The organism is Amycolatopsis sp. CFH S0740 (genome assembly GCF_004522315.1).
In the GTDB taxonomy this organism is placed as follows: Bacteria; Actinomycetota; Actinomycetes; order Mycobacteriales; family Pseudonocardiaceae; genus Amycolatopsis; species Amycolatopsis nivea.
On record NZ_SDLS01000005.1, the window covers coordinates 113,396 to 228,738 of the forward strand.

At 69.6% G+C, this 115,343-nt stretch carries 85 protein-coding genes and 1 pseudogene (2 of these 86 running past the window's edge); 52 read left to right on the forward strand and 34 right to left on the reverse strand.

What is annotated here, in order from left to right; genetic code table 11:
* On the reverse strand, positions 1–9 hold the beginning of the coding sequence (locus tag EIZ45_RS11050) for a thioesterase II family protein (RefSeq protein WP_134667388.1). It extends 807 nt beyond the left edge of the window; 9 of the gene's 816 nt are visible here — the first part of the coding sequence; it begins with the start codon at positions 7–9; its stop codon lies beyond the left edge, outside the window.
* A 281-nt stretch (positions 10–290) separates the two neighbouring features.
* On the opposite strand from EIZ45_RS11050, the gene EIZ45_RS11055 reads away from it, so the two are divergent.
* The 8 genes and pseudogenes from EIZ45_RS11055 to EIZ45_RS11090 all read left to right on the forward strand — a co-directional run bounded on the left by EIZ45_RS11055 (position 291) and on the right by EIZ45_RS11090 (position 32,774).
* Positions 291–8,567, forward strand: a complete 8,277-nt coding sequence (locus EIZ45_RS11055; protein ID WP_134667387.1) for a type I polyketide synthase — start codon at positions 291–293, stop codon at positions 8,565–8,567.
* A gap of 250 nt (positions 8,568–8,817) precedes the next feature.
* Positions 8,818–9,234 carry a DUF1707 domain-containing protein gene (locus EIZ45_RS11060; RefSeq protein ID WP_134667386.1) on the forward strand — a complete coding sequence of 139 codons (417 nt, stop codon included), beginning with the start codon at positions 8,818–8,820 and terminating at the stop codon, positions 9,232–9,234.
* A 143-nt stretch (positions 9,235–9,377) separates the two neighbouring features.
* A complete protein-coding gene (locus EIZ45_RS11065) occupies positions 9,378–10,274 on the forward strand; it encodes a nucleotide disphospho-sugar-binding domain-containing protein (protein ID WP_167756409.1) in 897 nt (298 codons plus the stop codon).
* Between the two features lie 241 nt (positions 10,275–10,515).
* A pseudogene (locus EIZ45_RS11070) lies at positions 10,516–15,750 on the forward strand (SDR family NAD(P)-dependent oxidoreductase); the annotation flags it as partial.
* 41 nt (positions 15,751–15,791) lie between these two features.
* Positions 15,792–20,510, forward strand: coding sequence for a type I polyketide synthase (locus EIZ45_RS11075; RefSeq protein WP_370318136.1), 4,719 nt, complete (start codon positions 15,792–15,794; stop codon positions 20,508–20,510).
* Positions 20,511–20,543: 33 nt separating this feature from the next.
* Positions 20,544–30,911, forward strand: coding sequence for a type I polyketide synthase (locus EIZ45_RS11080; RefSeq protein WP_134667382.1), 10,368 nt, complete (start codon positions 20,544–20,546; stop codon positions 30,909–30,911).
* Positions 30,912–31,023: 112 nt separating this feature from the next.
* Entirely contained in the window at positions 31,024–31,947 is a 924-nt protein-coding gene (locus tag EIZ45_RS11085; protein ID WP_134667381.1) for an ATP-binding cassette domain-containing protein, read from the forward strand.
* On the forward strand, positions 31,947–32,774 hold the full coding sequence (locus EIZ45_RS11090) for an ABC transporter permease (protein WP_134667380.1): 828 nt from the start codon (positions 31,947–31,949) through the stop codon (positions 32,772–32,774). The genes EIZ45_RS11085 and EIZ45_RS11090 overlap by 1 nt, the downstream gene beginning before the upstream one ends.
* 348 nt (positions 32,775–33,122) lie before the next feature.
* On the opposite strand, the gene EIZ45_RS11095 is transcribed toward EIZ45_RS11090, so the two are convergent.
* Together EIZ45_RS11095 and EIZ45_RS11100 are read right to left on the reverse strand one after the other, a co-directional pair.
* Entirely contained in the window at positions 33,123–33,752 is a 630-nt protein-coding gene (locus EIZ45_RS11095) for a ScbR family autoregulator-binding transcription factor (protein WP_134667379.1), read from the reverse strand.
* A gap of 137 nt (positions 33,753–33,889) precedes the next feature.
* Complete coding sequence (locus EIZ45_RS11100; RefSeq protein WP_134667378.1) at positions 33,890–34,600, reverse strand: helix-turn-helix domain-containing protein; 711 nt, start codon at positions 34,598–34,600, stop codon at positions 33,890–33,892.
* A gap of 344 nt (positions 34,601–34,944) precedes the next feature.
* Here EIZ45_RS11100 and EIZ45_RS11110 point away from each other — a divergent pair, with 344 nt between their 5' ends.
* The 5 genes from EIZ45_RS11110 (at position 34,945) to EIZ45_RS46770 (ending at position 40,105) form a co-directional block, all read left to right on the forward strand.
* Positions 34,945–35,175 (forward strand): hypothetical protein, encoded by a 231-nt coding sequence (locus tag EIZ45_RS11110; RefSeq protein ID WP_037810549.1) that lies wholly within the window; start codon positions 34,945–34,947, stop codon positions 35,173–35,175.
* Positions 35,172–35,942, forward strand: a complete 771-nt coding sequence (locus EIZ45_RS11115) for an ABC transporter ATP-binding protein (RefSeq protein WP_134667377.1) — start codon at positions 35,172–35,174, stop codon at positions 35,940–35,942. The genes EIZ45_RS11110 and EIZ45_RS11115 overlap by 4 nt, the downstream gene beginning before the upstream one ends.
* Entirely contained in the window at positions 35,939–38,491 is a 2,553-nt protein-coding gene (locus EIZ45_RS11120; protein WP_134729743.1) for an ABC transporter permease, read from the forward strand. The genes EIZ45_RS11115 and EIZ45_RS11120 overlap by 4 nt, the downstream gene beginning before the upstream one ends.
* Positions 38,492–38,585: 94 nt before the next feature.
* Complete coding sequence (locus EIZ45_RS11125) at positions 38,586–39,473, forward strand: nucleotide disphospho-sugar-binding domain-containing protein (RefSeq protein ID WP_134667375.1); 888 nt, start codon at positions 38,586–38,588, stop codon at positions 39,471–39,473.
* A gap of 59 nt (positions 39,474–39,532) precedes the next feature.
* Positions 39,533–40,105 carry a hypothetical protein gene (locus tag EIZ45_RS46770; RefSeq protein ID WP_240690833.1) on the forward strand — a complete coding sequence of 191 codons (573 nt, stop codon included), beginning with the start codon at positions 39,533–39,535 and terminating at the stop codon, positions 40,103–40,105.
* Positions 40,106–40,192: 87 nt separating this feature from the next.
* On the opposite strand, the gene EIZ45_RS11135 is transcribed toward EIZ45_RS46770, so the two are convergent.
* A complete protein-coding gene (locus tag EIZ45_RS11135) occupies positions 40,193–40,960 on the reverse strand; it encodes an AfsR/SARP family transcriptional regulator (RefSeq protein WP_037810546.1) in 768 nt (255 codons plus the stop codon).
* 275 nt (positions 40,961–41,235) lie between these two features.
* On the opposite strand from EIZ45_RS11135, the gene EIZ45_RS11140 reads away from it, so the two are divergent.
* Positions 41,236–41,853, forward strand: a complete 618-nt coding sequence (locus tag EIZ45_RS11140) for a ScbR family autoregulator-binding transcription factor (protein ID WP_240690832.1) — start codon at positions 41,236–41,238, stop codon at positions 41,851–41,853.
* A gap of 128 nt (positions 41,854–41,981) precedes the next feature.
* Here EIZ45_RS11140 and EIZ45_RS11145 read toward each other — a convergent pair whose 3' ends face one another.
* Positions 41,982–42,608: a ScbR family autoregulator-binding transcription factor gene (locus EIZ45_RS11145; RefSeq protein ID WP_037810545.1), complete on the reverse strand. Its 627-nt coding sequence runs from the start codon at positions 42,606–42,608 to the stop codon at positions 41,982–41,984.
* Between the two features lie 183 nt (positions 42,609–42,791).
* Here EIZ45_RS11145 and EIZ45_RS11150 point away from each other — a divergent pair, with 183 nt between their 5' ends.
* From EIZ45_RS11150 to EIZ45_RS11180, 7 genes are all read left to right on the forward strand, one after another.
* Positions 42,792–43,760, forward strand: coding sequence for a ScbA/BarX family gamma-butyrolactone biosynthesis protein (locus tag EIZ45_RS11150; protein ID WP_037810543.1), 969 nt, complete (start codon positions 42,792–42,794; stop codon positions 43,758–43,760).
* The gene (locus tag EIZ45_RS11155; RefSeq protein WP_205670178.1) at positions 43,757–44,722 is read left to right on the forward strand and encodes an NAD(P)-dependent oxidoreductase; all 966 of its coding nucleotides are present in this window, start codon (positions 43,757–43,759) and stop codon (positions 44,720–44,722) included. The genes EIZ45_RS11150 and EIZ45_RS11155 overlap by 4 nt, the downstream gene beginning before the upstream one ends.
* Positions 44,723–44,836: 114 nt before the next feature.
* Complete coding sequence (locus tag EIZ45_RS11160) at positions 44,837–45,745, forward strand: ribonuclease Z (protein ID WP_134667373.1); 909 nt, start codon at positions 44,837–44,839, stop codon at positions 45,743–45,745.
* 8 nt (positions 45,746–45,753) lie between these two features.
* On the forward strand, positions 45,754–46,089 hold the full coding sequence (locus EIZ45_RS46450; RefSeq protein ID WP_205670177.1) for a hypothetical protein: 336 nt from the start codon (positions 45,754–45,756) through the stop codon (positions 46,087–46,089).
* A 350-nt stretch (positions 46,090–46,439) separates the two neighbouring features.
* On the forward strand, positions 46,440–47,060 hold the full coding sequence (locus EIZ45_RS11170) for a dihydrofolate reductase family protein (RefSeq protein ID WP_134667439.1): 621 nt from the start codon (positions 46,440–46,442) through the stop codon (positions 47,058–47,060).
* A gap of 19 nt (positions 47,061–47,079) precedes the next feature.
* Entirely contained in the window at positions 47,080–47,403 is a 324-nt protein-coding gene (locus EIZ45_RS11175; RefSeq protein WP_134667372.1) for a YciI family protein, read from the forward strand.
* Positions 47,400–48,617: an RNA polymerase sigma factor gene (locus EIZ45_RS11180; protein WP_037810537.1), complete on the forward strand. Its 1,218-nt coding sequence runs from the start codon at positions 47,400–47,402 to the stop codon at positions 48,615–48,617. The genes EIZ45_RS11175 and EIZ45_RS11180 overlap by 4 nt, the downstream gene beginning before the upstream one ends.
* 28 nt (positions 48,618–48,645) lie before the next feature.
* On the opposite strand, the gene EIZ45_RS11185 is transcribed toward EIZ45_RS11180, so the two are convergent.
* Positions 48,646–49,173, reverse strand: a complete 528-nt coding sequence (locus EIZ45_RS11185; RefSeq protein ID WP_037810536.1) for a GNAT family N-acetyltransferase — start codon at positions 49,171–49,173, stop codon at positions 48,646–48,648.
* Between the two features lie 283 nt (positions 49,174–49,456).
* Here EIZ45_RS11185 and EIZ45_RS11190 point away from each other — a divergent pair, with 283 nt between their 5' ends.
* Together EIZ45_RS11190 and EIZ45_RS11195 are read left to right on the forward strand one after the other, a co-directional pair.
* Complete coding sequence (locus EIZ45_RS11190) at positions 49,457–50,428, forward strand: alpha/beta hydrolase (RefSeq protein ID WP_134667371.1); 972 nt, start codon at positions 49,457–49,459, stop codon at positions 50,426–50,428.
* Positions 50,429–50,780: 352 nt separating this feature from the next.
* Positions 50,781–54,131, forward strand: coding sequence for a TM0106 family RecB-like putative nuclease (locus EIZ45_RS11195; protein WP_134667370.1), 3,351 nt, complete (start codon positions 50,781–50,783; stop codon positions 54,129–54,131).
* 1,222 nt (positions 54,132–55,353) lie between these two features.
* On the opposite strand, the gene EIZ45_RS11200 is transcribed toward EIZ45_RS11195, so the two are convergent.
* On the reverse strand, positions 55,354–56,547 hold the full coding sequence (locus tag EIZ45_RS11200) for an IS110 family transposase (RefSeq protein WP_240692030.1): 1,194 nt from the start codon (positions 56,545–56,547) through the stop codon (positions 55,354–55,356).
* A 309-nt stretch (positions 56,548–56,856) separates the two neighbouring features.
* Between EIZ45_RS11200 and EIZ45_RS11205 the strand changes: the two genes are divergently transcribed.
* The 3 genes from EIZ45_RS11205 (at position 56,857) to EIZ45_RS11215 (ending at position 59,170) form a co-directional block, all read left to right on the forward strand.
* A complete protein-coding gene (locus EIZ45_RS11205; RefSeq protein ID WP_134665057.1) occupies positions 56,857–57,972 on the forward strand; it encodes an NAD(P)/FAD-dependent oxidoreductase in 1,116 nt (371 codons plus the stop codon).
* A gap of 121 nt (positions 57,973–58,093) precedes the next feature.
* Positions 58,094–58,336 carry a PLDc N-terminal domain-containing protein gene (locus EIZ45_RS11210; RefSeq protein WP_037810531.1) on the forward strand — a complete coding sequence of 81 codons (243 nt, stop codon included), beginning with the start codon at positions 58,094–58,096 and terminating at the stop codon, positions 58,334–58,336.
* A 36-nt stretch (positions 58,337–58,372) separates the two neighbouring features.
* Positions 58,373–59,170, forward strand: coding sequence for a nuclear transport factor 2 family protein (locus EIZ45_RS11215; protein WP_240690725.1), 798 nt, complete (start codon positions 58,373–58,375; stop codon positions 59,168–59,170).
* Positions 59,171–59,224: 54 nt separating this feature from the next.
* Here the strand turns inward: EIZ45_RS11215 and EIZ45_RS11220 are convergent, their stop codons facing one another.
* On the reverse strand, positions 59,225–59,740 hold the full coding sequence (locus EIZ45_RS11220) for a lytic polysaccharide monooxygenase auxiliary activity family 9 protein (RefSeq protein ID WP_134665055.1): 516 nt from the start codon (positions 59,738–59,740) through the stop codon (positions 59,225–59,227).
* Between the two features lie 236 nt (positions 59,741–59,976).
* Between EIZ45_RS11220 and EIZ45_RS11225 the strand changes: the two genes are divergently transcribed.
* On the forward strand, positions 59,977–61,332 hold the full coding sequence (locus tag EIZ45_RS11225; RefSeq protein WP_134665053.1) for an NAD-dependent succinate-semialdehyde dehydrogenase: 1,356 nt from the start codon (positions 59,977–59,979) through the stop codon (positions 61,330–61,332).
* 27 nt (positions 61,333–61,359) lie between these two features.
* Here EIZ45_RS11225 and EIZ45_RS46775 read toward each other — a convergent pair whose 3' ends face one another.
* The 3 genes from EIZ45_RS46775 to EIZ45_RS11240 form a co-directional block, all read right to left on the reverse strand.
* A complete protein-coding gene (locus EIZ45_RS46775; RefSeq protein WP_240690724.1) occupies positions 61,360–61,764 on the reverse strand; it encodes a hypothetical protein in 405 nt (134 codons plus the stop codon).
* A 162-nt stretch (positions 61,765–61,926) separates the two neighbouring features.
* A complete protein-coding gene (locus tag EIZ45_RS11235; RefSeq protein ID WP_134665051.1) occupies positions 61,927–62,877 on the reverse strand; it encodes a hypothetical protein in 951 nt (316 codons plus the stop codon).
* Positions 62,878–63,796: 919 nt separating this feature from the next.
* On the reverse strand, positions 63,797–64,036 hold the full coding sequence (locus EIZ45_RS11240) for an AMED_5909 family protein (RefSeq protein WP_134665049.1): 240 nt from the start codon (positions 64,034–64,036) through the stop codon (positions 63,797–63,799).
* Positions 64,037–64,216: 180 nt separating this feature from the next.
* On the opposite strand from EIZ45_RS11240, the gene EIZ45_RS11245 reads away from it, so the two are divergent.
* Together EIZ45_RS11245 and EIZ45_RS11250 are read left to right on the forward strand one after the other, a co-directional pair.
* Positions 64,217–64,984: a GntR family transcriptional regulator gene (locus EIZ45_RS11245; RefSeq protein ID WP_134736047.1), complete on the forward strand. Its 768-nt coding sequence runs from the start codon at positions 64,217–64,219 to the stop codon at positions 64,982–64,984.
* A 15-nt stretch (positions 64,985–64,999) separates the two neighbouring features.
* A complete protein-coding gene (locus EIZ45_RS11250) occupies positions 65,000–65,665 on the forward strand; it encodes a YdcF family protein (protein ID WP_134665045.1) in 666 nt (221 codons plus the stop codon).
* Here the strand turns inward: EIZ45_RS11250 and EIZ45_RS11255 are convergent.
* From EIZ45_RS11255 to EIZ45_RS11265, 3 genes are all read right to left on the reverse strand, one after another.
* The gene (locus EIZ45_RS11255; RefSeq protein WP_134665043.1) at positions 65,658–66,251 is read right to left on the reverse strand and encodes a TetR/AcrR family transcriptional regulator; all 594 of its coding nucleotides are present in this window, start codon (positions 66,249–66,251) and stop codon (positions 65,658–65,660) included. The genes EIZ45_RS11250 and EIZ45_RS11255 overlap by 8 nt on opposite strands.
* Positions 66,252–66,255: 4 nt before the next feature.
* Positions 66,256–67,122 carry an alpha/beta fold hydrolase gene (locus tag EIZ45_RS11260; protein ID WP_134665040.1) on the reverse strand — a complete coding sequence of 289 codons (867 nt, stop codon included), beginning with the start codon at positions 67,120–67,122 and terminating at the stop codon, positions 66,256–66,258.
* A 72-nt stretch (positions 67,123–67,194) separates the two neighbouring features.
* Positions 67,195–67,557: a helix-turn-helix domain-containing protein gene (locus EIZ45_RS11265; RefSeq protein ID WP_134665038.1), complete on the reverse strand. Its 363-nt coding sequence runs from the start codon at positions 67,555–67,557 to the stop codon at positions 67,195–67,197.
* A gap of 82 nt (positions 67,558–67,639) precedes the next feature.
* Here EIZ45_RS11265 and EIZ45_RS11270 point away from each other — a divergent pair, with 82 nt between their 5' ends.
* The gene (locus EIZ45_RS11270) at positions 67,640–68,479 is read left to right on the forward strand and encodes an NAD(P)H-binding protein (RefSeq protein WP_134665036.1); all 840 of its coding nucleotides are present in this window, start codon (positions 67,640–67,642) and stop codon (positions 68,477–68,479) included.
* A gap of 3 nt (positions 68,480–68,482) precedes the next feature.
* Here the strand turns inward: EIZ45_RS11270 and EIZ45_RS11275 are convergent, their stop codons facing one another.
* Entirely contained in the window at positions 68,483–68,881 is a 399-nt protein-coding gene (locus EIZ45_RS11275; RefSeq protein ID WP_051728754.1) for a Fur family transcriptional regulator, read from the reverse strand.
* Between the two features lie 118 nt (positions 68,882–68,999).
* On the opposite strand from EIZ45_RS11275, the gene EIZ45_RS11280 reads away from it, so the two are divergent.
* The gene (locus tag EIZ45_RS11280; protein WP_134665034.1) at positions 69,000–69,422 is read left to right on the forward strand and encodes a Fur family transcriptional regulator; all 423 of its coding nucleotides are present in this window, start codon (positions 69,000–69,002) and stop codon (positions 69,420–69,422) included.
* Here the strand turns inward: EIZ45_RS11280 and EIZ45_RS11285 are convergent.
* From EIZ45_RS11285 to EIZ45_RS11295, 3 genes are all read right to left on the reverse strand, one after another.
* Positions 69,419–71,020 (reverse strand): DUF885 domain-containing protein, encoded by a 1,602-nt coding sequence (locus tag EIZ45_RS11285; RefSeq protein WP_134665032.1) that lies wholly within the window; start codon positions 71,018–71,020, stop codon positions 69,419–69,421. The two genes, EIZ45_RS11280 and EIZ45_RS11285, sit on opposite strands and share 4 nt — an antisense overlap.
* 121 nt (positions 71,021–71,141) lie before the next feature.
* Positions 71,142–72,590 (reverse strand): argininosuccinate synthase, encoded by a 1,449-nt coding sequence (gene argG, locus EIZ45_RS11290; protein ID WP_134665030.1) that lies wholly within the window; start codon positions 72,588–72,590, stop codon positions 71,142–71,144.
* 276 nt (positions 72,591–72,866) lie between these two features.
* Positions 72,867–73,949 (reverse strand): glycosyltransferase, encoded by a 1,083-nt coding sequence (locus tag EIZ45_RS11295; protein ID WP_134665028.1) that lies wholly within the window; start codon positions 73,947–73,949, stop codon positions 72,867–72,869.
* A gap of 104 nt (positions 73,950–74,053) precedes the next feature.
* On the opposite strand from EIZ45_RS11295, the gene EIZ45_RS11300 reads away from it, so the two are divergent.
* The 5 genes from EIZ45_RS11300 (at position 74,054) to EIZ45_RS11320 (ending at position 77,113) form a co-directional block, all read left to right on the forward strand.
* Positions 74,054–74,320 (forward strand): hypothetical protein, encoded by a 267-nt coding sequence (locus EIZ45_RS11300; RefSeq protein ID WP_134665026.1) that lies wholly within the window; start codon positions 74,054–74,056, stop codon positions 74,318–74,320.
* Positions 74,317–75,243, forward strand: coding sequence for an FAD:protein FMN transferase (locus tag EIZ45_RS11305; protein ID WP_134665025.1), 927 nt, complete (start codon positions 74,317–74,319; stop codon positions 75,241–75,243). Before EIZ45_RS11300 ends, EIZ45_RS11305 begins: the two co-directional genes overlap by 4 nt.
* Positions 75,240–75,803, forward strand: a complete 564-nt coding sequence (locus EIZ45_RS11310; RefSeq protein ID WP_134665023.1) for a ferric reductase-like transmembrane domain-containing protein — start codon at positions 75,240–75,242, stop codon at positions 75,801–75,803. The genes EIZ45_RS11305 and EIZ45_RS11310 overlap by 4 nt, the downstream gene beginning before the upstream one ends.
* Before the next feature lie 69 nt (positions 75,804–75,872).
* Positions 75,873–76,916 carry an NADH-ubiquinone oxidoreductase-F iron-sulfur binding region domain-containing protein gene (locus EIZ45_RS11315; RefSeq protein WP_240690723.1) on the forward strand — a complete coding sequence of 348 codons (1,044 nt, stop codon included), beginning with the start codon at positions 75,873–75,875 and terminating at the stop codon, positions 76,914–76,916.
* Positions 76,913–77,113, forward strand: a complete 201-nt coding sequence (locus tag EIZ45_RS11320) for a ferredoxin (RefSeq protein ID WP_134665019.1) — start codon at positions 76,913–76,915, stop codon at positions 77,111–77,113. The genes EIZ45_RS11315 and EIZ45_RS11320 overlap by 4 nt, the downstream gene beginning before the upstream one ends.
* A gap of 307 nt (positions 77,114–77,420) precedes the next feature.
* On the opposite strand, the gene EIZ45_RS11325 is transcribed toward EIZ45_RS11320, so the two are convergent.
* Positions 77,421–80,402, reverse strand: coding sequence for a tetratricopeptide repeat protein (locus tag EIZ45_RS11325; protein ID WP_134665017.1), 2,982 nt, complete (start codon positions 80,400–80,402; stop codon positions 77,421–77,423).
* Between the two features lie 191 nt (positions 80,403–80,593).
* Here EIZ45_RS11325 and EIZ45_RS11330 point away from each other — a divergent pair, with 191 nt between their 5' ends.
* A complete protein-coding gene (locus tag EIZ45_RS11330) occupies positions 80,594–81,808 on the forward strand; it encodes a hypothetical protein (protein ID WP_134665006.1) in 1,215 nt (404 codons plus the stop codon).
* A 221-nt stretch (positions 81,809–82,029) separates the two neighbouring features.
* Here the strand turns inward: EIZ45_RS11330 and EIZ45_RS11335 are convergent, their stop codons facing one another.
* From EIZ45_RS11335 to EIZ45_RS11360, 6 genes are all read right to left on the reverse strand, one after another.
* Positions 82,030–84,000: a tetratricopeptide repeat protein gene (locus EIZ45_RS11335; protein WP_167756410.1), complete on the reverse strand. Its 1,971-nt coding sequence runs from the start codon at positions 83,998–84,000 to the stop codon at positions 82,030–82,032.
* An 88-nt stretch (positions 84,001–84,088) separates the two neighbouring features.
* A complete protein-coding gene (locus tag EIZ45_RS11340) occupies positions 84,089–84,460 on the reverse strand; it encodes a hypothetical protein (RefSeq protein ID WP_037810499.1) in 372 nt (123 codons plus the stop codon).
* 217 nt (positions 84,461–84,677) lie between these two features.
* On the reverse strand, positions 84,678–85,946 hold the full coding sequence (locus tag EIZ45_RS11345; protein ID WP_134665002.1) for a sensor histidine kinase: 1,269 nt from the start codon (positions 85,944–85,946) through the stop codon (positions 84,678–84,680).
* Positions 85,947–86,009: 63 nt separating this feature from the next.
* On the reverse strand, positions 86,010–87,110 hold the full coding sequence (locus EIZ45_RS11350; protein WP_134665000.1) for a class I SAM-dependent methyltransferase: 1,101 nt from the start codon (positions 87,108–87,110) through the stop codon (positions 86,010–86,012).
* Positions 87,111–87,283: 173 nt separating this feature from the next.
* On the reverse strand, positions 87,284–88,417 hold the full coding sequence (locus EIZ45_RS11355) for a hypothetical protein (protein ID WP_037810495.1): 1,134 nt from the start codon (positions 88,415–88,417) through the stop codon (positions 87,284–87,286).
* Between the two features lie 25 nt (positions 88,418–88,442).
* The gene (locus EIZ45_RS11360) at positions 88,443–89,597 is read right to left on the reverse strand and encodes an SPFH domain-containing protein (RefSeq protein WP_134664998.1); all 1,155 of its coding nucleotides are present in this window, start codon (positions 89,595–89,597) and stop codon (positions 88,443–88,445) included.
* Between the two features lie 620 nt (positions 89,598–90,217).
* Between EIZ45_RS11360 and EIZ45_RS11365 the strand changes: the two genes are divergently transcribed.
* The gene (locus EIZ45_RS11365; RefSeq protein ID WP_134664995.1) at positions 90,218–90,397 is read left to right on the forward strand and encodes a hypothetical protein; all 180 of its coding nucleotides are present in this window, start codon (positions 90,218–90,220) and stop codon (positions 90,395–90,397) included.
* Between the two features lie 165 nt (positions 90,398–90,562).
* Here the strand turns inward: EIZ45_RS11365 and EIZ45_RS46080 are convergent, their stop codons facing one another.
* Positions 90,563–90,730 (reverse strand): hypothetical protein, encoded by a 168-nt coding sequence (locus EIZ45_RS46080; RefSeq protein ID WP_158714436.1) that lies wholly within the window; start codon positions 90,728–90,730, stop codon positions 90,563–90,565.
* A 168-nt stretch (positions 90,731–90,898) separates the two neighbouring features.
* On the opposite strand from EIZ45_RS46080, the gene EIZ45_RS11370 reads away from it, so the two are divergent.
* The 6 genes from EIZ45_RS11370 to cutA all read left to right on the forward strand — a co-directional run bounded on the left by EIZ45_RS11370 (position 90,899) and on the right by cutA (position 94,766).
* A complete protein-coding gene (locus EIZ45_RS11370; protein WP_051728752.1) occupies positions 90,899–91,153 on the forward strand; it encodes a hypothetical protein in 255 nt (84 codons plus the stop codon).
* A 127-nt stretch (positions 91,154–91,280) separates the two neighbouring features.
* Positions 91,281–91,736 carry a hypothetical protein gene (locus tag EIZ45_RS11375; protein ID WP_134664993.1) on the forward strand — a complete coding sequence of 152 codons (456 nt, stop codon included), beginning with the start codon at positions 91,281–91,283 and terminating at the stop codon, positions 91,734–91,736.
* Between the two features lie 17 nt (positions 91,737–91,753).
* Entirely contained in the window at positions 91,754–92,371 is a 618-nt protein-coding gene (locus EIZ45_RS11380) for a DUF3558 domain-containing protein (RefSeq protein ID WP_078870352.1), read from the forward strand.
* The gene (locus EIZ45_RS47505) at positions 92,371–93,780 is read left to right on the forward strand and encodes a hypothetical protein (RefSeq protein ID WP_134664991.1); all 1,410 of its coding nucleotides are present in this window, start codon (positions 92,371–92,373) and stop codon (positions 93,778–93,780) included. Before EIZ45_RS11380 ends, EIZ45_RS47505 begins: the two co-directional genes overlap by 1 nt.
* 9 nt (positions 93,781–93,789) lie before the next feature.
* The gene (locus EIZ45_RS11390; protein ID WP_134664989.1) at positions 93,790–94,542 is read left to right on the forward strand and encodes an ESX secretion-associated protein EspG; all 753 of its coding nucleotides are present in this window, start codon (positions 93,790–93,792) and stop codon (positions 94,540–94,542) included.
* Between the two features lie 83 nt (positions 94,543–94,625).
* Positions 94,626–94,766: a divalent cation tolerance protein CutA gene (gene cutA / locus EIZ45_RS11395; RefSeq protein WP_134664987.1), complete on the forward strand. Its 141-nt coding sequence runs from the start codon at positions 94,626–94,628 to the stop codon at positions 94,764–94,766.
* A 752-nt stretch (positions 94,767–95,518) separates the two neighbouring features.
* Here the strand turns inward: cutA and EIZ45_RS11405 are convergent.
* From EIZ45_RS11405 to EIZ45_RS11425, 5 genes are all read right to left on the reverse strand, one after another.
* Positions 95,519–96,640 (reverse strand): serine hydrolase, encoded by a 1,122-nt coding sequence (locus tag EIZ45_RS11405; RefSeq protein ID WP_134664985.1) that lies wholly within the window; start codon positions 96,638–96,640, stop codon positions 95,519–95,521.
* A gap of 64 nt (positions 96,641–96,704) precedes the next feature.
* A complete protein-coding gene (locus tag EIZ45_RS11410; protein WP_134664983.1) occupies positions 96,705–98,321 on the reverse strand; it encodes an ABC-F family ATP-binding cassette domain-containing protein in 1,617 nt (538 codons plus the stop codon).
* Positions 98,318–99,940, reverse strand: coding sequence for a ribosomal protection-like ABC-F family protein (gene abc-f / locus EIZ45_RS11415; protein ID WP_037810485.1), 1,623 nt, complete (start codon positions 99,938–99,940; stop codon positions 98,318–98,320). Before abc-f ends, EIZ45_RS11410 begins: the two co-directional genes overlap by 4 nt.
* A 380-nt stretch (positions 99,941–100,320) precedes the next feature.
* Positions 100,321–100,749, reverse strand: a complete 429-nt coding sequence (locus tag EIZ45_RS11420) for a MarR family winged helix-turn-helix transcriptional regulator (protein WP_134664981.1) — start codon at positions 100,747–100,749, stop codon at positions 100,321–100,323.
* A gap of 9 nt (positions 100,750–100,758) precedes the next feature.
* Positions 100,759–102,225, reverse strand: a complete 1,467-nt coding sequence (locus EIZ45_RS11425; protein ID WP_043836691.1) for an FAD-dependent oxidoreductase — start codon at positions 102,223–102,225, stop codon at positions 100,759–100,761.
* 85 nt (positions 102,226–102,310) lie between these two features.
* On the opposite strand from EIZ45_RS11425, the gene EIZ45_RS46455 reads away from it, so the two are divergent.
* On the forward strand, positions 102,311–103,348 hold the full coding sequence (locus EIZ45_RS46455) for a TetR/AcrR family transcriptional regulator C-terminal ligand-binding domain-containing protein (RefSeq protein WP_205670039.1): 1,038 nt from the start codon (positions 102,311–102,313) through the stop codon (positions 103,346–103,348).
* A 74-nt stretch (positions 103,349–103,422) separates the two neighbouring features.
* Here EIZ45_RS46455 and EIZ45_RS11435 read toward each other — a convergent pair whose 3' ends face one another.
* Positions 103,423–103,992 carry a YdcF family protein gene (locus EIZ45_RS11435; protein ID WP_235146997.1) on the reverse strand — a complete coding sequence of 190 codons (570 nt, stop codon included), beginning with the start codon at positions 103,990–103,992 and terminating at the stop codon, positions 103,423–103,425.
* Positions 103,993–104,121: 129 nt separating this feature from the next.
* Between EIZ45_RS11435 and EIZ45_RS11440 the strand changes: the two genes are divergently transcribed.
* The 5 genes from EIZ45_RS11440 to EIZ45_RS11460 all read left to right on the forward strand — a co-directional run bounded on the left by EIZ45_RS11440 (position 104,122) and on the right by EIZ45_RS11460 (position 110,354).
* A complete protein-coding gene (locus EIZ45_RS11440; protein ID WP_134664979.1) occupies positions 104,122–105,768 on the forward strand; it encodes a sigma-54-dependent Fis family transcriptional regulator in 1,647 nt (548 codons plus the stop codon).
* Positions 105,769–105,831: 63 nt separating this feature from the next.
* Positions 105,832–107,331, forward strand: coding sequence for an aldehyde dehydrogenase family protein (locus EIZ45_RS11445; protein WP_134664977.1), 1,500 nt, complete (start codon positions 105,832–105,834; stop codon positions 107,329–107,331).
* Positions 107,332–107,359: 28 nt separating this feature from the next.
* On the forward strand, positions 107,360–108,481 hold the full coding sequence (locus EIZ45_RS11450; RefSeq protein WP_043836689.1) for an NDMA-dependent alcohol dehydrogenase: 1,122 nt from the start codon (positions 107,360–107,362) through the stop codon (positions 108,479–108,481).
* Complete coding sequence (locus EIZ45_RS11455) at positions 108,478–109,416, forward strand: MoxR family ATPase (protein WP_134664975.1); 939 nt, start codon at positions 108,478–108,480, stop codon at positions 109,414–109,416. The genes EIZ45_RS11450 and EIZ45_RS11455 overlap by 4 nt, the downstream gene beginning before the upstream one ends.
* Before the next feature lie 260 nt (positions 109,417–109,676).
* Entirely contained in the window at positions 109,677–110,354 is a 678-nt protein-coding gene (locus tag EIZ45_RS11460; protein WP_240690727.1) for a vWA domain-containing protein, read from the forward strand.
* Between the two features lie 520 nt (positions 110,355–110,874).
* Here EIZ45_RS11460 and mftR read toward each other — a convergent pair.
* On the reverse strand, positions 110,875–111,519 hold the full coding sequence (gene mftR / locus EIZ45_RS11470) for a mycofactocin system transcriptional regulator (protein WP_134664971.1): 645 nt from the start codon (positions 111,517–111,519) through the stop codon (positions 110,875–110,877).
* Between the two features lie 280 nt (positions 111,520–111,799).
* On the opposite strand from mftR, the gene EIZ45_RS11475 reads away from it, so the two are divergent.
* Positions 111,800–112,408, forward strand: a complete 609-nt coding sequence (locus EIZ45_RS11475) for an acetate uptake transporter family protein (protein WP_134664969.1) — start codon at positions 111,800–111,802, stop codon at positions 112,406–112,408.
* Between the two features lie 17 nt (positions 112,409–112,425).
* Here the strand turns inward: EIZ45_RS11475 and EIZ45_RS11480 are convergent, their stop codons facing one another.
* Positions 112,426–112,884 (reverse strand): Lrp/AsnC family transcriptional regulator, encoded by a 459-nt coding sequence (locus EIZ45_RS11480; protein WP_037820760.1) that lies wholly within the window; start codon positions 112,882–112,884, stop codon positions 112,426–112,428.
* Between the two features lie 175 nt (positions 112,885–113,059).
* Here EIZ45_RS11480 and EIZ45_RS11485 point away from each other — a divergent pair, with 175 nt between their 5' ends.
* Positions 113,060–115,343, forward strand: partial view of an indolepyruvate ferredoxin oxidoreductase family protein gene (locus EIZ45_RS11485; protein ID WP_134664967.1) — the 5' portion only. 1,160 nt of this gene lie beyond the right edge of the window; the window shows 2,284 of its 3,444 coding nt (coding positions 1–2,284); it begins with the start codon at positions 113,060–113,062; the stop codon falls past the right edge of the window.

The following is a 115,343-nucleotide window of genomic DNA, read 5'->3' on the forward strand; positions in this document are numbered from 1 at the left end:
GGCAGTCACAGTTCAGGAAGTCTCCGGCCCCTTCGCGCGCCCGGCAACCCCTAGCCGAGCGTCGCCGTGCCCGTCCGCCGTGCGGCGATCCAGGCTCGCTCAGGGGGCCGGGCGGCCGGTTAGGGGTGGGTATGCCCTGTTCACCGCTCGTAACGTACGGCGTCAGGTGGGTGCATTGGGCGATCACGGAAAACCCCGCCGAAGCCGTTCCCGGGGACCTCCCGGCAGCCGTGCCCTGGCGAACCGGCCCGCACCGCGCCGACGACCACGCGACTCAGGAGAAGGTCTGAATGAACAAGTCCGACGACAAGCTGGTTCACGCCCTCCGTGCGTCCCTGAAGGAGACCGAGCGTCTTCGCGCGCAGAACAAGAAGCTCAGCGGGGCCGGCCACGAGCCGATCGCGATCGTCGGCATGGCCTGCCGGTTTCCCGGCGGCGTGCGCACGCCGGAGGACCTGTGGCGGCTGCTGGCCGACGGCTCCGACGTCGTCGGCGAATTCCCCACCGATCGCGGCTGGGACACCGACCGCCTCTACGACCCGACCGGCGAGCGGCCCGGAGCCAGCCGCACCCGGCACGGCGGTTTCCTTTACGACGCACCTGAGTTCGATGCCGGGTTCTTCGGGTTCGGCGAGCGGGAAGCGCTCACGATGGACCCGCAGCAGCGCCTGCTGCTGGAGACCACCTGGGAGTCGTTCGAGCGCGCCGGGATCCAGCCCGCGTCGGTCAAGGGCAGCCCGGTCGGGGTGTTCACCGGCGTGATGTACCACAACTACCCGGGCCACTACGGTTCCTCTGCGGTGGTGTCCGGACGGCTCGCCTACGCGTTCGGTCTCGAAGGGCCCACGGTGACCGTGGATACCGCGTGCTCGTCCTCGCTGGTGACTCTCCACATGGCGGTGCAGGCCCTGCGCCAGGGCGAGTGCTCGCTCGCGCTGTCCGGCGGGGTCACGGTGATGGCTTCCCCGCAGACGTTCGCCGAGTTCAGCGTCGACGACACGCTGTCGGTCGACGGCCGGTGCCGTTCGTTCTCTGAGTCCGCGGACGGCATCGGCTGGTCCGAGGGTGCCGGAATGCTGTTGCTGGAACGGCTTTCGGACGCGCGCCGCAACGGCCACCCGGTGCTCGCGGTCGTCCGCGGCAGCGCGGTCAACCAGAACGGCGCCTCGAACGGGATGATGTCGCCGCGCGGTCCGGCCCAGCAGCGGGTGATCCGCCAGGCGCTGGCCAACGCCCAGGTGTCCGGCGACCAGGTCGACCTCGTCGAGGCGCACGGCACGGCGACCCCGCTCGGCGATTCGGTGGAGGCGCAGGCACTGCTGGCCACCTACGGCAAGGAACGGCCGGACGGACGGCCGCTGCGGCTCGGCTCGATCAAGTCGAACCTCGGGCACACCCAGGCGGCGGCCGGGGTCGCTTCGCTGCTCAAGGTCGTGCTCGCGCTGCGCAACGACCTGCTGCCCAAGACGTTGCACGTGGACGAGCCGAACCACCGGGTGGACTGGGCCTCCGGCGGCGTCGAACTGCTCACCGAACCGGCGGCCTGGCCGCGCGCCGACCGGCCCCGCCTCGCCGCGGTGTCCGGCTTCGGCATGAGCGGCACCAACGCGCACATCATCCTGGAGGAGGCTCCCGAAGACACCGCGGTCGAGGAGCCGGAAACCCCTGCGGGCGGCGCGATCCCGTGGGTGCTGTCCGGCCGGAACCCGGAGTCGCTGCAGGCGCAGGCCGCGCGGCTGCTGGAGCACGTTCGCGGCAATCCGGGTCTCGACCCGCTCGACATCGGCTACTCGCTCGCCACCGGCCGTTCGGCGTTCCCGCACCGGGCCGTGGTCACCGGGACTGGCCGCGAGGAACTGCTTCGCGGCCTGACCGCTGTCGCCGAGGGTGAGACTTCCTCCGAGGTCGTGCACGGGGTGGCTCGCGGCGAGACGTCGACGGCGTTCCTGTTCTCCGGCACCGCGTCCGACGGTCTCGGCCAAGAGCTGAGCGCCGCGTTGCCCGCGTTCGCCACCGCGTACGAAGAAGCCCGCGCGACGCTGTCCGAGAACGGCACCGCGTTCGCTGTCGAGGTGGCGTTGTTCCGGCTGCTGGAGTCGTGGGGGATCACCCCGGACTTCGTTACTGGGAAAGGGATCGGCGAGCTGACCGCCGCGCACGTTTCCGGCGTGCTGTCGCTGGCGGACGCGGCCGCGCTGGTGGCAGCCGCCGACGCCGGACCCGATGCGGTCCGGAAGGCGGCCGAGCCGTTGACCTACGCGGAGCCGGAGATCCCCGTGCTGCCGGGCGGCGGCACGGAGCTGGCGACCGAGGAAGAGCTGCGCTCACCGGAATACTGGGTCCGGCGGCTCGGTGCGAAGGCCCGCTTCGCGGACGGGATCCGGCACCTCGAAGCCCAGGGCGTGAACCGGTTCGTCGAGTTCGGACCCGCGGGCGCGCGGGTAAGCCTGACCGGGAACGCCCTCGTCGTGTCCGCGCCGACTGGGGATCGGCCCGCGGAAGCCGTGACCGCGATGATCGGAGAGCTGCACGCCCACGGGGTCTCCCCGGATTGGCAGGCCTGCTTCGCCGGCCGCGGCGCACGCCTCGCCGAACTGCCCACGTACGCCTTCCAACGGCAGCGGTACTGGATGCAGTCGGCCAAGATCTACGGCGACCCGGTCTCTCTCGGCCTAGAACCGGTGGACCACCCGCTGCTGGGTGCGGCCACCGTGCTCGCGGACTCCGAGGGTGTCGTGCTGTCCGGGCGCGTCTCCGTCAGCACCCATCCCTGGCTGGCTGATCACGCCGTGGGCGGCTCGATCCTTTTCCCCGGCACGGGTTTCGTGGAACTCGCCATCCGCGCGGGGGACCGGGTGGACTGCTCCCGGCTGCGGGAGCTGACCCTGCAGGAGCCGCTGGCGCTGCCCGCGGAAGGCGGCGTCCGGATCCAGGTCAACGTCGCGGCCCCGGACGCGTCCGGCGCGCGCTCGTTCGTGATCAGCTCGCGCACCGACGACCTGACCGGCGAAGGAACATGGACCCGGCACGCCAGCGGGGTGCTGGCCGCCACGAACGGCGCGGCGTCCTTCGCACCGGCTTCCTGGCCGCCCGCCGAAGCCGAGCAGCTGGAACTCGCGGACCTGTATGAGGAAATGGCGGACCGCGGTCTGGACTACGGACCGGTGTTCCGCGGCTTGCGGGCCGCGTGGCGCGGTGCGGACGAGATCTTCGCCGAGGTGAGCCTGCCCGAACGGGCCAAGCGGGACGCGGCGGGCTTCGGACTGCACCCCGCCGTGCTCGACGCGGCCCTGCACGCGCTCGGCCTTGCCAGCGACGCAGAAGGCATCTCGTTCCCGTACACCTGGTCCGGCGTCGAGCTGTTCGCCTCCGGTGCCGCCGCGGTGCGGGTGCGGTTGCGGCGCACGGAGCCGGACACCGTGACACTGGAACTCGCCGACGTGGCAGGGAATCCGGTCGCCTCGGTCGAAGCACTGACGCTGCGGCAGATCTCCGAGGAACAGCTCGCCGCTGTCCGCGCCGCCGCGCCCCGCCGGGAGTCCAGCCGCGCACCGGAACCGGTCGCACGGCGCGCCGCCAGCGCCCCGGAAACCGCTACGCAGGCCAGCGCTGAAGCCGACCCGAACTCGTTGCGGGGCAAGCTGCTCGCGCTTCCCGCCACCGAACGGCTCAAGGCCGTGCGCGGGGTCGTCCTCGCCACCATCGCCGCGGTGCTCGACCAGGACTCGGCGGACCTCATCGACGTCGACCGCGCGTTCAACGACCTCGGCTTCACCTCGCTGCTGGCTGTCGAACTGCGCAACCAGCTCGGCGCGGCCACCGGGCTGTCCCTGCCGCCCACCCTCGTGTTCGACTTCCCGACCGCGGCGGAGCTGGCCGAGCACCTGTACCAGTCGCTGCTCGGCGAGCTGGACGGCAAGCAGGAGACGATCACGCTGACCGCCCTTGCCGGGGACGAGCCGATCGCGATCATCGGGATGGCCTGCCGGTACCCCGGCGAGGTCGCCTCCCCGGAGGAGCTGTGGCAGCTCGCGTCGTCGGGCGGGGACGGGATCTCCGCCTTCCCCGCCAACCGGTCCTGGGACATGGACTACTGGCTCGGCCTGGTCGAGGCGAGCGGACGGGTGCCGCAAGGCGGGTTCGTGCACGACATCACCGACTTCGACGCGGCCTTCTTCGGGATCGGCCCCCACGAGGCCCCGATGATCGAGCCGCAGCAGCGGATGCTGATGGAGACCTGCTGGGAGGCGCTGGAGCGGGCCGGGATCGACCCGGTTTCGCTCAAGGGCAGCGACACCGGCGTCTTCGCCGGGGTCATGAAGTCCGACTACGACCCCGGGCCCGCCGGCGACATGGAGACCAACGGCCTGTTCCGCAGCACCGGCGTCCTCGGCAGCGTGGTCTCCGGCCGCGTGTCCTACGCGCTCGGCCTGGAGGGGCCGTCGGTCTCGATCGACACGGCCTGCTCGTCGTCCCTGGTAGCGCTGCACTCCGCGAGCCAGGCGCTCAACCAGGGCGACTGCTCGCTCGCGCTGATCGGCGGCGTTTCGGCGCTCACCTCGCCGAGCCCGTTCGCCCACTTCGATTCCGGCGGCACCGCGGCCGACGGCCGGTCCAAGTCGTTCTCCGCGGACGCGGACGGCATCGGCTGGTCCGAAGGCGTCGGCGTCCTCGTGGTAGCGCGCCTTTCGGACGCCGTGCGCGACGGCCGCGAGATCCTCGCGGTGATCCGGTCGAGCGCGGTGGGCCAGGACGGTGCGTCCAACGGGCTGACCGCGCCCAGCGGATCCTCGCAGGAACGCGTGATCCGCAAGGCACTCGCGCTCGGCGGGCTGAAACCGTCCGATGTGGACATCGTCGAGGCGTCCGCGACCGGCTCCACCCTCGGCGACCCGATCGAGGCGCGCGCACTGCTGTCGGTCTACGGGCAGGACCGGCCCGGCGACAGTCCGCTGTGGCTGGGCTCGGTCAAGTCGAACATCGGCCACAGCCAAGCCGCTTCCGGGGTCGCCGGCGTCATCAAAATGGTGATGGCGCTGCGGAACGAGCAACTGCCGATGACCCGGTACGCGGACAACCCGACCACGCAGGTCGACTGGTCGGCGGGCCAGGTCCGGCTGCTGGCGGAAACCATCCCGTGGCCGGACGCCGGACGTCCGCGCCGCGCCGGGGTCTCCTCGTTCGGATACAGCGGGACCAACGCGCACGTGATCATCGAGCAGGCGCCCGCACAGGGGAAGGACGAGCCCGCGGCGCCCCAGTCGGATGGGCCGTTGCCGCTGCTGCTTTCCGCGCGCAGCAAGGAAGCCCTGCCGTTGCAGGCGGAGCGACTGCTGTCCCGGCTGACCGCTGACGAACCCGGTCTGGCGGACCTCGCGTACTCGCTGGCTACCTTCCGCGCCCCGGCCCCGCACCGCGCCGTCGTGGTCGGTGCGGACCGGCAGGAACTGCTCGCGGGGCTCGCTGCGCTGGCGAACGACGAATCCGCCGCCACGGTGCTGCGCGGCAGCGTCCGGGCGGGCGCGAAGACGGCGTTCCTGTTCGCGGGCCACGCCGCCGTCCGGCCCGGCAGCGGCAAGGACCTCTGCGCGGCCTTCCCCGCGTTCGCCCGGGAATTCACCGACGTGAGCGAGAAGTTCGGGGCGTACCTGGACCGGCCGCTGCTGGACGTCCTGTTCGCCGAGGAGGGCTCGGTGGACGCGCAACAGCTCGCGCGGACGTCGTTCACGCAGGCGGCGCTGTTCACCGTCCAGGTCGCCCTGTTCCGGCTGCTCGAATTCTGGGGGCAGCGGCCCGACTACGTGCTGGGCCGTTCCGGCGGCGAGGTGGCCGCCGCGCACGTCGCGGGCGTGCTGTCGCTGCCCGACGCGGTCAAACTGGTCGCCAGCCGCGCGCAGCTGCTCGAGGAAATGCCCGGCGGCGCGATGGTCGAGGTCGAAGCGAGCGAGGAGGAAATGCGTCCGCTGTTGACCGCCCGGCCGCAGGCCGCGCACTCGCCGCGGATGGACGAGGTCCTGGCGGAGCTGGCCGAGATCGCTGGCGAGCTGTCGTACGGCACCCCGCGCGTTCCGGTGGTCTCCACGGTCACCGGAGCGCTGGCCGGGGCCGAACTGTCCGAGCCCGCGCACTGGGTCGCCACGCTGCGGGAGCCGGTCCGCTTCCTCGACGCGATCCGCAGCCTCGAAGCGGCCGGGGTGAACCGGTTCGTGGACCTCGGTCCCGGCGGCGCGCTCGCGCACGACGTACGGCCGTGCCTGACCGGACCGGGCGATGAGGTCGCCGAACTGCCTGTGCTGCCTAGCGATCTTGCCGAGACCGCCGCGGTGCTGCGCGCGGCCGGACAGTTGCATGTGGACGGTCTCGCCCTCGACGGCACGCGCCTGTTCGCGGGCCAGCAGGTGCGGCGGGTGCCGGTGCCGCCGTACGCGTTCCACCGCAAGCGGTACTGGCCGGATGTCGACATGGAGGCGATCAGGTCGAGCGGCGACCTGGGCGTCACTGGGCTCGAGTCGACCGGCCACCCGCTCGTCGGCGCGGCGATGTGGCTGGCGGACTCGGACGGCATCGTGCTCAGCGGCCGGCTCTCCGCCGGCACCCACCCGTGGCTGGCCGAACACACCGTGGGCGGCGAGATCATGCTGCCGGGCGCGGCTTTCGTCGAGATCGCCGTCCGCGCCGGTGACGAGGCGGGCTGCTCGCGGGTCGAGGACCTGGTCGTGCACACGCCGCTCGTGCTGCCGGAGCGCGGGAAGATGCAGGTGCAGGCCGTGGTCGGCGCTCGGGACGAGGACGGCGCGCGGTCGCTGACGGTGTATTCGCGTCCGGACGACCCGATCGCCGGGTGGATCCGGCACGCGACCGGATCGCTGACCGGCGGGAAGGCCCGGCCGGAAGGGCTTGAGGAGTGGCCGCCCGTCGACGCCGAGCCGGTGCCGGTGCGATACGAGGCACCGGCAGGCGGAGGGCTCAGCCACGGCCCCGCGTTCCAGGGTCTGCGCGCGGGCTGGCGTCGGGCCGACGAGGTGTTCGCTGAGGTGAGCCTCGGCCAGGAGACGAGCCAGCAGGCCGGTCGGTTCGGTCTGCACCCGGCTGCGCTGGACGCCGCGATCCAGGCGTTCGGCCTGCTGCCCGGCGGCGAGCCGGGACTCGCGGTCGCGTGGGCGGGCGTCGAACTGCACGCCACCTCGGCGGCGAAGCTGCGCGTGCGGATGACCCCCGTCGGCGAGGGCGCGGTCGCGGTGACGCTGGCCGACCAGGCGGGCAAGCCGGTCGCCTCGATCGAGGCCGTGACGGTGCGTCCCGTCGCCGAGGTGCGGGAAACCGTTGCCGCACCGGTGGAAGCCGTCAAGGCCGGGCCGGTCCGGGTGCGCCGCGCGGCGAGCACCGGCGTCGCGGCCGACCCGGACGCGCTCCGCAAGCGGCTGGCCGGGCAAACCCAGGCACAGCGCGAGAAAATCCTCCTGGAGGTCGTGCTCGAGCACACCGCGGCCGTGCTCGGTTACACCGACTCCGCCGAGGTCGACCCGAACCGGCACTTCCTCGAATCGGGCTTCGATTCGGTGACCGCGGTGGGCCTGCGCAACGGCCTCAACGAGGCCACCGGGCTGAGCGTGTCCCCGACGGTCATCTTCGACCACCAGAACCCGATGGCGCTGACCGTCCACTTGCTGTCCGAATTGGACGGTGCGGGTGGCGCTTCGCCGGAGGACCCGGCTTCCGACGGACTCAAGCAGATGTTCACCGAAGCGGTCCGTTCCGGACAGACGGAGAACGGGATCGGCTTGCTGAGCGCGGCGGCCCGGCTGCGGAAGTCGTTCCGGTCGTCGGCCGACATCGACCAGCTCCCGGCACCGGTCCGGATGGCCGAAGGACCGAAGCAGCCACACCTGCTGTGCCTGTCCACCCCGGCGGCGATGGGTGGCGCGTACCAGTACGCGCGGTTCGCCGCGCACTTCCGCGGCGTGCGCACGCTGTCGGCGTTGCCGATGCCGGGATTCCTGGCGGGCGAGTTGCTGCCGGAGTCGGCCGAGGCCATCGTGGACGTGCTCACCGAGAGCGTCCGCAAGGCCGTGGGCGACGAGCCGTTCGCGTTGCTGGGCTACTCGTCGGCGGGGATCTTCGCGCACGCCATCGCGGGCAGGCTCGAGGAATCGGGCACCGGCCCGGCCGCGGTCGTCCTGCTGGACACCTACGCGGCCGGCGGCGAGGACATGCAGCGCAGCGACCAGGAGGAACGGGACGAGGCCACCCTCGGCCTGGTCTCGGGGCTGCTCGCGAACGAGGACCGGTACGGGCCGTACGACCGGACCAAGCTGACCGCGCTCGCCAAGTACCTGGAGGTGCTCCCCGAGGTCACCCTGCCCAAGATCGCGGCACCGAGCCTGCTGGTGCGCCCGGAGGACCGGTTCGACGCGGGCGAGGCCGTAACCGGGGATTCGGAGGCGTGGCGGACGGCATGGAGCCTGTCCGACGACACCGCAGTGGTCCCGGGTGACCACTTCAGCCTGGTCGAGAGCAGTTCGGCGACGACGGCGCAGGCCGTCGAGCAGTGGCTCGGCTCGCGGTAGCCGCGTAACTCAGGCGGCGGAGGTGCCCCGTTCGGCGGGGTGCCTCCGCCGTTTCCGCGCGCGAAAAGGCGCTGCACGCCGAGCGTCACCGGAGGCCGACCCGATCGTGCCCAGCTGCCGCCTTCCGCTCCGCAGCGCCCTTCGAGTAAACTGTGCAAGCCATACACTAATCAAGCTGAGAGGCTACGGGAATGGTCGTGGCGGCATCCAAGCCCGCGCCGGAACGCGTTCTGGCCGAAGGTCCGCTGTCGTGAACGCGACCCGCCGGTTCGGGGGCCGGGTCACCGAGCTGGACCGGAAACTGGCGGCCACCGAGATCGAGCACGCCCGCTCGCAAGGCGAGTACGACGTCGCCGAGGCGGCCCGGCGGCTGGCGCGCGTCCAAACCGCGACCACGCAAGCCGCGCTGCGGGTCGCGGTCGCGGGACAGTCCGGGGACGTCATCCCGCCCGCGCTCGAGGCGGCGCCGCGGGTCGCGATCGCACTGTGGCTGCTCGTCAGCGTCGTCCACATCGTGATCTGGCTGCTGGACGGCGTGCTCAACGGGGACTGGGACCCGTCGTGGCTGCTCTGGGTGCTGTTCGGCGGCGGCGTGCTCGCGGGCGGCGTGTGGGCCGCGCGCGAGTGGGATCGCCGCCTGCGCGCGGTGTCCGGGACGGGCGGATAAGGCCGGCCGTCGACGGCGAAGCACGACCGGGGTGTCCCTGATCGGCTGCGCAATAGGGGTACTGGGGCATCTCCGGCGCGGTTAATCTCGGATCAACCATTCGCGCCGGGCGTGCCCGGTTTCCTTTTCCTGGAGTGGATTCCATGCGTGTGCTCATGGCCGCCCCGTCTTCGCCCGCCCGGCTGCACAATCTCGCGCCACTCGCGTGGGCATTGCGGACGGCGGGCCATGACGTGAAAATCGCCGGACGCCCTTCGTTCACCGACGAGATCCTCCGCACCAGTTGCGTGGCCGTCGAGCTGGAAAACGGTGCCGAAGAGGCGCTCGCCGAGTCCGCGGCCTTGGCCGAGTTCGCCGAGTTGTGGCGCCCCCAGGTCGTGGTCTCCGACGCCCTCGCCCCGGCGGGAACGGCCGCCGCGCGAGCGGTCGGAGCTGTCGCCGTCCGCGTCCTCGGCGCACTGGACGAGCCGGACGCGGACGACACCGCAGACGTCACTTTGGACACTGTGCCGCCGTCGCTGCGGGCCGGTGACAGTGCCGTGCGAGCGGTGCGGCACGTGCCTTACTTCGGTCCAGTGGTAGTGCCGAACTGGTTGCGCCGCAAGGCACGACGCAGTCGCGTGCTGCTTTCCCTCACCGACGAAACGCTGTTCGGCCCGCTGTTCGACGCGGTCGCGGGAGCGGACTTCGAACTCGTGTGCTCGGCCCGCGTACCGGAGGGGGTCACGCTGCCGGCCAACGCTCGGCTGGTCGACTCCGTGCCGCCGGCCGCGCTGTTGCCGACGTGCGCCGCGGTCATCCACGACGGCGACGCGGCCCTCGCGCTCGCGGCGGCCGCGCACGGTCTGCCCCAGCTTTCCCTTGCCGAATCGCCGATTACCGCGCGCATCGCGGCGGCCGGAGCCGGGAATACCGGCTCCAGCGAAGCGGCCCGCACGCTGACGGCCGACGAGGAGCTCGGCCGCGCCGCGAAGGCGTTGCGGGAAGAAATCGCGGCACTGCCCGCCCCGCGCACCGTGGTGGACGAACTGATTCGCTGACCGCACCGCAGAAGTCCGTGAGGGCCGCCTTGAGGGAATGAGTTTCCCGCAGGGCGGCCCTCACGCATGTCCGCCGGTCGCCGACCCCGGACTCCGTCGGTTAGGGGTGGGACGGGGCACCACATCTGGATAGCGTTTTTCCCGGAATCACCTGGAAATCGCGGCAACTTCCCGAGGCGGTCGATTACGTGAGTGCCAATTTCTGCTTCGCCCGCGCCGGACTGGGGGCAATGACGTGAGCACGGAAAACGAGGGCAAGCTGCTCGGTTACCTCAAGCGCGCCACCGCGGAACTGCGCGAGGCGAAGCAGGCCCTGCGGGACGCGCGGGAGGCCGAGACCGAGCCGATCGCGATCGTCGGCATGGACTGCCGCTACCCCGGCGGCGTCAGTTCCCCGGAAGACCTGTGGGAGCTGGTGGCGACCGGCACCGACGCCATCGGCCCGTTCCCGGCCGACCGCGGCTGGGCGCTGGACGCGCTCTACGACCCTTCGGGCGAGCGGCCCGGCACCACGAACACCCGCGAGGCAGGCTTCCTCTACGACGCCGCCGAGTTCGACCCCGAGTTCTTCGGCATCTCGCCGCGCGAGGCACGGGCGATGGACGCCCAGCAGCGGCTGCTGCTGCAGACGTCCTGGACCGCGCTGGAGCGGGCCGGCATCGTGCCGGAGACGTTGCGCGGCAGCAACACCGGCGTGTTCGCCGGGGTGATGTACCACGACTACCTCGGCCACGAAGCCGCTGGCAGCGTCGTCTCCGGACGGGTCGCGTACGCGCTCGGGCTGGAGGGTCCGGCGGTGACGGTGGACACCGCGTGCTCGTCCTCGCTCGTCGCGCTGCACTGGGCCGCCCAGGCGCTGCGCCGCGGGGACTGCGCGCTGGCTCTCGTCGGCGGGGTCACGGTGATGGCCACGCCGGGGACGTTTGTGGACTTCGCCGAGCAGCGCGGCCTGTCGGACGACGGTCGCTGCAAGGCGTTCGCCGCGAGCGCCGACGGCACCGGCTGGGGCGAGGGTGTCGGCGTGCTCGTTGTCGAGCGGCTGTCCGACGCCCGCAGGCTCGGTCACGACGTGCTCGCCGTGGTGCGCGGCAGCGCGGTCAACTCGGACGGTGCCTCCAGCGGGCTCACCGTCCCCAACGGACCGGCGCAGCAGCGGGTCATCCAGCAGGCGCTCGAATCGGCCGGACTGTCCACTTCGGACGTCGACCTCGTCGAAGGACACGGCACCGGGACGAAGCTGGGCGACCCGATCGAGGCGCAGGCCCTGCTGGCGACCTACGGTCAGCGCTCCGAAGCGGCCGGAGAGCCGCTCTGGCTCGGCTCGCTCAAATCGAACATCGGGCACGCGCAGGCCGCTGCGGGCGTCGGCGGCGTGATCAAGGTCGTGCAGGCCATCCGCCACGGCGTGCTGCCGAAGACCCTGCATGTGGACGCGCCCTCGCCGCACGTCGACTGGTCGGCGGGCAAGGTCGAGCTGCTCACCGAGTCCCGTGCGTGGCCCGAGGTGTCCCGGCCGCGGCGTGGCGCGGTGTCGTCGTTCGGTATCAGCGGCACGAACGCCCACGTGATCGTTGAGCAGGCGGAGGCTGCCTCGGAGGAGCCGACGACCCCGCCCGCGCTGCCGGTCGTCGCGTGGCCGGTGTCGGCCGACTCGGCGGACACCCTGGCCGCGCAGGCACCGCGGCTCGCCGCTGCCGAAGGTTCGCTTCCCGACATCGGTTTTTCCCTCGCCACAACACGTTCCGCGCTGGACCACCGGGCCGTCGTCGTCGGTGCCGACCACGTGGAGCTGCTTGCCGGGCTGAACGCGCTCGCCGAGGGTGCCGACGCGCCCGGCGTAGTGCGCGATCGGCGGGGCAACGGCCGCATGGCGTTCCTGTTCACCGGTCAGGGCGCCCAGCGCGCCGGGATGGGCCTGGCGCTCGCCGAGCAGTACCCGGCCTTCGCCGAAGCGCTCGACGCCGTGGCCGCCGAACTGGACCAGTACCTTGGTCGTCCACTGAGGACGGTTCTCGAAGACGAGGAAGCACTGCAGCAGACCGGCTTTACGCAACCGGCGCTGTTCGCCGTCGAGGTCGCGTTGTTCCGGCTGCTGGAAACCTGGGGTGTGCGGCCGGACTTCCTCCTCGGGCACTCGATCGGTGAGCTGGCCGCGGCGCACGTCGCCGGAATCCTGTCGCTGCGCGACGCCTGCACGCTGGTCGCCGCGCGCGCGAAGCTCATGCAGGCCCTGCCCGCGGGCGGCGCGATGGTCGCGATTCAGGCCACCGAAGCCGAGGTGACGCCGTTGCTCACGGACGAGGTGAGCATCGCCGCGATCAACGGCCCGGACGCGCTCGTGGTTTCCGGTACCGAAGAAGGAACCGCCGCGGTCGCCGCTCAGTTCGAGGGTCGCAAGACCTCGAAGCTGCGCGTCTCGCACGCTTTCCACTCGCCGTTGATGGAGCCGATGCTCGCCGAGTTCGCTGCCGTCGCGAAGAAGCTTTCCTATGCCGCGCCTGCGATCCCGATCGTCTCGACGGTCTCGGCCGACGCCGACCTCACCACCCCGGAGTACTGGGTGGACCAGGTCCGCGCGGCCGTCCGGTTCCACGACGGCGTGCGCACGCTGGCCAGCGAAGGTGTCCGGACGTTTGTCGAGATTGGACCGTCCGCGGTGCTCACCGCCGCCGCGCGAACCGCACTGGACGACGACGCACTCGCCTTCGTTCCGGCGCAGCGCAAGGACCGCGCCGAAGCCCACACCGTCGTCACCGCGCTCGCGACCCTGCACGCCCGGGGGATTCCCGTGGACTGGGCCGCGTTCTACGCCGGTGCCCGCCGAGTCGCGCTGCCCACCTACTCGTTCCGCCGCACCCGCTACTGGGCACCCGCCACCACTGCTGCCGGGGACATCGCGGACCACGGCCAGGAGCCTGCCGGACACCCCGTGCTGAGCGCCGTCGTGCGAGTCCCGGACTCCGACATGCTCGTGCTGACCGGCCGGCTGTCGACCACCACCGCACCGTGGCTCGCCGACCACGTCGTCCTCGGCACGATCCTGTTGCCCGGCACGGCTTTCCTCGAACTGGCGCAGCGCGCCGCCGACGAAGCGGGCTGCGCCCGGATCGAGGAGCTGACGCTGCACGCCCCGCTGACCCTCGCCGAGGGCGCGGGCGCGGCGATCCAGGTTTCGGTGGACGCCGAGGACGACGGTCGCCGCCGGATCGCCGTCCACTCGCGACCCGACGGCCAGGACGCCTGGATCCGGCACGCCGAGGGGTTCGCCGGAACCGAGGCGGAGCCGCCCTCGTTCGACTTGGCCGAGTGGCCGCCGGCCGGTGCCGTCGAGGTCGAGCTGGCTGACCCGTACGAGCGGCTCGCGGAGCTGGGCTACGACTACGGCACTGCTTTCCAGGGCCTGCGGGCGATGTGGCGCGACGGCGACGACGTGTACGCCGACGTCGTCCTGCCCGACGCCGCCGACGCCGTCGGTTACGGTCTGCACCCGGCGCTGCTCGACGCCGCGATGCACGCCCAGCTGCTCGGCCCGGCACCCGAGGAAGGCGAAGCGAAACCGATGTTGCCGTTCGCTTTCAGCGGCACCACCCTGCATCGCGCGGGAGCTGCGGCGTTGCGGGTGCACGTCTCGCCGACCAGTCCGGACACCATCACGCTGCGGATCGCCGACGACGCTGGCTCGCCCGTGCTGTCCGTCGAATCCCTTGCCGCGCGGCCGATCTCGCTGGACAAGCTGGCTTCGAACCGGGACTCGCTGTTCCGGGTGGAGTGGGAACCCGCCGGGAACAACGGGAACGCCGCGGACGCGAAGGTGCTGGAAGTGTCCACTCCGGACGGTCCGCCGCCCGAAGCGGCCCGCACGGTCACGCGACAGGTGCTCACCGCCATCCGGGAACTGCTCGCCGAGGACGGCGAGACCCGCTTGGCCGTGGTCACGCGCGGCGCGGTGTCGGTCGACGGCGAGGACGTCGACCCGGTCCTCGCTCCGGTGTGGGGCCTGGTGCGGGCGGCCGAAGCCGAAAACCCGGGTCGGTTCGCGCTCGTCGACCTCGACGGGAACGGCACTGCTGAAGCCGCCTTGGCCACCGGGGAACCCGAGACGGCCGTCCGCGGCGGCAAGGTTCTCGTGCCGCGCCTGACCCCCGCGACTCCGCCAGCCGGGGAGCTGAACTGGAACCCGGACGGGACCGTCCTCATCACCGGCGGCACCGGCGGGCTCGGCGCGGTCGTCGCGAAGCACCTGGTGACGCGGCACGGCGTGCGCCGTCTGCTGCTCACCAGCCGCCGGGGCGCCGACGCGCCCGGCGCGGCCGAGTTGTGCGAAGAGCTCCGGCAGCTGGGCGGCGAGGTGACGATCGCGAGCTGCGACGTCACCGACGCGGCGTCCGTGCGGTCGCTGCTCGACGCGATCCCGGCCGAGGCGCCGCTGACCGCCGTCCTGCACGCCGCGGGCGTCCCCGCCGCCGGCCGGGTCGAGGCCCTCGCCGACGACGAGCTGGACCGCGTCTTCGCCCCCAAGGTCGACGGCGCGTGGAACCTGCACGAGCTGACCGGCGACCTGGCCGCGTTCGTCCTGTTCTCCTCGGCCGCGAGCACCGTCCTCGCCGCGGGTCAGGCCGGGTACGCCGCCGCCAACGCCTACCTGGACGAGCTGGCTCGCCACCGCCAGGCCCAAGGACTCGCGGCGACAGCGCTGGCCTGGGGTGCCTGGGCCGAGGACGGCGGCATGGCAGGCGAACTGGACGAGGCCGACTTCCGCAGGCTGCGCCGTCTCGGCACGCCGCCGATGGCCACCGAGGAAGCCCTCGCGCTGCTCGACGCGTGCCTCACCGCCGAGGACGCCGTGCTCGCGCCGGTGAAGCTCGACCTCGCGGCCCTGCGCGCCCGCAGCGACGCTCTTCCGCCGGTCCTGCGCGGGCTCGTGCGGCCCGCGCCGAGCCGCCGCCCGGCCGCCCGGTCCGGAGCCGCGGTCGCCGCCCGGCTGGGCACGCTGCCCGAAACCGAGCGCGAGGCCTATCTCCTGAACGTGGTGGCCGAGCAGGTCGCGGCGGTGCTGGGCTTCGCTTCGGCCGCGTCCGTCGAGCCCGAGCGGGCCTTCCAGGAAATGGGGTTCGACTCGCTCACCTCCGTCGAACTGCGCAACCAGCTCGGCGCGCTGACCGGCCTCAAGCTGACCGCGACCATCGTGTTCGACCATCCGACGCCCGCCGCGCTCGCCCGGCGCCTGCACGAGCTGCTCGGCCCGGCCCGCGGCGCCGCGGAGCCGCTGCTGACCGAGATCGACCGCCTGGAAACCCTCCTCGGCGGCGCGGCCGGAACGCTGAACGGCTCGACCGCGAAGGTCGCCGCGCGACTGGACGCCCTGGTGCGCAAGTGGACCGACGCGCACGCGGGAGCCGAAACCGAAGCCGGTCTGGACGAGGCCACCGACGACGAGCTGTTTGCCGTGCTGGACGACGAATTGGGCATCTCATGAACGGGCAGACCATGAGCAACGAGGACAAGCTCCGCGACTACCTGAAGCGTGCGACGGCCGATCTCAAACAGGCCCGCCGCCGGCTGCACGAGCTGGAGGCGCGCGACACCGAGCCGATCGCGATCATCGGCATGAGCTGCCGCTACCCCGGGGGCATCGCGACGCCGGACGACCTGTGGGACGTCGTCGACGAGGGCCGCGACGTGATCGGCGAGTTCCCGGCCGACCGCGGCTGGGACATCGAGGGCGTCTACGACCCGACGCCCGAGCGGCCCGGCAAGACCTACACGCGCCACGGCGGTTTCCTTTACGACGCGGCGAACTTCGACGCGGAGTTCTTCGGCATCAGCCCGCGCGACGCCCGTCGTGCCGACCCGCAGCAGCGGATCCTGCTCGAAGCGTCCTGGGAGGCCATCGAGCGCGCCGGGCTCGACCCGCACGCGCTGAAGGGCAGCCCCACCGGTGTCTTCGCCGGCGTGATGTACCACGACTACAGCGGCGGCAGCCCCGAAGGCAGCCTCGTGTCCGGTCAGGTTTCCTACACGCTCGGTCTCGAAGGACCGTCGGTGTCGGTGGACACCGCGTGCTCGTCTTCGCTGGTGGCACTGCACATGGCCGCCCAGGGACTGCGTCGCGGAGACTGCTCGCTCGCGCTGGTCAGCGGCGTCGCCGTGATGGGCACGCCGGAGATGTTCGTGGACTTCTCCAGCCGACGCGGTCTCGCCGCGGACGGCCGCAGCAAGTCGTTCTCCGACGACGCGAACGGAACGTCGTGGGCCGAGGGCGTCGGCGTGCTCGTGCTGGAACGCGTTTCGGAGGCGCGCCGCAACGGGCACCAGATCCTCGCACTGCTGCGCGGTTCCGCGGTGAACCAGGACGGCGCGAGCAACGGCTTCTCCGCTCCGAACGGCCCCTCGCAGGTCCGGGTGATCGAGGCGGCACTCGCCGACGCCGGACTCTCAGTGTCCGATGTGGACGCTGTCGAGGCACACGGCACCGGAACCGCGTTGGGCGACCCGATCGAAGCGCAGTCGCTGATGGAAACCTACGGGCAGCGCACGACGGGGGAGCCGCTGCTGCTCGGCTCGATCAAGTCGAACATGGGCCACCCGCAGGCCGCCGCCGGCGTCGCCGGGGTGATCAAGATGGTGCAGGCGCTGCGGCACGCCAAGCTGCCGAAGACGCTGCACGTCGGCACCCCTTCGACGCACGTCGACTGGACCGCGGGCGCGGTGGAACTGCTGACGGAGCCGCGCGAGTGGCCCGAGGTGAACCGGCCGCGCCGCGGGGCGGTGTCCTCGTTCGGCGTGAGCGGCACCAACGCGCACGTGATCCTGGAGCAGGCACCGAGCCAGGAGCGGGAAGAACCGCCCGCGCCGGTGGTCCACCCGCTCGTACTGTCGGCGAAGACCCCCGCCGCGCTCGCCGCGGCAGCGGGCCGGATCGCGTCCCATATGGACAGTCACGCCGACGGGCTCGCCGACATCGCGCACACCCTCGCCACCGGACGAGCCCGGCTCGACCACCGCGCGGTAGTTGTCGCGCAGGATTCCACACAGGCTGCGGAAGCGCTGCGGGCGTTGGCTTCCGGCGGATCGCGCCCAGACGTCGTCACCGGTACCGCCGACGCACGCGGCAAGACCGTGTTCGTGTTCCCCGGCCAAGGCTCGCAGTGGACCGGAATGGCGACCGCGTTGCTGGAGCAGTCGCCGGTGTTCGCCGAGCGGATGGCCGAGTGCGACGCGGAACTGCGGAAGTTCGCGGACTGGTCAGTGCTCGCAGTGCTGCGCGGCGAACCCGGCACCCCGCCCGCCGACCGCGTGGACGTGGTGCAGCCGATGCTGTGGGCGGTAATGGTCTCGCTGGCCGCGCTGTGGCGGGCGCACGGCGTGGAGCCGGACATGGTGATCGGCCACTCGCAGGGCGAAATCGCCGCCGCGAGCGTCTCGGGTGCACTGTCCCTTGAGGACGGTGCCCGGGTGGTCGCGTTGCGCAGCAAGGCGATCGGCGACGTCCTCGGCGGCCGGGGCGGCGGGATGCTCGCCGTCGGGCTGCCCGCCTCCGGCCTCGGCTCCCGGCTCGACGCCTGGGACGGCCGGATCTCGGTGGCCGCGGACAACGGCGCCACGTCGGCCGTGCTGTCCGGCGACGGCACCGCCCTTGACGAGCTGCGCGACCAGCTGGTCGAGGAGGGATTCCGCGCCAAGCGGGTGCCGGTGGACTACGCGTCGCACTCCGCGCACGTCGAGCACCTCGCCGACCGGCTGCTGGCCGACCTCGCCCCGATCACCCCCGGCGCGGGGACGGTCGCGATGACCTCCACGGTGACCGAGGAGCCGGTGACCGAGTCCACTATGGACGCCCGGTACTGGTTCACCAACCTGCGCACGACGGTCCGGTTCGCGCCGGTGGTCGCGAAGCTCGCCGAGGCGGGTTACACGCGGTTCATCGAGATCAGCCCGCATCCGGTACTGGCCATGAGCATCCAGGAGACCCTGGACGAAGGCGGCCACAACGGTTCCGTCACCGGGACCCTGCGCCGCGACGAAGGCGGCCTGACCCGGTTCGCGACCTCGCTCGCCGAGCACTCGGTCCGCGGCGGCGCGGCGGATTGGGCCTCGCTGGTTCCCGGTGCCCAGCTCGTGGAACTGCCGACGTATCCGTTCCAGCACAAGCGCTTCTGGCACGAAGAAGAGGCCGCGGCGACACCGGTGACCGGAGCGCAGGTCGCCGACCAGGACTTCTGGCAGGACATCGCCGCGGGCGATGTCGACGCGCTCGCCACCCGGCTCGGCGTCGAACCCGCCCCGCTGGCCGAGGTCGTCCCTGCATTGGCCGCCTGGCACGGCCGCCGCACCGATCTGTCCACAATAGAATCCTGGCGCTACCGAGTCTCCTGGGCACCGGTGAGCGTCGCGGGCGAACTGGCCGGAACCTGGCTGGTCGTCGTCCCCGCCGATGTTCCGGAAGCGGCCGAGCTGGCTGATGCACTCGCCGCGCAGGGCGACGTCGTCCGGGTGATCGCGACGGCGGACCGCGCCGAACTGGCCGGGCAGCTCACCGAGGCGACCGCGGTGCGGCCGTTTGACGGCGTGCTGTCGTTGCTCGCGCTCGACACCCGCGAACACGCGGAGCACCCCGCGCTCACCACTCCGGTCGCCGGCACCGTCGCGCTGCTGCAAGCCTTGCGCGACACCGGGGTTGACGCCCCGGCGTGGGTGGTCACCCGTGGTGCGGTCGCGGTGGACGCCTTCTCCGACGCCGACCCGGCCGCCGCGGCGGTGTGGGGACTCGGCACGGTCGTCGCGCTCGACCAGCCCGCCGCTTGGGGCGGCCTGGTCGACGTCGAGGGCCCCGCGGACGCCGCGCGGCTGGCCGCCGTGGTGTCCGGAACGGACAACGAGGACCAGGTCGCGATCCGGCCGTCCGGGGTGTTCGCCCGGCGCATGGTCCGCGCTCCGCTGCCCGCGACCGACGCGGAGTGGAAGCCGCGGGGAACGGTGCTGGTCACCGGCGGCACGGGCGCGGTCGGCGCGCACGTCGCCCGCTGGCTGGCCGGACGGGGCGCAGAGCACCTCGTGCTCACCAGCCGCCGCGGTCTCGACGCTGAAGGCGCGCGGGAGCTGGTCGAAGAGCTGGCTGGCACCCGCGTCACGGTCGCGGCCTGCGACGTCACCGACAAGCAGGCGCTCGCGGCGCTGCTGGCCGAGCACCCGCCGACGGCCGTGGTGCACGCCGCGGGTGTGCTGACCGACGAGCCGGCCCTTGCCGACGTCACGCCCGCGGAGTTCGCCGCCGCCACCCGCGCCAAGATCACCGGCGCGGCCCTGCTCGACGAACTGCTGGGCGACACCGAGCTGGACGCGTTCGTGCTGATGTCCTCCGGTGCCGCCGTGTGGGGCACCTCCGGCCAGCCTGCTTACGCCGCGGGCAACGCCTACCTCGACGCGCTCGCCCGCCGCCGTCGTGCCGCGGGACGCACCGCGACCGCGGTCGCGTGGGGCTCGTGGGGCGGCGGGGGCATGGTCGACGCCGAAGCGAGCGACCTGCTGCGCCGCATCGGCCTGGCCGAGATGGCCCCGGAACTCGCGGCCGAGGCACTGGGCCAGGCGCTGGACCGCGACGAGACCCACCTGGTGGTCGCCGACATCGACTGGGCCACGTTCGCCCCGGTGTACCAGCTCGCCCGGCCGCGGCCGCTGCTGCGCGCGCTGGCCGAGGTCGCCGAGGAGGAGACCGGCCCGGTCGAGGACACCGGCGACCTGAAGGGGAAGCTCGCGTCGCTGACGCCCGCCGAACAGCAGCGGACGCTGCTGGAGCTGGTCCGCGGCCAGGTCGCCGTGGTCGCCGGATACGACAACGGCTCGGCGGTCGAACCGGCCCGCGCGTTCAAGGAACTCGGGTTCGACTCGGTCACCGCGGTTGACCTGCGCAACCGGCTCGGGGCCGCCACCGGCCTCAAGCTCCCGGCCACCGTCGCGTTCGACCACGTCAACCCGCAGGCGCTCGCCGAGCATCTGTGGACCCAGCTGGGCGGCGGCGAAGCGGCGGTCCCGCTGGAGGCGGAACTGGACCGGCTCGAGGCGGTCGCGTCCGCTTTGGACGCCGCGGAGATCGACCGGTCCCGGATCGTCGTCCGTCTGCAGGCGATGGTGACCGCCCTGCACCAGACCCTGGCCGGCACCAAGGCCGCCGACGTCCTGCAAACCGCGACCACGGACGAGCTGTTCGCCCTCATCGACAACGAGCTCGGCGCCTGAGCGCACCCACCCAGCGACAAGAGGATTCTGGCGATGACTGACGAAAGCAAGCTGGTCGACTACCTGAAGCGGGTGACCGCCAACCTGCAGGAGACGCGTGAGCGGCTTCGCGCGGTCGAGGCGGCGGAGGCCGAGCCGATCGCGATCGTGGCGATGGGCTGCCGGTACCCGGGCGACGTGCGCTCGCCGGAGGACCTCTGGGAGCTGGTGGCCGGCGGCCGGGACGCGATCGGCGCGTTCCCGTCCGACCGCGGCTGGAACCTCGACACGCTGTTCGACGCCGACCCCGACAGCCCGGGCACGAGCTACGTCTCCGAGGGCGGCTTCGTCCACGACGTCGGCGAGTTCGACGCGCCGTTCTTCGGCGTCTCCCCGCGCGAGGCGCTGGCCATGGACCCGCAGCAGCGGATCGTGCTGGAGCTGGCGTGGGAGACGTTCGAGCGGGCCGGCATCGCGCCGCACTCGCTCGCCAAACAGCAGGTGGGGGTCTTCGTCGGCAGCGGCGACCAGGACTACTACGACGAGCTGCCGCCGTCCGTGCTCGCGGGCGAGGTCGCGGACTACCTGAGCACCGGCAACGCCGCGTCGGTCATTTCCGGCCGGGTCGCCTACGCGCTCGGGCTGGAAGGACCGGCGCTCACGGTCGACACGGCGTGCTCGTCGTCGCTGGTCGCCCTGCACCTCGCCGTGCAGGCGCTGCGGCAGCGCGACTGCTCGCTGGCGCTGGCCGGCGGCGTGATGGTGATGTCGCGGCCGGGCCCGTTCCTGGCGTTCAGCCGTCAGCGCGGGCTCGCCGCGGACGGCCGGTGCAAGGCGTTCTCCGACAGCGCAGACGGCACCGGTTGGGCTGAGGGCGCGGGAACCCTGTTGCTGGAACGGCTTTCCGACGCGCGTCGCAACGGCCACCCGGTCCTCGCGGTTGTGCGCGGTTCCGCGGTGAACTCCGACGGTGCGTCGAATGGGCTCACCGCACCGAACGGTCCTTCGCAGCAGCGGGTGATCCGGCAGGCGCTGGCGAACGCGCGACTCTCGGCGTCCGATGTGGACGCTGTCGAAGGCCACGGCACCGGCACCACCCTCGGCGATCCCATTGAGGCGCAAGCCTTGCTGGCCACCTACGGCCAGGACCGGGACCGTCCGCTGTGGCTCGGTTCGATCAAGTCGAACATCGGCCACGCGCAGGGTGCGGCCGGTGTCGGCGGGGTGATCAAGATGGTGCAGGCAATGCGCAACGGCCTGCTGCCTCGCACGCTCCATGTCACCGAACCGTCCACAGAGGTCGATTGGACCTCCGGCGCGGTCGAACTGCTGACAGAGGAGCGTCCGTGGGCGGCTGGGGAACGCCCACGGCGCGCGGGTGTGTCGTCGTTCGGCGTCAGTGGCACCAACGCACACGTGATCGTCGAAGAAGCTCCCGCCGTTGAAGCGGAAGAAGCGACGCCGAGCTGGCCGGAAGGCGTCCCGGTCCCGTGGCCGCTCGCCGGGCACGGTGCCGCGGCGCTTAAGGCGCAGGCGGCTCAGCTGCTGTCCGTTGTGGACGGTGCGACCCCGCTCGACCTCGGTTTCTCACTGGCGACGTCCCGGTCGCCGCTCAGCCACCGTGCCGTCGTGCTCGACGGGAAGGCCGGGGTCGCCGCCCTTGCTGACGGCTCGACATCGCCCGCGCTGGTCACCGGCACCGCCGTCGAGGGGCTCACAGCGTTCCTCTTCTCCGGTCAGGGCGCTCAGCGCGCACGCATGGGCGCCGAGCTGGCCGCCGCGTTCCCGGTGTTCGCCGAGGCACTGGACGAGGTCTTCGCCGCGATCGACCCGCACCTCGACCGTCCACTGAAGACAGTCGTCTTCGAGAACCCGCGGCTGATCAACCAGACTGGCTACACCCAGCCCGCGCTGTTCGCGATCGAGGTGGCGCTGTTCCGGTTGCTGTCGTCGTGGGGCATCAAGCCCGACTTCCTGCTCGGCCACTCGGTTGGCGAGCTGGCCGCCGCGCACGTCGCGGGGGTGCTGTCGCTGACCGACGCCTGCGCTCTCGTCGCGGCCCGGGCGAAGCTCATGCAGGCCTTGCCGACCGGTGGCGCGATGGTCGCCCTGCAGGCGACCGAGGACGAGGTCGCCCCGCAGCTGACCGACGACGTCAGCATCGCCGCGATCAACGGCCCGGACTCGGTGGTGCTTTCCGGCACCGAAGACGCGGTCGCCGCGGTGGTGGCGAAGTTCGAGGGCCGCAAGTCCTCGAAGCTCAAGGTGTCGCACGCGTTCCACTCGCCGCTGATGGAGCCGATGCTGGCGGAGTTCGCCGCCGTCGCCCGCACGCTCACCTACTCGCGGCCCGAAATCCCGGTGATCTCCAACGTTTCCGGCGCGCTCGCCGGGGCCGAGATCGCCACGCCGGAGTACTGGGTCTCGCACGTCCGCGCCGCGGTCCGGTTCCACGACGGGCTGACCGCGCTGAGCGCACAGGGCGTTTCCCGCTTCGTCGAGGTCGGGCCGGACGGCGTGCTTTCCGCGCTCGCCCGGCAGAGCTTCGACGCGGTGGTCGTGCCGGTGCTGCGCAAGGACCGGCCGGAGCCGCAGGCAGCGCTCACGGCGCTCGCCGAACTGTTCGTCAGCGGGCTCGTCCCGGACTGGTCCGCGGTCTTCGCCGGCCGCGGCGCCCAGCGCGTCGACCTGCCGCCGTATGCCTTCCAGCGCAAGCGCTACTGGATCGACGCCCGCGCCAACCGCGACGAGGTGACTGCGGCCGGACTCGCTTCGGCCGGGCACCCGCTGCTCGGCGCCGCCGTCTCCCTCGCCGACACCGACGGCGTGGTGCTCACCGGGCGGCTTTCGGCGGAGACGCACGCGTGGCTGGCTGAGCACCGGCTCGGCGAGGTCATCACCGTGCCCGGCACGGCGTTCCTGGAGCTGGTGGTCCGCGCGGGCGACCAGGTCGGCAGCGGCCGGATCGAAGAACTCACGCTCAGCAGCCCGCTGGTGGTGCCGGAACGCGGTGGCGTGCAGGTCCAGGTGACCGTCGGCGCGGCAGGGGAGCACGGCGTCCGCTCCGTGACGGTCCACTCGCGCGCGGAAGGTGCCGACGGCGAGCCGTGGACGCTGCACGCGAGCGGCACGGTCACGCCACCGTCGTACCGCGGCGGGGTGGAGCTGGCCGAGTGGCCGCCCGCCGGTGCCGAGCCGGTCGGGATCGACGGCGTGTACGACGACTTCGCCGACACCGGCCTGACCTACGGCCCGCTTTTCCGTTCCCTGCAGGCAGTGTGGCAACGCGACGGCGAGATCTTCGCTGAAGTCGCGCTGCCGGAGGACAGCGACGCTGACCGCTTCGGCCTGCACCCGGCCGCGCTCGACGCGTGCACCCACGCCCTGCGTGTCGCGGGCGGCGGGGACGGCGGCGTCGGCCTGGTTCCGTTCTGCTGGACCGGCGTCGAACTGCACGCCACCGGTGCGTCCGCGCTGCGCGTGCGGTTCAAGCCGACCACCGAGGACGGCTACGAGATCGTCCTCGCCGACCCGACTGGCGCGCCGGTCGCGACGGTCGCCGAGACGGTCTTCCGCGCCTTCACCGCGCCGGTCGCCGAGCAGACCGCTCCGCTGTACCGGATCGAATGGCAGCGGTCGGCCGAAACCGAATCCACTGTGGACACTGCCGACGTGCAGGTCCTGGAGTGCGTCGGCGAATCCGGCACTGCCGCCGAGACGCACGAACTCACCCACCGCGTCCTGGCCGCTCTCCAGACCTGGCTGGCCGAGGAACACTCCGAGCAAGCCAGGCTCGTGGTGGTCACCCGCGGCGCGGTCCCGGCCGCCGGAGACGTCACCGACCTCGCCGCCTCGGCGGTCTGGGGCCTGGTCCGCTCCGCGCAGGAGGAGAACCCGGACGCCTTCGTCCTGCTCGACCTCGACGCCGAAACCACGCCGGAAGCGGTGTTGCCGCAGGTGCTGGCCTCGGGCGAAACGCAGGCGGCGGTCCGGCTCGGCACGGTCCTCGTGCCCCGGCTGGTCCGCACGACGCCGGAACTGGACCGGCCGTACTTCTGCCCGCACGGCACCGTGCTGGTCACCGGCGCGTCCGGCGCGCTCGGCGGAAAGCTCGCCCGGCACCTGGTCGCCGAGCACGGGGTGCGCAGGCTGCTGCTGCTCAGCCGCCGGATCACGCCCGCGCTCGACCAGTTGGCCGCCGAACTGCGCGAAAGCGAGGTCGACGTCCGGCTGGAACGCTGCGACGTCGCCGACCGCGAGGCGCTGGCCGGCGTGCTGGCGTCGCTGCCCGAGGAGAACCCGCTCACCGCGGTCGTGCACGCCGCTGGCGTTCTCGACGACGGTGTGGTCACCGCGCTCACCCCGGAGCGGGTCGACGCGGTGCTCGCCCCGAAGGTCGACGGCGCGCTGAACCTGCACGAACTCACCCGCGAGACCGCGCTGTCCGCGTTCGTGCTGTTCTCGTCGGTCTCCGGCGTGCTCGGTGCGCCCGGCCAGGGCAGCTACGCCGCGGCCAACGCGTACCTGGACGCCCTCGCGTCGCACCGCGTCGCGCACGGCCTGCCGGGTCTGTCGCTCGACTGGGGCCTGTGGGGCGAGGTCGGCGGCATGGGCGGCACGCTCACCGAAGAGGAGGTGCAGCGGCTCGCGGCCAGCGGCATCGTGCCACTGTCCACTGCGGACGGTCTGGCGCTGTTCGACCGCGCGCTCGCGGTCCGCAAACCGACCGCCGTCCCGGCCAAGCTCGACCTTCCGGTGCTGCGCAAACTCGACCGGCTCCCGCGCACGCTGGAACAGCTCGTCGGCCGCACCGCGCGCCGGGTCGCCGCCGCAGCCGGGTCCTCAGTGGACTCTTTCGCCGGACGGCTGCTGGGCTTGCCGGAAGAAGACCGCCGCGACGCCGTGCTGGAACTGGTGCGCGGACACGCCGCGACCGTGCTCGGGTACAGCGGCGCGCACGAAATCGAGTCGTCGGCGCAGTTCTCGTCGCTCGGCTTCGACTCGCTGACCGCGATCGAGCTGCGCAACGGCCTCACCGCGGCCACCGGGCAGCGGCTGCCCGCGACCCTGATCTTCGACTACCCGACGCCGACCTCGCTGGCCGCGCACCTGCTGGCCGAACTGGCCGGCACGGCGGTCGAGATCAGCACAGTGTCCACTAAGGACAACTCGGACGAGCCGATCGCGATCGTCGGCATGGCCTGCCGCCTGCCCGGCGGGGTCACCTCGCCGGAACAGCTGTGGGAACTGGTCGCCGAGGGCCGCGAAGCGATCGGCGACTTCCCGGCCGACCGCGGCTGGGACGTCGACGGTCTGCTCGACCCGACCGGCCGCCGCCCCGGCACGACGTATGTCGCACGCGGAGGGTTCGTCTACGACGCGGGTGATTTCGACCCGACGTTCTTCGGCGTCTCGCCGAAGGAAGCGCCGATGATCGACCCGCAGCAGCGGCTGCTGCTCGAAGCCTCGTGGGAGGCGCTGGAGCGGTCCGGGATCGACCCGGTTTCGCTCAAGGGCAGCCCGACCGGGGTGTACGCGGGCGTCCAGTACCACGACTACGCGGGTGCGAGCAGCGCTGGATCGATCGTCACTGGCCGGGTGTCCTACTCCCTCGGCCTCGAGGGCCCGGCCGTCTCGGTGGACACGGCGTGCTCGTCGTCGCTGGTCGCGATGCACATGGCGGCGCAGGCGCTGCGCGGCGGGGATTGCACGCTCGCGCTGGCCGGCGGCGTCACGGTGATGGCGACTCCGGAAACCTTCGTGGAGTTCAGCCGCCAAAAGGGACTGGCCCCCGACGGCCGGTGCAAGGTGTTCTCCGACGACGCCGACGGCACGACCTGGTCCGAAGGCGTCGGCGTCCTGGTCCTGGAGCGTCTCTCCGACGCCCGCGCCAACGGGCACCCGGTGCTCGCGGTCCTCAAGGGCAGCGCGGTGAACCAGGACGGCACCTCGAACGGCCTGACCGCGCCGAACGGTCCCGCGCAGCAGCGGGTGATCCGCGCGGCGCTGGCCGACGCCGGACTGGAACCGTCCGATGTGGACGCCGTCGAAGCGCACGGCACAGGCACCAAGCTGGGCGACCCGATCGAAGTCCAGGCGCTGCTGGCCACTTACGGCACGCAGACCTCGGCGGACCGTCCCTTGTGGATCGGATCGGTGAAGTCGAACATCGGGCACACTCAGGCCGCCGCGGGCGCCGCTGGCGTGATCAAGATGATCGAAGCGATGCGGCACGGCGAACTCCCCGCGACGCTGAACGTGGGCAAACCGTCGAGCGAGATCGACTGGTCCTCGGGCGCGGTGCGGGTGCTGGCCGAGCCGGTGAAGTGGCTGCCCAACGGCCACACCCGCCGGGCGGGCGTCTCCTCCTTCGGCGTGAGCGGCACCAACGCGCACGTGATCCTGGAGGAAGGCGACCGGCGCGAGGTCACCGCCTCGACTGGTCCGGAGTACGACGGCCCGGTCGCATGGCCGGTCTCCGGTCGCGGCGCCGCGGCGTTGCGGGCACAGGCCGAGCAACTGATGTCCTATGTGGACGAAGAGCCGGAAGGCAGCCTCGCCGACATCGGCGTCTCGCTGGCCACCACGCGCGGCGCGTTCGACCGCCGGGCGGTGCTGATCGGCAGCCGGTCGCCGCAGTTCGTGCGCGGTCTCGCGGCGCTGGTCGACGAAGAAGAGGCGCGCGGGGTCGTCAGCGGGACCGCCAGCGCGGGCGGGCGCACCGCGTTCCTGTTCGCGGGTCAGGGTTCGCAGCGCGCGAAGATGGGGGCGCGGCTCGCCGAGCAGTACCCGGCGTTCGCCGCCGCGTACGACGAAGCCTGCGCCGCGGTCGACCGGCACCTGGACCGCCCCATCCGGCCGATCATCGACAGCGGGGACGGCCTCGACGAGACCCGCTATACCCAGCCCGCGCTGTTCGCTCTGGAAGTCGCGCTGTTCCGCCTGGTCCGCGCGTGGGGCGTCAAACCGGACGTGCTTGCCGGGCATTCGATCGGCGAGATCGCGGCAGCTCACTGCGCTGGCGTGCTTTCCCTCGAAGACGCGGCGAAGCTGGTGGTCGCTCGCGGTGCTTTGATGCAGGCGTTGCCGACCGGCGGTGCGATGGTGGCGATCGACGGAACTCCCGAAGCGGTTCGCGAAGCCGCAGGGGACACTGTGGACATTGCCGCGGTGAACGGTCCGACCTCGGTCGTGATCTCCGGCGCTGAAGAAGCGGTTGCCGCGGTGGCGGCGAAGTTCGAGCGCACCAAGAAGCTCCGTGTCTCGCACGCGTTCCACTCGCGACTGATGGACCCGATGCTCGGCGGGTTCCGCACTGTCGCGGAAGGACTGTCCTATGCGGACCCGCGGATCCCGGTCATCTCGACGGTCACCGGCGGTCCGGCGGACCTGACCTCGCCGGAGTACTGGGTGAACCAGGTCCGCGCAGGGGTGCAGTTCCGCGACGCGGTCACTCGGGCCGCCGCGGACGGCGTGACCCGGTTCCTGGAGCTGGGCCCGGACACCACGCTCGCCGCGATGGCCGCGGGTTGCTTCGACGAGCAGCCTGAGGCGCTGGCTTCGCTGCTGCACAAGGAGAACGACGAGGCGGTGGCCGCGCTGACCGGTGTCGCGCAGCTGCACGTCAGCGGCATCGACGTCGACTGGTCCGCGATCTACGAGCCGACCGGCGCCCGCCCGGTGCCGGTGCCGACGTATCCGTTCCAGCGCCAGCGCTTCTGGCTGGAGAGCACTTCTGGTGCCGTCGGCGAGGAAGACCACCCGCTGCTCGGGACGGCACTGGAACTCGCCGACGCCGACGGGCTGCTGTTCAGCGGACGGCTTTCGGTGGGCACACACCCGTGGCTGGCTGACCACGTCGTCGGCGGCTCGATCCTGTTCCCCGGCACCGGTTTCGTCGAAATGGCGATCCGGGCGGGCGACGAGGCGGGCTGCCCGCGCTTGGAGGAACTGACCCTGGAGTACCCGCTGGTCGTCCCCGAGCGCTCCGGCGTCCGCGTGCAGTTCGCCCTCGGCGCGCCCGACGGCAGCGGCAGCCGGACGTTCAGCGTGCACTCCCGGCCGGAAGGCGACAGCGCCGCCTGGACGCGGCACGCGATCGGCAAGCTCGCCAAGGCGGGCAAGGCCGGGAAGTTCGATCTGGCCGAGTGGCCGCCCGCCGGCGCCGAGGAGGTCCGGCTGGAGGGCACCTACGAAGAGCTGGCCGCCGACGGGCTCGCCTACGGTCCGGCGTTCCGCGGGCTCGTCGCGGCCTGGAAGCGCGACGGCGAAGCGTTCGCCGAGATCCAGCTCCCGGCCTCGGTGTCCGATGTGGACCGTTACGGCATCCACCCCGCCGTCCTCGACGCCGCACTGCACACCATCGGTGTCTCCGGCGCGGCCGGGGACGAACCGGCGCTGCCGTTCGCCTGGGAAGGCGTCCGGTTGCACGCCGTCGGGGCGACGACCCTGCGGGTCCACGTCCGCCCGGTCGGCTCGGGCGCGGTCTCGCTCGACGTCGCCGACGGTGCCGGGGCTCCGGTCGCATCGGTGGAATCCCTGCTGCTGCGCCCGATGTCGGCCGTACCGCAGGCGGCACCGACTGGCGGTGGTGACGCGCTGTTCCGCGTTGCCTGGGAACAGGCCGACCTCGACGCCGTCGCCGAGGTCACCGACTGGACTGTGCTCGGCCCGGACGCCTTCGGCCTTACCGAAGCGCTGGGCGCCAAGGCAGCCGGGACGGTCGCCGAGGCGAGCGGACTGGTCGTGCTTCCTGCAGGCGGCACCGACGACGTCCACGCCGAACTGCACCGCGTGCTCGGCCTGCTGCAGGACTGGCTCGCCGGGTCCACCGGTTCGCTGATCGTGGCGACCCGGGGCGCGGTGGCCGCCGAAGAGGGGGAGAACCCCGACCCGGCCGGCGCCGCGGTCGCGGGCCTGGTGCGCTCGGCACAGGCCGAACACCCCGGCCGGATCACGCTGGCAGACCTCGGCGCGGGCACCCCGGCCGGCCGGACGCTGGCTGCGGTGTCGGCCTCCGACGAGCCGCAGGTGGCGTTGCGAGCGGGCGCGGTGCTGGTGCCGCGCCTGGTCCGGGCGGCCGACGCGGCGGCGGCCCCGGTATGGGACGCCGAGGGCACCGTGCTCGTCACCGGAGCCACCGGCGCGCTCGGCACGGCCGTGGCACGGCACCTGGCGACCGAACACGGCGTGCGGAACCTGCTGCTGGTCAGCCGTCGCGGTGCGGACGCACCGGGCGCGGCCGAACTGCGGGACGAACTGTCCGGTCTCGGCGCCGAGGCCACGTTCGCCGCCTGCGACGTGGCCGACCGGGACGCGCTGGCGGCGCTGCTGGCCGGAATCCCGGCCGACGCGCCGCTGCGGGCGGTGGTGCACGCGGCCGGCGTCCTGGACGACGGGGTGCTGACTTCCCTTACGCCGGAACGACTCGACAAGGTCCTGCGCCCGAAGGTCGACGCGGCGGAGGCGTTGCACGAGCTGACCCGCGAGCTGGACCTCACCGCGTTCGTGCTGTTCTCGTCGGCCGCCGGGGTCCTCGGCGCACCGGGGCAGGGCAGCTACGCCGCGGCCAACGCGTTCCTGGACGCACTGGCCGCCCGCCGGCGCACCGAGGGCCTCACCGGCACCTCGCTGGCATGGGGCCTGTGGAGCGACGGCATGGGCGCGGCGCTGGAAGACGCGGACACGCACCGCATCGGCGAGACCGGCATCACCGCACTGTCCACTGAGGACGGTCTGCGGCTGCTGGACGCGACGGTCGGCGCGGCGGAGGCGCAACTGGTGCCGATCGCACTGGACACGCGGGTGCTGGCGTCGTCCGGCGGCGACGACCTCCCGGCCGTGCTGCGCGGTCTGGCAGGCACGCCCGGCCGCCGCGCGGCGCAGGACACGGCGGAGGACACCGAGTCGCTGGCCAAGAAACTGGCTGGCCTGGCGGCGAACAAGCGCGTCCCGCTGGTGCTGAACCTGGTGCGCACGCACGCCGCGGCGCTGCTGGGCCACGCCGGTCCGGAGGCGGTGGAAGCGGACCGTTCGTTCAACGAGGTCGGCTTCGATTCGTTGTCCGCCACCGGGTTCCGCAACAAGCTCAGCCTCGTCACCGGGCTGAAGCTGCCGGTCAGCCTGATCTTCGACTACCCGACGCCGCGGATCCTTTCCGAGTTCCTCGTCGGCGAACTGGCTCCTGCCGAAGAAGCACCCGCCGAAGAAACCGTTACGGAGCAAGGAGTCCGGGAGGCGCTGGCGGGAATCCCGCTGGAGAAGCTGCGCGCGGCCGGATTGCTGGACGGGCTGCTGGAGCTGGCCGGCGTGCGCCTTGCCGAAGACCGCGCCGAGGAGCCGGAAGCCGTGGAGGAGGCGTCGATCGACGACCTCGACACGGACGCGCTGATCAGCATGGCGATCGGCGCCGGCGACGACTGAGCGCACCGGGCGCGAGGGGCGGGAACCCCTAACCCGGCAGGCCCCGGCCACTGTTGTCCGGCCCTGCCGGGTGTGGCCCACTGACAAGACCCGAACGAGGAGAGGTAACCCCATGGTCACCGGCTACGCAATCGAAGCACGGGCGCTGCGCAAGTCCTACGGCGACGTGAAAGTGCTGGAAAGCGTCGACCTGAGCGTGCGGCGCGGCACGATGTTCGCGCTGCTCGGCCCCAACGGCGCCGGGAAGACCACGACGGTGCGGATCCTCAGCACCCTCCTGGACGCCGACGGCGGCACCGTGACCGTCAACGGGCACGACCTCGCCGGGTCCAAGCGGACGGTGCGCGAGCAGATCGGCCTGACCGGACAGGACACCGCGGTCGACGAACTGCTCACCGGCCGCGAGAACCTGGAGATGATGGCGCGGCTGTTCCACCTGCCCGCCGCGCGGGCGAAAGAGCGGGCCACCGAACTGCTCGCGCAGTTCGACCTCGTGGAGGCCGCGGGCCGCCAGGTCAAGACCTACTCCGGCGGCATGCGGCGCAGGCTCGACCTGGCGATCAGCCTGATCACGTCGCCGCCGGTGCTCTTCCTCGACGAGCCGACCACCGGCCTCGACCCGCGCAGCCGCTCGGCGATGTGGGACGCGATCCGCGAGTTGCTCAACGGAGGCACCACGATCCTGCTCACCACGCAGTACCTCGAGGAGGCCGACCAGCTCGCCGACCGGATCGCGGTGCTCGACAAGGGTCGCGTCGTCGCCGAAGGCACCGCCGCCGAGCTCAAGCGCAAGGTGGGCACCGAGCGGTTGAAGCTCACCTTCGCCACCGCCGCCGACGCGGCGCGCGCGCACGACGTCGCCGGCGGGGTGCTGACCGGCGAGACGGTCAGCGTCGCGATCGACCAGCCCGCCCAGGTCCGGCAGGTGCTCAACCGGATCGACGACGCGGGCCTCGAAACCACCGGACTGGAGCTCTCCGAGCCGACCCTCGACGACGTTTTCCACACCCTCACCGGAACCGCGGGAGCGAACTGATGACCCAGACCCTGTCCAGGGAGATCGAGGGGACGCACATCCCCGGCTCCCCGAGCCGCTCGTCGTTCGCGCTCGCCCTGTCCGATTGCCGGGTGCTGGTCGCGCGCAACGTCAAGCACATCGTCCGCAACCCGGAGATGCTGATCCAGGCGTTCTCGCTGCCGATCGTGCTGCTGCTGCTGTTCCGCTTCATGTTCGGCGGCGCGATCAACCTGCCCGGCATGGCCTACGTCGACTACCTCGTGCCCGGCCTGGTGGTTGTCAGCATCGGCTTCAACTCGACGACCACCGTGGTCGGCGTGGCCGCGGACCTGACCCAAGGCCTGGTCGAGCGGTTCCGCTCGATGCCGATGGCGGGCTCGGCCGTGCTTGTCGGCCACGTCGTCTCCGGTGTGCTGCGCAGCATGCTTTCGCTCGTGGTGATGGTCGTGGTCGGCTTGGCCATCGGATTCCGCCCGGCGGGCGGCGTGCTCGGCTGGCTCGCCGCGACCGGACTGCTGGTGCTGTTCGCCGCCGGCGTGTTCTGGCTCGCCACACTGGTGGGGTCGATCGCCAAGACCGTCGAGGGAGCGGGCGGCCTCGGCATGATCTTCGTGTTCGTCCCGTACGCCACCAGCGCGCTCGTCCCCACCGGGTCGATGCCGTCGGTGCTGCGGGCCGTCGTCGACAACCAGCCGATAACCGTGGTCATCGACGCCGTCCGCGGCCTGATGAACGGCACCGCGGTGGCCTCGACGGTGTGGCTGGCGTTCGCCTGGTCGGTCGTCCTCACCGCGGTCGGCGCGTACCTCGCGATCCGGAAGTTCCACCAGCGCGCCCGCGGCTGACCCCCTCGCCGCGGTGGCGAAGGCGGCCCGTGCCCCCGAGCACGGGCCGCCTTTTTCTTGAACCCGAGACGCGGGCTGCGTCAGACCGCCCAGGTTGCTGTGGGGCAGCTTCCGCACGGCGGCAACCCGGGACCGGCCTAGCTCGTAAAGGCGGGTGAAGCGGTCGGCGTCGAGTTCGCCGTCGGAGATGTGCAGCGAGCAGCCGCCCGGCCTGACACCCCCGGCAGCGTACTAAACCGACTCCCCGGTTTTCCCAGTAAAACAGGCCGGTCGGTTTCGTTGCTGATCACAGTGCGCCGCACCAAAAAGGGCGGCCCCGCACCACCGGGCCGCCCATTTTCCGAAGCCTCAGACCCCGGACGTCTCCTGCTCCGCCCCGCGCGGATCGAACCGGTGCAGCCGCCGCGGCGGGACCACCGAGTTCAGGATCAACGTCCACATGTACGCCGTGCGCTCGAGCAGGTCGTTGCGGCCGGTCAGCACCTGGGAACTCAGCTGGATCCCGGTGAACGACGCCTGCACGTACACCGCGAGGTCGTACGCGTTGATCTCCTTGCGCACATCGCCCGCCGCCTTCGCCGCGAGCAGGCAGCCGTGGATCGTGTCGATCCACCGCTTGTACGCCGCACCCGCCGGCGCGATGAACGAACCCTGCTCGATGACCAGCCGGACGCTCGCCCGGACCCGCACGTCGGACTGCAGGCTGGCCGCCATCCCCTGGGTCAGGTCGATGACCGTCTGCAGCCCCGGGCGTTCGATCGCCGCGAGCGGCTCCCACACCGTGAACTGCTCCTCGATCAGCGCGTCGGCCAGGTCTTCCTTCGACTTGAAGTGGAAGTACAGCGCACCCTTCGTGACGCCCGCTTCGGCCAGGATCTCCGACAGGCTCGCGCCGAGGAAGCCGACGGCGTCGAACCGCGAGGCGGCCGCCTCGAGGATCGCGTTCCGTGTCTGCTCCGCACGCTCTTGGCGAGCCACGGCGGCCCCTCTCGCTTTGGCGGCTCGGTCCACAGCAGACCCCCGCCCAGAAGGACAGTCTACGTCCCGGCGGCCCGGAAAGCCACTAAAAACCGCTCGGTTGGTATGGTTTCAGCGGGGGAGCAGGGGGGCTCCGCTCAGGGGAACAGGGCGGCGATTCCGTCCAGGACTCGTTCCAGCGCGAAGTCTTCGGGCGCGGCGGCGGGCCAGCCGCGGGATTCGGCCAGTTCGGCCAGGTGCGGATAGCCGCCTTCGGACAGTCGCGGTTGCAGGAAAGCTCGTACTTCGGCGGAGTATTCGGCGGATTCGGGGGAATCCGGGTCGGCCGCCGTCCGGCGGCGGTCCGCGGTGGCCCGGACGACCGCCGAAACCAGCTCCGCGCACCCCAGTGCGTCCACAGTGGACAAACCGGCCCCGGTGAAAATGTCCAGGAGCTGTTCGGTCCAGCGGAGGCGGTGCGGGGTCAGGCTCTCGCGGACGTCCAGCAGCCAGGGTCGGGCGGCGTACCGTTTGGCGGCCGCGTCCGCCCAGGCCCGGACCGCGGAGCGCCACTCCGGGCCCGCGGCGGGTTCCGGGGGCGGGCCGAATCCGGTCTCGGCCAGCAGGATCAGCAGTTCGTCTTTCGAGCTCACGTAGCGGTACAGCGCGTTGGTCGTCAGCCCGAGCGCGGACGCGATGTTCGGCAGCGACGCCGCGGCCAGGCCCTCGGTGTCGGCCAGTTCGACGGCGGCCGCCACCACCGCCTCGACGGTGTGCGACGGCTTCGGCCCGCGACGGGGACGCGGGCCGCCTTGCCATGCCGGGGACAGACCTGGGGGCAGGGCGCGGGGGTCGGGCTCGATCGGCATCTTTCGCTCCGGGACGTCTTTCAGTAAACTGTGCAAGTCTTACACCGATCTGGCCTGGGGGCGAGCCAACGTGAGCGAGACCAATCGATCCGGGGCCGGGAGCGCCGCCGAGGCTGAACGGCGCACCCCTGTTTCGCGACGGCCAGCGCGCTGACCTGGTCCGGCATCGGCGGGAATCCGGACCCGCCGCAACTGCTTCGCGCCCTGTCCGGCGGCGCCGTCTGAGCTGCTCCGAGGCCCTGTTGCCGGGGCCTGGGGTTTCCCGATCATCCGGGGTCCGCTAAACTGTGCAAGCCTTACACAATTAATCCTGACTCCGCCGAAGCCGTATTGGGGGGCCTCTCATGTCGGAGAGCACCGAGAAGACCCGTTCGGGGAGCGGATCCGCTCGCCTGATCGTCACGATCGCCTGGGCGGCCGTCCTCGGCGTCCAGTTCGTCATCTGGCTGCTGATGTGCCTCATCAGCATGTCCTTCAAATGGCCGTTCTGGCTGTGGACGCTGGGCGGCGGCGTGATCGTGCTCGGGGTCTGGTGGTCGCTCGACCGCCGCGGTTCCGGGAACGGATCGGAGTGAACGACGTGTCCACCACCACCACTTCCGTGGCAGCGCCGGTCCAGCTGGACGCGGTGCACAAGACCTACGGCCGCGGCGAAAGCGCGGTCGAAGCGCTCGCCGGCGTGTCCGTCGCCTTCCCGGCAGGCACTTTCACCGCGGTGATGGGCCCGTCCGGTTCCGGCAAGAGCACGCTGCTGCACTGCGCGGCCGGGCTGGACACGCCGACCTCGGGCACGGTCACCCTCGTCGGGACCGACCTCAAGGGCAAGAACGAAACGAAGCTCACCGAACTGCGCCGCGAGCACGTCGCGTTCATCTTCCAGTCGTTCAACCTGATGCCCGCGCTGAACGTGGAGCAGAACGTCACGCTGCCCACGCTGCTGGCCGGCCGCACGCCGGACAAGGCGTGGGTGGACCAGGTGATCGCGCGCGTCGGACTGTCCCAGCGCGTCAAGCACCGGCCCGGCGAACTGTCCGGCGGGCAGCAGCAGCGCGTCGCGATCGCCCGCGCGCTCGCCGCCCGCCCCGCGGTGGTGTTCGCCGACGAGCCCACCGGCGCGCTCGACACCACCACCGCGCTCGAGGTGCTCGGCCTGATGCGCGAATTGGTCAGCGCGGGCCAGACGATCGTGATGGTCACGCACGACCCGGTCGCCGCGTCCCACGCGGACAACGTGCTGTTCCTGGTCGACGGCCGGATCGTCACGCAGATGGCGAACCCGAGCGTCGACGCGGTGGCGAGCACCCTGGCGCACCTCGGCGAGCAAGCGAGGAGGCAGCGGTGAGTTCGCGGCGAGTCGTGCTCGCGCTCGCGCTGTCGAGCCTCCGGTACCGCGCGGCGGCGTCGCTCGCGTCGTTCATCGCCATCTTCGTCGGCTGCGGTCTGCTGATCGCGTGCGCCGGGCTGTTCGAGACGGCGATCGTGCTGAAAGCGGCCCCGGAACGGTTGTCCGCCGCGCCGCTGGTCGTCGGAGGGTCCGCCGGGTTCAAGCTGCCGGACGAGGAATCGCAGGTCGTCCCGTACGCCGAGCGTGCGGTGCTGCCGGAGGACCAGGTCGCCAAGATTTCCGCGGTGCAGGGCGTCGGACAGGCGGTGCCGGACGTTTCGTTCGCGACCGTGCTGCTGCACGACGGTGCGCCCGAACCTGGTGCGTCTGTCCTTTCCGGACACGGCTGGGATTCCGCTTCGCTGGGCGGCTACAAGCTGACCGAGGGCGCGGCTCCGAACACGCCGGGCCAGGTCGTGCTCGACGCGGCCACCGCGTCCGCGGCCGGCCTGCACGCGGGTTCGGCCGTCGACCTGGCGGTGAACGGACAGCGCCAGTCGTTCCAGATTTCCGGCGTCGCACAGCCTTCGCAGGCCGTGCGCGCGCCCGCGTTCTTCTTCTCCGTCGCGGACACCCAGCGGTTCAACCCGCATCCCGGCACTGTCGGGCTCGTGGGCGTGTTCCCGGCCGACGGGATCGACGCGACTGAACTGGCGGGCAAGATCTCCGAACAGGTTCCGGCGCTGACGGTGCTGACCGGCGACGACCGCGGTTCGGCCGAATTCGTCGGCGTGAGCGGAAGCCAGCTGCCGCTGATCCTGCTCGCGGCGATCTTCGGCGGCATGGTGCTGGTCGTGATGGCGCTCGTCGTATCCGCGACGATCAGCCTCACCGTCCGGCAGCGGCAGCAGGAACTCGCGCTGCTGCGGGCGACCGGGGCGACGCCGAAACAGGTGCACCGCATGGTCGTCATGGAGACGATGGCGGTCGGCGCGCTCGCCGCGGTGTGCGGGGCGTTCCTGGGCAGCCTGCTCGGGAACTGGATCTTCAGCACCAGCGGCTCGCTCGGCATCGTGCCGGACGAACTCGCCTTCACCCAGGACATCATCGCGTTCGCGGCGGGCATCGTCGTCACGCTCGCGATCACCTTCGGGGCCGCGTGGTTCGCCGCGCTGGCCGCCGCCCGGGCCCGGCCGATCCAGGCACTGGCCGAGGCGGCGATCCCCGGGGCCAAGGTGAACGCGGTGCGCCGCATGGGCGCGCTGATCTGCGGTGCGGCCACCGTGCTGCTGGCTTCGACCACGATCTTCATGCCCGCCGACAGCGCGGCGGCGATCGGCGGTCCGGCGCTGCTCACCGGTGCGATCGGCGTCGCGCTGCTCGGTCCGGAGATCATCGCCTGGGTGGTGGACCGGTTCGGTCCGTTCGTGCGCCGGGTCGCCGGCCGCGACGCCACGCTCGCGGTCATCAACACCCGGGCGCGGGCCGTCGCGTTCGCCGCGGTGCTCACGCCGATCACGCTCGCCAGCGCGGTCGCACTCGGCAACGTGTATTCCGAGACCACCGCGCAGAAAGCGCAGGTCAACGCGTACGCCGGGCAATTGCAGGCGGACGCCGTGCTCACCTCGACCGCGGGCGGGTTCTCGCCGGACCAGCTCGCGCAGATCCGCAGCACGCAAGGGGTTTCGACCTCGTCGCCGCTCGTCACGAGCTCCGGCTGGATCGAAGATCCGTACGACGGCAACGGAAGCGACCCGTTGCGGCTGCTGGGCGTCGCCCCGCAGGACCAGGGCGGCACGGTGCTCTCCACCGAGGTCACCGAAGGTTCGCTGACGGCATTGCGCGGGGATTCCGTGGCGCTGCCCGCGTCGGTCGCGGACAGTCTCGAGATCAAGGTCGGCGCCAAGATCAAAATGCGGCTCGGCGACGGGGCACAGGTCCCGGTGACCGTGGTCGCGCTGCTGGACAGCCCGTCCAGCTACGCGAGCATGGTGCTGCCCGCAGACCTGCTGGCCGCGCACACCACAAGCGGCCTGGCGTCGCAGGTGCTCGTGCGGGGCGGCGACGCCAGCGCGATCGTGTCGGCACTGTCGGACCGGACGAAGGACTGGCCCGGGGTCACGGTCGGCGACGACAGTACGCTCGCCGCGAGTTTCCAGGCGAGTGCCGACGTCGAGGCGCTGATCAACTACCTGCTGGCCGTGCTCGCCATCGCGTACGCCGCGATCGCCGCGGTGAACACGCTCTCGGTAGCGGTGCTGGCCCGCCGGCGGGAGTTCGGCGCGCAACGGCTCGCCGGCGCCGACCGCGGCCAGGTGAAGCGGATGCTGTTCGTGGAAGGCGGGATCGTGGCGGTGACCGGGCTCGTGCTCGGCATCGTGATCTCGCTCTTCACCGTGGTGCCGATGGCCCTGACCACCGGCGAGATCATCCCGTCCGGACCGGTCTGGGTGTTCCTCGCCGTGGTGCTCGCGATCTTCCTGATCGTGTGGCCGGCGACCGCGCTCTCGGCGAGGCTGGCGATGCGCCGCAACGCCGTCGAAGCGGTGAAAATGCCTGGCCAGTAACGATTTCTAGGGGTACGCCGGGCCGGTCCGGGGTGGATAGTCTCGAAAAGACTGTCCATCCCGGCCCGGCTTTTGCCGTTTCTGGAGCTATCCCATGCGTGTACTCCTGGCCGCGCCGTCCTCGACCGCTCGGCTGCACACCCTGGTGCCGCTGGCCTGGGCGCTGCGGACCGCCGGACACGACGTGAAAATCGCCGGACGCCCCGCGTTCGTCGAGGACATCCTCCGCACCGGCTGCGTCGCGGCCGAGCTCGAAGACGGCGACGCGGAACTGACCGAATCCGCCGCGCTGGTCAAGTTCGCGCGACTGTGGCGGCCCGCTGCGGTCGTGTCGAACGCACCCGCCGGAATCACCGCCGCCCGTGAGGTCAACGCCAAGGCAGTTCGCGTGCTCGGGCCGTCGGACCCCGACATCACTGCGGACCACACACTCGACGTCGTCCCTCCTGCATTGCGAGACAAGGACTCTCCGGGCACCTCGATACGGCACATTCCGTACTTCGGTCCGGCCGTGATCCCCAACTGGCTGCGTCGCAAGGCATGCCGCACTCGCATTCTCCTGTCGCTGACCGATCCTTCCTGGTACGAGCCGGTCTTCTGTGCACTGTCCGATGTAGACGCCGAGTTCGTCTGCAAGGCGGAACTACCAGCCGGGCTTATCCTGCCGCCGAGCGTAAAACTGGTCGACTCCGTGCCTCCTGCCGCCGTGCTGCCAACCTGCGCGGCGGTGGTGCACGACGGCGACGAGACCTTGGCGCTTGCCGCAGTGGCGTACGGCCTTCCGCAGCTGTCGTTGACCGAGTCCGCCTTCGGTACCCGCGTCACCACTGCGGGCGCGGGCCTTACCGGTTCGGTGGAAGAGATCTCCCGACTCACCGACGACACACTTCGCGCCGGTGCGGACGCGTTGCGTGCGGAGGTAGCCACGTTACCGGCCCCTCGCGCGGTCATCGCCCCCCTGCTCCCGCTAGGTCGGCTTTAGATCGCTCCGGCACTCTCTGTGGAGTAGAGAGGACCACTGCGTGAAGTGAGGTGGCGGCAATGCCGACCCGGGTGATGGAAAAGCCGGTCGATCCAGTGGCAGCGTGGCTGGCCCCGCTGGCGGACGACCCGGCGGGCGCGGTCGCGTTCCTCTCCGAAGTGACCGACCGCGTGTCGCGGCGCCACGGCTCGGGCAGAGTCCTGGTCCCCGGCGGCGGTCCGGTAGCGGACGCACTGGCCGGCGAAGGCTACGAGGTCCACCTCGAACCCGGCTCGCGCTTCGACACCGGCTACCTGGGCGCGGACGTGCTGTCCCGCCTGCCCGACCAGCGAGACCAGCTGCGCGCGATCGGCCGCTACAGCCGCCTCCTGCGCCCAGGCGGCGCCCTGGTAGTCCAGGGCCGCCACCCGGACCCGGCCTGCTGGACCGCGGACGCCCGCGTACGCGCGGTAGACGACGTCCGGCAGATCGTGCACTTGACTGACGCGTCGCTGCCCCTGCGCTACGTGTGGCCCGCCGAACTGGACCTGATGGCCGAACTGGCGGGCCTGGCCTTGGACAGCCGCTGGGGCGGCTGGTACGGAGAACCAGTCACGTGCGGCGGTTTCGTAGTGTCGGTTTACCGCAGCTGAGGCATTTGCCCCAGCCCCGCAGCACACAAGAACGGCCCGGTCTCCCGCTTGTGACGGAAGACCGGGCCGAATCCGGCGCGGTCAGGATCAGACCGCGTCCGACATCTCGCCGACAAGAATGCTGTGGTGCAGCTTCCGCAACGAGCTCCCGGGCTCGATCCCCAGCTGCTGCACCAAATTCTGCCGAGCCGAAGCGAACGTCTCCAACGCCTCGGCCCGCCGGTTGGACCGGGCCAGCGCGGTCATCAAATACTCGGTGAACGTCTCGCGCAGCGTGTGCTCCTTAGCCAGCGCGGACAGCTGCCCGACGACCTCGCGATGCCGCCCGATCAACAGCTCGGTCTCCATCAGCAGCTCAAGGCAGCCAAGCCGGCTCTCCTCGAGCAGCGTCGCGTAAGCCTGCACATCCGGCGAGTCGGCGAACCCGCCGAACGCCGCACCGCGCCAAAGGCTCGTGGCCTCCCGCAGCACCTTCGCCGCCTGCCCGTAGCCGCGGTCCCAATGCAACGTCCGCCCCTGCTCGTAAAGCCGGGTGAACCGGTCGGCATCGAGCTCGCCGATGCCGACGTGCAGCGAATACCCCCGCGGACTGGTGACCACCGGGCTCTCTTCCGCATCCTTGCTCGTGCCGCGCAGCAGTTTCCGCAGCTGCGACACGTACACGTACAGCGCCGCGCTCGCCCGCGCCGGCGGATGTTCGCCCCAGATCTCGCTGATCAGGTGCTCGGCGGTCACGACCTGGTTGTTCTTGGCCAGCAGCACGGACAGCAGGGTCTCGATCTTGCGGGCCCGCGGGGCGCAGACGCCGGGCCGGCCGCTCACTCTGATCTGTCCGAGAATTTCGTAGTTGAGCATGACTGCCCTCCGATGTCTCTCGCGCCGGACCCGTCCGGCGGCGCCCCCAGCGCCGCTGCCTGCCGGTCCGAGCCGGGTCCGTGACAGGACCATAGCAAACCGGGAGGTCGGTTTTCAAGGTAAAACCGGGTGGTTGGTCTGTTCCGGTCGCGACCTGCCGGATACGGCCAGGCAATCGGCCCTGCCGACTAGTAAACCGGGCGGTCGGTATGTCATGATGAGCAGGCCGGGAACCCACGCCGTGCCGTTCCCGGCGCGAGACGATGGGGAAGACGGTGACTAAACAGGCCCGTGCGGAGCTGACCAGGCTCCTGCTGCTGGACGCCGCGGCGACACTGTTTTACCGCGACGGCTACGCGGCCACGAGCATGGTGGACATCGCCCGCGAGGCCGGCGTGACCAAGGGCGGCCTGTACTTCCACTTCTCGTCGAAGGACGAGGTCTGCGACGAGGTGCAGTCGGCGGCCGTCGCGGTGCTGCACGGGCACGTCGCGCGAGCGCGCGGGAGCCGTCCGCATCTGCGCAGGCTGGCCGGCCTGAGCCGGGCGTTGATGGGCTGGCTCGCCGAGGACGCCAAGGTGGGCGCGAGCTTCCGGCTGGCCCGCGAAATGGGCTCGAACGACCCGCGGTTCGTCGCCTTCGTCCGCGCGTGGATGGGCCAGGTGCGCGCGCACATCGCCGCGGCGCACGGGGCGGGGGAGCTGAGCCCGCGCGTCCGCCCGGACCTCGCGGCGCTGCTGGTCGTGGTGACCTGCGTCGGCCTCGAAACGGCTTCGGCGAGCGGCACGATCCCGGCGGGCACGGATCTGGCGAACACGCTTTCCGAGCTCTGGCGGGTGATCGAGGTGGCGCAGCCCGCGGATTCGTCCGCCGCCGAGGCAACAGGCACCTGAGCGGCCGCGACACCTACGGGTCGAGGATCCCCTGCACTGCGCCAGTCAAACGAACCGCCTGGATCCGCCGAAACCCGTTGCGCGGCAGCACCTTCACTGAGAAGACCGACCGCCCGGTTTCCCCAGTCTTACACCGCGTCGGCGGGAGGAGTCCCGGCCGGATCGAACTTGTGCAGCCGCCGCGGCGGGACCACCGCGTTCAGGATCGTCTGCCACATGAACGTGATCCGCTCGTGCAGGTCGGTCCGCCCGGTCAGCACCTGCGAACTGAGCTGGGTCCCGGTGAACGACGCGACGACGTACTGCGCGAGATCGTGCGCGTTGACCTCTTTCCGCACGTCGCCCGCGGCTTTCGCGGCGAGCAGCAGACCGTGCACGGTGTCGTTCCACTGCTTGTAGGCGTTCGCGGCCGGGGCGACGAACGACCCCTGTTCGATGACCAGCCGGATGCCCGCGCGCACGCGCACGTCGGTGCGCAGGCTGTGGCCCATGTTCTGGGTGAGGTCGATGGCGGTCTGCAGCCCCGGGTTTTCGACGTCGGCCAGCGGGTCCCACACGATGAACTGCTCGCGGATCAACGCGTCCGCCAGTTCTTCCTTGGACTTGAAGTGGAAATACAGCGCGCCCTTCGTCACCCCTGCCTCGGCGAGGATGTCCGACAGGCTCGCACCGAGAAAGCCGACCGCGTCGAACCTGGACGCGGCCGCGTCGAGGATGGCCTTGCGGGTCTGCTCCGCGCGTTCCTGGCGAGCCACTGCGCACACTCCTTTCGGGAAGCCGCGGGCCCGGAACGGCCGCGCAGGCACGCCAGTCTACCTCCGTCCCGGCCATCGGATCCAGAAGAAAAAAACCGGTAGGTAGGTATGGTTTTGTCCGGCCGTATCCGCTAAACATGGTGTGGGGGTACTGGGGAAGTTCTTTTTTCTGGGAGGACCGACATGGTCGGTATGTTGTTAGAGGAGTCTGTCCGAGGAACCTTCATCACCGATGGCGAAAGTTCGCCGGGCGGACGCCCGGTCGACTTCCAGCAGACGATCCCGCGCAATCTCGTGCACCGCGCGGCCGTCTCGGAAGTTTTCGTCACTGATCTGAACATCGTGGGCGAGGGGCAGTTCGAGGTCGGCGCGCAGTGGCCGCGCCGGCACGGCTTCTTCGGCCCGCGCACCGCGGGGTCGCACGACCCCATGCTGTACGCGGAAACCACCCGCCAGGCGTCGCTGCTGATCGCGCACCGCGCCTACGGCGTTTCGCTCGGCAACGCGTTCATCTCCGACTGGAAGACCAGCTCTATCGCCCCCGAAGGGCTGGTCACCGAAGGTCGGCCGATCGACGTGGTGCTGCGGGCGAGCGCGCACGACCCGGTGTTCCGGGGCAAGAATCTCATCGGGATGCGGACCGAGTTCGGCTGCTTCCGCGACGACGAACTGGTCGGCACCGCTTCGGAAACCTGGCGTTGCGTGTCCCCGGCGGTCTACCGCCGGCTGCGCGGCGACCATTTCGCGGCGACGCCGTTCCAGGCCCGTGCGCTGCCCACGGTGGCCCCGGCGCTCGTCGGCCGGGACCGGGGGGAGGACGTGCTGGTCGCGGAAACCGCGGTGCCGGGCACCTGGTCGCTGCAGTTCGACCCGGACCATCCGGTGCTGTTCGACCACTCGGTGGACCATGTCCCGGGCATGGTGCTGATCGAGGGCGCGCGGCAGGCGGCGCTGCTGACGCTCGGCGATCCGTACGCGCTTCCGCTGCGTTCGGATTTCGAGTTCTCCGCCTACGTCGAGTTCGATTCCGAATGCCTGCTGGTGGCCGAGGAACTCGAACCGGACGCGGACGGCTGCCGCGTGGTGCGGGTGGTGCTGGAGCAGAAGGGCCGCGCGGCCGCCACCGGCATCCTGGCGATGCGCAGGTCATGACTGCCGGCCTGGGGGCGGACAGTACGACCGGGGACATCCTCGTCACCGGAGCGACCGGGTTCATCGGTTCGGCGGTGCTGCGGGCGTTGCTCGCCCGCGGCGCCGCGGTGCGGGTGCTGGCGCGCGGTGCGGTGCCGGAGTGGATCACGCGATCCGGCGCGCGGATCCACCGAGGCGATCTCACCGACGCCGCCGGGCTGGCCGGGGCGTGCACGGGCGTCGCGACGCTCGTGCACGCCGCGTCCCGGATCGGCGGCACCGAAGAGGAATGCGCCGAGGTCAACGACCGCGGCACGGCCCGGCTGCTCGCGGAGGCGCACCGCGCGGGCACCCGCCGGGTCGTGTACCTCAGCACCTGCGCGGTCTACCGCGACGGCGAGCATCGAGGCGCGCCCGAGGACACGCTCGACCTCGGGCCCGCCTCGGCCACCAGCCGCACCAGGCTGGCCGGAGAACAGCAGGTCCGCGCCGCGGGCGGGATCGTTCTGCGGCCGCACCTGGTGTACGGCGACGGAGACCGGCACGTGGTCCCGGCGCTGGTGAAGTGGCTGCGGGCGGTGCCGGCGTGGGCCGCGGGCGGCATGGCTCGGACGTCAGTGGTGTCGTCGCGGGATCTCGCTGCCGTGCTCAGTGCGTTCGCGCTGGACCCGGCACTGGGCAGCCCCGGCGAGGTGTTCCACGTGGCCGACCCCGAACCGGTGCGGATGCGCGAGCTGCTCGAAGCCGTCTGCGGCACGCTCGACCTGCCGGTCCCCGATGTGGACCTGCCGCTTGCCGAGCACCGGGCGCGCACGCCGTGGCTCAGCGAGCACCAATGGTCGCTGCTCACCCGGGATCATTGGTACGACAGCGAAAAGGTCTGGAAGCTCACCGGAGTGCCGCCGGGACCGGGGCTGCGCGTCCGGTTGGCCCAATCCCGGAACTGGTATCGGGAAACGCTGGCAATTCCCGCGCCGGTCTGATCGGAGCGAATTCATTCGGCGATAAACGACGGCGGCCGTCCGGAAATTCGTCCCGGACGGCCGCCGTTTCATTTCGGTGGCGGCGAACCCGGGCGCGGCGCGAAGATGATCGTCATGTCCCGACGCGAGCTAGTCGTGCTGGGTTCGGCGAGCCAGACGCCGACCCGGCACCGCAACCACAACGGCTACCTGCTGCGCTTCGACACCGACGGCGTCCTCTTCGATCCGGGCGAGGGCACCCAGCGGCAGATGATGTACGCCGGCGCGACGGCGAACGAACTCACGCACCTGTGCGTGACCCACTTCCACGGCGACCACAGCCTCGGCCTCGCCGGCATCATCCAGCGGCTGTCCCTGGACGCCGTCGCGCACCCGGTGCGCTGTCACTACCCGGCGTCCGGCCAGGAGTACTTCGACCGCCTGCGGCACTCGACGTCGTTCCACGAACGCGCCGAACTGGTCCCGCTGCCGATCTCCGCCCCCGGCCCGCTCGGCGGCGCGTTGTCGGCATACCCGCTGGAACACCGCATCGACTGCTTCGGCTACCGCTACGCCGAACCGGACGGCCTCCGGACGCTGCCCGACGCACTCGCCGCAGCAGGCGTCCAGGGCCCCGCGGTCCGAAAACTCCAGGCCGACGGCGTACTAGAGACCGCGAACGGCCTGGTCCGGCTGGAAGACGTGAGCGTGCCGCGCCGCGGTCAAGTGGTCGCGTTCGTGATGGATACCCGCCTGTGCGCCGGCGCGTTCGCCTGCGCGCGAGAGGCGGACCTGCTGATCGCCGAATCGACCTTCCGCGCCGCCGACGCCGACCTGGCCTACCGCTACGGCCACCTGACCAGCACCGACGCCGGACGGCTGGCCGCGGAGTCGGGTGCCCGGGAACTGCTGCTCACGCACTTCTCGCAGCGCTACCCCTACGAGGAGGCGGACCGATTCCGCGACGAAGCCGCGAAGGTGTTCGACGGAGAGATCCACGTGGCACGGGATCTGGACGTGGTGCCGCTGCCGCCGCGCCGATGAGGAGTGGAATGGTGCCACCGGTCCCCGCTGACCTGCTGGAAATCGCCGAGGCGCTCGTCCCTGGTGCCCCGGTCGGCTCCGCTCGCCTTGCCACGCAAGGGAATATGCACCACGTGGTGCTGCTGCCCGGCGTCGCCGCAGTACGGATCAGCAAGCGTCCCGATTCCGCCGCCGAGCTGCCACGCCGAACCGAGATCCTCCACACGATCGCGGCGGCCGGTCTGCCGTTCGCCATACCGGAGCCGCTGACCCCGGTCACCAGCTTCGGCGATCCAGCGGCGTTCGGCCCGCTGTTGACGGCACTGCGCGAGGTCGAGATCTCCCCAGCGCTGGAAGCAAGCTGACCGGCGTCCTCGACTGGGACCTGGCGATCCTGGCCAACCCGGCAATCGACGCCGCGCTCGTCTCGACCTGGCACGGCTGGGACCTCCTGCGCGCGGCCACCGACGAGGAGACCTGCCGCCGCGCCCGGGCCTGGAACGACCCGATCGGCGTCGAACACCTCCACCCACTCCTCGCCGGCAAGCCGCTGACCAGCATCGATGGCTTCGTCCGCGCCGTCGTGGCCTGGCTGGACACACCGCTAAAAAATCTTCTCAAGAATTTTCGGCCGCGCTGTCGGATCGGGTCGCCGGTGTTCGTAGCAGTAGTGAAGCCGCCCGCAAGGGGCAGCACCGAAGCGAAGGAACCGACCATGAAGCTCACGACCGTGACCCAGCTGACCGTCGACGGAGTCGTGCAGGGCAACGGCGGCGCGTCCGAGGAGGACCGCCGAAACGGATTCGACCGCGGCGGATGGGCGCTGGGCAAGGGCGACCAGGACACGCTCGCGTTCATCAACGACACCTACCACCGCGCCGACGCCTTCCTGTTCGGCCGCCGGACGTACGACCTGTTCGCGGCCTCGTGGGGCATGATGAGCGCCAACGCCGCCCCCGGCCGCGAACGCATCCGGCTCGCCCTGAACGAGCGGCCGAAGTACGTGGCCTCGAAGACGCTCGCCGCCCCGGCGTGGTCCGGCACCAGCGTCCTGTCCGGCGACCTGGCGACCGCCGTCGCGGACCTCAAGGCCCGGCCCGGCGGCGAACTGCAGGTGCACGGCAGCGGCACCCTGGTCCGGCGGCTGCTGGAATTGGACCTGGTCGACGAGATGATTTTCCTGGTGATCCCGGTGATCGTCGGACAGGGCCAGCGGCTTTTCCCGCAGAACGGCCCGGATCTGGCCCTCGATCTGGTTGAGTCACGAGTGGACACGAAGGGCGTGACGACGCAGGTCTGGCGCCCGGCCGGGCGTCCGCAGTACGCGGGCCGCTGACCTCAGAAAGGATCCTGCGATGCAGTACCTGATTTCCGTGATCCACGACCAGCCCCCTTCCGTCACGCCGGAGGAGGACGCGGCGATCGACGTTTTCAACGAGCGTCTCCAGACCGGAAACCACTGGGTCTTCGCGGGCGGTCTGGCCGCGCCGGAAACCGCGACCGTCATCGACAACCGGGACGCGGCGGGAATGGTCACCGACGGCCCGTTCCTGGAATCGAAGGAATACCTGGCCGGCTTCTGGATCATCGAGGCGCCGGACCTCGACGTGGCGCTCAAGCTCGCCGCCGAAGGGTCGAAAGCGTGCAACCGCAAGGTCGAGGTGCGACCGTTCCAGTGAGCGACGTCCGGGAGGCGATCACCCGCGCCCACCGCGAGGAGTGGGCCCGGGTGGTCGCCGGTCTGACCAAACGGTTCGGCGACCTGGACATCGCCGAGGAAGCCGCCGCCGAGTCGTTCGCGACTGCGGTGGAGCGATGGCCGTCCGACGGCGTGCCGCCCAACCCCGGCGCCTGGCTGACCACCACCGCCACCCGCAAAGCCATCGACCGCCTTCGCCGCGAAAACAAACGCGACGACAAGCAACGGGAGGCCCAGCCGGTGTACGACGCGACGCCTCCCCACCTCATCGACGACGACCGCCTCCGCCTGATCTTCACCTGCTGCCACCCGGCGCTGGCCGCCGAATCCCGGGTCGCCCTGACCCTGCGCATGGTCGGCGGCCTGACCGTGCCCGAGATCGCCCGCGCTTTCCTGGTGTCGGAAAGCACTATGGGACAACGGATCACGCGTGCGAAAGCCAAAATCAAGGCCGCCCGCATCCCGTACCGAGTGCCCGCCGCCGAAGACCTCCCGACGCGCGTCTCCGGTGTCCTGACCGTGCTGTTCCTGGCCTTCAACGAGGGCTACCTGGCCACCGGCCCCGACACCGACCCCGTGCGCCAGGACCTGACCGCCGAAGCGATCCGGCTGACCCGTCTGATCCGCACCCTGCTGCCTGACCACGGCGAGGTGACCGGCCTGCTGGCGCTGATGCTCCTTACCGAAGCCCGCCGCCCCGCCCGAGTGTCCGCCGACGGTGAGCTAGTAGCCCTGGACGAACAAGACCGTGCGCTCTGGGATGTGTCGCTGATCGCCGAAGGCCACCGCCTGGTCCGCGAACGCCTCGCCACCGGCGTCGCTCCCGGCCGGTACCAGCTCCTGGCGGCGATCAACGCTGTGCACACGTCCGCGCGGGACATGCGCGAAACCGACTGGTCACAGATTCTCGCCCTCTACGACCAGCTCGTCCGTGTCGATCCGTCGCCGATCGTCGCCCTGAACCGCGCCATCGCCGTCGCCGAACTCGACGGTCCATCGGTGGCGCTGGATTTGGTCGACGGTCTCGAGGACCGGTTGGCCGGATATCACCCGTACCACGCCACTCGCGCTGACCTGCTCCGCCGGTTAGGCCGCGACGAGGATGCGCGCGCGGCTTATGACCGGGCGATCGAGCTGGCGGGCAACACCGCGGAGACTGCTGCGCTGTCTCGTCGACGGGATGAGCTGCGGTAGGGGCGTTGACGCGCGAAACGCGGGTCAGTCAGCAGCCCGACGTGCGCACATGCCGGTGCCCCCTGGCCGGGAAGTCCGGAGGCGCGGGCGGCAGCAGTTCAGCGAGCATGTACCCGCATTTTTCCGCGACCCGGCAGGACGCCGGATTGTCTTCGGCATGCAGCAAGTCCAAGCGGTTCAGCCGGACGATCTGCTGCGTGTCGAGCGCCCACCGCGACGTGACTTCCAGCGCCCGGGCAGCGATGCCACGCCCCCGAGCTTGGGCAGCCGTCCAGTAGCCGACCTCGGCGGCACCAGCGTCCCGGACCTTCACGACGACGTGACCGACCGGCGTGTCGTCGACAGCCGCCACCGCGAAGCTGAACTGCGTCGCGGAGTCCCAGCCGGACGCCTGTGCGTCCAGCCACCGCTGAGCCTCGGCGTCGTTGGCAAGGGAAGTCGTCAACCGGCGGCGCAACAGCGGATCGCGATGTGCGTCAACCAACACCTGCCGATCTTCCGACCGCCACGGGCGCAGTCGCAATGTGGTCCGGGGGATGGGGAGAAGGACGGTCACGACTTTCCATTCTGCACCGCCCAGACGTGTCGCGCCCGAATACGGACCGAGCAATATCCTTGCCCGACAGCGAATTCAGTTGTGCTGCCCGGGAATGTCGCCGCAGTAGGGTAATCTCACCGCATGCTCATCGAGGTGGACAGAGGCTAGCCGCCGGGTTCTCGGCGGCGTACCGGCCGACGAGTGCCCTGGCCCGACTCTTTCCCACCAATTCCCCCTTCGCGCCCTTGGCGTGCGCTCCGCTGTGCGCTGGTCGCGGGGACGATGACCTTCAGGAGCACTCATGACGCACGATTCGCCGCGTCCGCCATTCGACCCAGAACTCGCCGCGATGCTGCCCGCACTAGCCGACCACGTGCCGGTCGGCATGACCGCGGACCGCTTGCCGCATTACCGGAACCTCCCTTTCCCCAGCATCGAAGAACAAATCGGCGACCGCCCGGTCCGCTGCGCCCACCACACCATCACCGGCTACGACGGTGCGGAGATTGCGGTCTCCGTCCTGTCCCGCGCGGACCACGAGACCTCCGGCCCCGGCATCTACTACCTCCACGGCGGCGGAATGGTGATGGGAGACCGCTTCGCCGGAGCGAGCCCGCTGATCGAATGGGTGCTGAAGTACGACGCGGTCGCCGTCACCGTCGAGTACCGGTTGGCCCCGGAACATCCCGACCCGGTCCCCGTCGAGGACTGCTACGCGGGCCTGCGCTGGACGGCCGCCAACGCGAACGCCCTGCGCTTCGACCCGCAACGCCTAGTGATGTTCGGCGGCAGCGGCGGCGGAGGACTAGCCGCCGGCACCGCGCTGCTGGCCCGCGACCGAGGCGTCCCAGCGCTGCTCGGCCTGCTGCTGCAATGCCCGATGATCGACGACCGCAACGAGACGGCGTCGTCCCGCCAGTACGACGGCACCGGCGTCTGGGACCGGACCAGCAACCTGACCGCGTGGACAGCCGTCTTGGGCGACCGCCGCGGAACCGCCGACGTCTCGCCCTACGCAGCACCCGCCCGAGCAACCGACCTGAGCGGTCTCCCGCCGACCTTCATCGACGTCGGCGCGGCGGAAGTCTTCCGAGACGAGGACGTCGCCTTCGCAACCGCGATCTGGGCATCAGGAGGCAACGCAGAACTCCACGTCTGGGGCGGCGCGTTCCACGGCTTCCACGACCTCGCCCCAGACTCCGCGCTGGCCCACGCGTGCGTCGCGGCGCGTGAGTCGTGGCTCGAGCGGTTGCTCGGCCGTCCGATGCCGTAGCGGACCGCGCGCCGCCCTGCCGTGGCTGGCGGGGTGGCGCGCACCTCCCATCACACCTGTTCCCGCGCACTCCAAGATCATCCCACCCGTTCCCGCCCACCTCCCATCACACCCGTTCCCGCCCACGCGTGCGTCGCGGCTCGCGAGTCGTGGCTCGAGCGGTTGCTCAGCCGCCCGATGCCGTAGCGGGACCGCGCGTCGCCCCGCTGAGGTTGGCGGGGCGGCACGCACCTCCCATCACACCCGTTCCCGCCCACTCCAAGATCATCCCACCCACCACCGACAATTCCGGGCGGCGTGTCGGCACCCGCCTCGACAGAGCCCTCCCTCGGCCGTGACAGACTGCCGGGCGATGTACACGCCGTCTGATCTCGCTGACCTGCTCGAATGCGAGCACCGGAGCATCCTCAAGCAGGCATTGGCGGCGGGGATACCCGGCGCGCCGCGGCCCACTTCGGCACCCGATCGGCTGGCGGTGAAGCACGGGCGGGCGCACGAGGCGGCCACGCTCGGACGGCTGCGCAGCGAGCGGACGCAGGTCGTCGAGATCGAGGAGCACGATCCGGTCGTCGCTGCGAAGGCCACCGAGGAAGCGTTGCGCGCGGGTGCGCCGGTCGTCTACCAGGCGGTGTTCCACGACGGCGAGTTCTCCGGCCGCGCCGACTTCCTTCTGCGCGACGACCAGGGCCGCTACGAGGTCTACGACACGAAGCTCGCCCGGCACGCCAAGCCGTCGGCGGTTGTGCAGCTCACCGCGTACGCCGACGCTCTGCGCCGCGGCGGCTGGCCCGCCGGGCCGGAGATGCACCTGCTGCTGGGCGACGGCAGCACGCGCAGCCTGCGCGTCGACGACTTCCTCCCGCTCGTGGACCGGCTCCGCGACCGGCTGGAGGACCGTCCGCCGCAGCTGCCCGACCGGATCTGGGCAGACGAACGTCCGGCGTGCACCGGATGCGCGTTCGCCGACCACTGCTCGTCCGCGCGCGAGGCCGACCGCGACCTGTCGCTGGTCGCCGGGATGCGCAGCGAGCAGCGGCGCAAGCTGGTGACCGCCGGGCTCGGCACCATCGACGCGCTCGCCGGCGCCGAACCCGCCGACCGTCCGCGCGACATGTCCGAGGGCACGTTCGCCTCGTTGCGCGCGCAGGCCGCGATCCAGGTCCGGCAGGACGAAACCGGAGAGCTGGCCTACGAAATCATCGCTCCGGACGCGCTCGCCGAACTGCCCGAAGCCAGCCCCGGCGACGTCTTCTTCGACATGGAAGGCGACCCGTACGCCCTGGCCGGCACCGGCCTGGAGTACCTCTTCGGCGCGGTCACTCCGGACGAGCGCTTCACCCCGTTCTGGGCACACTCGCGCGCGCAGGAGAAACGAGCGTTCGAGGAGTTCGTCGACTTCGCCACCGCACGGCTCGCGGAACACCCCGACGCGCACGTCTACCACTACGCGCCGTACGAGGTCACGGCGATCAAGCGGCTCGCCGCCGTCCACGGCACGCGGGAGGAAGCCGTGGACGAGCTGCTGCGCAGCGGCGCGATGATCGACCTGTATGCCGTGGTACGCAAGGCTTTGCGGGTAGGACAGCGGTCGTATTCGATCAAGTATTTAGAACCACTGTACATGCCGGAAGCCCGTGCTGGCGAGGTAAAAACGGCGGCGTCGAGCATCGAGGCGTACGAGGATTACCTGACGCTCTCGTCGGCGGGAAACACCGAGCAGGCCGAAGAAGTGCTGCGCGGCATCGCGGACTACAACGAGTACGACTGCGTTTCCACCTTGCGCCTGCACGAATTCCTGCACCGCGTGCGCACCGAAGCCGGAATCGCCCTCGCCGAGCCGGACCCTGAGTCCGAAGTGGACGCTCTGCTCCGCCGCACCGAAGAAGAGGAAGCCGCCCAGCGCCGAGCCGAACGCGCCGCCGCGATGGCCGCGCTGGTCGACCCGCTCCTGGACGGCCTCCCCGACGACCCCGCGGATTTCACCCCCGACGACCACGCCCGCGCGCTGCTGGCCGCCTCCGTCGGCTACCACCGCCGCGAGACGAATCCGGCGTGGTGGGAGTTCTTCCGCCAGCTGGCCGCGCCGATCAGCGATCTCGAAGTGGACACGACCTGCGCGGTCCCGGTGTCGGTGACCGCGGGCGAGTGGGTGCCGCCGTCCGGCCGGTTGCGCACCGCGAAACGCACGCTGGTCGTGAGGTGCGACCCGGACCGTCCGCATCCGTACGCGCCTGGTGACGACGTGCGTTTGCGCTACGGTGCCGACGCGCGCGACGCGAAAGTCGTGTCCGCGACGGCCGTCGAAGTGACGCTCGAAGAGAGCAGCGCTCCGGACCGGACGTCCAACGACCTCCCCGCAGCGGTCCTGCCCGGCAGCCCGGTCCGCCCGTCGCCGAAGGACGAGGCGGTAGCCGATCTCGCCCGGTTGGTAGGGGAAACTCTGCCTGCGCTGCCGTCACACCCCGGCGTCGACCTGCTGCGCCGCATCCCCCGGTTGCGCGGCGGACTGCCCGAACCGGGCGAAGATCTGGTCGCCACGGTGATCACTGCGGTCGACCAACTCGACGGTTCCGTACTCGCCGTCCAGGGCCCGCCCGGGGCCGGAAAGACTTACTTGGCAGGGAAACTCATCGCGCATCTGGTGCGTTCGGGCCGGACGGTCGGCGTCACGTCGAACAGCCACAAAGCGGTCGAGAACGTTCTCTCGGCGGCCATGGAGAACGCGCCGGAAATGGCCTGCGCCAAGCGCGCGAAGCGGACGCCGGACCCCTCATTGCCTTGGGAACAGCCGAAAAGCAATACCGCGCTGGTACGCTGGCGTGAAGAACACGACACCGGCCACCTGGTCGGCGGCACGGCGTGGACCTTCGCCAACGCCGCCGTGCGCGAGGAACCCTTCGACGTTCTCGTCATCGACGAAGCCGGTCAGTTCGCACTCGCGGACGCGCTGGCGGTGTCGATGTGCGCGAAAAACCTGGTACTACTGGGGGATCCGCAACAACTACCGCAGGTCGTGCAAGGCACGCACCCGGCCGGTGCGGAGGCGTCTGCGCTCGGCCACCTGATCGGCGAGGCGGACATCATCCCGCCGGAACTGGGCTATTTCCTGGACCTGACGCGCCGCATGCATCCCGCTGTCTGCGCCCCGGTTTCCAACCTGTCGTACGCGGGTCTGCTGCACTCGCATCCCAGCGCGGAACGTTCGATCGACGGCTTCCCGTCAGGTCTCTATCTGGCATCGGTCGAGCATCGCGGGAACACCACGCGTTCGGTCGAAGAAGCCGAGCAAGTGGTCGCGGTGATCAAGTCCCTGCACGGCCGATCGTGGGAAGGCCGGCCGCTCACGGACGCCGATTTCCTTGTAGTAGCCCCGTACAACTTGCAGGCGCGAGTCGTGACGCGCGCACTCTCCGACGCCGGCTTCGGCGACGTCCGAGTCGGCACAGTGGACCGGTTCCAGGGTCAAGAAGCACCCGTTGTGGTGACGACAATGACCTCCTCGTCGGCGGTAGACTTGCCACGAGGCCTTGATTTCTTGTTGTCCCGTAACCGGTTGAACGTCGCTCTCTCCCGCGCGCAGTCCGTCGCTGTCCTGGTGTGCTCTCCGAAGCTGCTCGAAGCCGACATCAGAACGGTAGACCAGATGCGGCTGGTCTCAGGAATGCTCGGATTGCTCCGCGACGCCCGCGAATGGATCGGCTGAGCCGAGCGCTTGGCGACGGGTGAGTTCACCTGTGCTGGGACGCGTCATTGGGTGTGGACGTGCGCGCCTGTGTCGTGATGTGTCGCTCGGTGCAGAGTGCGTTTCCTAGGCTGGGATGCGTTGTCCGGCGTGAGGTGTGGGCCTGCGCCGGGGGTGTCGCCCGGTGTGGGTGTGCATGCCTGTGCCGTGATGCGCCATTCGGTGTGGGAGCGCGCATGCCCGTGCCCGCGATACGTCGCTCAACGAACGCGACGGCTGCACGCGCTGCAGGGCGGGTGGGCGCTACGAGGGGCACCCGCCCGGCCGATCCGGTCGGGATCCGGCGGCCGGGCGGATGCATGTCCCCGCTCGCGCGACCGTGGGGGAGGGGGTGGCGCGGCGAGCGAGGTGGTTTGGGCGCCCCGCGCGTCCGGCTTGCGGGAGCCGGAGCGGGGGCGCGGGGTCCCCGTCCGCGCGGGGCACTGGGGAGAGATGCCGCAGCGGACGGGGTGGCTTGGAAAACGGCGTGTTCGGTTCGGACGGTCTCAACCGGACTCCCCGGCACACCGGCGAGCGGCGCAACCCGGCCCATCCGGACTCCGACGCGCACCCGCGGTTGAACTCGGCTCATCAAGACTCATCTGCGAACCCGCAGTCGAACCCGGACTCATCCAGTGGGCAAAGCCTGCTCCCCGACACCCCATACAACCCCTTGCGGGCCAAGAACATTCCCGCGGCCGGGGGTGTGCTCCCGCTCTCCGTCCGGACCGGCTGGGGGTTACCGGCCGGCGGGAGCAGGAGCACCGGATCCCGTTCCGCGTCTGGGGGAGCAGTCACGCGGAGCGGGTAGTTCTGCGCCGGTACGGGGGCCGCCTCGCGGCGAGTGGCACGACCAGGCTCCGGCCGGACCGGTATTCCTGGAAGGCAGAAGGTGAGGCCCGGGGGCACCTCCGTACCGACACCCTGTACAACGCTCCAACCGCCCGAATGTTCCGGCCCCCTAAGGTGATCTGGATCGCCACCAATCGAGTGACCGCTTGGTAAACCAGGCGGACCTCGATCAGGTTGCGCTGTCTGGCGAATCGTTGTGCATTCGCCGCGAGCCCGGATGCGCGAACCGTCCACAGCCACCCACCGGGGTCGAGGGTTGACCGGCGTCACCCGGTAGCGAACTTGTTCGTAACGAACATGTTCGTTAAGCTGAGAGCCAACCACAGAGAAAAGGAGCTTCTCAATGAAGTTGTCAAGCCGCCGCGGTGACGGGTGTGGCTTGGTAATGCGCTCCGTCGCGGATCATGGCCCAGAGGACGTTGACCCGGCGGCGGGCGAGGGACAGCAGTGCCTGTTTGTGGTTCTTGCCCTCGTGTCGCTTGCGCCGGTAGTAGGTGCGCGAGGCTGGGCAGGCTCTCAGGCTGGCCAGCGCGGACAGGTAGAACGCGCGCAGGAGCGTGCGGTTGAACCGTCTGGGGCGGCGGAGGTTGCCACTGATCCGGCCGGAGTCGCGGGGCGCGGGTGCGAGGCCGGCGAAACCGGCCAGGCGGTCGGCGCTGCCGAACGCGGCCAGGTCGCCGCCGGTGGCGGCGATGATGTCTGCGCCGAGCCGGACGCCCAGGCCGGGCAGACTGAGGATCACCTCGGCGTGGCGGTGCTGGCGAAACCGTTCCTCGATGAGGGCGTCGAGCTCGCGGATCTCCTCGTCGAGGGCTGTCACCCCCTTCGCCAGGCGGACGACCATTGCGGCCGCCAGCTTCTCGCCGGGCAGGCTGATGTTCTGGGCCGCGGCCGCCTCGACCGCGGTCTGGGCAAGGGCGGCGGCGTTGCGGACTTTCCTTGTGGCCAGCCAGGTTTCGATCCGGTCCCGGCCCGCCCGGCGGATCGCGTCCGGGGTCTGGAAACCGGTGAGCAGCACGACCGGACCCTGATTGGTCAGATCGAGCGCCCGTTCCAGAGCGGGGAAGATCTCCAGCAGCTGCGCGTGCAGCCGGTTGATCTGCCGGGTCCGGTCGGCCACCACGTCGGCTCGTCGTGTGGTCAGCGTGCGCACATCGACGGCGATCTCGTCGCCGGGGCGCAGCTGCCCCAGGTCGTTGCGCATGCGGGCCTGGTCGGCGATGACGAACGCGTCCTTCGCGTCGGTCTTGCCCTCTCCGCGGTAGGAACCGGAAGCGCGGTGCACGGCCAGTCCGGTCAGATAGGTCATCGGCTGGTCGTGGTTGATCAACAGGCCGATCAGCAGCGCGGCACCGCCGTGGTTGAGGTCGACCGCCCACAGCGCGTCCGTCGAGATCGCGAGCACATCGGCAATCAGTTCGAGCAACGCGGTCTCGTCGTTGAGCACCCGACGCGACAGCAACCGCTCACCACGGGCGTTGATCACCACGCAGTGGTGATGTTCCTTGCCCACGTCCACTCCGGCCCACAGTTCGGGCATCGCCACCTCCGCACGCTCGATCGTCATCGGTCCCACAGACGACTTCGCCGACGTTGCCCTACACAGCGATCGTTCGCGGTTCTCAATGAGCGGTCGAGTCGTCGCGGGGGCTCCGGGTGGCCAAGCTCCTTGAGCCATCCCACGGCACGAACCATGCAGCCATGCCCAGAGCCCCTGGGCCCACCGAGCCTACGAACGCCGATTCAGACCCAAACAGAAAGGTAGGGCACGAACCATGCAGCCATGCCCAGAGCCCCTGGGCCCACCGAGCCTACGAACGCCGATTCAGACCCAAACAGAAAGGTAGGGCAACCCATGACCATCACCATCGTCGGCGCCGGCCTCGGCGGTCTCAGCCTCGCCCGCGTCCTCCACGTCCACGGCATCGGAGCCACCGTCCTCGACCTCGACGCCTCCCCGTCCGCCCGCGCGCAGGGCGGCATGCTCGACATCCACGAAGACTCCGGCCAGGTCGCCCTCCGCGCCGCTGGTCTGCACGACGAATTCCGCACCCTGATCCACTCCGGCGGACAGGAAGCCCGCGTCTACGACCGCACCGCCGCCCTACTCTTCGCCGAAGAGGACGACGGCAGCGGCGAGCGGCCGGAGATCGACCGCGGGGTCCTGCGCGACCTCCTCCTCAACTCGCTGCCCGAGGGCACCGTCCGCTGGGGCATGAAGGTCACCGCCGCGGAACCGTTGTCCGGCGGGCGGCATCGCCTCACTTTCGCCGACGGCACATCTCTCACCACGGACGTCCTCGTCGGAGCCGACGGCGCCTGGTCGCGGATCCGCCCGCTGGTGTCACCGGAAAAACCGGCGTACACCGGGATCTCGTTCGTCGAGATCGACCTCCTCGACGCCGACTCCCGGCACCCGGACGCGGCAGCGCTCCTCGGCGGCGGCATGAGTTTCGCGCTCGGCGAGGACAAAGGCTTCCTCGCCCACCGCGAACCGGACGGCAGCCTGCACGTCTACGCCGCCGTGCGCGTCCCGGAAACCTGGACCGCGTCCATCGATTTCACCGATCACGCCGCCGCCAAGGCCGCCGTGCTGAGCCACTTCGACGGCTGGTCCGACCGGCTCCGCGCCCTGGTCGAGGAGGCGGACGGCGAGCTGACTCCCCGGCTGATCCACGCGCTCCCGGTCGAGCATTCGTGGTCGCGCGTGCCCGGCGTCACGCTGCTCGGCGACGCCGCACACGTGATGTCGCCGTTCGCCGGAGAGGGCGCGAACCTCGCCATGCTGGACGGCGCTGAGCTGGGACTCGCCCTCGCCCGGCACCCGGACGACGTCGAACGCGCGCTCGCCGAGTACGAGGCCGCGTTGTTCCCCCGCAGCGCGAAATCGGCGGCGGAGTCAGCGCAAAGTCTCGACAGCTGTTTCCGCCCGGACGCACCGGCGGCTTTGCTCGAGCTGTTCGGAGCCTGACGTCCATAGTGGACGCGAGTACGACTTAAGCGGTACCCGGATCGAGCCGTCAAGCCGATCCGGGCCGAGCGGTTCCGCTCGCACAATGGGTTTTCGCCCGTCGTGAGAGAGGAATCGCCTGATGACCGCCGTCCTGGCCGACACCGTCCATACCGGCCTGCAGTTCGCCGCCATCGCCGGGATCGCGGTGCTGGTGGCGTTCCCGGTCTTGCTGTTCATCGGCGCGCTGGTGAGCGTGCTCGGCAGTCCGCTCGGTGCCGGGATGAAGTTCGTGTGGGTCGTCTTCGCGTTCTGCGCGCCTTTCCTCGGGCCGATGCTGTGGTTCCTGGTCGGCAAGCGGAGCGCGGAAGCTTCGTTCCGCTGACACAAGATGTCAGTGGGACGCGGTTAGCGTCCGGGCATGTATCAGGAAATGGACGCCGGCGAGTTCGCCAGGCGTTATGTCGAAGTATGGAACGAGCCCGACCCGGCCGCCCGGCGCGCGGCGATCGCTTCGTTGTGGGCCGAGGACGGGGTGCAGTTCACCGAGTCCGCGGAGTTTCGGGGCCATCAGGAGCTTGAGCGCCGGGTCAGCGAGGCTTTCGAGGAATTCGTTGGCGGGGCGGGATTTGTGTTCCGCCCCGCCGGAGACGCAGTCGGCCATCACGGCACGGTCCGGTTCAGCACCTATATGGTCCCCGCGGCAGGCGGGGAGGTCGCCTGGACCGGCTTCGTCGTGCTCGAACTCGGCGAAGACGGTCGTATCCGGCGCGACTGCCAGTTCGCCGAACCGCCGCGCCCCACGTTCCCGGACGCCCGGGCGGTCGTGGAGGAATTCCTGCGCCGGATCGAGCAGGGCGACCCGGACCGGATCGCGGAGCTTTTCGCGGAACCGGTCGACTGGCGGTTGAGCTGGCCGGAACCAGCGCATCCCGTGGTGCCGTGGATTCGTCCCCGTTCCTCGCGCGCGGACATCGCGGACCACTTCCGGACGCTCGGAAGTGCTTGTGTGCCAGAGGAAAGCGACGTCCGGTTCGACCGGATCCTGGTCGACGGCGCGGACGCGTTGTTCTTCGGGACGAGCACCCAAACGGTCAGGTTGACCGGCAAACGCTTCACAACCGGCTTGGCGGTGCGCGTAACCGTCAGCGGCGGGCAGATCACGCGGTACCACGTTTACGAAGACAGTCTCGCCGTCGCCGAGGCGTTCGCCGGATGAAGCGCCGGGCAGCCGGAGCGGGGATTCCGCCCGGCTGCCCGGCATTCCGCGCGGTCAGGAAACGTTCAGGTCGATGCAGGCGTAGAACGCGTTGCCGGTGTCCGCGATGTTCCACACCGCGAGCACCTTCTGCTGTCCGGTGTAGCCGCTCAGGTCGACCTGGTGCGACACGGTTTCCCCTGGTGCGTGGCCGCCGCCGTCGAAGCTCGCGACCATCGTGTCGCCGATGAAGTACTCGTAGTCGAGGGTGGCGTGCCGCGCGGTGAACACCCAGTTGAAGGTCACCTGGGTGCCGACCGGGGTGACCTTCCAGCCCTTGCTGTCGTCGTCGAGGTCGGCGAACCGCTCGTTGCCGCCGCTGCAGCTGTGCAGCCCCTTCGGGCCCTCGACGCTCTGCGGTTCCCATTTGATGTCGCCGCAGGACACTGTTCCGTCGGCGCACTGGGCCTGTCTGCTCGGCGGGGAGTTGACGTAGCCGTGCGCGCTGGCGATGCCGGGGCCGATCAGCATCAGCACCGGGGCGAGGACCGCGCCGCCGAGCGCGGCGAGCATCGTGCGTTTGCGGGGCATGGTGGCTCCTTCGAAGCCGGGCCCGCTCCCGCGCCGGAGGGCGGCCGGACGAGCCACGGCACGACCGACGAGCCCGCGGTGGGGTGGTGCGCGGGCGGAGGGGTGGGGAGATTTGTGGTCTAGACCATACTCGGCCGCCAGCGCTCGGTCAAGGATCGGCTACCCTGCGTCATCTATACACGGGATACTGTATGCAATAGAATGTCGGCGAGGATGCCGACCGCAGGGAGACCGCGATGTACACGGTGACCGACCCGGCCACGGGCCAGCTGATCGAGGAAATCGAGAACGCGACCGATGCGGAGGTTCGCGCGGCGATCGAGCGCGTCGACCGCGGATATCGCAGCTGGCGGGCGCGTCCGGTCGCGGAACGAGCAGCGATCGTCGCGCGCGCCGCGGACCTGTTCGAGCAGCGCGCCGACGAGCTGGCCGCGATCATGACCTTGGAGATGGGCAAGCGGATCAACGAGGGGCGCGGCGAGGTCGGGATCGTCGTGGACATCTTCCGCTACTACGCGGAACGAGGCCCGGACCTGATCGCCGACCAGCCGCTCCCGATCCGCGGCGGTTCCGCGGTGATCCGCAAGGAGCCCATCGGTGCGCTGCTGGGCGTGATGCCATGGAATTTCCCGTGCTACCAGGTCGCCCGGTTTGTCGCGCCGAATCTGGTTCTGGGCAATACGATCCTGCTCAAGCACGCGTCGATTTGCCCGCGTTCGGCGCTCGCGATCGAGAAAATCCTGCAGGAAGCAGGCGTACCGGACGATGCGTACGTGAACACCTTCGCGTCCAGCCGCCAGGTCCCGATGATTCTTGCTGACCCACGGATTCAAGGCGTTTCCCTGACCGGCAGCGAACAAGCCGGTATCTCGGTGGCGGCCGAAGCTGGCCGAAACCTGAAGCGATGCGTGCTGGAATTAGGCGGCGCGGACCCGTTGCTGGTGCTCGACACCGCGGATCTGGACGAAACAGTGCGCGCTGTCGCGACCGCGCGGATGCGTAACTGCGGGCAGTCCTGTAACGCGCCTAAGCGGATTATTGTCCAGTCTGATCTTTATGAGGAATTCGTGGACCGGTTCACTAAACGGGTCGCGGACTATTACGTCCCCGGGGATCCCGCCGACCCGTCCGCGAAGCTGCCTCCGCTGGCTTCCGTCGCCGCTGCGGACGAGGTCGCCGCTCAGGTCGCCCGCGCAGTGGAGCAGGGCGCGACCTTGCGAACCGGCGGTCGTCGTGGCGAGGGTGCGTATCTGGAGGCGACTGTCCTGACTGATGTCACGCCGGAAATGGACGCTTACCGGGAAGAGATCTTCGGCCCGGTGGCGATCTTGTTCCGGGCTGAATCGGATGACCATGCCATCGAGATCGCCAATGACTCGCCGTTCGGTTTGGGAGCGGCAGTGTTCGGGACTGATCCGGTTCGATTGCGCCGGGCCGCGGATCGGCTGGAGGCGGGGATGGTGTATTTCAACAAATCCGGTGGGTCGCAAGCGGATTTGCCGTTCGGCGGGATCAAACGCTCGGGGATGGGGCGGGAACTGGGGCCGTCGGGGATTGAGGAGTTTATGAACCAGAAATCAATACGCCTCTGACCTGCTGTTTTGTTGCGTTTGGCCCTCTCAGGCCGTCGTCAGGCCGTCGCGGATTCGTCCAGGACGGCCTGGCCAGCCTTGCGGGGTGTGAACACTTTGTTGGCCGCAGCCCCCCCAGGGAACAACCTTGCGCTGCACCGGCTGCGGCCGCTTGATGCTCTTCGCCCGGCAGGGATTCGTCCGGATCTTCTTGTCGTCGACTGCGGCTTGGAAGATGGCCGAGACCGTGTCGAAGAGGATCGCCCGGTACGGGGCCATGAGTCCGCGTCCGCCACCGCTCTTCGGCCGCTCCAACCAGTCGAGCCAATCCCGGATGGTGTCGGTCTTCTCGACTACCTTGAGAGCGCCGCCTAGCCAAGCTCCAGTGATTGGACCCACGATTGCGAGTACTCCCAGTGCGAGAGTCACCCAGGGCGGGACTTGGTTACTCATGTGATCAACCTACACGGCGGAAGTTTACTCCTTCTTGAGAGAAGGAGGGCATGTTGATATTTAGTTAAAAATCGCGCAACCTAGAAAATCATCGTCGCAACGTCGACGATGATAATCTCCGGCTTTTGGTTGTGTGAAAATCGCCGTGCGCCGCACAATGGACTATTTGGAGAGGAGTGATGCGACTGCGCCGGCTGCGGCACCTAGAAGGGTTGACAGAGAAACGATTGCCACTTCGAACTCCTTCGTGCGTCCGGATTCGAGCATTGCGGCAGAGTCCTTGATAGCGCGCAGCTCGTCCAAATAGCTAACACTTGCCTGCTCTTCAAGCTTCTCGAAGTACAAGAGGCGCCCGCCTCGTTCCTTAAGTGTACTCAAGGACTGTGAGCTGCTTCGTTTATCTTGGGATTCCAAGGCTTCGGCCATTAGAACATCGAGAATCAACTTTCGTGCGACTTTCGAAGATTTAAATAGTCTGGACAATGTGCCGCGCAAACCCTTTTTCTGATGAAGGTCGGTCAGTTCTTCAAGGCTTTCGGCAACATCTTCCATTCTGCCAGCTCGAATCTGCCTTTCGATTGTTAGAAGGTAGTAGAGAGATAGCTCATTGCCAAGTGTTCGATAGACGGCCTCTTTTGCCATAACTGACGAAACGTCGTCACTATAGAAGTTGTACACACATTGGTCATAGCCGCCAGCTCGGGAAAATTCGATCGGGTCTTCGTCAACGGGCTTATTTCCAGGAGGATTTCGAATTTGGAAGTCGGCATGGAACGGTGAAGGTCCGACTGTGACCATGCGTATATCGTTTCCGATTTTGTCGAGCTCGTTAATCAGGTACTCTCGAACTAATGCTACCGCCGCCGACGCCTTCGTGTCAGGTGGACAGTTCAAGCATTCCACGAATGTCACAGGCCCATGATAGAAGTACCGTATTTGAACGAGGAATTCCGTGCCAATTTCAATTTTTCGTTCAGATACGATCGCAATGGGGTTAAGCTTGGTTTGAATCCGCTCGGGTATTGAAATCTCGAATGATATGGATCCATCGTTGGGTTGCAGGGGGGTGTCACCATAGTTGTCATCTATATCAGGATGGGTTAGCTCCCCCATGAAGAAATTGTTAACGGTGCGTACTTCTATTTTCTTTATCGATCCAATTTGAGACAGAGTGTCTTCGACGGACTCAAACCACTCTTTTGAGTCTTTAGTATTGACGAAAAATAGGAAGCATCCGACTCCGAAATACGAAGTTGGTATCGTAGTCAAAATATTAGCTCCTTAAGGTTCGATAACCGCAAGGAGATACTACATCGGACGGATGATCCGACCTGAGTCGAAACCCAACATTGCCGCATTTCCATCCCAGGTGCAGGCCTCCAGAAGAACTTCGCAAGCGGTGGTCGCTGCCGAACTTGGCTCTATGGGATCAAGGTGCCGCCGACGGCGGCGCGGGGTTGCGCGGCTCCCGGCGGGTCCGCCCGGTGCGACACGGACGGCCTGCCGCTCCGCTCCGGCCGCCGGTCGCGGGCGGCCCGCCGGAGGTGCCGGCGAGCGCAGCGCCGCCGTCAACGGCGGGTGATCCAATGAGACGCATGCGGGCAAAGTCGCCCAAGCGGTCCAGACCGTTACAGGCCAGTCGCCGCCCGTGGCGGCCCGCTTCCTCGTCAGCGATCGTTTAGCACCGCCTCGACGCCATCAAGGGTGCCTGGCGGCGTCGCTTCGCGATGGTTGCAAGCGCCTGCCCTTGACGGTGCCGAGACGGTGCTAAAGGCGGCAGGGACGAGGACGGCGGGTTAGCCTGGCCGCCATTCAGAGGGTGGCCAGGACGAGGACGTCCAGGCCGTCACCAGGCCGTCGGACGTCAAGATCGGTCCGGACGTGACCGGACCCAACCGAAGCAAACGAGCAGGTCAGAGGCAGTGCGATCACAAACGTTCCCAGGCCCACTGACCGCCTGGATAGTTCATGAATCAGAAGTCGATCCGGCTGTGAGCTGCAGCTGTCCGCGGACGGTGAAGTCTCCTATGGATTAATTCCGGTCTTCCTCGGGCGGAGGGGAAAACCGGGCAGCCTGACGCTCCTCGTAACTGACCCAGTAGAGGGCTTCGTGATGATGCCAGCGGTCGTAGTCCGCGACAGTTTGATACATCCGCGCGTTCGCGAGGTGGAAGGCGACCCAAGTCGCACGGGTCGCGTTGGGCGCCGGACGCCGGGCTGTCGCAGCGGAGTGCGCGTCGTGCAGTGTCGCGGGTTCAGCTTTGTCCGCCATGGTCCATGCCCTTCCGCTGGCACGTTTGGTTGCTGGAGTCTGCGGGTCTAGGTTCTAGATTAGAAGTAGTTCTATTAGGCGCTAAGTCTCATAGGTTGTCAATAGAACTACTTCTATCTAGTCTGGCAGGTCAGGAGGCCCTGATACCGCTAGCGTTATCGCCGCACGGAGGAGGATGACGTGGGCATTGGGTACCGTGACCTGGCCGCGAGCCTGCGCGACGCGATCCAGCGGGGCGAATACGCACCGGACTCGACGCTGCCGAAGCAGGAGGAACTGGCTCAGGAGCACGGCGTCAACGTCAACACAGTGCGCAAAGCCGTGAGTGTCCTCGAGGCTGAGGGGCTGGTCACGCCGGTCCGGCGCCGCGGCACTGTCGTTCGCGCGCGTCCGCCGATGAAGCGTCTCGGTGCTGATCGCTACGCCAAGAGCAAGTGGAAGTACGGCGAAACGGTCGCGTTCGTCGCTGACCGCGAGGCGTCCGGTCGCGAGTGGAAGTCCGCCGATCAGACGCAGACCGTCGCCCGGATCGAAGCCGATGCGGAGATCGCCGAAGCCTTGGGCATCGAGGTCGGCTCGCCCGTTTACGAGCGTGCGCGCCTGGTCAAAGACGCGGGCCATCCGACGCACATCCTCTCCAGCTACTACCGTCCGGAAGACGTTGAAGGCACTCGCCTCGTCGACGAGACGCCGGGGCCAGCGGGGCGAGGCGGAGGCTTCCTGGTCCTCACCCTGCAGGGGCTCGAACCCGACACGATCAGCGAGACCGTCTGCTCGCGCATGCCCACGCCCGTCGAGATCGAGACGCTGGAACTCCCCGCGGGAGAACCGGTGATGGTCTTGGAACGCCGCACATTCACGGCCAAGGGCCGGGTCGTGGAGTTCGCGCGCGGCGTCCACGCGGCGAGCCGGTTCTCCTGGTCCTATACCTTCAAGACCCCCGACTGACTCCGGAGTCCTCGCATGCCTGAGCGCTCGACCACCGTGCCGGAGCACCTCCGCGCCGACGTCCAAACGCTCTGGGATTACCACGACCTGCACCACGAACTCCGGCCGACGGACGTCGGGATCGGCCTGGGCAGCCACGACCTCGGTGTCGCTACTCATACAGCGGAGCTGTACCACCAGGGCAGCTTTCCTCGGATCGTCTTCACCGGAGCCAATGCGCCGACAACCGTGGAGCGATTCCCTCGCGGCGAAGCCGTGCACTACCGGGAGCGCGCGTTGGAACTGGGCGTTCCCGACGGCGCGATCCTCGTCGAGCCCACGGCCCGCAACACCGGAGACAACATCACGCGAAGCCGTGAGCTGCTGGCAGCACACGAGATAGAGATCAAGTCCGTCACGCTGATCTCGCGCCCCTACCAGCAACGGCGGGCGTACGCGACGTGCAAGAAGCTCTGGCCTGACATCGACGTTCTCTGCGCCTCCCAGTCATTGCCGCTGGACGAATACGTCCGGAGCATCGGCGACGTGGACCGGGTCATCACCATGCTGGTCGGCGACACGCAGCGGATAAGCCTCTATGCCCAGCGAGGATTCGCGATACCCCAAGACCTTCCGGACCAGGTTGAGCGAGCGTTCGAGAGCTTGGCAGCACACGGATACACCGCCCGGCTCCTCACCTAGGAACCAACAACCCGCTCAACCACCCAGCGAACACCTGCTGCACATCCCCCCGCACCCGCCCCGGGTCGTCGGCGTGCGCGATCATCCTCGCCGCCTCCATCACGGCCGCCAAGACCAGTTGCGCCAAAGCATCCACCGGCGAATCCACAATCAACCCGGCATCCCGCGCAGCCGTCAGGTGCTCCGCGACCAGCCCCAAGCCGTACTCGGCCTCCAGATCGCGCCAGGCGTCCCATCCCAGCACCGCCGGGGCGTCGGTCAGCGAGATTCGCCGGACATCCGGGCGCAGGCAAGCGTCCAGGAACACCCCCAGCGCGGCAGAAAGACCGGAAAGCGGATCCGGCGCACCGTCAAGGACGTCCGAGACCTCGACGGTCAGTTCGCGTTCCAGCACTTCGACGACGGCCCGGAACAGGCCCTGTTTGTCGCCGAAGTGGTGGTACAGCGCGCCCCGCGTGACGCCTGCCGTGCGCGTGATTTCTTCGGCCGGCACGTCGTGGTAGCCGCGTGCGCCGAAGAGGTCTCGGGCGGCCTTGATCAGTGCGGCTCGCGTCGCGTCGGAGCGTTCTTGCTGGGTACGTCGCACGCACCTAATCTGCCATGGCGGCGGCGAAGCGCGTGATGTGCCCGGCCAGTGCGTCCGGCTGATCCTCCGAGACGAAGGTGTACGAGTCCGCGACCTCGACCAGTTCCGCGTCCGGCAGCACCTCCGCCAGGCGGTGCGCGAGGCTGATCGGGAACAGCTTCTCCTCCGGCGGCCAGACCAGCAGTACCGGACGCTTGAACTGGCGCAGTTTCTCCGCCGCGGCGAGGGTGTGCTTCGAGTCGACGGTGCGCAGGAACTTGCGCAAATCCCTTCGCAGACCAGGGGATTTCCGCAGTTTGCCGAGATACTCCTCGGCGACGTCCGGCGGCAGCGGGCGTTTCGTGACCCAGCCGAACAGCAGCGGCAGCCGGTACAGCGGCTTGATCCGCAGCAACTGGCCGAGCACCGCCATCGAACCCGGTACGCGGGCGAACACCGGCAGCGGCTGGAAGATCGGCGGGAAGAAGTACTCGAAGCTGTCAGACGGCGTCAGCACGACCCGGCCGACCCGTTCCGGATACCGCGCGAGCAGCAGTTGCGTGATGGCGCCGCCGGTGTCGTTGGCGACCAGGATGACGTCTTCCAGGTCCAGTGCCGTGAGGAAGTCTCCCAGGAGGGTGGCGAGGCCGGCGGCGCTGAGGTCGGCGTCCGAGCGCATCGGCACCGGGTGCGCGCCCAGCGGGAGATCCGGGGCCAGGCACCGGAATCCGGCGTCCGCGACGGCCGGGACGACCTTGCGCCACAGCAGGGCATTGGTGAGTACGCCGTGCACGAAAACGACCGGACGGCCGTGTCCGCGCTCGAAGTACCGGAGTTCGCCTTGGGGGAGGTTGACGTGCCGGGCAGTGCCCAGGTCTTCGTATGCGCTCATGCTGGCGAAGATACATACATGCAGTCTGTATGTAAATTACCTCTGGGGTAATACGCGGCCTGACCAGGGCGGTTATGGGGAGCTGAGCCGCCGGGTGATCCGGTCGAACAGGTCGTCCAGGGGTTCGCCGAGGTCCTGGCCGAACTCGGTCAAGCCGTAGGTGACCTGAGGCGGGGTGGTCGGCTCGACGTGCCGCCAGACGAGGCCGTCCTCGACCAGTGCGCGCAGGGACTGGGCGAGCATCTTCTCGCTGATGCCGCGGATGCTTTCGCGCAGTTCGAAGAACCGGAGTTCCTTGTCCCGCAACGAGATCAGGATCCAGATGCCCCACCGGCTGGTCACGTGGTCGATCACGGCACGCGCGGGGCAGTCGGTGTGAAACACCTCATAACGCGGCGTCGGGACGGCCGGGGTGAACTGCGCGCTTCCTGTCACGTATCGAGCTTACCAAAAGGTATGTCCTTACGAAAAGTAAGCGGATCGGCCTAGCGTCGGCGGCCTACGAAGGGAGCTGTTCATGATCGTGGTGACCGGGGCGACCGGAAACATCGGCCGGCCGTTGGTGCGGGCGCTCGCCGACGCGGGCGAGCAGGTGACGGCGGTGTCGCGGCGGGCCGCCGAGGTGCCCGAAGGGGTCCGGCACGTGGTGGCCGACCTGGCGGATCCGGCCAGTCTCGAACCTGCGCTGACCGGGGCGAAAGCGTTGTTCCTCCTGCTGTCCGGCGATCTGCACGCGGTCGGCGCGAACCCCGCCGATCTCGTCGCGAAGGCCGCGGACGCTGGGGTGCGCCGGGTTGTCCTGCTGTCGACCCTGGGTGTGGCGACCAGGCCGTTCGGCACAACGCGGATCGCGATGCGCGAACTCGAGGACGCCGTGCGCGAATCGGGTCTGGACTGGGTGCTCCTGCGGCCGGGCGGGTTCGCCTCCAACGCGCTGTGGTGGGCGGAATCCGTTCGCACGCAAGGAATTGTCGCCGCGCCGTTCGGCGACACCGGGGTGCCGATCATCGACCCGGCGGACATCGGCGAGGTCGCCGCGGCTTGCCTGCGGGACGACCGGCATGTCGGCGGTGTGTACGAGCTGACCGGGCCGGCGGTGATCACGCCGCGTCAGCAAACGGAGGCGCTGGCCGCCGCGCTGGGCAAGCCGGTGCGGTTCCAGGAGCTGACCCGCGCCGAGGCCAAGGCGGGCATGATGCAGAGCATGCCGGGCGAACTCGCCGACGACACCTTGGACATCCTCAGCTCGCCGACTCCGGCCGAACTGCGCGTGAGCCCGGACGTCGAACGGATTCTCGGCCGCGCGCCGCGGTCCTTCGCCGACTGGGCGGCCCGCAATATCGCCGCGTTCCGCTGAGTCTTACTCAGCCGGATCGCAGCGCGAGCACAGGCCGGACACCGCTTCCTCGGCGGATTCCGTCGGCGCGCCGGGGATCGCCTCCAGCCGGCCGCATTGGCGGCACAGCAGATGCTGGTGGTCGAAGCCGGAAAGTTCGTAGCGCTGCGCGACGCCGACGTGGTCGAAGCGGTGGACGAGACCGGCGGTGACGCCGGTGGTCAGCACGTCGTGGACGCCCCTCGTGGACGCCATCGACAGCCGTTCGCGGACCAGCGGCAGCAGTTCCGCGACGGTGACGTGCGGGTTTTCGGCCAGCACTTCCAGCACGACCTGCCGGGCGGTCGTCACGCGCAGGCCGGCGCGCCGGAGCCGGGTTCCGGCGTCGGCGCTGGACGGAATGGGTGCGGAGGTCGTGAGCACGCCTCCTTTGTAGTCCCCAAAGTTGATCCAGTCAAATGTAAGAACGGGTCAACTCTGGGACTGTGAGCCAGTGCACGCCAGAATTGATTCGGTCAAGTCTGGGGGTACGATCCGGGCCATGGACGAGTTCGGGACGCGGTTGCGCGACAAGGGTCTGCGCAACACGCCGCAGCGGCGTGCGGTGCTGGCCGCGGTCGCGCGGACCCCGCACGTCACGGCCGCGGAAATCGCGACGGTGCTCGACGCCGACGGGGCCGTCGGCGCGTTGTCCAGGCAGGGCCTCTACAACGTGCTCGACGACCTCGTCGGCGCCCGGCTGCTGCGCCCGCTCGAACCGGCGGGCTCGCCCGCGCGGTTCGAACTCGAAACCCACGACAACCACCACCACCTGGTCTGCCGCGGCTGCGGCCGGATCCAGGACGTGCCCTGCGCGATCGGAGCCGCGCCGTGCCTCGAACCCGGTCCGGTGCCCGGTTTCCGGGTGGACCAGGCGGAGGTCACGTGGTGGGGGATGTGCGCGGAGTGCGAGGCCAAGGCTTAACGCAGCGCGTCCTGCAGCGCCGCGAGCCCGACCGGGCCGACGGCCAGCGCGTCCTCGTGCCACTGGCGCAACGTGAACCCGGGTTTGGCGGCGGCTTCGGCCCGCGCCCGCAGCCAGGCGCGTTCGCCGATCTTGTACGAGATCGCCTGGCCCGGCCAGCCGAGGTAGCGCACGATTTCGGCGTGCACCCGGTGTTCGGCGGCCAAACCGCGCTCGTGCAGGAACCGGCACGCGGTGTCGAAGTCCCAGCGGGAACCGTCCGGCAGCGGCAGATCGAGGTGTGAGCCGAGGTCGATCACGACGCGCGCGGCCCGCAGCGCCGAACCGGCGAGCATGCCGAGCCGGGTGCCACGCTCGGAGAACCAGCCCAGTTCGTCGGCGAGGCGTTCGGCGTACAGCGCCCAGCCTTCCGCGTGCCCGCTCACTGAATGGACGCGTGCGTAGCGGCTCACCGAGTCCCCGGCGAGGCCCGCGACGCCGATCTGCAGATGATGTCCGGGAACGCCTTCGTGGAACACCGTGGTCAGCTCGGACCAGGTCGCGAAGCGTTCCCGTCCGCCCAGCGGCCACCACGTGCGGCCGGGACGGGTGCCGTCCTCGGCGGGTCCGGTGTAGTACGGCGAACCCGACGCGGAGCCGTACGCGAGCACGACGTCCAAGGCGCGCAACGGTTCCGGGATGTCGAAGTGCTCGCTAGCCGCTTCCAGCGCCCGGTCGTGCGCCGCGCGTAGCCAGTCCAAATAGGACTCTTCACCGTCCACCGCGCACTCTTTGTCCAGCAGCGCCAACACTTCCGCGACGCTCGCGCCGGGCTGGATTTTCGCCACCTCGGCGGCGATTTCCGTTTCGATGCGCTGAAGTTCCGCCCAGCCCCATTCGTAAGCCTCAGCGAGATCCAGGTCCGCACCAAGGGAAAGCCGGGCCGCGACGGCGTAGCGTTCCGCGCCGACACCGTCGGTTTCTGTGGCGTGCGGGGCGTAATCCTCGCGCAGGAACCGGGCGAGCGCCGCGTAACCGCGGTGGGCAGCGTCGGCACCGGCGCGCAGCTCGGCAGCCTGCGGTCCGTCGCCGTACTCCTCGACGAGTGCATTGTGGACACCGGCGTACCGCTCGGCCTGCGCCGCCGTCTCCAGCGCCTGCCTGCGGGCCGCGCGCAGGCCGCGGTCGAGACCGGCCTGCAGCGTCTTCTGCCAGCCGGCGAGCATCGTTTCGACGCCGGTCATCCGGACCGCGACGACGTGCCAGTCATCCGCGTCGCGGCGCGGCAGCAGCCGGACCGAATCGGCGATCGAATTCAGCGTGCCGAAATGCGCCTGTACCTGGCGAAACGGCTCGTCCAGCTCGTGCCAGGCCAGTTCGGCCTCGAGACTGTTCCGCAGGTGCGCGGACGCGATCCGGTCCGCGCGGGACTCGGGGGTCAGCGTCGCGAGAGCGGCGAGCGTGCGGCGGGCCAGGTCGGCGCGGGCAGCGAAACCGTCCGGGGTGAGGTCAGTGAGCGCGGTCGCGTCCGTGGTCACGCCGTCCAGGGTCGCGGCGATCGGGTCGAGCGCTGCCTCAGCCGTGACGTGGTCGGCGGAGAGCTGAAAAATCGGGGTCACGCCGCCACGGTAGCCGGGAGCCGCCGCCCGAATATAGAGACGTTCGCGGGGTGCGGACGCTGGTATAGAGAGAGAATGCCCGCGCCGGTACGCCGACGCGGGCATTCGCGGGAGAAAAGCCTCAGTCCGTGCCGGACTCCATCGCGGCGCGGTCGAGCAGCTCGACGTCGTCGGCCCGGCCGCGGGACGCGATCGTCTCGGCCCCGCCCTCGGGCATCGCGCCGATCAGGCCGGTCGAGGCCGCCTGCGCGGCGCCGATCAGCTTCGGGTGCGAGGTGCCGCCGACCATGCCGAGGCTCGCGTACTGCTCCAGCTTGGCGCGCGAGTCGGCGATGTCGAGGTTCCGCATGGTCAGCTGGCCGATCCGGTCGACCGGGCCGAACGCGGAGTCCTCGGTGCGCTCCATCGACAGCTTGTCCGGGTGGTAGCTGAACGCCGGGCCGGACGTGTCGAGGATCGAGTAGTCCTCGCCGCGCCGCAGCCGCAGCGTGACCTCGCCGGTGATCGCGGTCCCGACCCAGCGCTGCAGCGATTCGCGCAGCATCATCGCCTGCGGGTCCAGCCAGCGACCCTCGTACATCAGCCTGCCGAGGCGGCGGCCTTCGTTGTGGTAGCTGGCGATGGTGTCCTCGTTGTGGACCGCGTTGACCAGCCGCTCGTACGCCGCGTGCAGCAGCGCCATGCCCGGGGCCTCGTAGATGCCGCGGCTCTTGGCCTCGATGATCCGGTTCTCGATCTGGTCGGACATGCCGAGCCCGTGCCGCCCGCCGATCGCGTTGGCCTCAAGGACCAGCTCGACCGAGGTGCCGAACTCCTTGCCGTTGATGGTCACCGGACGGCCCTGTTCGAAGCCGATCGTGACGTCCTCGGTCGCGATCTCGACTTCCGGGTCCCAGAACCGCACGCCCATGATCGGCTCGACGATCTCGATGCCGGTGTCGAGGTGCTCCAGCGACTTCGCCTCGTGCGTGGCGCCCCAGATGTTGGCGTCGGTGGAGTAGGCCTTCTCGGTGCTGTCGCGGTAGGGCAGGTTGTGCGCCTGCAGCCACTCCGACATCTCCTTGCGGCCGCCGAGCTCGCCGACGAACGCGGCGTCGAGCCACGGCTTGTAGATCCGCAGGCCCGGGTTGGCCAGCAGGCCGTAGCGGTAGAACCGCTCGATGTCGTTGCCCTTGTAGGTGGAGCCGTCGCCCCAGATCTGGACGTTGTCCTCGAGCATCGCGCGCACCAGCAGGGTGCCGGTGACCGCGCGGCCGAGCGGAGTGGTGTTGAAGTAGGCCCGGCCGCCGGTGCGGATGTGGAAGGCGCCGCAGGTCAGCGCGGCGAGCCCCTCTTCGACGAGGGCTTCCTTGCAGTCGACCAGCCGCGCGAGCTCAGCCCCGTAGGCGTGCGCACGGCCGGGGACGGACGCGATGTCGGGTTCGTCGTACTGGCCGATGTCGGCGGTGTAGGTGCACGGAACCGCACCCTTGTCGCGCATCCACGCCACCGCCACGGACGTGTCGAGGCCGCCGGAGAACGCGATGCCGACCCGCTCGCCGACGGGAAGGGAAGTGAGCACCTTGGACATAGGAATGATTATGCACGACGATGTATGAACGTGCATCCCCGGGTGGTGTGAACTCGCTCTCCCGGGGGTTCGCGCAGGTCACCGTTCGTACAGCCGCCGGCGCCACCATGCGGAGGCGTGCCAGAGGCTGAGGGACCAAGCTGCCGGGTCGGGCAGCACGACCGAGACGTCCGTGAGGGCCACCCTGAGGGAATCAGATTCCCTCAGGGTGGCCCTCACGGACGACAAGACACACGGTCATCAGGCCGTCAAGAGGGCATTTCGGCGAGGGTGGGGTTAGTAAGTCCGGCCCTTCCACCCAGTCCGGCGACGGGCGGAGTCGATCGTCATAAGCGTGTACAGCGCGGCAGTGAACGGCAGCAACAGCCCCGCGGCCAGCGGCTGCCGGTAGTACCGGGCGACGTGGACGAACGTCGCCGCCATCAGCAGCCAGGCGACGGCGGCCTGCCACGAGCCGGTCAGGGCGAGTGCAGGCGGGGCGAGGAAAACGGCGATCATCCCGACGACCGTCCCGGCCAGCAGCAGCGGCGAATGCCGGAGCTGGGTGTAGGCGCTGCGGGCGACCATCTGCCACAGGTCCGCGAGCCGCGGGTACGGCCGGACGCTCCAGACCTTCGTCGCGTAACCCAGCCAAATCCGGCCGCCCGCGGACGCGACGGCACGGGCGAGTGCGACGTCGTCGATGACCGCACCGCGGATCGCGGCGATTCCGCCGGCGCGTTCGAGCACTGAGCAGCGGACGAGGACGCAACCGCCGGCCGCGGCGGCGGTGCGCCAGCGCGCGGAGTTCACGCGGCGGAAGGGGTAGAGCATCGCGAAGAAGTAGACGAAAGCGGGCACGATCAGCCGCTCCCAGAACGTCGCGGTGCGCAGAACGGCCATTTGCGACACCAGATCCCGGCCGCTGGTCGCGACGAGGGCTTTCAGCGAATCGGGGGCATGTGCGATGTCGGCGTCGGTCAGGAGGAGGAAGTCGACGTCTCCTGCCTCGCGGACGCCGTGTGCGACGGCCCAGAGTTTCCCGGTCCAGCCGTCCGGTGGTTCGCCGGGGCTGGTGACGGTGAGCGGGAGTCCATTGGGGACAGTCAGTGCGCGGGCGACTTCCGCGGTGCCGTCGCTGCTGCCGTCGTCTACGAGAATCACCTTGGCGTCGCCGGGATAGCTCTGGCGGAGCAGCGTGGGCAGGGTTTCTGGCAGCAGTTCGGCCTCGTCGCGGGCTGGTACCACGATGGCGACGGACGGCCAGCGTTCCGGCCGGACCGGCTCGGGCAGTCGCTGGTCGGTGCGCCAGAACCAGCTGTGGCACAACGCGAGCCCGGCCCACACCGCCAGCGTCGCCCACGCGAGGACCGTGCTCATGCGCGGAGTGTAGTGACTGGCAGCAAACTGACAGGTCGCTCCCAGCGGACTCATAGATTCGCGGCTGAGACTGGGTGTTCCCACCACCGGAGAGGACACCCGGCATGGACCCGGACATCACGAGAAGGCAAGCGGAACGGGCACGCGTCCGGCACCGGACCGCGCTGGTCACGGCGGTCGCGGCGGTGCTCGGAGTCGCGGCGGCAGGCGGGATCGGCTACGGGCTGACGGCGGCCGGTTCGACCAGCAGCACCACCTCGACCGACAGCGGGACTGGGTCGAGCACCTCGGACCAGGACCAGTTGCAGGCGCCCGCGCAGGATCCCGGATCCGGCTCCGGGCACGCGCACACCGGCTCGGGTGCGTCGTGACCGGGCCGTACTCGGCGGCGTTTCCCGCGCTCGGCACGACGGCGCGGGTGCTCGTCACCGAGGAGGCCGCGCTCGGCCCGGCGACTGAGCTGCTGCGGACGCGGCTCGCCGAACTCGATCGGGCATGCAGCCGATTCCGGACGGATTCGGAAATTTCGGCCCTCCACCGCGCCGCGGGCCGGGAAGTGGCGGTGAGCCCGCTGCTGGCCGACGCGCTGTCAGTTGCGTTGCGGGCCGCGTGGCTGAGCGGTGGCTTGGTCGATCCGACGGTGGGCGGGTCGATGGCGGCACTCGGCTACGACCGGGATTTCGCCGAGATCACCGACGGTCCCGCCGCGGCGCCGGTCCCCGCGCCGGGTTCGCATTGGGTGCTGTTCGAACCGGCCCGCCGGATCGTCGTGCTGCCGCGCGGCGTGATGCTGGACCTGGGCGCGACCGCGAAAGCGTTCGCCGCGGACCGAACCGCCGCCGAAATCGCCCGCCGCACTGGCTGCGGCGTGCTGGTGAACCTCGGCGGCGACATCGCGGTGGCGGGTCACGCTCCGGCAGGCGGCTGGAAGATAGCGATCGGCGACGACCACACCGACTCGATCGACTATCCGGACACGACGATCACGCTCACCAGCGGCGGCCTGGCGACCTCCGGCGTCGCCCGGCGGACCTGGCGACGCGGCGGTCGCGTGGTGCACCACATCGTCGACCCGCGCACCGGCGAATCGGCGGATCCGTGCTGGCGGACGGTATCGGTGGCGGCACAGTCCTGTGTGGACGCCAACACCGCGAGCACGGCGTCGGTCGTGTTGGGCGTTGCCGCGTTGGACTGGCTGAGGTCGCGCGGGCTGCCCGCGCGACTGGTGAGTTCGCGTGGCGCGGTCCGGACGACCGCCGGTTGGCCGGGGGATCGCCGGGAGCGTGCGTCGTGAGTTCCGCGCTCTGGTATTTCAGCCGTGCCACCGGAATTGTCTCGCTCGTGTTCTCGACAGCCGTGGTGGTGCTCGGTTTCCTCAACTCCGGACGATTCGCGACCCGGCGCTGGCCCCGCTTCGCCCTCGCCGACCTGCACCGAAACCTCGCCCTGGCTAGCCTCGTCTTTTTGGGTGCACACATCGTCTTCGCGGTCGTCGATGGTTACGTGGACCTCAGCTGGCTCTCCGTTGTCGTCCCGTTCGTCTCGAGCTACGAACCGTTCTGGATCGGCATCGGCGCGGTCGCAGTGGATCTGCTGCTCGCCATTGTCGTGACGAGTCTCCTGCGGACTCGTATCCCGCCGCGGTTGTGGCGCGCCGTGCACTGGCTCGCCTACCTGTGCTGGCCAGTCGCGCTCGCGCACAGCGTCGGCCTAATCGCTTCCGACAGCGCCCGCCCGCTGCTCATCGCGCTCGACATCGTGTGCCTGATAGCCGTTTTAGCCGCCGCGAGCGTGCGGTTCGGCAGCACCAGCCCCGACACCGAGGCCCGCCGCCTCTCTCCCCTTCAGAGGTGACTCGTGCTACTTCCGTTGCACCGTACCAATCTTGCCGCCCACCTGTCCGTCCATGGTGGACTCCCAGCCTTGGACCGCGACGCCTTGATCCACGCAATCGACGCCGCCGGTATCCGCGGCCGAGGCGGCGCTGGCTTCCCCGCCGCGGCGAAACTGCGCTCTGTCGCACCAGGACGGTCCATTGTGGTCGCTAACGGCTGCGAGAGCGACCCCTTCAGCAGCAAAGATCGCGCCCTCCTGGAGCTTGCGCCACACCTTGTGTTCGACGGTATCCAGGTCGCCGCACGAGCCGTCGGTGCTACCGAGGCTTATCTTTGCCTGCACGGAGAAAACCGAAGCGTAATGGCGGCTCTAGCCGAACGTCGCGACGCAGTTCCGGTGAAGGTCGTCGCAGTCCCGCCCCGATACGTCGCCAGCGAAGAAACCGCCCTAGTACATTTCCTGGCCACCGGCGACGCCCGCCCGACCGGCAAATCCCCCCGCCCAACCGAACGCGGCCTGCGCGGACGCCCGACGCTAGTCCAGAATGTCGAAACCCTGGCCCGCTTCGCGCTCGTCGCCCGACCTGGCGCGGACCGCTCTGTCCACACAGACCTGGTCACCGTCACCGGAGCCGTCGCTCGCCCCGGCGTGCTGGAAGTCCCTGCCGACACTCCGATTTCCGCGATCCTCGCTCGCGCCGGCGGATCCGTTACCGCACAAGCAGTTCTGATCGGCGACTACGGCGGCACCTGGATGCCTCGTGCCTTGGCCGACCCGTTGCCGCTCGGCCGCGAACCGGGATTGTCCTCGCTGCACCTGCTCCCGGAACCGAACTGCGGCCTGGAGTTGACTCGGAATATTCTCTTTGCCCTGGCTGGAGAATCAGCCCGCCAATGCGGCCCGTGCATGTTCGGATTACCGGCCATCGCCGCGGATTTCACCGACCTGCTGTCCGGAAAGGACGCAACCGGCCGCCTGGCCCGCCGCCTCCCACTCCTCAGTGGACGCGGTGCGTGCGCCCACCCGGACGGAGCTGTTCGCCTAGCCGCAAGCGCGTTACGCGTCTTCGCCGCCGACGTGCGCGCACACCTGACGATCGGCTCGTGCCGGATGATGGCAGGTGCGGCATGAACCGCCTGACCGTGGACCCGATCGCCTGCCGCGCACACGGTTTGTGCGCGGACGTCCTGCCAGAACTGATCACAGTGGACGAATGGGGTTACCCGGTAGTACGCGGGGAATCGGTGCCCGAATCGCTGCTAGCCGAGGCCCGAAGGGCTGCTGCGGCTTGTCCGGCGCTGGCGTTGCGGCTGCGGAAGACAGATTAATCGCAACGCCAGCTCCGTATTTAGCAGCTGTTCAACAACGCCACCAACCCTTGATGGCCCCGATTACCATCACGGCCAATGGTGCAGCGGCGATCACAGCTGAGACGAGCGACTGCAACGAATCTCCTCGGCGAACTAGGTAGACTTTTCATGTTTCTCGTAACATGGATATCGTTACGGCTAGGCTACCTGGAATCCTCTGCGAACGATCTTCAGGGGTCACCCAAAGTATGTCGGCAAATGCAGACAACCTCAGAAGACTGATCTTGCCGTACGGACGAGTGAACCGTTTCGGCGCCCCGGCTTTTCAGCCGCGGCGGATTACGGATCGGCGCGGCGAAGGCATGGCCACGGTGCTTTCCCCGTCGCTCTCGCCGTCCCTGGCCTGCGGAATCCGGTGCGGATCCCGGGCTGTCGCCAGTCGCTCCTCGACGCGGTCGGCCTTGGCGTCCTTGCCGCGGCCGCGGTAGAAGGCGGCGGCGCGAGTCCAGGCGTCGACCGCGTCCTCGCGGTTCCCGCGTGAGTAGAGGATCTCGGCGAACGCCTCCAGCGCCCGGGCCTGGCCGGTCGCGTTGTGCGCCCGCTCCGCCAGCTCGACCGCTTCCTGCGACAACCGCAGCGCGGCTCGGTCGTCTCGTTCCGCAGCGGCGAGCCGGGCCTGCACGGTGCGCAGCCGCATCCCGGCGGTGAGGTCGCCGGTGATCTGGGCTTGCGCCAGCGCGCAATGCCGGCGGGCGACCGCGAATTCCTCCTGGCCGAGGTGGAGTTCGGCCAGCGTGGTGTACGTAGCGGCTTGGCCGGACACGTCGCCGGTGAGCGCTCGCAGGTGAAGGGCGCGGTGATAGTGCGGCAGCGCCCGCTCGTACTGGTCGAGTTCGGCGAGGGTTTCGCCGAGGTACTGCTCCGCCTTGGCCTCGCGGACCGGGTCGCCGTTGCGCTGCGCGTGCGTTATGCAGCGGCGGAACAGCGCGATCGCTTCCGTGTGGCGGCCGGTTTGCCGGTGGAGGCGGGCCAGGTTGATGGTGATCGTCAGCTTCGCGATGGGTGATTCGTCGTCAATGGCCAGTTCCAGCGCCCGGGCAAGTGCTTCCTCGGCCGCTTGGTGGTTGCTCAGCGTGAGGTGCAGCTCCCCCAGATCGTTGAGGGTCGACCCTTCCGCGTGAGAGTCGTGGTTCGCGCGCGCGGCGCGGGCCGCGATGGCCAGGCCGGTGGTCATCTCGTCGTAGAAGCCGTAGACGACGAACGTGTCGTGCATGAGATGCGGAAGCACGCAGGCGTAGTCGAAGAGCCGGTGCTTCTCGGCGAGCGCGGCGAGTGCGGTGAGGTTGGTGCGTTCGCGGAGGAACCAGCGGTGCGCGGCGGTCGGCGTGTCGAACTGCGTCGGGCGGATGTCCGGCTCCGGGTCGAGCCGCGGCGGCCGGTCGCGGTGCGGGTGTGCCATCCGGTGCGCGTTGTCTGCGGTGCTGCAGTAGTGCGAGAGCAAGCGACGCAACGGTTGCGGGTCGTCGTTCTGCGCGCTCAGCGTCTGCGCGTAACGGTGGAAGATCGAGACGATCCGGTACCGGTCCGTATCGCCGGGCTGGTCGATCAGGTGCAACGCGACCAGAGTCTCGAGCGCCCGCCGGGTTTCCGCGGCGGGACGTCCGGCCGCGGACAGCAAGGTGTCCACGTGGATCTCCGCACCGGGATGGTGGCCGAAGAGCCGGAAAACAGCTTGGCTCGGCGGTTCGAGCGTGTGGTACGACGAGGAAAACGCCGTGCGCAGACTTTGGTCATCGCCGTCGTCGCCGATGCTCAGCAGCATCTCGGGATCGCGCAGTTGGTCGAGCATAGTGCTGAGGCTCAATCCCGGACGGCGAGCAGCGCTCTCGGCGATCAAGGTGAGCGCGAGCGGCAAGCCGTCGCAGAGGTGGGCGATTCGGCGGGCCGCGTCGGGTTCTCGTTCGCCTCGGCCGTTCAGGCGGCGGACGAACAGTTCCAGGGAATCGCGGTCGTCGAGGCGGTCGAGGCTGAGGGCGGCGAGTTCGTGTCGCCGGGTGAGGGCGCCGAGCCTGCGGCGGGAGGTGATGATCACCGAGCATTCGGACAGCACGTTCAGCAGCTGGTCGACGTGTCCGGAGTTCTCCGCGTCGTCGAGAATGACCAGGACGGACCGGTCGGTCAGCTGCTGGCGCAGGACCGCGGCGCGGGCCGTCGCGTCCACCACGTGGTCGACGGGGTAGCTGAGTTCCTGCAGGAGCCGGTCGACGATGTCGGTCGGTTCGAGGCGCGGTGCGGGGCCGAAGCCGTGCAGGTCGAGGTAGATCATCCCGCCGGGGAACCAGTCCGGGGCGCGGTGTGCCCAGTGGACGGCGAGGCTCGTCTTTCCGATTCCGGGCGGGCCGCTGAGCACGACGGCGGGCGAGCGGGTCGGCGAGCCGGGGCGGAGCCACTGGTCCAGCGTGTCCAGTGCGCGGGTGCGGCTGATGAACCCGCGGAGGTCGCGGGGGAGCGGATGGGACGGAGGCGCGGCCCGGCGCACCGGGGCGGCCGGCGGGTTTTCGTGGCGGTCGCGGAGCTCGTCGTGGAAGGCGCGCAGCATGGCCGTGGCGGTGTCGTCGGCGGCGTCGCGGAATCGCCGGTGCGCGTCGAGGTAGTGGGCCTGGGCCTGCTCGGACTGCCCGAGCGCGTAGTAGATCTGGAGCTGGAGCTTGACGAAAGCCAGGCGGCTGGCGTGTTCGGGGGCCAGATCCTGCATCCGTCCCGCGGCCTCGTCGGGACGGCCGAGCGTCAGCAATTGGCTCGTCAGGAATTCTCGCGCGGGAAGCAACATGGACTTTATTCGGTCCTCGCGCCAATTGTCCGCGCGTTCGGTGCGGAGCTCCGGCAGCGGTTCATCACGCCATAAGGAAAGAGCGGCTTCGGCTGATTCGTAAGCCGCTTCATGATCGCCGGAACTCGCCGCGGCGTGTGCTTTCCACATTGTTTTCCGAAAGACGGCGACATCCACCAGGCTCTCGTCGAGGTCGATCAGGTAACCGTCGCCGGACCGCGCGACCGTGGCGTGCACGTCCGCTTCTTCGAGGGCGGGACGCAGCCGGTGCACCGCCTTGTACAGGGCTTCTTGCGGGTTTCCGGGCAGGTCGTCGTCCCAGAGCCACGAGATGAGGGTGTCCTGGGAAAAACGCTGGCCCGGCCGGGTGAGCAGGATTCCGAGAATATTCCGGGTTTGCCGCTGGCCCCACTGCTCGCTCATCTTCCCGTGCATCCGCACCGCAGTCTGCCCGAGAATTCCGTAGGCGAAGTCCATTCGACGCCCCTCCCTCGTCGATTGCCTAGTTTCGCATTGATCCGCGGGATCGGCGACCGCTTTCGGGATAAGGATCAGCCGGGGAATTGTCTTGTCCGGTTTCGGTCCGCTTTGTGTCCAGCGGCGGGAAGTCCCCGGTCAGGACCGCGCCGCAGCCTCGGTTCGTCGGTTTCCGGACGGAGGGGATGAAGATGGCGCACGACGTGTGGGTACGCGGTCCGATCGGTCTCGACGCCGCGTCACGGGTGACGCGGCCGGGGTGCCGGACCGTGCTGGCGGTCGTTCCGACCGTGACGGCGGGGACGCGGCTGGTCGAACTGCTCTCGCTGCTCGAACGGGACCTGCGGGTGCAGGTGATGTTCACCGTGCCGCACAGCACCGACCGATGGGCCGGGGTCGAGGAGTACGTGCGGGCGCAGCACGGGCTCCTGCTGCCGTGGGAGCAGGCGGTGGCACATCGGTTCGATCTGGTGCTGGCGGCCAGTCACCGGAATCTCGACCAGGTGCGCGGACCGCTGATGCTGGTCGAGCACGGAATCGGGTCAGTCCGGCCACGCCGGTTCAGCCGCAAGGCGGGCGGGGCGACAGTCGAGACCACTGGACTGGACCGGGAGCTGATCACCTTTCGGGGGCGGGTGCTTCCGGCGGTCCTGGGCCTCGCCACCGAATCGGAGGTCGACGTTCTGCGGGAGCGGTGCCCGGAGGCAGTTCCCGCGGCGGTCGTGGCCGGTGACCTCTGCCTCGACGGGATGCGGGCGGGCATCGGCCGGCGGGAGCGATACCGCCAGGCGCTGGGCGTCGGCTCGCGACGGCTGGTGGTGCTGAGCTCGACCTGGTTCACTGACTCGGCGTTCGGCCGTGTCCCGCGGATGTACGAAGCGATCGTGAACGCACTGCCGAAAGACCGTTACGCGGTGGCGGCTGTGCTGCACCCGAACATCTGGGCGGTGCACGGACGGCGCCAGGTCACCGCCTGGCTGGACGGGTGCCGGGGCCTGCGCGTGCTCCCGCCCGAGCAAGGATGGCAGGCGACGATGATCGCGGCGGATTGGGTGATCGGCGACCACGGCTCGACCACGGGCTACGCGGCCGCCATGGGGAAGCCGGTGACGCTCGCCTCGCTGCCCGACGGACGCCCGCGCGCCGGAAGCGTCGCGGACATCGTGCGGGCGCGGACGAAGCTGCTGGCTGCGGACCAGCCGATCGAGGAGCAGGAAAAAGCCGCCGTCACCGCGGCTCCGCGGCTCGCTGCGGAGGTGCTCCCTGTCGTGAGCGCGAGGATCGACTGCTCAGCGGGGATTTTGCGGTCGGCGATGTATCAGTTGCTGAAGTTGCCCGAACCGGCCGCCCCGGCGTATCCGCCGTTGCCCGCGATGCCCCAGCCGCTGCCCGGGTGGGACGCGTGACCGCCGGCGTCGCGCGCGTCCGGCTCGCGCTGCCCGGGCGTCGCGCGATGCCGGTGCTGGTCGCGGACCTTGACCGGGCCGGGCCTCGGCAGGCAGCCAGCGCGGACGTTGTGGTCCGGGTCCGGTCCGGTGCCGCGACGAACTGCGAGGCTGACGAGCTGAGGGCGGCGTGGCCGGGAGCGATCGCCGCGGCGGTGTGCTGGCCGGGCGGGGCGGTGTGGTCAATGCGGCGGCTCGGCGGGATCCCCGCTGAGGCGGCGGGCCTCGTCGAGATGGCGCTGGGCGCTTGCCTCGTCGCCGTGACCGCGTTCGAGATCGGCGAGCGCGGTGAGGACCTCGGCCTGGAAATGCGGTGACTGGAGGCGCTTGACGCCTTCGAGTGCCTCCAGGAGTTCGGTGCGCGCCCGGCGGTAGTCGCCCCGCCGGGCATGGATCGCGGCCAGCGGGACGACCGCACGTGCGTGCTGGGCGGCGTCGTCCGCCGCCGCCATGATGGCGGCGGCTTCGGCGAGTTCCCGCATCGCTTCGTCTTCCCGCCCCAGTTTGATCAGCAGTTCGCCGCGACGGCGCCGGGCCATGCCGACGCCGCGCGGAAGCCCGATCTCGGCGTGTTTCTCCGCGCTGCGCTCGTACAGTGCCAGTGCGCCTTCGAGGTCGCCGCGGCCTCGGGCGTCCCTGGCTATCCGCGACAGCGCTGTGGCCTGCGTCGGACCGTGCTGCTCTCGGTCGCCGATCTCGAGTGCCGCGGTGTGGTGGGCGGAAGCTTTCCCGAACTGCCGAAGCCGGTCATAGACGTAGCCGACTTGACTGTGCAGCCGAGCCTCAGCCAGCGGCTGCCCGCATCGCCGAGCCGCCTCGATCCCCGCCGTGCACAATTCCAAAAACGGTTCGTAATCCCGGTAGTGCAGGAAGAATCCCCACGACGCTTCGGCGAGTTGCCACAGTTCCTCGTCCCACCCGTGTGCCGTGGCGGCTTTCGCGACGGCGTTGATGACCGGCCGGTCGCGGCGCCACCAGGTCACCGCCTGGTCGCGGTCGGCGAAAGATGCCGTCGCCGCAACGGTTTCGGCCGCGAAGGTCGGGCGGAACGGGTGGATGAGCGCGCTCGCGGTGACGGTTTGGTCCCGGTACCAGCGGATGTAGCGGCGGACGAGATAGTGCCGGTCGGCCTCGGCGTCCTGGCGTTCGGCGCGCACGCGGGCGTCGTGGCGGACGACGTCGTGCTGTGCCACGGTTTCGTCCTCCAACTCGTGGAGGAGGTTGGCTTCGATCAGCTCGTCGACGGCGTCGTCCAGGTGGGCGGGCGAGCTCTGCAGCGTGTCAGCGAGCGCATCGACGGCGTGGTGCGGGCCGGGCAGAATGCCGCAGGTTCGGTAGAGCCGGGCCGCCGAGTCGTCGAGCGCGGCGTACGAGGCGTCGAAAACCGTTGCCAGATCAGTAGAACCGCCTAGGCGTCGAGCACGTCCGCGGCGCGCTTCCTGGTGCGGGTTGCGTCTTGGCCGGACGCGCAGCCTCGCTCCGGTGATGGTGAGGGCCAGCGGGAGACCGGCGCACGCGGTCAGCAGGTTTTCCGCGTCCTCCTGGCTGATCTGCCGTTGCCCGGCCCGGCGGACGAGCACCTCGCGGGCCGGTCTGTCCGGAAGCGGGCTCAGCGGAAGGATTTCCGCGCCGTCCAGTGCGAGACTGGTCAGCTGCGACCGGCTGGTGACGAGCACGAACGCGTGCGCGCTGGACGGCAGCACGGCGCGGGCGTCGGCGCTGTGCACGACGTCGTCGAGCAGCACGGCGAACCGGCGATCCGCGGTCACCGCACGGAATTCGGCGGCCCGCTGGGCGAGCGAGGCCGGGATGTCGTCGGCGGGAATGCCCAGCGCGACAAGGAAACCGTGCAGTACGCCGCTCGCGGATTCCGCGGTTTCGTTGCCCTCGGAGGAAAATCGCGCGCAGAGGATGCCGTCGGGGAACTGGGCGCGGTGGGTGTGCAGCCAGTGCAGGGCGAGCGCCGTTTTGCCGATCCCGCCGACTCCGGTGAGCACGACGACGGACGGGGCGGGGTCGGAGCGGAGCCGGATTTCGTCCAGCCGGTCCAGTTCCGCGTTGCGGCCGAGCAGCACGGACGGCGCGGGCGGGAGCTGGACCGGCGCCCGCACCGGTCTGTCGGACGTCACCGCCCCTGGCCGCGCTTCAGTCATTCCGCACCCCCCATTATTCCTCCTTACCCGGTCCGGATGGCGAATGAAATGAAAAGCGTCAGGAATCACCCACCCCCTGGGGGAAGGATCAGTGACGGGGGGTATCGGGCTTGCGCCGATCGAGAGCGTTCTGGCCGCCATGCGGGCGGATCGTCACCTTTTCCCGCAGCAGCAAGCGACGGATCGTGCCATAGGACGCCTGATGCGCGTCCGCGATGCTCTGGATGGTCGAGCCGGATTCGTATTCCCGGACTATCCTCGGCACGTCGAGTTCGCGGCGCACGCCCTGGCGGATTTCCGGCAGCACCGCGCCTTCCTGCCGCAGCAGCCGTCCGGTCCAGCTCAGGGACAGGCCGTGCTCCCTGGCGATCTCGGTGATCGACGCGCCGGCCCGCCAGGATTCGAGCATCCGGCGATTCCGCTCGATCCGATTCGTGCGTGCCTCGTCCGGCGTGTCCATGCAGGCGCTCCCGCTGCTTGGCCCGAAGGTGATCGACCCTCCATTATCAGCGTCGCGGAGCGGGAATGTGAACCTACGAACGGGGTGCATGCGCGGCAGGGTGTTTGTCCGCAATTGGCGACACCAAGCGAGCGAGCTGAATTGAATATTCAGCAAATGGAGCAGGCCGCTCCGGAAAGCGCAGCGCTTCCCCGGAAGCGGGGTAGAATCCGCCGCGTCAGTGCGGCACCCACAGCGTGACGCGGGTCCCGTTGCCCGGCGTCGATTCCACCCGTCCGGTGCCTCCGACCTCCGCCAGCCGGGCTTCGATCGACTGCTGGATGCCGAACCCCGGACCCCGTTCGCGCACGTCGAAGCCGCGGCCCTGATCCCGTGCGACCACCGCGGTCCCGCCGTCGCGTTCCTCCACCCGGAGTACGACGCGGCTCGTCCCGGCATGTTTCACGGTGTTGCGCAGGGCCTCCCGCACCGCTTCGCACATCGCGGTGCGCCGGTCAGCGGAAAGGCGGTCGTCGTCGGCGAAGTCGGCGGCTACGAGCTGGGTGCGCAGGCCTTCGCGGGCCATCTCGGCGGCGACGTCGGCCAGTTCGACCACGAAGCTGCGCCCCTTGCGCGGTTCGATCGGCTCGGTGATGCTCCGGCGGAGTTCGGCCGCCTCGGCGTGCGCGACCGAGCGCAGCTGGGCCAGCCGTTCGGCGGCGTGGTCGGCGTCGTCGGACGGGGCGATGGCGAGCGCTTCCAGGGTCTGCAGCACGCTGTCGTGCAGCAGCCGCTGGGTGCGCCTGCGTTCGGCCTCCTGACCGCGGCGCAGGCCGATGTCCAGGGCGAACCTGGTGCCGACGCCCAGCAGCACCAGGATCCCGCACGCCACCACGATCGACACCGCCAGCGCGACCAGGCAGCCGATCGACCGGCTGAGCGCGAGCGGATCGTCCAGCCGCAGCCCGCCCGCCACGGTCAGCAGGACGCGTACCGGCACCGCCGCGGCGAGCAGCAGCACGGCGGCGGGCAGCCCGGACGTCCCGGCCCACATCGCGACCGAGCCGACCAGCCACGTCCAGGTGACATCGATCGCGAACGGCTGCACCGCGTCCGGGGCCAGCACCGCGATCAGCAGGTTCAGCGCCAGCCCCGCGGCGAGGTCGACGGTGAGCACCCGCCGCGTGCGCCGCGCGGGCAGGCCGCCGGAGCGCAACAGCCACCACAGGAACCCCGCGTTCGCGGCGACGCCCAGCGCGGCCGCGGGCAGCACCGGGAACAACCCGGTGCTGCCGTTGGCCGCGGCGAAGCCGATGAACACCTTCACGAACGCGGCGATCCGGTAGGCGACCGGGACGACGACCCAGTACCGCGCGGCGCGCGCCAGCGTCGCGTCACCGACCTCGGCGAGGTCCCCGCCTGCGTCCGGCCGCTCCGGCGGGCTGCCGCGGTGCAGCAGCGTCCGCACGAATTCCCGCCGCGGTACGGCAAAACCCGGTACGGGCATCGTCCCTCCCCGTGTCTTCGGCGAGGATATTCGATTGGTGTAGTCCAGCGTGGAAACGCCGGGTCACGCTCTGGACATGGTCAGCCGCCACAGGATCGTGCGTTCCCGGGAACGTGCCGCGTGCAGCGGATCGGCACTGTCCGTGGCGCGTCGGTGCCTTGGCGTGGTTTCGCGGCGTCCCACGACCTTGAGGCCAGCGGCGGAGATCCGGTCGAGCAGTTCGGCACGCGTCCGCAGACCGAGGTGTTCGGCGAGGTCCGACAGGATCAGCCAGCCTTCGCCACGCGGCGTCAGATGCTCGGGCAGGCCGTCGAGAAACCGGTGCAGCATGGCGGACGAGGCGTCGTAGATCCCGAGTTCCAGCGCCGAGGCCGGGTTTCCGGGCAGCCAGGGCGGATTGCAGACGACCAGGTCAGCGCGCCGGTCGGAGGGCCACAGGTCGGTTTCGAGGACCTGGACCCGATCGGACAGGCCGAGCCGGCGCAGGTTGTCCCGCGCGCAGCGCACGGCGCGGGGGTTGAGGTCGGTCGCGACCACTTCGGCGGCGCCCCGCCGGGCGAGGATGGCGGCGAGCACGCCGGTACCGGTGCCGAGATCGAAGACGACCGGAGACCCCTTGCCCGGCAACGGTTCCTGCGCGACGAGGTCGAGGTATTCGCTCCGTGTCGGCGCGAACACGCTGTACGACGGATACAACCGCGCGCCTAATGCGTTGATATGGATGCCTTTCTGGTGCCATTGATAAGCGCTCAGGGCGCCGAGCAGTTCACGCAACGAAAGCAGCGTGCCCGGTAAACCGCCGAACGCGTGCTCGCAGGCGGCTTGGATGGCGGGGGCCCGACGGAGCTGAAGCGAATGGTCGGTTTCCACGGAGACCAGGACTTTTCCGAGCAGCGCTGCGCGTTCTGCCCGAGCGGCGCGCACCTCGGCGAAAGATCCCGCGCGCTGCGGGAGCCGCCGGTCCATGGCGCGCACGAGCTGTCGTGCGTTGGGGAAATCGCCGCGCCACAACATTCCGGTGCCAGCGCGCGCGAAACGCAGCGCGGCGGAAGCAGTCAGCCGGTCATCGACGACGACAATGCGGCCCGGCGGCGGAGTTCCGTTTCCGGAATGCCAACGGGCGGTGCGGGTGGTTTCGTTTTCGGTCCACGTGACGGTGGACATGAATGCTCCCGGGAAGGGTCGAAGGGCCAGTCAGCCGTCGACGCTTCGCAGAGAGCAGGCGAGGATTCCCGCCGGTCAAGACAGCGGCGAACCCGCGTGCTCCCGCGAAACGCGGGAGCGGCGGTCGCCGAGAACCATGCCCATCAGCACGGCACATCACTTCCTTCGAAAACTCAGTGGTGCGTAACGGAATGGTGCGTGGTGCCGGTGCTGTGGCCCTTTGTCGCGATCAAGTAGACGATCACCGCGATCACGATCAGCGCGAGCACCGCCGCGATGGCGATCTTCACCTTGCTCCACGGACGCTGGCCGTGGATCTCGCCGGTGCGGCCGTTGACGAGGATCTGCCAGTTCTTCCCGGCGTACACATAGGTCGCGACCCACACCGGCAGCAGCATCAGCTTGAAGGTGACGTTGTTGTGCTGCGTGTCGACCGAGTTCAGCCGCTGCGTGTCGCCGCCGATGTCGTACTTGCAGTCGTCGGCGATGATCGGGGCCATCCGGTTCTTCGCCTCTTCGAAGCCGTTCTCCGGTTCGACGTCGTACCGCAGCGCGAAGTGCCCGGAAAGGAACTGCGGCTGGTACGGCGCGGAATCGAGCAGCGGCCACGGCGCGAGCTTGTCCAGCTCCGGCAGCGGCAGCTGGGTGCTCGCCGGCACCAGGACGTCGTCGAAGTTCCGCGCGACCTGCCCACGCGCCGGGTACCAGCGGGTATGTCGCACCTGACGCGTCTTGCGCTCGCCGTTGTCGTAGTAGGTCTCGGTGACGTAGTAGTACTCGCCGCGCGCGCCGGTGTACACGGACACGGTCTGCGAGTCATACGTCCAGTGCGGGATGTACGTGCTCTTCGTGGACTCCGCAGTGGTGACCTTCTTCAGCGCGGTCGGCGCGAACCAGCGCGAAGACGTCCACTTCTTCAGATGCGTGCTCACCGCGGGCCGGTCGAACGCGAACGGCAGCACGCCTTCGGGCACCAGCTGCCCGGACGCGCCCGGGTCGATCACCAGTGGCGCGCCGCAGAACTGGCACATGCTGGCGGTCTCGTTGGTTTCCGTCCTCGCCGCGCATCGCTGGCACACGAAGACGTACTTGCCGATCGACCCCACCGGCTTGCGCGCGAGGTTCGCCAGCTCGGCGAACGGGATCTCGCGGATCTGCCGCTCCCCGGCGGCGATCTCCTGCCGGAACCCGCAGTACGGGCACTGCATCGCGGTCGTGCCCGGCGCGAACTCCAGCCGCGCGCCGCAACCGCCGCACGGATAGGTCGTGTTGGCCACGCCTTCCTGCTGGAAGCGCGGGTCAGTCATGGGTCCCCCAGAAGGTCGGCGCGGCTCAGGACGGCGGCAGCGGCGGCGGGGCCGCGCCGAACAGCGCCGACACCTCCGGCACCTGCGCGGCCGGGGTCCACTGCGCCATGCCTGCCTTCCACACCAGGGTGTCCCGGGCGAGCGTGCCCGAGGAGATCTGCTGGCCGAGGCCCGCGCGGTCGAACGGGCCGAGCTGCTGGCCGTTCGCGCCGACGAACCACTGCTCGCTCTGCGGCAGCGGCGGCGGCATCTGCGGCGGGGCCTGCTGCTGGTACTGCTGCTGCGGGGCCTGCTGGTACTGCGGCTGCTGGTACTGCTGCGGGGCGGGCTGCTGCTGCGGTCCGGCCGCGCGCTGGCCGAGCGCCATGCCGAGGCCGATGCCCAGCCCCTCGCCCGCGCCGCCCTGGTTGTTCGCCGCCGCCTCGATCGCGTTCGCGGACTGGAACTTCGTGTACTGGTCGAGGTCGCCGACGACGCCCATCTGGGTCCGCTTGTCCATCGCGGCCTCGACCTCGGGCGGGACCGAGATGTTCTCGATCATGAACTTCGAGATCTCGATGCCGACCTCGCGCAGTTCGAGGTTCAGCGCGTTCGCGATCTTGCCCGCGATCTGGTCCTGCTGGGTGACCAGGTCGAGCATCGGCACCTGCGCCGCGGCGATCGCGGGCCCGAGCTTGCTGATGACCATGCTGCGCAGGTAGTCCGACACCTCTTCGGTGCGGAACTGCGGGTCGGTGCCCGCCAGTTCCTTCAGCAGCGCGACCGGCTCGACCACGCGGACCGCGTAGCCGCCGAACGCGCGCAGCCGGACCATGCCGAACTCCGCGTCGCGCAGGATGACCGGGTTCTGCGTGCCCCATTTGAGGTCGGTGAACTGCCGGGTGTTGACGAAGTACACCTCGGCCTTGAACGGCGAGTTGAAGCCGTACTTCCAGCCCTTGAGGGTGGACATGATCGGCATGTTCTGCGTCTGCAGCGTGTACATGCCCGGCGGATAGGCGTCGGCGACCTGGCCCTCGTTGACGAACACCGCGGCCTGCGATTCGCGCACGGTGAGCTTGGCGCCCATCTTGATCTCGTTGTCGTAGCGCGGGAAGCGCCACACGATGGTGTCCCGGCTGTCGTCGGTCCACTCGATGATGTCGATGAACTCGCCGCGGATCTTGTCGAAGATGCCCACGTCTGACCCCTCGTCGCGTTGCCTCGTGCCCGCGGGCCACAGTACCGTGCCCGCCCCGCCGCGGATCACTCCGGCGCGGCGGCCTCCTGCCAAAAGTCCTGCTTTTGGCACTTCAAGGCGCTGGCCAGGGCGTTGCTGCAGAATTAGCCGTCTGACCTGCGGTTTTAGTCCGGTTAGGTCTGGTCGGGTCCGGGCTGATCCGTACCTGTGACGGCGTGGGAGTCGCGGGTCGCCCGGTCACTGCGAGGGCTCAAGATGAGGACTTCTTCCCTTTGCGGAGCGACAGTGCGGCCCACCCGCGGCTGGTCGCCGTTCGTCATTCCGCCGCCTCCGTAGGTGGGTTGTCCGGTTGATCCAATGGGCCATTCGGCGCCGTGTGGTCGGTATGGGCGGAGGAACGGTTTTCGATCTGCGGCGCACGGGGAGCGCTCAGCGGCTCGTGAGAAGCGGTGAGCGCGGGTTTCGCGGGGGTTGCGGTGGCCGGTGCTGTGGGCAGTATCGGCGCTGGCCTTGGCGGCTGCGGCGGTGTTGAGGCTGCGGGAACGGCGCGAGCAAACCCTGGTCGCGCTGGGGCTCGCGCGGCGACGGTCGCGGGCGGGGCGGTCATGTTGGGGGTCTCGGTGGCTGAGGAGAAACGGCAGGAACAAGCCGTCTTGGACCAGCAGCATCAGACCTTGGTGGCGCGGATTCTGCCCCGCGCGCCGGGCAGCATGGTGAACTTCTTGGTTGAGAAAATCGCCTATCCGACGCCGGACGCGGTTTCCTCGGCGTGCTTCGTTTGGTGGACGCGTGCCGTCTGACGTTCGACGCGCTGACCGACGACACCCCACACGCCGAGGCCGGTTCCCAGTTCGGGCGCTTGACCCTGCAACAACAGGGCGAAGCGTCGCGGATCGTGGCCTGTCAGCCGTGCCGGTAACGCGGATGCAGGCCGTCCTTGAGCGCGTCGCTCAGACCCAGCGTGGTCAGTTTGGTGGCGACCGCGGGGGCAGCACCAGTCCGGACTTGGTGGCTGCGGCGGCTTTGCTGAGCAGGGCCCAGGCGGATTCCATGCTGAAGTAGCTGACCTTGGTGAGATCGACAACGACGGTCGCGGACGCACGCGCGAGGGCTTCGTCCAGCGCCGAGGACAACGCAGCGGGGTCCGTTCTTCGTCGTGGGTTCGGACGGTGACGGTTTCCTGGTCGGGCGTGCTGAGTTTGATCGCGCCGTCGTCTGCGGGCTGCGGCGCTGGCTGTTCTGTCCGGTGATGGTCGACGTTCTGCGCGCCCCGCCGTTTCGGCAGGCGTTAGCGTGGAGAAATGGGCCGCCCGAGCGATACCGGCGACGGCGCGGAAATCGAGTGCGGCGCGCCGTATCCGGCCGATATGCGAGAGAAGGCGGTGTGGCTCCGGCAGACGATGGGCCAGGCGGCTGACGTGCTGGCCGCGCAGGGACTCGCGCATGACGAGATGCTGGCGGCTGGTGGTCCGGCCAATTCCCGTGCGTGGGTCGAGTACGAGGCCATGACGCGCCGTCACGCCGAGTTGCTGCTTAGGGACCCGTCTCCAGAGTGACGCACGCCCTTTTTCGGTGAACCGGTCACCCCTGCGTGACGGGTCCACTACGGTGATTCTAGGCAAGTTGCCCATGGATCGGAGAACTGTCCTTGGGCGGGCGCAGGTCATACGAGGGGTGGGCGCAGTGTCGCAACCTGGACAGCAACCGGGGTGGCTCGACGGGCTGTACTTCAACATCGGCGATGCGTTCAGCGCTGGGGACGCGGCCGGTGCCGCGATGGGCGGTGCGCCCAGCGGCCAGGGATTCACGATGAGCCGCGACGACGCAGCGGCGATGCTCACGCTGGCCAAGACCGTCCGAGAACACTTCCGCGACATGCGCCCTGAGGCGAATGAGCTGACCCGGCTGACGTCTCCGGCGGACGAGCCGACCAGCAACGGCTACACCAAACTCCTGGTCAACGAGGGCGAACCGAAGGGCGCGTTCGTCACGGGCAGGGACCAGGTCGACCAGGAGTTCGCCTATGCCGACGAGCTGGTGAAGCGGCTGGAGAAGGCGCTCGGGATCACCGAGTCGTCGGATGAGCAGGCAGCGACCGACGTCAAGAACGCAGGTAAGCAGGAAGGGGGGTTCGCGTGAGGACTGGCCGAACGCTCATGTCTGTACTGGGCGCGGCTGCGGTTGTGTCGGTTGCTGCCGGATGCTCTGGTGGTCCGGCGGCTGCTCCGGCGACTACCGCGTCGACGTCCTCGTCCGCGGCTGATGTGGCGTTGCCGCACAGCGGTGCGCCGAAGGTCGAGCATCCGCTGCCCGCGTCGGTGCTGTCCGGGCAGCCCTGCCAGGAGGCGCTGACCTCTGACCAGCTCAGCCAGATCTTCGGCACGGTGCCGCAAGGCAAACCGGACACCCTTGGCGGAATTGGTCCCGAGTGCAAATGGAACAACCTCGACTCGGGTGCAGGGCTGTCGGTTTTCTACGTGACGCAGCCGCACGACGGGCTCAGCGGCCTGTACCAGAACACGAAACCACAGGCCAAGGTCTGGCGGGAGCTGTCGCCCATTCAAGGGTTTCCGGCTGTCGCGAATTCGACGTTCAGCTCGGGCACTCAAACTGGCTTCTGCCAGGTGAGTGTGGGCATCTCGGACGAGTTGACGGTCGATGCTTCACTGACTCCCAGCGATGCCAAGAGGGCCAGCGGGGCTGATCCGTGTGAGTTGTCGGCGCGCGTGGCGGACATGGTGGTCTCGAACCTGAAGCGCAAGGCGGGTGCGTGATGGGGTTTTTCGAGATGCTTGGTGACGCGGCGAAAGCCGTGGGCGGGGCGATCGAAGACGCCGCGGACTGGGTCGGGGATCGGGCCAGCGACGTGGGCCATTGGTTCGGCGATCTCTACCACGGGAACCTTGGTGACCAAGCCGTTCCGGCGCCGGAGCTGGTGGCGAAGATCCTGGCCAGCCAGGGCGCCCAGAGCTGGCATCAGGGCGCGCAGCAGGCCACGGGCCTGGCGGGCAAGCATGACCAGGCCGGTGCCTGGGTGCAGCAGTTGAGCGCGGGCCTGGAGTCTGCGTGGACCGGGGGCGGTGCGGACGCCGCGCAGGCGCGGATCAAACCGTTCGCCGACGCCACCACGGCCGCCGCGCAGACCTACACCAGCAATGGGCAGAACCTGACCGATCTCGCGCACGGGTTCGACTCCATGAAGCAGAGCCTGCAGCCGATGCCGGGTGCTCCGCCGCACAAGAACCTCTGGGACGAGGCGACCTGGTGGAACACCGACACCGAGGACCAGATCAACCAGTACAACAAGACGGCTCAGGACAACCTCGACAAGTACCACGGCTACACCCAGCATGCCCAGACCAGCGGGCAAGGGCTCAAGACCGACTACGGCCAGCTGAGCGGGTTCGACGGCGACGTGACCGTATCCGAGCCCGACAAACACAAGACGGGCGGTCCGGACGACGGGCACGGACCCGACAACCGCTCCCGATCAGGGTTCGGGCCGTCGCGCACGGGCGGGCCTTCGGAGACCGGCGGGCCGTCGGAGACCGGCGGGCCGTCGAGCACGTTCACCCCGAGCTACCCCGGCAGCACACCTCCTCCATCAGGTTCGGGCAGCCACCTGCCGACCTACCAGCCGCCGAGCCATCCGGTGGGGACTGGGCCGGGCGACGGCACGACGGCAGCAGGGTGGACGCCGCCGGACGCCACTCGGACCACCGGCCCGGGCTCGGGCTGGGTTCCCTCGCCCTCGATCCCAGGCGGCGGCACCGGCGGCGGGAGCTCGTGGACGCCGGGGCTGGCTGGCGGATTCGGTCCGACCGGCGGATTCTCCGGGAGCGGTGGAGCCTCCGAGACCGGCGGTTCCGGTGGTCGAGGGGGAAGCGCCGCAGGTCGGCTGGGCGCCGGATCAGGTACCGGTGGTGCGGCCGAGGGCGCGGCGGGGAGAACCTCATCCGCAGCCGGCGCCGGGATTCGGGGCGCGGCCGGGGCCAAAGGATCGGCCGGAATGGGCGGCATGGGTGCCGGGGGCGGCAAGGGCAAGGGCGAAGAGGACAAGGAGCACCAGCGCAAGTACGGGCTGGAAGACGATTCCGCGTTCGACATCACCGACGACGAGGACGGCCGGTTGCGTGACTTCCGCACCGGACTCCCGCCGACTCCTCCGACCATTGGCGGCTGAAACACGCCGATGACGATCCTCGACAAGCCGGTGCGCATCCCGCGGTCGGCGTTCTTCGTTGCCTGGAGCCACCTCAGCGGGGGCACGCTCCCCGCCGTGATCGATCCGGACACCACCTACACGCCCGCGGACTTCGCCCGCGAGCTGGAGCAGCGCACGCTATCCCGGTTCGAGGCATTACGGCTGGCCACACCGGACGGACGCCTGACTCCGTCGTTCCGGGCCACGCTGGAACTGCTCGCCGCACCAGAGAAGGAGTTGTACGCCTGGACCGCGTTCGTCCACCGTCCCGACGACAACGGCGCGGTTTTCGTCGCTTCCTCAGGCGATAGCGCCGTCCGGCTGATTACTGACCATCGCTCCATCCAGCTCGACCCGATCCCGGTGCGCGAACTGGCGACGAGCCTGGTCGGCACCCTGCCCGACTACGCGCCGGCCAGGATCAGTCGACTGCGGGTGCCGATGTCCTACCTCGACGGCAGCAACGCTGACCCGCTTTCGGAAGACTCTGGTCAAGCCGACCAGATCCGCCACCTGACCCGAGCCGAACGCGCAGGCGTGCACAAGCTCTACGCCGCCATTCAGCGGGGCGCCAACCGTATCCGCAGCACCCCGCTCACCGTCTACGACCTCACCCGAAACGGCCGCATCCTCGCCTTCACCAGCACCGGCAACAACGGCAGCGAAGAAGCGACCATGTGCCCCGGCAGTCACCGGAACCTGGTGGACGCGCTCAACCTCACCCTCAACGCCCTCGGCTGACCGCACCGGCACGTCTCCTGGCGCGAACCCGGTTGCTCCAAGCCGGTCACGCCGAATTCTGCGGCTAAGTTCGAAAGGCACCGTTGAACCGAAGAAGGGCACAGTATCGCGTCGCTATTAAAGAGAGCCATCACTACGATGTTCCCGACATTGTAGCGAAACCGATTGAGGCGGGCAGTGCGGAATACCTTGCAGGGCTGACTTTCGAAACTCGGCCGGAGTAGTTGGCTATCAATGTAAGCCGGACCGGACCTTATCGCGGATCGAATTACCGGGCTGCTCACCTTCGCTGCTGTCGGCTTCGACGAGAGGGCGAGCAGCCTCTGCAGCGACAAACTGCTTTCAGTGCGGATGGTGGAATCAATCGCGCCATCCACCGGCGCTTGCGCCCTGTCGTAATCATTCGCGCGAATGCGCAGCGCAGTCGGGTCCGTCGAGGCTAGATAGCTGGAGCGTCGCGATGCTAGAGTCATGGGTAAGTCGATACCGTTGTTTAAAGCCGCTCTGTGCATGGGTGTGCGAAATCAAAATCCGTAAATGCACGTTCGAGTGTGCGCATGGCCTCCGCTTCATTTCCCAGGCGGCTTAACTCTTCGGCCTCTCGGCCCGCGACCACGCCCGTGTGGCAGGTGCGATAGTGCCCGGTACGTAGCTCTCGGCCTGTTGAAGCAGGAGGATAGCTGGAGTTGGCTTGACCTACGAGGAACGCCAGGACGGTATGCACGCGCTCCGGCATCTGATCGCTTCGGCGATGTTGGCCCGGGGAGCGAGCATCAAGGAGTTAGCGGCCTGCCTCGGCCACCACGACGAAGGGTCACGCTCAAGACCTACACGCACTTGATGGCGTCGAGCCACGACCGGGCACGAGCAGCCGTGAACGACCTGTTCAACCGTCGTCCTGACGCGGAAGAACCTCCGCTGGCAGCCTGACGGCCTGCGCTGCACAGAGCCGTCAATTTAGGGGCTGTTATGCAGGTCAGAGGCTATTTGCCAGCCAAAAGTCCTGCATGTGCGGTATGCCACCGGGCCCGTCCACCCCGCGTTGGGTGAGCAGGATCGCCACCGAACTCTTCGACGGCGTCAGGTAAGCGCTGGTTCCGGTGCCGCCGACCCAGCCGTAGCGGCCCGGGACCTGCCACGGCCGCGTCGGCGCGACGTCGACCGCGCCTCCGAAGCCCCAGCCCTGGCCTTCGAGGAAGACCGGGTTGGCTGCGATCTGTTCCGCGGTCAGCTGGTTGGCCGTCATCTGCCGGACGGATTCCTTCGACAGCAGTCCTTCCCCGTCGGAAAGGAGCATCCGGGCAAAGCGGTGCCAATCGTCCGCGGTCCCGGCCAGTCCGCCGGAGCCGGCCGGGAACGGCGGCACCTCGCGCCACTGGCCGTCCGGCGCGTCGGCCAGTTCGAGTCCGTTCTCTCCCGAGCGGTAGTAGCTGGCGAACCGGTCCCGTTTGGCGGCGGGGACCTCGAACGCGGTGTCGGCCATGCCGAGCGGCTCGAACATCCGCTCGGCGAGGAAGTCCGGCAGCGACTGGCCGGACGCGCGGGCGATCAGGATGCCTTGCAGGTCGGCGCAGGTGTCGTACAGCCAGGCCGCGCCGGGCTGGTGCAGCAGCGGGATGCGGGCCAGCCGGGCGAGCCACTCGTCGGGTTCCGGGCGCAGCCGGACCTCGCGGCCGTCGGTCTGCACCGTGCGCAGCTCCTGGACCTGCGGGAGCGAGAAGTCCGACGGGAAGCCATAACCGGCGCGGAAGGTCAGCAGGTCGCGGACGGTGATCTGCCGTTCGGCGGGCACGACGTCGTCGACCGGGCTTCGCGGCGTCCGCACGACCATGGGGGCGGCCAGTTCGGGCAGCCATTCGGCGATCGGGGTGTCCAGGCCGAACCGGCCGTCCTCGACCAGCATCAGCACGGCTGCCGCGGTGATCGGCTTGGTGATGGAGGCGAACCGGAAGATGGAGTCGCGGGTCATCGGCGCGGTGCGCTCGACGTCGAGGTGTCCCATCGCGATGACCTGCACGTCGTCGCCGCGCGCGACGAGGGCTACCGCGCCGGGGATGAACCCGGACTCGACGTGGCGGCGCAGGGCTTCGTGCATCATCGGTCGTTCCCTTCGCGGGCGGATATTCCGCGGGGTGGTCGGTGCCCGGGCCTTCCGGCGCGGATCACTCTAACGGCGCGGCGCGGTGGTCGGGTCCGATGCGGAGGACGTGCCCGGTCCAGTTTTCGCGCAGCCGCCGGTCGTGCGTGGCGGCGACGATCGCGCCCGGGCTGGTGCCGAGGGCGTCCTCCAGTTCGTCGCACAGCGTGGGGGACAGGTGGTTGGTCGGCTCGTCGAGCAGCAGCAGGTGCGGCGGGTCGGCGATGAGCAGCGCGAGCGCGAGGCGGCGGCGCTGCCCGACGGACAGCTCCCCGACCGGGCGGGAAGCTTCGCGATGGGTCAGCAGTCCCAACGAGTTCAGCGGGACTTCCGCGACGCGTTCGGGACCTAGCTTCGCGAGGTACGTGGCGCGGGCGGTCCGTTGTGGTCGGACGAAAGTGGTGTCCTGGCTGAGGATTCCGGTGGTCGTGCCAGGTTCGCGGGTGACGCCTTGTGCGTCGAGTTCTCCGGCGAGGAGCAGAAGCAGCGTTGACTTTCCCGCGCCGTTCGGGCCGGTGACCAGCAGCCGGGTGTCCGGCCGGATCTCCAGGCGGGATACGGAAAGCCTCTCCGGCAGGTGCACATTGTCCAGTGTGGCAAGGGTTTCTTGCGGATTCTCGACCGCCAGCGCGCGCGGGCGGAACCGGAGCGGCGGCGGTGGGGCGGGAAGCTGGGCGCGTTCCCGCTCGTCCAGTCTTCGCGTGGTGGCCCGGACCCGGCGCGAGATCTGGTTCTGCACCCGGCCGGACCGGCGGCCGAGGCCCATTTTCTCGTTGTCCGGCGCGAGCCGGCCCGGCGCGACCCGATGCGCGGTGACCCCGAGCGCGTCGCGCAGTTCCTCCAGTTCTTCCTGCTTCTCGAGGTACTGCCGTTCCCAGCGCTCGCGTTCGGCGCGTTTCCAGCCGAGGTACTCGGTGTAGGTGCCGCCGTGGCGCACCGGGCCGTCCGGAGCCGGGTCGAGGTCGAGGATGTCGGTGCACACCGCGTCGAGGAACGCCCGGTCGTGACTGGCGAACACCACCGTGCCGGGCAGTTCCCGCAGCTGGGCCTCGAGAAACGCGGCGGCTTCGGCGTCGAGGTGGTTGGTCGGTTCGTCGAGCAGCACCGCCGACGGACGGCGCACCAGCAGGTCCGCCAGCGCGAGCCGGCCGCGCTGACCACCGGAAAGCGAGCCGAGCGTGCGCTGTCGGTCGATGTCGGCGAGCCCGAGCCCGGTGAGCACGACCTCCGCGCGCCGGTCCGCGTCCCACGCCTCGTGTTGCTGTGCCAGGTCGAGCAATTCGGCGTACTCGGCCAGGAGCGCGGCGTCTTCGGGTTCCTCGGCGAGCCGCGCCGCGACCCGGTCGAGTCCGGCCAGCACTTCGCGGGCCGCGGCGAGGGCCTGCTCGAGGACGTCCGCGACCGTCTCGTCCGGATCGAACGGCATTTCCTGGTGCAGGAAGCCAAGGTCCGGCGGTCGCTCGACCTCGCCGCGATCCGGCGCGTCCACGCCCGCTAGCACCCTCAACAGCGTCGATTTCCCGGTGCCGTTCTCGCCGATCACCCCGATCCGGCGGCCGGGGGCGGCGGTGACCGACACTCCGTCGAGCACGCGCCGTTCCCCGAGCACCCGCACGATCTCGTGCGCGCGCAGGGCGGTCATCCCGTGATCCCGGCCGTTTCCCGGAGCTGCCCGTCGTCCAGCCGCAGCCAGCGGCCGACGCCGATCTCGGCCAGGAACCGCTCGTCGTGGCTGACCACCACGAACGCGCCCTGGTAGGCGTTGAGCGCGCTCTCCAGCTGGCCGGCGCTGACCAGGTCGAGGTTGTTCGTCGGCTCGTCGAGCAGCAGCAGCTGCGGGGCGGGCTCGGCGAAGAGGACGCACGCGAGCGTCGCGCGCAGCCGTTCCCCGCCGGACAGCACCCCGACCGGCAGATGCGCCCGCGCACCGCGGAACAGGAAGCGCGCCAACAGATTCATCCGGTCCGCGGGCAGCATTTCCGGTGCGGCGGCAGCGAGATTCTCCGCGACCGTGCGTTCGGAATCCAGCAAATCGAGCCGCTGCGACAGATACGCGATGCGCCCGTCCACCCGGCTGATCTCGCCCGCGTCCGGGGTGAGCTCGCCCTGCATCAGGCGCAGCAACGTCGACTTGCCCACGCCGTTCGGTCCGGTCAGCGCGATCCTTTCCGGACCGCGGACGGACAGATCCGCACCGTCGCCCGCGAACAGCCCGCGCACGCGAAGATGTTTGCCGTCGAACAACGTCCGCCCGGCCGGAACCGCCGTTTTGGGCAGCTCCAGACTGATCTTCTGCTCTTCTCGCAACGACCGTTCAGCCTGGTCGAGCTTGGCTTTCGCCGCGCTGACCCGCGCCGCGTGCGTACCGTCCGCCTTCGCCGCGGACTCCTGCGCGTTGCGCTTCATCGTGCCCGCGAAAATCTTCGGCAGACCAGCGCTGGACAGATTGCGCTTCGCGTTGCTGGCCCGTTTGTCCGCGCGCTCCCTGGCTTGCTGCATTTCGCGTTTCTCGCGTTTGACCTCTTGCTCGGCGTTGCGGATATTCTTTTCCGCGACCTCGCGTTCGGCCTGCACGGCCTGTTCGTATTCGGTGAAATTGCCGCCGTAGAACCGGATTTCGTCCGCGCCGAGCTCGGCGATCCGGTCCATCCGGTCGAGCAGCGCACGGTCGTGGCTGACCACGAGCAGACAGCCGGACCAGTCGGAAAGCACGTCGTAGAGCTGCTGGCGGGCGGTGTGGTCGAGGTTGTTGGTGGGTTCGTCGAGCAGCAGGACGTCCGGGCTGCGCAGCAGTTGGGCGGCGAGGCCGAGCGAAACGACCTGTCCGCCGCTCAGCGTGCCGAGCAGCCGGTCGAGCGCGAGATCGCCCAGCCCGAGCCGGTCCAGCTGCGCGCGGGTGCGGTCCTCGATGTCCCAGTCCGCGCCGATGGCGGTGAAGTGCTCCTCGGCCGCGTCGCCGCCCTCGACGGCCGTGATGGCTTTCAGGATCGCGTCGATGCCCAGCACCTCCGCGACCGTGCGGTCGGCGGTGAGCGGCAGGTCCTGCGGGAGATACCCGAGCACCCCGTCGACGGTGACACTGCCCGCGGCCGGCTTGAGCTGCCCGGCGATGAGCTTCAGGAGAGTGGACTTCCCGGCCCCGTTGGGCGCGACGAGCCCCGTGCGGCCCGCCGGGAACGTGGCGGAGAGCTGGTCGAAGACGAGAGTGTCGTCGGGCCAGGAGAAGGAGATCCCGGACAGGACGATACGAAGATCGGACATGGTGCGGCCTCGCGGTGGATCGGCAGGGAGGTGCCCCTGCTGGTGGTGGTAGTGGACGACATGGGTGGGGCCGTTCGCGACCTGCTGCCCGGCTTGCGCCTGGGCTTCCCCGATCGGCGCTTGCCTTCGGGGTGCCTCGCAGCCCGTGGGTCCAGTGGCGTACGTCGCCCGACCGGCACGGGAACCTCCACGCGCGGCTCGCGGCCGCGCAGGGATCAGCGAGGGGCCGGTGCCGTATTGGCCCGTGCCCCGGGCTCACCCGGAGATGTCGTCTTCACCTGCCACGATAGAAATCCTCTTGATCGAGTCTGCTGTCCGTCGGCCAGGATACCAGGAAGCGGAGGACGCGCATCCGAGTTCCACAGTGGACGGACTGCGATTCAGAACGTCTGCCCCAACCGCTCCAGCAACGGGGCCGCCTCCTTCAGCACCGCCAGCTCCTGCGGCGAAAACTCCGAGCCGAGCGAAGCCGCGAACTGGCGCATCCGGGCGTCCCGCCGAGCCCGCAGCACCTCGCTGCCCTCGGGAGTCAGCGAGACGATCACCTGCCGTCCGTCCGCCGGGTCGGCGCTGCGGGTGACGAAGCCGCGGACGGACAGGCCGCTGATGGTCGAGCTCATCGCCTGCGGGGTGATCTGCTCGGCGCGGGCCAGTGCGGCGGTGGTGGCCGGGCCGTCGCGGTCTAGGCGGGACAGAGCGGAGCGTTCCGGCAGGGACAGTTCGGCCGTGACCTGGCTCTGGCGCAGCCTGCGGGCGATCAGGCTGACCGCGCCGTACAGCGTCGCGGCCAGTTCGTCGGGGTCGGACATGGGAAGAGGCTAGAGCAGGTGCTCCGGGACCGCGGTGAGGTCGCCCGCGTCGGAGATCAGGCCGATATAGCCGTCGGGGCGGAGCAGGACCAGGGTGCGGTCGGCCGGGGAGTACGCGCGGGCGAGGTGGCCGGCGGAATCGGCGATCTCGTCGTCGGCGGCGGGCTCGGCGACCACGTGGAAGGTGCGGACGGGGGAGTCGAATCGGGGGCCGAAGTTCAGCAGGGTGAACTGGCCGCCGCGGGTGAGGTCGAACAGGCGGCATTTGCCGGTCGTGGTGGTGAGCCCCGGGGCGTCGGGGGCGCGGTCGCCTGCTCGGAGCTGGGCGGACTCGTCGCGGTCGTCGCGCGCCAGGGCGGAGCCGCGGTAGTTAACGCTGAGCTGGGTCGTGTCCCGGTCGCTGCGGATGGGGATGCGCTTCTGCTCGGCGGCTTCGGCCAGGCGTGCGGTCGACAGCCGCAGCACGCCGGCGGCGATCGGGCGGCGTTCGGCCTCGTAGGTGTCCAGCAGTTCCGGCACTCCGGCGGCGAGTTTCCAGCCCAGGTTGCGGGCGTCTTGGATGCCGGTGTTCATGCCCTGGCCGCCCGCGGGGGAGTGCACGTGCGCGGCGTCGCCGGCGAGGAAGACGCGGCCCTCGCGGTAGCGGTCGGCCAGCCGGGTGTTGGAGCGCCACACCGACGTCCACTCCGGTTCTTGCAGCCGGATGTCGGTGCGGCCGCTTCGCCGGTCGAAGATCGTTTGGAGGGTGGCGAGGTTGAGGCCGGTGTCGCCGAGGATGGGCGCTTGGTACTGGAACAGGTGGGTGGACGGCAGCGGGCAGAGGCTGACGAAACCTTCGTCGCAGCGCCACATGTGCCAGGCGTCGCGGTCGAGGCCGTCGACGGCCAGGTCGGCGACGATCATCCGGATCCGCTCGTCCGTCTCGCCTTCGAAGGCGATTCCGGCTTGTTTGCGCACGACGCCGCGGCCGCCGTCGCAGCCGACCAGCCACTGTGCGCGGACAGTTTCGGTCTGGTCGCCGGAGCGCAGCACTGCCGTCACGGCGTCGGCGGATTGCTCGAAACTCTCGAGCGCGGTGCCGAATTCGACCGTGCCGCCGAATTCGGCCAGCCGCAGGCCGAGGGTTTCCTCCACCCGCCACTGCGGAGTGATGACCGAGGCGGGGTACGGAACATCGGGCCGCTCCTCGAAGGCCGGGCCGCCGCTCGTCCGGCCGTCGGGGTCGGTGAGCAGGATCGGCATCGCCGACCGGCCGTTGGCGAGGATGCGGTCGATGACGCCGAGGTCGTCGAACACCTCGAGGCTGCGCGGCTGCAGGCCCTTGGCGCGCGAGCCCGGGCGGAGGCCGGGGGACGCTTCGACCAGCCGGAACGCGACGCCGCGCCGGGCGAGTTCGCAGGCCAGCGTCAGCCCGGTCGGGCCCGCGCCGACGATCAGGACCGGCACTTCCGGCGTGGACAGGTGTGCTTGCGGCATTTTCAACCCCCTGGCTCCGAAGAACTTCTGTTCGCAAGAGTAGGGAAACTTGCTAAGAAAGACAAACCTTTCTATCGTGGGCTGGGTGGCCCCTGAAACCGTGCGCCGCCGGCATGGCGAGCAGTTGGAATCCGCCTTGCTCGCGGCCGGATGGGACGAACTGGTCGAGTCCGGTTACTCGCGGCTGACCATGGAGTCGGTGGCCGTCCGCGCCCGCACGAGCGAGGCCGTGCTCTATCGGCGGTGGGCCAACAAGGACGAACTGGTGCTGGCCGCGATGCGCCGGCACCGCGACGACCACCCCATCACCGTTCCCGACACCGGAAGCTTGCGCGGCGATCTGCTCGGGTACCTGACCTCGGCGAGCGAAGCACTGGCCGGATTCTTCGCCATCGCGGCCGCCGCGGCCATCTCCGGACTGTCGGCCAGCACCGGCGCCAGCCCCGGCCAGGTCCGGGACCGGATCATCGGCGACCGGCTGCTCTCGCGAGACATGTACACGCGCGCCCACGCCCGCGGCGAGATCGACCTGACGCGCCTCCCCGGCGCGGTGCTGGAAATGCCGTTCCAGCTGATGCGGCACGACCTGCTGCTGAACCTGGCCCCGCTCCGCCCCGCCCGGATCCGGTCGATTGTCGACGAGCTCTTCCTTCCGCTCGTCCAGTCAACCGGTCAAGTTAAGCACTTAACTGTCGCTGCGGAAAATCAGCCGCGATCGACGTCGGGAGACCTTTTCCGGTCGATTCGCTGGGCGCAGCGCAAGCGGATCGAGGAATGGAGCCGCACGCGCGACCTGACCTTCGAGCAAGCCCTGGTGCTCGGGTACCTGGAGCGGCAGCCGGGGGTCATCCAGCGAGATGTCGCGGAGATGAGTTACACGACGCCCGCGAACGTCTCGCTGCTGTTGAAGGGCCTCGAACGCCGCGGGCTGGTCGAACGCCGCACCGAGGGCGGACGCAAGCGCGTCTACGCGACCCCGGCCGGAATCGACCTGGTCACCGGCCTCGACGCGGTGCTGGCCGAGGCGGAGGAGCTGGTCTTCGCCCCGCTCGACCGGGACGAGCGGGCCGGGCTGGAGAGGTTGGTGGGCAAGATCAACGCGCACCTGGCCGGGGGCTCGTGAGTGGCGTTGCCGGTTCTAACCGGCATCGCCACTCACGAGCCGGAACGCGCCTCGCAGCCCCAAGACGCCCCGGCTCACCCCCGCGTCCGCCGCAGACTCCGTTTCCCCATCACCGCCAGCACCGGCTTCACCGCCAGCCACTCCCCGAACCGGTAATCCCGCCCGGGAACCAGCCGCTCCGCCAGATCCGGCCGGTGCCGTCGCAGGTAATGCCGCGCCTTCTCCGCGTGCAAAGAATCCGAGACGATCTTGATCCGGTCCGCGTCCTCGATCAACGGCACCGCACCCAGCACGTTCTCCCGCGTCGACCGGCTCTCGGTTTCGAGCATTAGCTCGCCACGGTAGCCGTACTCCCGGGCGTACCGGGCCATCAGCGCGGCTTCGGTCTCCGTGCCGCCGACGGCTCCGCCGCACAGCACCAACCTCGACGGGCCCGGCGCCTGCGAACGTACTGCCGCTCGCACTCGCCAGCGATTCACGAAATTGGCCCGCGACCCGCGGTTGCGGTAGCCGAGCACGACCACTGCCTCGCCGGTGCCCGACGTTCCGGGGCGGTCGCCCATTCCGCGGCGCGAGGAGCGCCAGTGTTCCCATTCGGCCCAGCTGAACACCACGACGAAAAGCATCAGAAAACGGCGCGCCACTCACCCGATCCTACCAGTGTCCACAAAGGACAAACAAGGGAACGGAAGAACGCACGTCTGGAACTTGTCGATCGGCGAAGGTACTGTCACACGAACCGCTACGTCGCCGTCCGGTAGTCGGGAGGAGCAGTGTCGCTCGGAGGGATACCGTCGCAGGGCTCCGCTGTCCTGCGTCCGCCGATCGCCGATTCGTGGCGCCGGTCCCGGCTGTTCGGCGTCGAGCCGGAGCTGGACCGGGGCGCGATTTCGATCGGCGAGGTCGATCCGCGCAGCAGGCTGATGACCGCCGCCCGTCCGGTGCTGGACCAGCTCGTCGAGCAGCTCACCGGCACCCGGTTCTCGATTCTGCTCGCCGACCGCGACTGCCGCCTCGTCTTCCGCTGGTTCGGCGACCGCGGCCTGCAGCACCAGCTGGAAGAACTCGGCGTGCTGCACGGTTCGCAGCTCAGCGAGGGCCGCGTCGGCACGAACGCGCTCGGCACGCCGCACGAATCGCGCCAGGCGGTGGAAATCCACGGCCAGGAGCACTACGCCGACGCGTTGAAGCGGTTCAGCTGCTACGGCCATCCGATCCGGCATCCGCTCACCGGCCGGATCGAAGGCGTCCTCGACATCACCGGCGAAAGCGACAGCAGCAATCCGCTGTTCGGGCCGCTGGTGAAACGCGTCGTCGGCGACATCGAGCAGCTCGTGCTGGAGAGCGCCCGCGCCTGCGAACGGCGGCTGTTCCTGGCGTTCCAGCAGGCCACGCACCATCGCAGCGTCCCGGTCGCGGTGCTCGGCGGCGATCTCGTGTTCGCCAACGAAACCTGCATCGAACATCTTCGCCCCGCCGATCCGACCCTCTTGCGCACGTTGCTGCCGCAAGTGCCGGAACGCGGAGTATTCGACACTCGCCTCGATGTGGGTGACGGAATCAGTCTTTCGGTCGTAGCCGAACGCGTGGAGGGTTCGACAGACGGCGCCGTTTTCCGCATCGCGCGGAGCACCAGCAGCACCCGAAAACTCGTCCCCGCACCGGCAAAAACCACGCGCTCGGTCCTCATCACGGGTGAACCCGGCACCGGCCGGACGACCGAAGCCCGCGCGCGAGCCGGCGTGGACGATCCGGTCGTCCTGCACGCCGCGGCCGCGCTGCGCGAGGAACCACGAGACTGGGCAACAAGATTCGCTGACCTCGTCGCGCAGCCGCGCACCGCCGTCGTCCTGGACGACGTGCATCTGCTCCCGGAAAGCCTGCTCCCGTTGGTCGGCGAGGCGCTCGACAACCCGGGATCGGCCCGGTTGCTGCTCACTTCCGTCCCCTCGGACGCAATGTCCCCAGCCGTAGCGGCGATCGCGGCGAGATGCGCGGAAACCGTCACCCTCGCCCCGCTGCGCGAACGCCTCGACGACCTGCCCGCGATCGCCACGGCGATGCTCCGCGACGAATATCCCGACCGGAAACCGCACTTCACCGGCACCGCGCTGGCCGCGCTGCGGACGCATCCGTGGCCGGGCAACCTGCACGAGCTGCGCGCGGTGCTGCGCGAGGTGTCCCGCCTTCCGTACACGGGGGTGATCGACCTCGCCCAGCTGCCACCCGCGTGTCGCGGCAGTTCCCGCACGAGGCAGCTCGGCGGGCGCGAACTCGCCGAACGGAACGCGATCGTCACGGCGTTGCGCGCCAGCGAGGGCAACAAGCTGCGCGCGGCCCGCGAACTCGGCATCAGCCGCACGACGCTCTACCGCCGCATGCAGGCGCTGGGCGTGACCGACGACTGTCCACTTCTGTAACACTTCGCCCCCGGTCCGCCGGGTGACGATGACCTCCGTCACAACGAAGTGAGGAGGCGCCAGGTGACCGCAACGGTGGAATTCCCCCTGCACACCCAGGTCCGGGAGTTCGTGTCCGGCCCGCTGGAGCTCTTGATCGGCGGGCGCTGGGTCCCGGCCGCGTCGGGCCGCACGTTCCCGACCTACGACCCGGCCACCGGGGAGAAGATCGCCGAGGTCGCCCACGGCGAGGCCGAGGACGTCAACCGCGCCGTCGCCGCCGCGCGCAAGGCGTTCGACGAGGGCCCGTGGGCCGCGATGAAGCCGAACGAGCGCGAACGGCTGATCTGGCGGATCGGCGATCTGCTGTCCGAGCGGGCGGAGGTCTTCGGCCAGCTGGAAGCGCTCGACAACGGCAAGTCCGCGGCGATCGCGACCGCCGTGGACACCGGCTGGGCCGCCGACGTCTTCCGCTACTACGCGGGCTGGGCGACCAAGATCGAAGGCAGCACGGTGAACGTGTCGATGCCGTTCGCGCCGGACGCGCAGTTCCACGCCTACACGCTGCGCGAGCCGGTCGGCGTGTGCGGGCAGATCATCCCGTGGAACTTCCCGCTGCTGATGGCCGCGTGGAAGATCGCGCCGGCGCTCGCCGCGGGCAACACCGTGGTGCTCAAGCCCGCCGAGCAGACGCCGCTGACCGCGCTGCTGCTGGGCACCCTGTTCGAGGAAGCCGGATTCCCGCCCGGCGTGGTCAACATCGTCACCGGTTTCGGCGACGCCGGGGCCGCGCTGGCCGCGCACGACGGCGTCGACAAGGTCGCTTTCACCGGTTCGACCGAGGTGGGCAAGAAGATTGTCCAGGCGGCGAGCGGAAACCTGAAAAAGGTTTCGCTGGAGCTGGGCGGGAAGAGCCCGAACGTGGTGTTCGCCGACGCCGACCTCGACCTCGCGGTGCCCGGTTCGGTCAACGCGTGGATGTTCAACCACGGCCAGTGCTGCGTCGCCGGGACGCGGCTGTACGTGGAGGACACGATTTTCGAGGAGTTCACCCAGGCGGTCGCGCAGGCGGCGAGCCAGGTGAAGATCGGACCGGGCCTCGACCCGGAAACTCAGCTGGGCCCGATGGTTTCCCAGGAGCAGTTCGACCGCGTTTCGCGCTATCTCGGCGAAGGGCTCGCCGACGGCGCCCGCGCGCTCACCGGCGGAAAACGCTGGGGCGACACCGGATACTTCATCGAGCCGACCGTTTTCGTTGACGTGAAACCGGAATTCAGCATCGTCCGGGAAGAGATCTTCGGCCCGGTCGTGGCGGCCATGCCGTTCAACGCCGAACAGGGCGTGGCCGCCGCGGCCAACAACAGCGAGTACGGACTCGCCGCCGGGGTCTGGACACGCGACGTCGCGAAGGCGCACCGTACTGCGAAGGAACTGAAGGCAGGCTCGGTGTGGGTCAACCAGTACAACGGCTTCGACACGGCGATGCCGTTCGGCGGCTACAAACAGTCCGGCTGGGGCCGGGAACTGGGCGCGGCCGCGCTCGACCTCTACACGCAAACCAAGTCCGTGAACATCGCGCTGTGATCCGCCCGCTCGAACAAAGGAGTTCCCGATGAAGACGAAAGCTGCGGTCGTCTACGAGGTGGGCAAGCCGATCGAGGTGGTCGAGCTCGACCTCGAAGGCCCCGGCGAGGGCGAGGTGCTGATCCGGTACACCCACGCCGGGCTGTGCCACTCGGACGTGCACATCGCGCACGGCGACCTGGAGGCCCGGCTGCCGATGGTGCTCGGCCACGAGGGCGCGGGCATCATCGAGGACGTCGGCCCCGGCGTCACCCGCGTCAAGCCGGGCGACCACGTGGTGTGCTCGTTCATCCCCAACTGCGGCGTGTGCCGCTGGTGTTCCACCGGGCAGCAGGCGATCTGCGACATGGGCGCCACGATCCTCGAGGGCTACCTGCCCGGCGAGCGGTTCCCGTTCAGCGGCCCCGGCCCGGTCAAGCAGTACGGCGCGATGTGCATGCTCGGCACGTTCAGCCAGTACTCGACCATCCACCAGAACTCGGTCGTGAAGGTCGACGACGACCTCCCGCTGGACAAGGCGGTGCTCGTCGGCTGCGGCGTCCCGACCGGATGGGGTTCGGCGGTCAACGCGGCCAACGTACGCCCCGGCGAGACGGTGATCGTGTCGGGCGTCGGCGGCATCGGCATCAACGCGGTGCAGGGCGCGCGCTACGCCGGCGCGAAGAACGTGATCGCGCTGGACCCGTTGGAGAACAAGCGCGAAAAGGCGATGGAACTCGGCGCGACGCACGCGGTCGCGACGCCGGAGGAGGCGGCTGAGCTGGCGCAGTCGTTCACCAACGGCAACGGTGCGGACAAGACGATCGTCACCGCGGGCATCGTCACCGAGGAGATCGTGACCGGCGCGTTCAACGCCACCGGCAAGGGCGGCACGATCGTGCTGACCGGGCTGAACAAGCTGTCGGTGAACAACGTCAACCTGCCCGGTTCGATCCTGACGCTGTTCAAGAAGACGGTGAAGGGCAGCCTGTTCGGCGACTGCAACCCGACCACGGACATCCCGAAGATCCTCGGGCTGTACCAGAGCGGGGACCTGAAGCTGGACGAGATCATCACCCGCACGTACACGCTGGAAGAGGTCAACCAGGGGTACGACGATCTGCTGGAGGGCCGGAACGTGCGCGGCGTCCTGGTCCACGACGCACCGTGACGGCTTTGTCGGCGGACTGCGGGCCGGTTTCCGGTCCGCAGTCCGCGGTCCCCCTCCTGACCGCGGACGTGGTCGGCCGCCGCCGAGAAATCGAACTCCTGCTGGCCGGTTTGGATTGCGGCGCGCACGTCGTGCTCGAAGGCCCGCCCGGCACTGGCAAAACCACCCTGCTGCGCGCTGTCGCGGAAGCAGGCGGTTCACCGTTCGTATTCGTCGAAGGCAACGCTGAACTGACGCCCGCGCGCCTAGTCGGGCAGTTCGACCCTTCCCGAGTACTAGCCGAAGGCTACGTGCCCGAGACCTTTGTGGACGGTCCGCTCATCGAGGCATTGCGCACGGGCGGTCTGCTGTACGTCGAGGAAGTCAACCGGATCCCGGAGGAAACCCTCAACGTCCTGATCACCGTCATGTCCGAAGCCGAACTACACGTGCCACGCCTGGGCCGAGTACGCGCGGCGGACGGATTCCGTTTGGTAGCCGCGATGAACCCGTTCGACGCCGTCGGCACCGCGCGCATTTCGTCGGCTATTTACGACCGGGTCTGCCGGATCGTGATGGGCTATCAAACCCAAGACGAAGAAAGCGACATCGTAGCCCGCCGCAGCCCCGCGGTCCCTGCCGAGTGGCGCGACCGAGTCGTAGACCTGGTACGCCGCACGCGCAACCACGCCGACGTTCGAGTCGGTTCCTCAGTACGCGGCGCCATCGACGTAGTGCGACTGGCAGTTTCCCTAGCCCGCATCCGAAACGCGTCGACCACAGATTGGCGAATCGGCCACGACGCCGCACTGGCTGCGTTGTCCGGCCGAATCGGCTTGCACGAATCCAGCGGACGTACCGCGGAATCGGTGATCGACGAACTGTATGTAGCGGTTTTCGGCGAGGAATCCCCGCCGCAGGATTCCGAAGGCGGCGATCCGCCGGGGGAAGCCTAAGCCCGCCACCGGCGGGCCCACAGCAACACCAACGCCCACCCCGGCCAGGCTCAGCGCGGAGCAGCACCACCCCGCGCTCTGAACTCTCCCGGAACGGCCGTTTCGCGGAAATCTCGCCCGAGGTAGGCATGCTGGACGAGGAAGCGTTCAGCACGGTCTTCCGCGAGGATGCAGACGAAGCAATGGCCTTGCTAGTCGAAATGAGCAAGGCCACCGACGAGTCCCTGCGCGCAGCCGCACGAGATCTGGCCCGAAGACTAATGATCGACGTCGCCCGCCGCGGCGTCGCACGAGGCCGAGGCGTAGGAAAACTACGCCGCGACCGAGCCGACCGAGGCGGCGAACTAGACCTGGACCGCTCCTTGCCCGCACTAGTAGACGCAGCCGCAGTCGGCCGGGTCCCAGCACTGGACGACCTAGTGTCGCGCCGCTGGGCCCGCCCAGAATTGGCGCTATGCCTGGTAATCGACACCAGCGGCTCAATGACCGGCGCCCGACTGGCCGCAGCCGCCCTCACCGCAGCAGCCTGCTCGTGGCGGGCCCCAGTGGAACACGCGGTGGTGTCCTTCGCCCGGAACGCGGAGGTAATCCGCCCGCTGCGATCCTCCCGATCGAAGTCCGCGGTGGTTGAGTCGGTGTTGTCGTTGCGGGGACACGGAGTCACCGCGTTAGCCGCAGCTTTACGGAAGGCGAATGAGCAACTGGCCACCTCACGCGCAGCAAGGAAAACGGTTCTCTTGCTGTCGGATTGCCGGGCCACGGATGACCAGGACCCGCTGCCTGCCGCTCGCGCGTGCGAAGAGTTGCTGATCCTGGCCCCCGCAGAGGATTGCGAGGAAGCCGAACGCTTCGCTCGCGATGCTGGTGCCCGCTGGCGTCCGCTAAGCGGTGCCGCAGCCGCCCCCGCCGCACTGGCCGCGTTGCTGGACCGTACGTGAGGGCCACCCTCATTGACTCTGATTCCCTCAGGGTTCCCCTCACGCCCCGCCGACGGTCCGTGAAGGGCTCCTTCACGGACTTGGATTCCCTCAAGGAGCCCTTCACGGCCCGCCCGCTCGCCCCGCGCCCGCCCGCCCGCCGCGCCCGCTCGGGATGCGCCCCAATGCGGCATTGGTTGCGTCTCACGCACCGAACGCCACTTTGGGTGCGTCTCACGCACCCAATGCCACATTGGTTGCGTCCCACGCACCGAACGCCACTTTGGGTGCGCCACATGCACCCAAAGTGGCATTGGGGCGCAAGCCCCCACCCCAACGAAACCGTCACCGATGCACTCAACTCGAAGTGCACCCACACCACCCCCGCACCCCGATACGAAGCTCTCCTGCGGTCTGAGGGTGCTTGTCAAGGCATCTTTCCCGCCTTGACAAGCACCCTCAGACCGTCAGCACAATCAAGCTTCGGGGTGCCCCACGCAACCGCCACGGCAAGGTCGCCGCCAGGCGACGAGCCGAACCCTCAACCAGACCCAGGCTCCCCAACCAACACCTCATCAGCAAACCCAGCCGCCAACGCGCGCAACCCGGCATCCAAATACAACGTCAAATCAGCATCCGCCCGAGCCGACCACCGCTCATAAGCCGCCCGGCACGTAGCCAGCACCGCCCGCCCCACCGCCAGCGGATACAACGAATCCTCAGCCTGCCCAGTCCGCCGAGCCACAAACCCGATAACAGCCCGCTCCCAAGCGTCATAATGCCGAGTAGCACTAGCCGCCAACTCAGCCACAGTACTGAGCAAATTCATCCGCATCCGCAGCTCAGGCACATCCTCAGCCCGGTAATGATTAGCCGCCAACACCGCCCGCCGCACGGCCTCCAGCACGGGCACATCCTCCGGAGCCTCAGCCAGCAACTCCCGGATCGTGTCCACCTCGGAGTCGAACTCGTTCCACAACACGTCCGACTTGGCGTCGTAGTACCGGAAGAACGTCCGCCGGCTCACCCCGGCCGCAGCCGCGATCTGATCCACCGTGGTCTCGTGAAACCCCTGATCGGTGAACAGCCGCAGCGCGATCTCCTCGAGCTGCCGCGCGCTCGTCCCCCGAGGCCGCCCCCGCCGGGGCCGCGCCTCGCCAGACTCGCCGGCCGGATCTGCAGGCATGCCTCCCCCTCCCGCGGGCGCTTCTGTCACCGGGTGACACTACTCGGCCGCGCACCCCCGGCCACCGCGAGGCCGCCCCGGCGAGATCCACAATGGATGGTCGAGTTAACGAAGAATGCGCGATAAAAGACACTAAGTCCGAAACAAACCCCATTCACCGATTCCCGCGGCGATATCCCCGAATTGCCACTCGAAAGAGGGACCTTGTGGACAGTGGACAAGTCTGTTGCGCCCGGTGTCAGATGTGAAGATCCTGCCGCAAAGCAGAATCGAGGATCCGATGAGTGAGACCGCTGCTCGCCCGACCTCACCCGCCACCGCCGGGATCGCCGATCCGGGACCGCTGGGCCTGGCCGGTTTCGCCGCCACCACTTTCGTCCTGAGCGCGGTGAACGCCGGCCTCATCCCCAAGGCCGTCGAACCGGTCGTCCTGCCGCTGGCCCTCTTCTACGGCGGACTGGCCCAGCTGCTCGCCGGGATGTGGGAATTCCGCAAGAACAACACCTTCGGCGCGACCGCGTTCGGCACCTTCGGCGCGTTCTGGCTGGCTTTCGCCTTCTACGTCTGGCAGTTCGCGGCGAAGATCCCGCCCGCCGACGCGGCGACCGCGACCGGGATGTTCCTGTTGGTGTTCACCATTTTCACCGGCTACATGATGATCGCGTCGCTGCGCACGAACGCCGTCCTGATCGGCGTGTTCGTCCTGTTGTTCCTGACCTTCCTTTTCCTCACCATCGGCGAATTGGGCGGCGCGGAAGGCGCGGGCAAGATCGGCGGCTGGCTCGGGCTCGCCACCGCGGTGGTCGCCTGGTACGGCTCGTTCGCGGTCGTCACCAACACCACCTTCGGCCGCACGGTGCTGCCGACCGGGGCGATCGGCAAGCGCTAGCCAGGCGGGAGCCAGCGTCACTCCGGCCGCTCCTCACCGCGCACCCATGAGTCGAGCACGATCAACGTACGCGTACTGGTGATCCGGTGGCTGCGCCGCAGCTCGTCGATCGTGGCCTGCAGATGCGCCATGTCGCGGCTGCGCAGCCACACGACCGCGTCCGGGTCGCCGGCGATGGTGAACACCGCCTGCGCCTCCGGGATCCGGGTGGTGGTCTCGACGATCTCCGCGACGTTCGTGCTGCCGAAGAACCTCAGCTGCGCGAACGCCTCGATGCCCCAGCCGAGCTTCGCGTGGTCGACCTGCACGGTGAAGCCGGTGATCACGCCCTTCTCGCGGAGCCGGTCGACGCGTCGCTTCACCGCCGCGGTGGAGAGCGACACCCGCCCGGCGATGTCCGAGAACGTGCGCCGGGCGTCCTCGCGGAGCAACGCGATGATCTCGTGGTCGGTCGCGTCCAGCAGTTCTTCGGCCATGAGCGGCATCGTACGCAACAGATCTGCCCGATCCGCCCTCTCGCGCGTCATCCTTTGCGTCCTTGCCACTACAGTGGCCGGGCACGTTGCGCCGGGGTCCGAGCGTGAGGTGAGGTGGCTCACGTCCAGGCGGCGGGTGCCCGTGGGCTTGATGGCGTGCGGAAGGGAAGTGCGGATGAACGCCTTCACGTTGGAAGACCGGTACGTGCGCGAAGCGGGCACCGTCTACTTGACCGGGGTGCAGGCGCTGGTGCGCGTCCTGCTCGACCGGATCCGGCTGGACCGGCTGAACGGCGCGGACTCGGCGGCCTTCGTGTCCGGGTACCAGGGTTCGCCGCTCGGCGGGTTCGACCTCGAGCTGGCGCGGCGGGCGGGACTGCTGGCCGAGCACAACATCGTGCACAAGCCGGGCGTGAACGAGGAACTCGGCGCGACCGCGGTCATGGGCAGCCAGCTGGCCGCCCGAGCAGGCACGATGCGCCCCGACGGCGTGGTCGGCATGTGGTACGGCAAGGCCCCCGGCCTCGACCGGGCCACCGACGCGCTGCGGCACGCGAACCTCGCCGGCACCGATCCGCGCGGGGGCGCGGTCGCGCTGGTCGGCGACGACCCCAACGCGAAATCCTCGACCATCCCGTGTGCGTCCGAGCACGCGCTCGCCGACCTCGCGATGCCGGTGTTCTTCCCGGCCGATTCGCAGGACGTGCTGGAGCACGGCAGGCACGCCGTCGAACTTTCCCGCGCGAGCGGGCTGTGGTCCTCGATGAAGATCGTCGCGAACGTCGCCGACTCCGGCGGCACCGCGCTGGTGGATTCGGAATGGACCGCACCGGAAATGCCGGAGGGCGCGTACAAGCACCAGCCGAACAGCCGTCTGCTTGGGCCGGAGCTGATCACGCTCGAGCACAGCCTGCACCGCGTGCGGCTGCCGCTCGCGATGGAATACGTGCGGGCCAGCGGAATCGACCGGATCGTCCGATCCGGACGGAACGATCGGGTCGGCATCGTCACCGCCGGGAAGTCCTATTTGGACCTGCGGCAGGCGCTGCGGATGCTCGGCCTCGACGAGTCCGAGCTGTCCCGTTACGGCATCCGGCTGCTGAAACTCGGCGTCGTGTACCCGGTCGAACCGGGCATCATCAAGGAATTCGCCGAGGGCCTGGACGAAATCCTGGTGATCGAGGAAAAGCGCGCGCTGGTCGAACCGGCGATCAAGGAGATCCTCTACGGCCGCACCGGCGCGCCGCGCGTGTACGGCAAGTCCGACCAGCACGGTCAGGTGCTGTTCACCGAACTCGGCGAACTGGACCCGGACCGCATCGCGAGCGGCCTGGCCAAGCGTCTGCCGGACGCGGAACCCGTTGCGGCGTGGAAACAACGCCGTCGCCGCGAGCGGATTTCGGTGCCGCTGCTGGCCCGCACGCCGTACTTCTGCTCCGGCTGCCCGCACAACTCGTCCACCAAGGTCCCGGACGGCACGCTCGTCGGCGCCGGAATCGGGTGCCACACCATGGCTCTGTTCATGGAGCCGGAGCAGGTCGGCGAGGTCGTCGGGCTGACCCAGATGGGCGGCGAGGGCGCGCAGTGGATCGGCATGGCCCCGTTCGTCGAGACGCCGCACCTGATGCAGAACATCGGCGACGGCACGTTCATGCACTCCGGCAGCCTCGCTGTGCGCGCGGCGGTGGCGGCGGGCGTCGACATCACCTACAAGCTGCTGTACAACTCCGCGGTCGCGATGACCGGCGGTCAGGACGCGGTCGGCGGACTGTCCGTGGAGAAGGTGGCCGCGCTGCTGCTGACTGAGGGCGCGGCGAAGGTCATCATCACCTCGGACGCGCCGCGGCGGCTGCGGAAGCGCAAGCTGCCGCGCGGGGTCGAGGTGCGCGATCGGTCGGAACTTCTTCGCACGCAAGAAGAACTCGCGGCGCACCGCGGGGTCACGGTGTTGATCCACGAGCAGGAGTGCGCGGCGGAGAAGCGGCGCAAGCGTCGTCGCGGGAAGCAGGAAACGCCCGCACGCAAGGTGTTCATCAACGAACGCGTCTGCGAAGGCTGCGGCGACTGCGGGGTGAAGTCGAATTGCCTTTCGGTCCAACCGGTCGAGACGGAGTTCGGCCGTAAAACCCAGATCCACCAGGCTTCGTGCAACGTCGACTACTCGTGCCTCGACGGCGACTGCCCGTCGTTCCTGACCGTCGTCCCGACCGGCGAGGTCAAGCGGCGGCATCTCGCCCCGATCGGCGCGGACGCCGTGGCGGAACCGGAGAAAACCCGGTCCGACGTCGCCGTGCGGATCACCGGCATCGGCGGCACCGGCGTGGTCACCGTTGCGCAGATCCTCGGGGTCGCCGGGGTTCTCGAGGGCAAGCAGGTGCGCACCCTCGACCAGACCGGCCTCGCGCAGAAGGGCGGCGCGGTCGTCTCGGACGTGAAGATCTCCGCCGGCGCGGTCGAGC

What these genes read in the sequence shown, in the direction of transcription:
- EIZ45_RS11240 (WP_134665049.1), bottom strand. Translation starts at nt 64,036, where the DNA reads ATGGCGGACAAAGCTGAACCCGCGACACTGCACGACGCGCACTCCGCT.
- EIZ45_RS11080 (WP_134667382.1), top strand. Translation starts at nt 20,544, where the DNA reads ATGACTGACGAAAGCAAGCTGGTCGACTACCTGAAGCGGGTGACCGCC.
- EIZ45_RS11215 (WP_240690725.1), top strand. Translation starts at nt 58,373, where the DNA reads ATGTATCAGGAAATGGACGCCGGCGAGTTCGCCAGGCGTTATGTCGAA.
- EIZ45_RS11405 (WP_134664985.1), bottom strand. Translation starts at nt 96,640, where the DNA reads ATGATGCACGAAGCCCTGCGCCGCCACGTCGAGTCCGGGTTCATCCCC.
- EIZ45_RS11460 (WP_240690727.1), top strand. Translation starts at nt 109,677, where the DNA reads ATGATCGACGTCGCCCGCCGCGGCGTCGCACGAGGCCGAGGCGTAGGA.
- EIZ45_RS11370 (WP_051728752.1), top strand. Translation starts at nt 90,899, where the DNA reads ATGGGCCGCCCGAGCGATACCGGCGACGGCGCGGAAATCGAGTGCGGC.
- EIZ45_RS11195 (WP_134667370.1), top strand. Translation starts at nt 50,781, where the DNA reads ATGTACACGCCGTCTGATCTCGCTGACCTGCTCGAATGCGAGCACCGG.
- EIZ45_RS11100 (WP_134667378.1), bottom strand. Translation starts at nt 34,600, where the DNA reads ATGCCGATCGAGCCCGACCCCCGCGCCCTGCCCCCAGGTCTGTCCCCG.
- EIZ45_RS11335 (WP_167756410.1), bottom strand. Translation starts at nt 84,000, where the DNA reads ATGACTGAAGCGCGGCCAGGGGCGGTGACGTCCGACAGACCGGTGCGG.
- EIZ45_RS11325 (WP_134665017.1), bottom strand. Translation starts at nt 80,402, where the DNA reads ATGGACTTCGCCTACGGAATTCTCGGGCAGACTGCGGTGCGGATGCAC.
- EIZ45_RS11260 (WP_134665040.1), bottom strand. Translation starts at nt 67,122, where the DNA reads ATGAGCGCATACGAAGACCTGGGCACTGCCCGGCACGTCAACCTCCCC.
- EIZ45_RS11160 (WP_134667373.1), top strand. Translation starts at nt 44,837, where the DNA reads ATGTCCCGACGCGAGCTAGTCGTGCTGGGTTCGGCGAGCCAGACGCCG.
- EIZ45_RS11210 (WP_037810531.1), top strand. Translation starts at nt 58,094, where the DNA reads ATGACCGCCGTCCTGGCCGACACCGTCCATACCGGCCTGCAGTTCGCC.
- EIZ45_RS11330 (WP_134665006.1), top strand. Translation starts at nt 80,594, where the DNA reads ATGGCGCACGACGTGTGGGTACGCGGTCCGATCGGTCTCGACGCCGCG.
- EIZ45_RS46775 (WP_240690724.1), bottom strand. Translation starts at nt 61,764, where the DNA reads ATGAGTAACCAAGTCCCGCCCTGGGTGACTCTCGCACTGGGAGTACTC.
- EIZ45_RS47505 (WP_134664991.1), top strand. Translation starts at nt 92,371, where the DNA reads ATGGGGTTTTTCGAGATGCTTGGTGACGCGGCGAAAGCCGTGGGCGGG.
- EIZ45_RS46770 (WP_240690833.1), top strand. Translation starts at nt 39,533, where the DNA reads ATGCCGACCCGGGTGATGGAAAAGCCGGTCGATCCAGTGGCAGCGTGG.
- EIZ45_RS11295 (WP_134665028.1), bottom strand. Translation starts at nt 73,949, where the DNA reads ATGAGCACGGTCCTCGCGTGGGCGACGCTGGCGGTGTGGGCCGGGCTC.
- EIZ45_RS11205 (WP_134665057.1), top strand. Translation starts at nt 56,857, where the DNA reads ATGACCATCACCATCGTCGGCGCCGGCCTCGGCGGTCTCAGCCTCGCC.
- EIZ45_RS11220 (WP_134665055.1), bottom strand. Translation starts at nt 59,740, where the DNA reads ATGCCCCGCAAACGCACGATGCTCGCCGCGCTCGGCGGCGCGGTCCTC.
- EIZ45_RS11250 (WP_134665045.1), top strand. Translation starts at nt 65,000, where the DNA reads ATGCCTGAGCGCTCGACCACCGTGCCGGAGCACCTCCGCGCCGACGTC.
- EIZ45_RS11340 (WP_037810499.1), bottom strand. Translation starts at nt 84,460, where the DNA reads ATGGACACGCCGGACGAGGCACGCACGAATCGGATCGAGCGGAATCGC.
- EIZ45_RS11170 (WP_134667439.1), top strand. Translation starts at nt 46,440, where the DNA reads ATGAAGCTCACGACCGTGACCCAGCTGACCGTCGACGGAGTCGTGCAG.
- EIZ45_RS11150 (WP_037810543.1), top strand. Translation starts at nt 42,792, where the DNA reads ATGGTCGGTATGTTGTTAGAGGAGTCTGTCCGAGGAACCTTCATCACC.
- EIZ45_RS11125 (WP_134667375.1), top strand. Translation starts at nt 38,586, where the DNA reads ATGCGTGTACTCCTGGCCGCGCCGTCCTCGACCGCTCGGCTGCACACC.
- mftR (WP_134664971.1), bottom strand. Translation starts at nt 111,519, where the DNA reads ATGCCTGCAGATCCGGCCGGCGAGTCTGGCGAGGCGCGGCCCCGGCGG.
- EIZ45_RS11065 (WP_167756409.1), top strand. Translation starts at nt 9,378, where the DNA reads ATGCGTGTGCTCATGGCCGCCCCGTCTTCGCCCGCCCGGCTGCACAAT.
- argG (WP_134665030.1), bottom strand. Translation starts at nt 72,590, where the DNA reads ATGTCCAAGGTGCTCACTTCCCTTCCCGTCGGCGAGCGGGTCGGCATC.
- EIZ45_RS11235 (WP_134665051.1), bottom strand. Translation starts at nt 62,877, where the DNA reads ATGGGGGAGCTAACCCATCCTGATATAGATGACAACTATGGTGACACC.
- abc-f (WP_037810485.1), bottom strand. Translation starts at nt 99,940, where the DNA reads ATGTCCGATCTTCGTATCGTCCTGTCCGGGATCTCCTTCTCCTGGCCC.
- EIZ45_RS11410 (WP_134664983.1), bottom strand. Translation starts at nt 98,321, where the DNA reads ATGACCGCCCTGCGCGCGCACGAGATCGTGCGGGTGCTCGGGGAACGG.
- EIZ45_RS11280 (WP_134665034.1), top strand. Translation starts at nt 69,000, where the DNA reads ATGGACGAGTTCGGGACGCGGTTGCGCGACAAGGGTCTGCGCAACACG.
- EIZ45_RS11475 (WP_134664969.1), top strand. Translation starts at nt 111,800, where the DNA reads ATGAGTGAGACCGCTGCTCGCCCGACCTCACCCGCCACCGCCGGGATC.
- EIZ45_RS11425 (WP_043836691.1), bottom strand. Translation starts at nt 102,225, where the DNA reads ATGCCGCAAGCACACCTGTCCACGCCGGAAGTGCCGGTCCTGATCGTC.
- EIZ45_RS11380 (WP_078870352.1), top strand. Translation starts at nt 91,754, where the DNA reads ATGTCTGTACTGGGCGCGGCTGCGGTTGTGTCGGTTGCTGCCGGATGC.
- EIZ45_RS11420 (WP_134664981.1), bottom strand. Translation starts at nt 100,749, where the DNA reads ATGTCCGACCCCGACGAACTGGCCGCGACGCTGTACGGCGCGGTCAGC.
- EIZ45_RS11225 (WP_134665053.1), top strand. Translation starts at nt 59,977, where the DNA reads ATGTACACGGTGACCGACCCGGCCACGGGCCAGCTGATCGAGGAAATC.
- EIZ45_RS11085 (WP_134667381.1), top strand. Translation starts at nt 31,024, where the DNA reads ATGGTCACCGGCTACGCAATCGAAGCACGGGCGCTGCGCAAGTCCTAC.
- EIZ45_RS11110 (WP_037810549.1), top strand. Translation starts at nt 34,945, where the DNA reads ATGTCGGAGAGCACCGAGAAGACCCGTTCGGGGAGCGGATCCGCTCGC.
- EIZ45_RS11055 (WP_134667387.1), top strand. Translation starts at nt 291, where the DNA reads ATGAACAAGTCCGACGACAAGCTGGTTCACGCCCTCCGTGCGTCCCTG.
- EIZ45_RS11090 (WP_134667380.1), top strand. Translation starts at nt 31,947, where the DNA reads ATGACCCAGACCCTGTCCAGGGAGATCGAGGGGACGCACATCCCCGGC.
- EIZ45_RS11175 (WP_134667372.1), top strand. Translation starts at nt 47,080, where the DNA reads ATGCAGTACCTGATTTCCGTGATCCACGACCAGCCCCCTTCCGTCACG.
- EIZ45_RS11190 (WP_134667371.1), top strand. Translation starts at nt 49,457, where the DNA reads ATGACGCACGATTCGCCGCGTCCGCCATTCGACCCAGAACTCGCCGCG.
- EIZ45_RS11270 (WP_134665036.1), top strand. Translation starts at nt 67,640, where the DNA reads ATGATCGTGGTGACCGGGGCGACCGGAAACATCGGCCGGCCGTTGGTG.
- EIZ45_RS46450 (WP_205670177.1), top strand. Translation starts at nt 45,754, where the DNA reads ATGGTGCCACCGGTCCCCGCTGACCTGCTGGAAATCGCCGAGGCGCTC.
- EIZ45_RS11345 (WP_134665002.1), bottom strand. Translation starts at nt 85,946, where the DNA reads ATGCCCGTACCGGGTTTTGCCGTACCGCGGCGGGAATTCGTGCGGACG.
- EIZ45_RS11320 (WP_134665019.1), top strand. Translation starts at nt 76,913, where the DNA reads ATGAACCGCCTGACCGTGGACCCGATCGCCTGCCGCGCACACGGTTTG.
- EIZ45_RS11350 (WP_134665000.1), bottom strand. Translation starts at nt 87,110, where the DNA reads ATGTCCACCGTCACGTGGACCGAAAACGAAACCACCCGCACCGCCCGT.
- EIZ45_RS11390 (WP_134664989.1), top strand. Translation starts at nt 93,790, where the DNA reads ATGACGATCCTCGACAAGCCGGTGCGCATCCCGCGGTCGGCGTTCTTC.
- EIZ45_RS11155 (WP_205670178.1), top strand. Translation starts at nt 43,757, where the DNA reads ATGACTGCCGGCCTGGGGGCGGACAGTACGACCGGGGACATCCTCGTC.
- EIZ45_RS11300 (WP_134665026.1), top strand. Translation starts at nt 74,054, where the DNA reads ATGGACCCGGACATCACGAGAAGGCAAGCGGAACGGGCACGCGTCCGG.
- EIZ45_RS11450 (WP_043836689.1), top strand. Translation starts at nt 107,360, where the DNA reads ATGAAGACGAAAGCTGCGGTCGTCTACGAGGTGGGCAAGCCGATCGAG.
- EIZ45_RS11355 (WP_037810495.1), bottom strand. Translation starts at nt 88,417, where the DNA reads ATGACTGACCCGCGCTTCCAGCAGGAAGGCGTGGCCAACACGACCTAT.
- EIZ45_RS11480 (WP_037820760.1), bottom strand. Translation starts at nt 112,884, where the DNA reads ATGGCCGAAGAACTGCTGGACGCGACCGACCACGAGATCATCGCGTTG.
- EIZ45_RS11135 (WP_037810546.1), bottom strand. Translation starts at nt 40,960, where the DNA reads ATGCTCAACTACGAAATTCTCGGACAGATCAGAGTGAGCGGCCGGCCC.